Raw genomic sequence first — 115,343 nt, forward strand, 5'->3', positions numbered from 1 at the left:
GCTCGATATCCTGCTACTCGCTGTCCTGTTTCTCTTCCGATATTTCGATCGGGACTGGACTTGAATTCTTTGCGACTTACCGCCTTTGCGAGAAATCCTAACACCGCTCAACTTGGCGCAAGTTTTCAAACTTGTGCCTACAATAATGCAGTCCTCAGACTTGCCTGCCGCTAGGTAGGTTTATCTACCGCAAGGTAGGCTGCTTTCAATCCAAATAACCCTTCCATTGCGCTGGCAACAACATCCTTTTCCAAAACAAAAACCTGCTTCAGCGCTGGGAACCTTCATCCCATCTTTTAACCCAGCTTTAAAAAGCTGGGCTATTAAAGCACCAGCCTTCAGCACTAGCTTGGAACTAGATTCATCATTTAAATGAATCGCTTTGAACTCCGGTCTGCCGACTCTTTACCAAAACTCCCAACCTCACCAGGTCGGATGCCGCTTCATCCAACTGTCGACAGAGAATTTACCGGATCCATAAACCATAAATGTGATCAACAGAACCAGCACGATCAACGAAATCCCAAACTCAAGATTGTTGGATACCGCTAAAAACCCCTGTTGGATATTCACCAAAAATACCGCCCCTAGCAATATCGGAATCTGAAATGCGATCGCTATCCGCGTGACCAAGCCCATCGCGATCAAAATACCACCAACCAAATGAGAAAAGGCTACATAATGTGCCAAGCCCAAATTGATAAATTGCAAATCCGCAGTCTTCATGATTGACAGAAGCGCTTCGGTATTGGAAATAAACAAAATGCCCTTATACAGGATAAAGAGTCCAAGTATTATCCGGACAAAGTCCAACCACTGCGGATGATGGCTGTCTGCCCACCGTTCGATTTTTGTGAAAGTATTCATGGCTTTTTGGGTTTGTTACCCTATTAATTTACAAATAAAAAATTGTAAAAGTCCTGATTTTCAGCAGAATGAAAAAATAATCTGTGTATCCGCTCACTTACCTTTATCAAAAATAAATATGGGTTGAAGTTCTATTGAACAAGCCAATTGCACTTTCAACTTTACAACTTTCCCACCTTCCCACCTTCCCACCTTCCAACTACCCCTTCCAACTACTTCTTCAAAACCTCCCGGTAAACCTCCTCCAATTCAGACACCATCCTCCGCATAGAGAATTTCTCAATAACTCTTGCCCGGGCTGATTTAGCCATTTTCATCCTCGAATCGGCATCCCTTATCATCAGAATACAGTAATCGGCCAGTTTCTTCCACTCATCAACTTCTGTCAAATAACCTTGGACTCCATCCTGTATAACCTCCCCAATCCCCCCTGCACGCGTAGCCACGACGGGCACTTCGCAGGACATCGCCTCCAACATCGCAATCGGCAAACCCTCAAATTCAGAACTGCTCAGGTAGATGTCCATGATGGACAAGTAGGGGATGACCTGCTTCTGAACTCCTACCCAGTGAAAGTGTTCCTGCATCCCGGACCTTCGGATTTGGTCCAGAATTCTATCTCTCCATTCCCCATCCCCAACCAGCAGAAAATGGGTTTCAGGACATTCCTTCAATATCGCCAAGGCTACTTCCACCCACAGCCAAAGTCTTTTCTGTGACCGAAATACCGCCACTTTCCCGATTACAGGAGCCGTCTCCGGTATCCCTAGCTGAGTTTTTAATGAAAGATCACTCGAAGGAGTTAAGGCCCCAGACATACCCTCTTGGCTACCGCGATTTGCCTCGCCTGTGCCGAACCAAGTCGAAGCATGCTTCTCGCTTAGTGTTTCTGACGTCTCGCTTCTTGTTTCTAATCTTCCGCTCGCCATCCTCCTAAACACGTTCGTATTCACTCCATTTTGAATCACTTTGATCTTTAGCCTTCCGCCACGCTGATAAGGGTCTAAAAAGGAATTGAGCTGCATCGAAAGCGCAACTTCATTGGATACCGCAATGGCAATGTCCTGCTGCTTAAACGTGAAGCGGTTGCCAAAATAGGACACCTTGTTGTACCGGTCCCAGGTATTGTGCTCCGTGTAGACGATGGGGATTTCAATTTGCTTTCCCACAAATCTCGCCAATATCCCGGCCCAGGGTAGATGCGCATGGAGAATGTCAAACCCGTTTTTCTGGATGAAATCCCGAACCTTTTTCACCTGAAAAAACAAACCCAGATTGCTTGAAGGAATCAGGTGAACAATGATCCCCGATGCTTCGAGCTCGTCGACAATGTTGTTCTTTTGATAATAAAAATAGAGGCAGTGAAACTCAAACTTGCTCTGATCATGAACCAGGGCAGTTTCAGGAATCAGTTTTTCCGCGCCCCCCCGGCCCAGACTTTTGATCAGGTGGAGAACTTTGATGCGCTTGGGCTTATTTTCTGTCATAGCTTCGTGCTGCAAGTTGCTTCTGCAGTTTGACAATTGCAAAGATGAGAAACTCAAGTCTCGCAAGTCCTTAATTTAGTGTCATTTCGACTTTCAAAACGCCCCAATCCCGAATCCGGATTTTGGCAGCAAGGCCAATTTATACCTGCCGGCCATTCAGATTTTTTTTTGTTTGGTAAACATTAATTGTTTGTTTTGACAAAGGTTCTGAAAAAAAATGGCAAGCGAGTTTGAAGCTCATCCTCATCAACAATTGGTCTTTGATATTTCCCAAGGAAATGAAAAGGCCTTTGAAAAGCTTTATGCCCTGTTTTCTGAGAAAATCTATCACGTCTCCCGACGGATGAACCTCAGCCATGAAGATGCCGAGGGAATAGTCCAGGAGGTTTTTTTGAAAATATGGAGAAAACGAAGCAAGCTTGACCCTCAACTCTCCATCAATGCCTACATGATCGCTATTGTCAGATCATTGGTAATCAAAAAAGCCAAAAAAGAAGCCCGGTTTTTTGCTTTTCAGAACTACAGCATTCCGCTCTACGAGTTTGAACGTAACAGTGGCCCCGAACAGGATCTGATCTATTCTGAGTTTCACCACATTTCCGAGGAGATAATCAAGCAACTTCCCGCAGGGCAAAAACAGATTTTTATCCTTCGACACTTTGAAAACCTTTCGGTGGAGGAAATTGCCGAAAAACTTAACATCTCCAGAAGAACCGTAGAAAACCAGATATTCAGGTCAACAAAGGCCGTCAGAGAAAAACTGGTGAAATTGAAGATCATATCACTCAGCGTTCTTTCAATGGCACTTCAAACGCTATTAATTCAAGTATTTGACTGATTTATCGGTAGGATCTGAGGGGTTTTCAAAAAAAGAACAAATTTCTTTGACTTTCTCATGAGTATTTTTCCATGCTTGAGGCTATATGCATATGTAACTAGCGCTCGATGGACCATAAGAAACGAATAAATGATTTTTTTGAGGGTAAACTAAGTCAGGAACAGGCTCAGGAACTCCTCGATTGGCTTGATTCTTCCGAAGCCGAAGAATTTTTGTCCGCAGAGATTCTGCAGATTTGGTCCGAAAAAATCCGGGCCCACCAAGCCGAGACTTGGGACTCGCAGCCGCTTTGGGAAAAAATCAACCAGGCAAAAGACGGATATTCCCGACCTCATCTCCTCGTGGATTTAAAGCCTTCCAAAAAACTGTTCCCCCTTTGGCTCAAGGCAGCAGTGGTCTTCTTGGTCCTTGGCTTTTCGGCCCTATTTTTCTTTGAAGTCAACAAGTCAGTCGAAATTCCTTCGGGAATTTCAAGCAGCGAACCAAAAATGATCGTTCGTGAAAACCCCTCAGGGCAAAAAACTAAAATCAATCTTCCTGACGGTTCTACGGTGTTTCTCAACTCTGAAAGTAAAATCACCTACCCGGAAGACTTTTTGACAAGCCGACACATTGAACTTGAAGGCGAAGGCTTTTTCCAGGTTGCCAAGGATGAGGAAAACCCGTTCTCAGTCGAGGCTGAGGGAATCATCACCACAGCAATCGGTACTTCCTTTAATATTTCAACTTTTAATTCACAGGAAAAGGTGGCTGTCACTTTGGTGACTGGAAAAGTACGCCTCAATCAAAAAGGCAACAAAAACTCCCTCGACCTCAACCCGGGTGAAGAATCTCTGCTCTCACTGAAAGATGAAAGCTTTGGAAAATATCCGATAGAAGTTTCAAATAGAATCAGCTGGATAGATGGAGTTTTGCGGTTTTCCGAAACTCCTTTCAACGAAATGATCCAAATCCTTCAACGCTGGTATGGAGTGAAAATCCAGGTGATCGGCAATCCAAAAGTGATGAAGGGAACCGGAACATTTGATACCAATGAAAGCCTGCAAAATGTGCTCCATGTGCTCAGTGGCTCCATGGAATTTGAGTATCAGTTAAAAAACAAAGAAGTAGTCATCAATTTCAACTAAGCTGCCTATGTGAATTTAAAAGGACTTTAAAAAAGAACAGGAACGTACTGCGAATACGCTCCTGTGAAAATCAAAACACGGCACCCAAGGACTAAAGCTTAGCGGTCTGTCATCCAAGGGTATTTCAATGTTTCAACTTACAACCCTAAAATATGAAAAAAATAATACCATTAATAGTTATGTCTATTAAGTTAGTAGTCAGAGGTGTGTTGCTGCTTTGCCTGACATTGAGTCCCTTGTTGGCCAGCACCACTTCTGCACAGGTAAAAAGCATCGATCAGGTTCACCTCAAACTGGAAAAGAGCAACTACTCGCTCCTTCAGCTTTTTCGTGAAATTGAAGACAAAACCGACTTTAGGTTTTTTTACTCCGAAGCTGCTGTCAAAGGCCAATCGGGTCTGAGTATTGAAAAAACCTCCGGATCAGTGGAGCAGCATCTCTATCAGATTGCAACCCAGACCAACCTCCGGTTTAAGCAGGTAAACAACACCATCAGTGTCATCGTCAACGGTACAGGCACCAAGCTGGTAGAAACAGCCTCCAATAGAGCTATGATCTCCGGCGTAGTCAAAGACATGACAGGAGCAGCCCTGCCGGGAGTCACCATTCTTGTCGAAGGGACTACCACCGGCACGGTCACCGATATTGATGGCAACTTTTCCATTGAAGCATCGGAAGGACAAGTCCTTATTTTTTCATTCATAGGCTTAAAGCGCCAAAAAATCACAGTTGGGAATGCGACCACCTTGCAGGTAGTGATGGTGTCTGAGGACAATAACCTGGAAGAATTTGTAGTGGTAGGCTATGGTACACTGCAGAAAAAAGACATCACAGGCTCAGTGAGTGCCATATCAAGTGAGGAAATCAAAGACCAGCCGGTAGTAAGCATCGATCAGGCCATGGCAGGTCGAATGGCCGGCGTGGTGGTGACCCAAGCTACAGGCGCACCGGGTGGAGGAGCTTCGGTGAGAATCCGTGGCGCAGGCTCCCTCAGCGCGGGCAATGAGCCACTTTATGTCGTGGATGGATTCCCAGTCACCAATGATTTTGACCAAAGAAATAATCCATTAAATACGATCAACCCAAATGACATTGACAATATCCAGGTCTTGAAAGATGCCTCTGCTACCGCAATCTACGGTTCAAGAGGCTCTAACGGCGTCATTTTGATCACTACCAAATCAGGAAAATCCGGAATGTCCAAGATCGATTTCAGCATCAACACCGGAATTCAGCAGGTCGAGAAAACCTTGGATGTACTCAATGCAACGGAATTTGCGAGGTATATCAACGAATCCAGAAATAACGCTTGGGTAAACTCAGGCCCCGGTCGTGCCGCCACTGATCCTAATTCTGTTCGCCTTAACAATGTCATGTACCTATTGCCGGAAGTTTTCAGCAATCCTGAGTCCCTTGGCGAAGGAACCGATTGGCAGGACGAAATCTTCCGAACCGCTCAAATGAGCAACTACCAGTTGAATTTCTCCGGAGGAAATGATAAAACCAAGTACTTCGTATCCGGTGGCTACCTGAGTCAGGATGGAGTAATTATCAATTCTGATTTGAAGCGCTACTCCTTCAGAGTAAATGTGGAGTCCCAAATGAACAAGCGGGTGAAAATAGGAGCCAACTTTACACCTTCCTACACCTTCTCCAACCAATCACTTGCCGAAGGAAACTGGCAGGGGGGAGGAATCATCCAATCCGCAATTACTGCTGCCCCACACCTGAAACCTTACGATGAATTTGGAAATTACACCAAAATTACCGGACAGGGTATCGGACTTTCTGAAGTGGATAATCCGGTGAAAATCGCCAGGGAATATTTCCACCAACAGCAAAATCTCAGATTGCTCGGGACTTCATTCGCAGAGTTTTTATTGGTGGACAACCTGAAGTTCAAAGCCCTCGTGGGTGCGGATATCAGAAACTTCCGGGAAGACATTTTCAGTTCTTCCATCATCAACCCCAATAGTGTCAATCCAACCAAGCCGGCAATAGGAACCAATGGGACTTCCCAAATCAGAAACTGGCTTTCAGAATTTACCCTCGGCTACAACAAAAGAATCGGTAAACATAATTTTGATGCCGTTTTGGGTTACACCGTTCAGCAGGAATCATTGGATGTCAACCGGATGACGGGAACCAACTTTGCCAATGATAATATCAAAACCATCAATGCGGCAGGATTGATCTCCAACGCATTCTCCTCCAAAGAAGAATGGTCTTTGATCTCTTACCTAGCCCGTGTGAATTACAATTTCGATGACAGGTATTTGCTCACTGCAACATTCCGACGTGATGGTTCCTCCAGATTTGGACGGGACAACCGTTGGGGTTCTTTCCCTTCGGTTTCTTTGGGCTGGAGATTGTCTGAAGAAGCATTCCTGAGTGATGTCAATTGGTTGTCTGAGTTGAGAATCCGAACCAGCTACGGCTTGACAGGTAACAACTTCATCACGAATTATGGCTCAATCGGTCTGACCGGTATCGAAAATTATCCCTTCGGAATGAATGGAGGTACTGTTAACAACGGTATCCGCCTGACCAATATCCCAAACAGTAGATTGGGTTGGGAAAGAAACAGCCAAACGGATTTGGGTATCGAAATCGGCATTTTGCAAAACAGAATCTATGCTTCTGCAGATTACTACGTCAAACGCACCTCTGACCTTTTGCTCAATGTGCCGGTTCCTACCTTGACGGGCTACACCACTGCCCTGCAGAATATCGGTGAAATCGAAAATAAAGGCTTTGAATTCACAGTCACCAGCCGTAACACGGTAGGTCAATTCAAGTGGACTACGGATCTCAACTACTCCACCAATGCGATTCAGGTATTGGCTTTGGGGCCAGACGGATCTCCCATCATCTCCAGACAGGCAACTTCTGCCAGTGCACCCACACACATCACCAAAATCGGTTCCGCACCAGGAAGCTTCTTTGGCTACAATGTGATCGGAGTTTACCAAAATCAACAAGAAATCGACAACAGCCCGGTCATTCGGAATGGCAACGGAACAGTTCAGTCCAAACCAGGTCAGTTGAAATTTGAAGATGTCAACGGCGATGGCAAAATCGACGCCGATGACAGAACGGTTTTGGGAAGCCCTTTTCCTGATTTTACATGGGGTATGACCAATTCCTTTAGCTACAAAAACCTGGATTTCGCATTCACACTTCAGGGTGTTCATGGATTTGAAGTCCTCAATGCAGCCAGAAGGTACTACGCCAATTATGCCGGCTCCTACAATGTTTTGTCAAGCGCATCAAATGGATGGAAGTCTGAATCCGATAGAGGGGATGGCGTTTCACCGATGATTGACAGAAATTTCAACGGGTACGCAGGAAGTAATGTGGTCAATAATATGACCTCCCTGTTTGTTGAAGATGGATCATTCCTGAGAATCCGAAACATTACTTTGGGATACAATTTACCTCCATCTGTCTTGGAAAAAGTGAAACTGGCTAATGCCCGATTGAGCTTCACAGTCCAAAATGCTTACACCTTCACAAATTATGAAGGGTACAATCCTGAAGTAAGTGCCCAAGGTGGAAGTCCTTTGGTACCGGGCGTGGATGCCGGTGGCTATCCCTTGGCCCGCACGTTCATGTTGGGTTTAAATGTTGGCTTCTAATCTGAAATTCTTATGAAATGCCCATGAGAAAGAATCTCATACAAGGAGATAATTATCGAGGGCATTCCATGTGGCAAATAAAAATCAAAATATAAACACATGAAATGCCCATGAGAATAGTTTCTCACACAGAGGGATGATTATTAGGGGCATTCCATCTGACCACTGAAAAAAAAATATAAACAGATGAAATCGATAAAAATATTAATCGCTGCGGGATCTATTCTCTTGCTTTCCGCAGGCGCTTGCAGTGATGATTTTCTGGACTTGGCTCCCATCTCTCAGCAAAACAGTTCTAATTTCTACAAAACTGCCGAGGACATGAAAAATGCCCTCACGGCAGTATATGGCTCCTTGCAGTACGGAGGTCAATACTATTCCTCTATCCATGTGATGGGTGACCTGCGCTCTGACAATACAGAAATCACCAATCCCAATGCAGGTGCAGACCTTCAGGCTATAGATAATTTCACCAACACACCGGTGACCTCGACCAGCAGCATTACCTGGAATGCGCATTATCAGGGAATTCAGGCAGCCAATATCCTCATCGAAAAGATCGAACCAGTGAACATGGAACCCGCTCTCAAGGCTCGTTACCTGGGAGAGGCAAAATTCCTCAGAGCATTGATGTACTTCAACCTGGTAAGAATCTATGGGGACGTTCCCTTGGTGACCAAAGTCATCAACAACCCTCAGGAAGGCTATGACTACGGTAGAGAGACCACAGCGAAGGTGTACGAACAAATCATCGCAGACTTGATGGCAGCGGAAGGCTCCCTTCCTTATGCCTATCCCGCGGCTGAGGCGGGTCGTGCCACCAAGGGCGCTGCAATGTCCCTCTTGGGTAAGGTCTACCTCACCAGAAAAGAATGGTCTTTGGCTGCTCAAAAATTGAAGCAGGTGATAGATGATTCCGCGCAGACCAGGTACAGACTGATGCCTACGTATGCGGGGATTTTCGGAGCCTCTGCCGAAAATAACCTGGAATCCATTTTCGAAGTGCAGTTCAAAAGCGGTTCAAACGGGGAGGGTAGCCCTTTTACCAACCAATTTGCTCCGATTGGATCGGGTACCGCTGTAGTCGCTGTCGGTAATCCATTGGGACAAAATATCCCGACTGCAACGATGAATTCTGCCTACGAAGCGAATGATTTGCGAAAAGATGTCTCAATGAAAACAAGCTATGTGCTCGCGGGAAAAACTGTCCTTCACAACTATGTGGTGAAATACAGCGGAACTCCGGCTGCCAACCTTGACAGTGACAACAATTGGATCGTCCTGAGATATGCTGATGTGCTCCTGATGTATGCCGAAGCACTCAACGAACTTGGATTTGTAGCCAACGGACCTGCCTTTGATTTACTCAATCAAATCAGAACCCGGGCAGGTCTTCCGATCAAAACCTTTGCGAATGCAAACCCCGCACTCCAAATTACTTCCCAAGCCCAATTCCGTTTGGCCTTGGAGCAGGAGCGAAGAGTCGAACTGGCCTTCGAAGGGCATCGTTGGTTTGATCTGGTCAGAACGGATCGCGCCTTGGCGGTATTGGCCGATAAGGGTATGCAACCGCACCATGTGTTGTTGGCGATTCCTCAAAGTCAAGTGGACATCAATCCTTCCATGATTGTCCAAAATCCGGGATATTAAGTAATTGAGCAAGGGGCTAAAGCCACTTCACTTTTCCTGCATAGGAATGGTTTAAAGTTTTAGCCCCTTCTTTTTCTTCTGCCTTAGATGAAACCCGGATTATGCATTAGAATCCGGAATCAAAAGCGATTTTGCTCTAAATAGGGAAGACCCTAAAAAAATCAAATCATACTACAGTGAAACAAACTCTGATCACGCTTTTTCTGGGGTGTACCTTACCGCTTTGCCTATTCGCACAGCAGCCCTTAACTCTTAATCAAAAGGATTCGGGCTACCGGGGAATCTGGTACAGCAACCAGCCTTCCAACGATAAGTATGTCTACAAGTACAGCGGTGGGCTGGCTACCTATCCTGCCAATCACTATCCCTTTTCTATCTATGTAGGCGAAGTTGATAAGACATTTTTTTGCTATGGGGGAACAGACCCTTCGGGAAATACCCTGCTCCATATGATCTCTTATTTTGATCATAAAACGAAAACTTTGCCCAAACCCACCATCGTACTGGACAAACAAACTGACAACGCCCATGACAATCCGGTCATGAATATCGACGCTGAGGGCTACATCTGGATTTTTTCTACTGCTCATGGGACTGACAGTCCATCCTACATCCACAGAAGCAAAAAGCCCTACGACATTGCTGAATTCGAGCAAATCTTTGCTTCTAAAATAGTGGATGATGCCACCGTCCAAATGGATAATTTCTCTTACCTCCAAACCTGGTATCAGCCTGAAAATGGGTTTATCAACCTCTTCACTCATTATGAACGAAATGTAATTCCACACCAGCCCTCCAAGCCAAGAAGGACGATAGGATTCATGACAAGCCCTGATGGAATCAGGTACTCCGAATGGAAAGACCTCGCTAAAATAGCCGAAGGTCACTACCAGACTAGCGCTCAGCATCAAAACACCCTCGGTACCTCCTTCAACTTTCACCCTGTTAAAGAACTCGAAAACGGACTGAACTATCGTACCAATTTATATTACATCCAAACCGACGACTTTGGAAAAAACTGGAAGTCCGCTGATGGTAAATTACTGGACATTCCACTGACGGAAATCCAAAATCCGGCGCTGGTCAAGGATTATGCCTCGGAGGGTTTGCTGGTGTACATCAACGACCTGACATATGATGCAGATGGGAATCCCGTGATTTTATATGTCACTAGTAAAGGCTTCGAAGCCGGACCTGAAAAAGGGCCACGAACCTGGCATACCGCAAGATTTACCGGTTCAGGCTGGGACATCCTTCCGGTCACCCAATCCGACAATAATTACGATATGGGCTCCCTCTACATTGATGAAACTGGCACATGGCGAATTGTTGGTCCCACATCTACCGGTCCCCAACCTTACAATACCGGAGGCGAAATGGTGCTTTGGGAAAGTCACAACAATGGCCAAAGTTGGGAAGCCCGGGCCATGACGGCCAATAGCAAGCGCAATCATTCCTATGCCCGAAGACCTGTCCATGTTCACGATGATTTTTATGCCTTTTGGGCAGATGGGCACGGACGGAAAAAATCAAAATCCAGACTCTATTTCTCTGATAAAAATGGAAATGTCTACCAACTCCCCACCAAGATGTCAGCTGATTTTGCAAAGCCAAAGCAAATAGAACTCAGAAAGAAATAGCATGACTAGAACTTTGCTTGCCCTTCTTTTTTGCCTTGCTTTTCTTTCGTCCTGCACCAAAGAACAGCCGAAGCTTTCCCTGCAACAACTGGACATCGTCCGTCTGCAGCAGTCTTGGTTGAAAGTGGAGGTGCTGTCCGATTCCATGATCGTCCCATGGGATTTGGAGACAGACTCCCAAGGCTTCCTTTGGGTGGCCGAACAGGAAGGAAAAGTATCCAGGATTAACCTGTCAACTGCCGAGAAGAAAGTAATGCTGGTCATCTCAGATGTTTGGCAACAGCGGACCTCCGGTCTGTTGGGCATGGCTGTTCATCCGGATTTTGCCAATAATCCTTTCGTCTACCTGAATTATACCGTAAAAAAAGACAGCCTGATCAGCAGCCGACTCTTCAGGTATAAGCTGGATAAGGACAGCCTTACGGATCCAATACTACTGTTGGAAATCGAGGGCGGAACATCCCACAATGGGTCGAGACTCGCTTTTGGACCGGATGGAAAACTCTATTGGGCCACAGGAGACACCCATGATTTCACCTATGCCCAAAACTCGGAAAAGCTAAACGGTAAAATATTGAGGATGAACCCGGATGGAAGTATCCCTTCAGACAATCCCGACCCAGGAAGCCTGGTTTGGGCCAAGGGTTTTCGCAATATGCAGGGACTTACCTTTTCGGACAGCGGACTGCTGTACACCTCCGAACATGGAGATGCGATAGAAGATGAGGTAAACCTGATCATTGCCGGCGGGAATTATGGATGGCCTATCATCGAGGGAATGCATGACTTGGATCCGGAGAAGGTATTTGCTGGGGAAAATCAAACCATCGAACCCATCCGCTCCTGGACGCCCGTGATCGCTCCTGCGGGGATCGCTTTTTACGGAGAAAAAACAATTCCGGAATGGACCAATACCCTCCTCCTGACAACCCTGAAAGGAAAAAGCCTAAGGATACTTCAGCTCAGCCAAGACGGAAAAACAATCCTGGACGAAGAAATCCTCTTTGAAAATCATTATGGCCGACTTCGTGATGTGACGGTTGGCCCCAAAGGAGAAATCTACCTCAGCACCAGCAACAAGGATTGGAATCCCCAGCCTGGATTTCCACTCCCGGGAGACGATAAAATTTTGAAAATCAGTCTGACAGACCAAGTTGTTCCCAGCCCCTTGGAAGCAAGTAAACCAGCAGAACCACTTATCTTGAATGGAGAGCAATTGTATCTCAACTATTGCGCCTCCTGCCACAAGGCAAATGGGACAGGCCTTAGCGAGGTCTTTCCGACTTTGGCAGGTTCTACTCTAGTCAAAGGGAATGTCAAACCCCTGATCCAATTGGTATTAAAAGGGAAAAATCAAATGCCTGCATTTGGCTTTCTAAGCAATCGGGAAGCCGCGGAAATTCTAACTTATATAAGACAGAATTGGGGCAATAAAGCTTCGGAAATCACATCCCCGCAGGTAGAAGAAAACAGATGATATGAGCTTAATGGTAAAGCACTTAGCTATCACTGTCAATAAATGAAGTTCAGGTTGCGCGGCTCCCTCTTTCACAATGGGGGGTTAGGGGGATTTTAATAAATGGAATTTTGAAAATTTTACCTACCAAAAACATATCGTAAGTCTTTACAGATAAACATGCCGGAAAACAAAATCATCAAACTAGCAAAAGGCCTCGGTCCAGGAATCATTACCGCTGCCTTGGTTTTCGGTCCCAGCAAAATGACCATCACCTCCCGTTTGGGGGCTGAATATGGGTATTCCACACTGTGGGTAGTCGTTGTGGCGATCTTCTTTATGCTGATTTTTACGGATATGGGAGCCAGGATCGGTCTGAGCAGTTCGGTAAGCTTGCTCACACAGATCCGAAACAAATGGGGAAAGGCAGCAGGTGTAATCATCGGATTTGGAGTGTTTTTGGTTGCTACCTCATTTCAGGCTGGAAATTCCATCGGAGTTGGGATCGCTGTAGCAGAGGCAAGCGAAACCCCAACTTGGATTTGGATTTTGGTTTTTAATCTTGCGGGTGTGAGTCTGCTCTTCTTCGGCAGTTTTTATAAAACGCTGGAAAAGTTGATGATTGCCTTGGTCGGGCTGATGCTCATATCCTTTTTAACGACCTTATTTCTCAGCAAACCCTCCCTAAGTGGGATTGCTAATGGTTTTATTCCCTCCATCCCATTGGGTTCCGCAGGTTTACTGATTGCTTTTACGGCCTCCTGCTTTTCTATTGTAGGGGCATTTTACCAATCTTACTTGATTCAGGAAAGCAAAAAACCGGGCTTCGAAAAACAAGCAAAAAACCGGAGTGCGATTGGGATATTAATTTTGGGAATCATGAGTTTGGTTGTGATTATTTGTGCTGCATCCATCCTTAACCCGCAGGGAATCAAGGTAAACAGCGCTTCAGAAATGTCCAAGGCACTGGAGCCGCTGTTTGGTTCCTATGCCGCTCATTTGTTTTTGGCAGGCCTTTTTGGAGCCTCATTTTCCTCCTTGGTTGGGAATGCTACCGTTGGGGGAAGTTTGCTTGGTGATTCCCTGGGTTTCGGGAATCGCCTGAGTTCAAAGGCCGTCCGCGGTTTTATTGCGCTGGTCATGGCCTGTGGTGCCAGCATCTCTCTCATCTTCGGAAAACTTCCACTCGAACTCATCATTTTCGCTCAAAGCGTCACCATTTTTTTGGTGCCCTTTATCGGTTTTGCGATGTATGCCATCGCCAATGACCCCAAGATCATGGGCGAAAAAGTCAATTCTTCCTTTGCAAAAATCTCCGGAGCCATCGGTCTGATTCTACTCACCGGTTTGGCTGTCTGGAACTTCAACGAACTGTTTATCAAATAGACTTCATTCAGAACCTAAATACAATGAAAGACTTAATTCAATTAGAGAAAGAACTACTAGCTCCCTCCCCGGCGCTGATTGCCGACATGGCAAAGATTGAGGGGGATATGATCCTCTTGGGTATTGGCGGCAAAATGGGCCCGAGTATGGGTAAACTCGCCGTGGCCGCAGCCAAAGCAGCCGGAGTGGAGAAGCGAATTATAGGAGTTTCCAGGTTTTCAGATCCCAAAGCAAAAGCTGAATTGGAAGCTGCTGGCATTGAAACCATTTCCTGTGACTTATTGGACGATAAGCAGTTGCAGGAATTGCCCTTGGTAAAAAACGTGATCTATCTCGCAGGCAATAAATTCGGTACCACCGGCAATGAAAGTTTCACTTGGGCGATGAATGCTTACCTGCCGGGTCGGGTGGCAGAGAAATACAGGGATTCCAGGATTGTGGCTTTCTCCTCAGGAAATGTACTTCCTTTTGTACCCGTGACATCGGGAGGGCCATCTGAAGAAACCAGTCCCGAACCCATCGGTGAATATGCCCAGTCTTGCCTTGGCAGAGAGCGCGTTTTTGAGTATTTCTCAAAAAAGAACCATACACCAACGCTTATCTACAGACTGAATTATGCAGTGGATTTCCGATATGGAGTGATGATGGAGATCGCAAAGTCTGTCCTGAACGGAAAAGAAATAGACCTCAAAACCGAAAATGTAAACGTAATCTGGCAGGGGGATGCAAATGAAATTGCCATCCGTTCATTGCTGCATTGCGAAACTCCGGCGAAAATCCTCAATGTCACCGGTCCGGAGATCCTCTCTGTATATTGGATCGCCAATCAGTTTGGTAGAATTTTCAATAAAGAACCAAAATTCATCAATGCATCCACAGGCACAGCACTTTTAAACAATGCCTCCGAATGCCACCGGATTTTTGGCTACCCAAGGGTGACGGTGCGGGAGATTATTGACATCACCGCAACCTGGATTTCACAGGGTGGGGAGGAGTTTGGCAAAGCCACGCATTTTCAAGAGAGAGGAGGGAAATTCTGATGAACAAGTTAAGCCCAGAATTAAAGCAGCATTTGCATCAGGGGACAGTGATTCCTGCCCATCCTTTGGCACTAAAAGCCGATCGAACGATCGATGAAGCCAGACAAAGACAACTCAGCCGCTACTACATGGCTAGCGGGGCGGGCGGAATAGCCATAGGCGTTCATTCCACTCAGTTTGAAATCAGAGATCCTCAGGTTAACCTCTTTGAAACCGTCCTGAAATGGGCAGCAGAAGAAATTAAAGCCGCAAATTTAACCCGTCCTTTTTTGAAGGTTGCCGGAATCTGCGGGCCAACCAATCAGGCGATTGCCGAGTCCGAAATAGCTGTAAAGTATGGCTATGATATGGGGCTGCTAAGCATGGGTGGCTTGCAGGCTTGGACTGAAGCCGAGATTTTGAAGCGAGTAAGAGTAGTGGCGGAGATCATTCCGGTTTTTGGATTTTACCTGCAACCCTCAGTCGGAGGAAGGATTTTCAGCTATGATTTTTGGAAGGAATTTGCAGAAATAGATAACGTGGAGGCCATCAAATGTGCATCCTTCAATCGATATCAAACACTTGATGTGATGCGGGCGGTAAGCCTAAGCAGCCGCAGCAATGCGATTGCCATGTACACGGGTAATGATGACAATATCGTTGCGGATTTGCTTACGACCTATCGCTTTGAAGAAGAGGGTAAGACCTTCGAAAAAGAATTTGTCGGTGGATTGCTGGGACATTGGGCAGTATATACCCAAAAAGCTGTCGCGCTTTTAGAAGAGGTAAAAGCCTGTAAAAAGAATGGTTCGGCACAAGACTGGTCCAAACTTTTGGCAAAAGGAATAGCGGTGACTGATGTCAATGCGGCCATGTTTGACACGGCCCACCATTTCCATGGATGTATCCCGGGAATGCATGAAATGCTGCGAAGACAAGGACTCCTCGAAGGAATCTGGTGCCTCAATCCCAAGGAAGTTTTGTCCGAAGGACAGGCAGAAGAAATCAGCCGGGTGCATCATGACTACCCTCATCTGAATGACGATGAGTTTGTAAGGGAATTTTTGAAAAAGGATAATTTCTAAAATGAATTTTCAGGAGCATCAAAACAGAGTTTTTCCAAATGAATCTACCAATACCCAAAAAAGCTGTCTCAAAAGGACTGAAGGTGTCAGCCTGAGCACCTGACCAACGAGAGTTGGGCAGTACGAAGGCCATTTACAACGAATACAGCCGCATTTCGACTTCGATCAATGTGACAAGCAGCAGTTATGAGACAGCCTCAGGGGATTTTGACAATAAGTTTGGCTTCAACTCACCATTTGCTTAGACCTTTAACCATTCAATTATAGATGAACCATTTAAAACAATTAAGCTTAGCTTTTCTTTTTTTCGCCGTTTTGACGGAGTCATTTTCCCAGGTAGACACCACCCGTTTTACCAATCATGGTCCGCAGCTTTTTGCCTCCATGATTCAGGGTAGTGTATTTGCAAAAGACCAACATGGAAATGATCTGATCTATACCGTCGTCCGGGGCGAGCCGGCGCATTTGTTGGGATATGACCTCAAAACCAGGGAATTGATTTTGGATCAGGCCCTTCCTAAAGCTGATGGAGCCTGGGATTTGGCACAGTCTTCCGATGGGACACTGTATGCTCCGGGAGCAAACGGTAGCTTGTTTGCCCATATTCCCGGAACTCAGGAAGTCAAGGATTTGGGCGTAGTCCTGGAAGGAGAGACCTACCTTTGGAATCTCAGCTCTGGAGCGGATGGTGAAGTTTTCGGTGCTACTTATCCCGGTTGCCGGGTTTTTAGATACCATCCAAAAGAAGGTTTTTCTGATGTGGGAAAGGGGCCATTGGTGGAAAATGAAAACTATGTCCGAAGCCTGGCTTTCTATCCCAAGACAGGGATGCTTTATGCCGGTGTTGGTTCAAAAGCTCATCTGATCGAAATCAATCCGAAAACAGGAGAGAAAAAGGAATTGCTACCCGAGAAATTCAAAGACTTCGAGTTCGTCTATGGGCTCGAAATCGTCCCCGGATTGGATGGAAACGACAGACTTTTTGCACTCATTACTAATGGGAGCATTACCCTGGTCTATAACTTGAAGACTCGGGAATTTGAACAGGAAATACAGGGTATGGACATGCGGGCGATCGCAGGAGAAAATTCCGGAAGGGCCGTATACTACACCTCAAAGTCTGATTTGATGAGTTTTGATCCGGCCCAATCAGTGGAAACGGCGCAAAAACTGGCAGAGGGAGTCGGTACTGCGCTCGCTTTCAATATCGGAACGGATGGAAAGGTTTATTTCCTGACTTCAGGTGCAAATTTGATTTCATACGACCCGAAGGATAATTTACTGGAAAAAACCAAGCTTCAAATCCCCGGACAGCCCATCCCAATCCACTCCTTGCTGACCGCTCCTGACGGTAAAATCTGGTCGGGTGGCTACTTGGCCGGAGGAAATGCGACTTTCGATCCTAAGACCGGGACGCATACCTTTCTCCCTGGTTTGGATCAGACTGAGGCAATGTCTGTGCTGGGAGATCAAATCTTTTTTGGGGTTTACCCAAAGGGGAAATTCTATGTGTATGACAGCAAATCCAAGTGGATGCCCAAGGAAAATAACCCAAAATTTCTGGGGCAGAAAGAAGGTCAAAGCCGCTCATTTGCCCAGGTTAGCATTCCGGAACGTCAGTTACTTGTCTTTGGGATGATTCCTGAATATGGAAAACTTGGAGGAGCGATGGTTACCTATGATTTGGCAAAAGAGGAGTTGAAATTCTTTGACAGCCCGGTTGACAAGCAGTCGATCGCTACCTTGGCTTATACCGGAACGTATGTGCTTGGAGGCACTACCATCTCCGGAGGATTAGGGAAAAACCCCGAAACCAAGGAAGCGGTGTTGTTTGCTTGGGATCCGACCACAGGTCAAACCCTGTTTGATACGGTGCCTGTTCCAGGTGCCTCTGCCTTGACCGGACTGATCAAGGGGCCAGACGGGAATTTCTGGGGAATGGGAGATGGCACTTTATTCATTTTTGATCCAGTGGAGCGAAAAGTGATTTTCACCCAAAAGCTTTATGATTTCCCTCCATTTAAAAGTCATATCTGGAGAAGTGCCTTTCTGGTTCTTCATCCGGATGGAAATATCTATGGGACTGATTGGGAAAAACTGTTCAAACTGGATCCGCTGACCAAGGAAGTGACACAATTGACAAAAAACGCAGCCTTATTGGTCATGGGGAATGATGGCACACTGTATTTCAAAAGAGGTACTGAGCTATGGTCATACCGTCCCTGATCAAAGAGTTTACTTTTTTCATATTCCGACTGGAAAAGCGCATACTGCTGGTATGCGTTTTTTTTTTTCCTTAATAAAGATTATCCGCTTTTTCTCCCCTCCACCACAAACGATATCGCCTAGCACCGATCGCCGCCTCCCGGAAGCCAGGAAGTCGAGGTGAAGCAAATAAAAATTGGCTATTGCTGTCATTGCGGACATCCATATTCTTTAAAGAGAACTCCCTTCAATGTGCTGTGAGCTTGTACGTACTCGTCCCTCGTACCCCCCCCCTAGCTCCGAAATCTGACATCCAGCATCTATCATCAAACATCGGACATCGGTCACCTAACATCGGTCAACCTTCACCCATCTTCGGTCTCCGGTCTCCGGTCTTCCCGCTTGTCACCTCGTACCTCGTACTTCGTACCTCGTCCCTCGTCCCTCGTATCTCGTACTTCGTATCTCGTATCTCGCACCTCGTACCTCAAAACACCTCCAAATCCCCCAAACTCCATCCCCAAGGCAAGGCCATTGGAGAGCTATCATCCTGAACTTTTCGCAATGTGACCACAGGACCAATTTTCATAATTGGGATCAGGCCCATTTCAAGGATTTTTTGATTGGGGTAGTTTAGCCCTGAAAAAGATGAAAACCTTGAGCCCGAAGCTTCAATTCGCTCATTTAGCGTTTTTTGGAAGTCCTTTTCCAAAGTCTTGGTAAGCTTTTGGCTGACCAGCAAATCACAGATTCGAAATTCCCGACCCATTTTCCCCTCTTTGATTCGGTAGACCAAGAGGTAGTTTTCTCCGTCACTGAGGAATTGATAGGGGAAAAGTGGATTGTCTCGAAACCTCCAATTTAGGTACCCGGGAACAATTCGGGTTTGGGTTGCAACTCCTTCCCGGGATGAAGTTTCTATTCTTCGGATAAGCTTTGAAATTCTATTCCAATCTGATGAGGGTACCTCTTTTTGTTTTCCGGATTTACTGAAGTGGAAATTAAGTTTGAGCGGAAGTTTCCCCCATTTTTCCCAATCCATTTTAAGGTATCCCGGCGTGCTTTTAGCATTGGGCGTATTGAAGATCAAATCAAGGCCTTCTTTTTTGATGTCTTCGATCAGTGCCAACGTGAGATTTTTGAATATGCCTTTTCCCTGATGATCAGGGTGAGTGGCGGTATCGACCGCACGGCAGGCTTTGAGGATTTTCCCTTGATCCAAAAACTCCCACCTCAGGAATGCCCTGACTCCAATCAGTTGACCGGCTTCCTCGGCAACTAAGACTGGAGACTTCCCAAAAGGATTGTACAGGTGTTTCCACTTCCAAAGCGCTTCAGATTTTGGAATCATACTTTCCCCCAATGAAAGTTTCAGCAGTTCAATAATTTGGGGGATATCCGATTCCGTAGCTTTACGAATGTTCATAGGCTCAATTTAGGGGAAAATGTCATTGCAACCGAACAAGACCTTGCCGGGTTTTCTCCATTGTGGTATTTCCGGAGCCGATCCCTCGCAATAGTAGGATGGAGTAAAGCTTATTTAGTAATAGCTTAATTCAAAAAGTATATTTTGCACAGCATATACTAGTTCACCATAAATCTTTACTTGAATCCTTTCTGGCAACATATTGGCTTGAGGATAATCAATTTTACATATCTTTGATTTACTGAGTTCAAATCATTCTAAATGAAGCATCTCTTCTTTTTCGCCTGCATCACTCTTTTGGCATCTTCCTGTATCAGTAATAAGCGGATAACTTATTTACAAAACCTTTCTGACAGTACCGCAATCGGGCTAAATGAGTTTATTCCATTTGCTGAAGTCGACTATACTTACATCCTGCAACCCTTTGACATCGTACAAATTGACTTTGCCAGCGCAGATCCCGAATTGGTAGCCGGATTCACCTTTTTGAATTCCCCGCAAGGTGCGGGTGCCAGAATCGGCATAGGTGGAGGTGGTGGGGGAGGCAGTGACCCGCTCTACATGTCGGGTTACTCCTTGGACAAAGATGGGATGGTCGAAATACCCAAATTGGGCAAAATCAAAATCAGTGGACTTTCCGAAGAGCAGGCAAAAGTGGCCGTGCAGCAGGAAATCAACAAATTTTTCAAGGAGGAAGTATTTGTTAGACTAAGGATGGCCGGAATCCGATACACCACTTTGGGGGAATTTAACAGTGTGGGTGTTCAGATTATTTATAAAAACAGAGCAACTCTTTTTGATGCTTTGGCCACAGCAGGCGAAACCAGCCTCTTGGGAAAAAAGAACAAAATGTTTCTCATTCGACAATATGATGGTGGAACAAAAATCCATCAGATTAACCTCAATGACAGGGCTTTGCTCGGAAGCCCCTGGTTTTTTATCCAACCCAATGACATTTTGTATCTCGAACCGATGAAAATCCGTCAAATAGGTACTGCAGATAATTTGACAGCTTCTTTAGCTTTATTTGCCGGACTCTTTGCTTCAACTCTTTTAATATTTAATTTAGTTTCGAGAGGAATATAAGAAGATGGAGAAACTGGATCTGAGTCAACTCGACAACGAAGAAAAAGCACTGGAGATCAGGTATGTGATCGCCAAGTACATTCGTTATTGGCCTTGGTATGTGCTCTTTACGGTTATTTTTCTCACTGCAACCTTCCTCTTTCATCGTTACACCGTCGATGAGTTTGAAGTTACGGGTTCCATCGTCATCAAAAACAGCAACACCCCTGAATCCAGGATTTTGGATCGCTCAAATATTTTCAATGCAGGTATAAATCTTGAAAATGATATCCTCCGCCTTCGGTCAAAAAATATGGCCCGAATTGCCATGGATAAACTCCACTTTGATGTGGAATATTTTGCTAAAACCAATATCAAGGACATCGAACTCTATGATCGATCTCCGATACGAATCGAGGTAGATTGGAATCACCTGCAGGTAACTGATGCATCGGTTGAACTGGAAATCCTTTCCGAAACCAATTTCAAACTGCTTCCTGCAGAGTCAGGCTTGATGGACTTCAACTCCGCGCAGGCTGCCGGTGATGAATCAGTGTATAATAAGACATATACCTTCGGACAAACTATAGAAACCGCAAGGTCCAAATTTACGGTCTTTTTGGTCAATCCATCCCGAATAGGCGAATTGGTTATTTTTAGATTTGTCAATCCCGCTGTCTTGGAAGAACAACTTGCCAGATCTGTACAAGTAGTTCTGCAAAATGAATATTCTTCTGTATTGAGACTCAGTACTACCACCAAGGTCGTTGAAAAGGGTAGAGACTACATCAACGCCCTGATGCAATCCTACATTGAGTACGATCTCAATGAGAAAAATAAAATCCAGGAAAATACCATTGACTTTATTGAAAGCCAACTTGGGTACTTGGAGGATTCACTCAAGGCCAAAGAAAGGGAACTGCAACGGTTCAAAGTTGACAACAAACTCTTGGATGTTTCGGCTGAGTTTTCCAGCATTCTTTCTAAAATGAATGCCTTGGACGAACGCAATGCTGCCCTGGAATTCCAACTTCAATACTTCGAGGAAATCCGACAGTATATGGAGCGTAAAAGCAGGGACTTTTCTGATGTCGTTGCACCTTCTGTGATTGGTGTCCCTGATCCATTGCTGAATGGGCTGATCCAAACCTTGGTCACCTTGTCCCAAGAGCGCAGAAAACTTCTGGCCACGGTCAATGAAAATCACCCGGAGGTAATCAAAATCGATGTGCAAATGGAAAAGGTCCAGGATGCACTCTTTGAAAACGTGGTCAATCTGATTGAAAACACAAACAAACAAAAGAAAAGTATTCAGGCCGAAATCAGAGTATACGATGCTCAGTTTGCAACACTTCCTGAATCCGAATCCAAGTACACCAGTATTTTCAGGGAATTTAAACTTCGGGAGTCGCTCTACACATATTTGCTCGAGAAAAGGGCAGAGGCTGGTATAGCGCGCGCTGCTAACGTCTCCGACAATGCGATTCTGGATTTGGCAAAAAAAGGAACACTCGTATTTCCAAAGAAAACCCAAAACTATGGTTTGGCCTTGGCACTTGGGCTATTGTTGCCTTTCGGATTCATCGTGTTGCGGGATATGTTTGACGATAGCATCAAGGATCAGCGCGACTTGAAAAAGCATTTCATGATTCCTCAACTCGGTGTCGTGGGCTACAGCACTAAGGGAACCAACAAGGTGGTCTTGGAACATCCTAAATCTGCAGTTGCGGAATCCTTCAGGTCACTCCGCTCAGCGATTTCATATTTGGCTGCCGGTAAAAACACCAAAAAAATTCTTGTCACCTCCTCTGTTTCAGGTGAAGGGAAAACATTTACCTCCCTCAATTTGGCTTCAGCAATGGCTTTGGGTTCAAAGAAAACAGTGGTGGTAGGTGCTGACTTGAGAAGACCAAAATTGGCCAGTTATTTTGATCATTCAGAAAAGGTGGGATTGTCCACCTATTTAATCGGTAAGGTATCCGCAGAATCGATAATTTTCCCGACACAACAAGAAAACCTGTTCTTTGTTCCTTCCGGGGTAATTCCTCCCAATCCTGCCGAACTACTTCAGACACCCCGGTTAATTGAGTTCTTGAGCTATTTGGACGAACGCTTTGATATCATCGTTTTTGATACCCCTCCTATGGGATTGGTATCAGAGACCATCGATCTGATGCGCTTATTTGATATCAATCTTTATGTGGTTAGGCAAAATTATACCATCAAGGACCACTTGGTGATGATCAACGACCTGTTTAACAACAAGCAGGTCAAAAATGTCTATGGTGTCTTTAACGGAATACTCAATTCAGGCTATCACTACGAAGGCTACAATTACGGCTACGGCAATACCTACCTGTACTCCCAGAATAACAAGTACATGTATAATTACTACGGAGACGACCTGGAGACCAAGAAAAAGAAAATCAAAAAGGCCAGTACCTTTGATCCCGTCAAAGCGATAAAGAAGGTTTTTAGAATCAGATGATAAACTGAACAAAAAACGATTCGATTTCTTTTTATTCACTTTAATGAAATGCCCATGACCTCGTAGCTTCGGTACCACAGGGGAAGGATGATCCGGAGCGTTCTCCCGATCCGTCGCGGCGGAAGGGACAGCAGGAGCTACTTTTAAAAAACAAATTATAATCACATGAAAATAGCCGCTCTCATACCTGCACGTTATGCTTCCACCCGCCTGCCGGCCAAGTTGGTACAGGACCTTGGTGGGATTTCGGTGATTCAGCGTACTTACCTAAGTACACTTGCTGCAGGCGTTTTTGACGAGGTTTGGGTCGTCACTGATCATAAAGAAATTGAACGGCAGATTCTGGACCTTGGAGGAAATGTCTACTTCAGTAAGAAAAATCATGAAAGCGGTTCGGATCGGATTGCCGAAGCTCTGGAGAAAGTTGATGCCCACCTAATTGTCAATGTACAGGGGGACGAACCTTTCCAAGACCCTAAATCCCTGCAGGGTCTAGTTGCCGCTTTCGAAAGACCAAAAGTGAAAATGGCTTCCTTGATGTGCAGGATTTCGGAAGATGAGGCCTACAACCCAAATGCCGTCAAGGTTGTAGTGGATGAAAAAATGAATGCCATCTATTTTTCCCGCTCTCCAATCCCTTTTAATAGGGAAAGATCAGAGGATATTTTTTATTGGAAACATGTCGGAGTATATGCCTATACCCGTGAGCTATTGAAGGAATACACTTCTTGGCCTAAAGGCTACCTCGAACAAATCGAGATGCTCGAACAACTTCGATTGGTTGAAAAAGGAGTGAAAATCCGGATGGTCGAAACCACCCATCAGGCCATCGCAATCGACACCAAAGAAGACCTCGACCGGGCAAGGAATTTTTTGAAGAGTATTCTTTAAGTACAAGGTATCAAGTACCAAGTACCAAGTATTGTCATTAATAATTTCAAACCGGAATCAAAAAATAAGACTTTTATACCCATTCTCCCCCCTTAAGGGGGTCGTGGGGTACATCCGACAATCAGTCATCCAGCCTCCCAGCTTCCTTGCTTCCTTACTTCTCAACAATGACAACCTTTTAAACATCCCTCATCAGTCATCCAGCATTCAACAATTTTTTCATATTATTCTTTGAGTAGTTTCATTCGATATTAGAAAAACCATATCTTAATTATGTAATCTGTATATCCGCTTTCTTACCAGTAGCCATAGGAAATAAGGCTAGAAGTCCGATGAGACGAGCTGTGGACTGTGGACGGTCGTCTGTCGACGATTATCCGCTTTTTGCAATTTCAATTTTAGCAAACTGGTAGAATTGCGGATAATCATATTATGTAATTAACCAGCCCGTTTTCCATCACTCTTTTTTTTAGTTTTTAATGTACCTGAATTCATTGATTTTATTTCAGTTTAATAGGGTTTTAGCCTTTGCATCGGCTACAGATTCGAATGGAGATACTATCCAAATGGCCATTTTGCTTGGACTTATACCCGTAGTTCTGGCATTTTCTTTTATCATTTTTGTGATTTATCGCTCCCGAAGGGAATCGGATTTCCGAAAAAGAGAAACCGAGCTTAGGCTCTCCAAAGCGGAAGGGGAACTCAAAGCCCTCCGTGCACAAATCAATCCTCACTTCATCTTCAATTGCCTCAATTCTATCCATCATTTTATACAGTCCCATGAACCCAATCAGGCGGGTGATTACCTAATTAAGTTTTCCCAGTTGATCCGGTATGTGCTGGAAAGTTCCGCCAAACAGTGGGTTAGCCTTCAGGAAGAATTGGAGGCCAATCGAATCTACCTGGACCTCGAAAAACTTCGAACAGGCAATGCATTCACTTATGGATTCACTTTGTCGGAAGAGCTACAGGCAGAGGAGATTTCTATTCCGCCAATGATGATTCAGCCCTTTTTGGAAAATGCTGTTTGGCATGGGCTGAAGGAATCAGGTGTGATTGAAGTGTTGTTTTCTATGGAAAATGAAAATCATCTGCGAATCCGAATAAAAGACAATGGAAATGGTCATTCTGAAAAGTCCGATATCGACCTGTCCCGAATAGTCAAAAAGAGCTCCATGGGACTCAACCTGATGGAAGATCGATTTCGCACACTTAACGAACTTCGGGGTTCAAAAGCCGGATTCTATTTCAGTGAGCATACCTCGGAAGGAAAAGAAGTGATCGTAATTATACCTTTTGATAAAGATTGATAATGGCCTATAGAGTATTGATTGTAGAAGACGATGCCCATGCCCGGGAAAACCTGATCCGTCTGATTCAGGGTGTTTCGGATTTGGATCTTGTAGGTATGGCAACCATGATCGGGGAGGCAGATCAGCTGTGTAAAAGTTTAAAGCCGGATCTGGTCTTTTGCGACGTGATGCTTCCACCGGATACAAGTTTTGACTGGCTGATGAAGCTGGAAAAGATCCCTTTCGAACTCATCTTCATTACCTCATTTGAGGAGTTTGCGGTAAAGGCCTTTCGCTTGGCGGCGGTGGATTACCTGATCAAGCCCATCGCACAGGAGGAATTCAACTTGGCTTTGGAGCGTTTTCGCTCCCGCAGGGAAAAAAGCACCGATCAGATTCAGTCACTGCTCAAGAACCTGAGCCTGCCGCGTGAACATGCGAAAATAGCCCTTCCAACCTTGAATGGGTACCTTTTTGTACAGATCAAAGACATCCTGCGCTGCGAATCGGATAATACCTACACCACCTTTTTCACAGCCGACAAACGCAAAATCCTGGTTTCCCGCACACTCAAGGATGTGGAGCAAATGCTGGAAGAGTACCGATTCTTCCGTGTGCACAATTCTCACCTGATCAATCTGGACTATGTCGCCGAATACTTCAAAGGCGAAGGAGGGCAGGTGAAGCTGACCGACGGTGCGGTAATCGATGTTTCGAGAAGGAGGAAAGAGGAGTTTTTGAATTTGTTGAGGAAAGGGCAATGAGCAATGGACAATTATCAATGATCAATTATCAATGATCAATTACCAATGAGCAATGATCAATGGACAATGAGCAATTATCAATGAGCAATTATCAATGAGCAATGATCAATTATCAATGAGCAATGATCAATGGACAATGAGCAATGAGCAATTTCCAATGTTCAAAAGTTATGATATTTGAAAATTGACCATTGAGTTTGATCATTGAGTTTGAAAATTGGTCATTGAACATTCAGTCGGGTTTGAAAATTGTCCCGAAAGTTATCGGGATGAGTTTGAAAATTGATCATTGAATTTGGTCATTGAGTTTGATAATTGAATTTGAAAATTGATAATTCACACGGTATGGAAAAGAGATATGACCTAGAAGAGCGGTTGGTTCGATTTGCAGGAGAAAGTATCAAGTTCTGTAGTACTCTTGGGAGCAGCTTTGCTGAAAACCATCTGAAAGGACAATTGATTCGGTCAGCAACAGGGGCTTGTTTGAATTACGGAGAAGCACAAGGAGCGGAAAGCAAAAAGGATTTTATTCATAAAAATGGAATTGTGTTGAAAGAACTGAAAGAGTCACGATCTACTTTGAAGATTTTAATTTATTCTGACTTAGGCGATGCCCTGAGTAGATCTCAATTGCTTCAAGAAAGCGAGGAGCTGTGTGCAATTTTCGGTAGAATCATAACTAGTGCAAGAAAAAGCCTGGAGCAATGAGGTCAAAGATCAATTTCCAATTATCAATTGCCAATGATCAATGAGCAATTTCCAATGTTCAAAAGTTATGATACTTGAAAATTGACCATTGAGTTTGATCATTGATCATTGAATAGGTTACTTGAATATTGTCCCGATAGGTACGGGATGAATTTGATCATTGACCATTGAATGGGTTACTTGATAATTGTCCCGAAAGTTATCGGGATGAGTTTGAAAATTGATAATTGAATATTGATCCACCAGATCCGGTTCAAACGGAACCGAAATCAAAGTCTTTCCAACCAAAATCTGGTTTTTACTTAGAAAAATTAGCTGAGGTATTGATCTTCAGTAATGTTTTTGGCAAAGGCAGATGAACAGGGTGATCATCGGCTTGGCCTGACCGACGAACCAACCGGAGAAGACTTTTGATCAGGGGTGATTAAGCAAAAGATCCGGCGGTATTTTTTGCGTCATTATTCCCAAAAGATCAAAAGCCTGCCCAGAAGTATTTCCGGGACGGAAGAAAGAAGATTACAAAGGGTCAAACCGCGTCAAATGAATTCAACGTTTGAGATTAGCCTTTGGCAAATTCCCCCTTTTTAAGGGGGCTAGGGGGATTTCATTTCAATCGACATTTAAAAAATTATAAAAAAAAATCATATGCCAATAGAAGAAAAAGCAACCAAACCAATAGGTTACGAAAAAGCAGCTATCTACTTATCAAATCTTATTAAGTCTGAGTCCAGTTTTGGATTTATTAATTATTCGGGGGGAACTTTTAATCTTCGAAAATTCAAAGACTGGGATGGGCAAGGAATTGTGTTCTCGGGAATTATGTGTTGGTTCTGTAAGGATGATAGGTCAAACATCTTTATTGCCATAGAACCCCGGTTTAATTTTGAATACGATGAAAATTCACTCCACAAAGTGAAACCTGAAAGTGAATACCTTTTTATTCCACCTCAACTATTGGATAAGAGTATTTTAGCTGGCAGTAATCTTCAAGAAGGTGAGTTGGAGAGGAGATTGCGCGGTTTTAGGAAGCCGATGGTCAAACCCAATAAAAAGGCAAAAAACCGAGATGTTGTCTCATGGGTAAATAATTTTAGAAGTGACTCTAATTTCAAGGAATTAAGTAGTTACGGGTTTACCTATTTTATAAATAATGGAAAAACTAAAGATGGATCGGAAAGATCCTTTATTTCAGAATTTCTTATACAGAATCAAATCCAATTTGTAAGGTACTTTTTCGGATTAGACACTGATTTGAAAACCGATAAATTAAGGTTGATTCTGGTCCCGGTAGATTTCTCCGGAAAGAATATTGAACCCGCCGGAAATCGATTAGATAATGAAAGCCTCCTCCAGTACTCCTGGCCACCAAGTACTTAAATTGAATTATTTTGACACCAGTTCAACTCCAGACATTTTCTTCTCTAGCGATTTGGATACCCTTACTTTTCGCGCTGGTTAAGCTAAAAACAGGCGACATCAAATTTCGCCTGTTTTTTGTATTTCTGTTATTTGGAGCTTTGGTGGATGGGTTTGGGTTGATTATCTATTATTTTCTGCCACATGATTTATTCAATTATCACGGAATTTTTCAGCTCTTTTACCTCTGGTTTGAAGCCCTGTTCTTTGTCTGGATTTGCTTTTATTTTTTGGATTTCAGTAAAAAGAATCGATGGAGGAACACCCTTTTTTTGGTGTTTTCAGCGCTGTACTTTTCTCAATTTGTTTTGAAAATAATCTATTCCGATACCAACACCACCCTCATTGCCATTACCAATTCCTTTTTTCTGGTAACCACTTCATTTCTTTCAGCCTTTGCATTGCTTCGGATTGCTGAGAATAGGGAGGAAATCCTGCGATATGCCTGGTTTTGGATTCTATCTGGAATATTCTTCTACTCCCTGGGCAGTTTTTTTGTGGACATCTTGTCCTACACGGCCTTCGAAAAAAGCATCTGGTCCATCCGCATCTTCGCTAATATCATTCAGTATGGATTTTTTGTGATGGGGCTTTTAAAAATGGACAATGAGCAATGAGCAATTTCCAATGAGCAATGAGCAATTTTCAAGGGCTAGGTTACTTGATAATTGAACATTGAGTTTGATAATTGATAATTGACAAAGAAGAATTTTCGCCGAATTCTAGTTGAGATTGACCGAAATCACTTTTAGATTTAACAGTTACTACTTGTAAATCTTGCAGTTAAATTCCGAGTACTAAATTGAATTTGAAATTCTTAATTAATTACAAATATTCAAATTTTGGTCTCTCATAAAAATGAAAACAATCTACTTCTTGGCAATTTTTCTAGGAACTTCTCTTTCAGTTTTTGCCCAGTTCCCAACATTTTATCCTACTTATAAGAATGATTACACTCTTAAAAAGAATGAGGAGTTTGTGACTGAAAAACTAAAAGCCGCTGCCATCTCTTTGCTTGACTCAATTGGTAAGGATTCCCTCTCCTTTCATGTGCGATCTGCTCCGGATATGGTAGGCGTCTTGAAAAGAATGAATGATAGGTTAAAGTTAAAGGTTGATTCGCTGGAGTTAGAAGTGAAATCTGCTTACATAAATAAGATCCCAACTGTCGAAGAAGTTAAAGAAGTTGTAAATTGGAAGGAAGCTATTTTAAAAAACACTAACGAGATCGATAAAAATAATATCCTTATAGATTATTTTGGTTCGATTAATAGTTTTTTAGGCAAGCCCGTGATGGCTACGAGATTTTTTCCTGTAAAAAACAGAAACCAAGGTGATTTCTTTTACAATAATGTAACCTCATCGGGTGTTTCAACACTCAACAGTTTTGTCATTCAGGCTTCTGGGAATGGCGGGGTAGCAAACACAGAAATTGTAAGCGGCAGAATTTCAGCTCTTAGAGTTTCTTTTTCTTCTGTAATACAAGGTGGGGGAGATTCCTCCGATAGCTTAGAAGTAAATACTAAGCTTTTTAATGGTGGAGGCATTACAAATCTTCATCTTGAATATCCTTTTTTTTATTATAACAGACAAAATGTCCTATTTTACTCTGCCTTTAAACCAGGCTTTGTAGCAGATCTTCCTGTTTTCGGTTCACAACTTGAGAGAGACGCTTTCTCAGGATATGCTGATCTAGCTATGGAGTTTTTAACTGAAATTAGAACTGATGGAGGGGAATTCAGTTTATTTGCTAATTTTAAAGGAAGTTACATTACAGGCACTCCCACTTTTTATTCAACCTTAAAGGCTCCTGATACAGATTTAGAATCAAAAAAGGTTGATAAGCCATTCTGGATTTCCCAAGTTTATGTCGGGATTTCTGTTTCCAAGCAGTTTCGGGTTTCGGCTAATATACCCATCGCCACAACTCGCCAAATCGCGCTGCCTGATAAAATTCAAATAGGAATACAAATATTAACGAATTCAAATAAGTAACCGAATTTAAATAAAGTTGGGAAAAACAATTTGAATGACAATCCTGACGCATAGGTCACCGGATATCTAGCTTCGGACATCACTTCCAATTTCTCCCCCAAACCCACCGAATTCTAATTCCTTCTTCTTTAATACACTAAGTGCCTGCAAATTCAGCTTGCAGGCACTTTTTTGTATCGTGCTTATCAAATATTGTATTTCCAAATAAATTTCAAAGCTATGAAAAAAAGTATAATTAAGATTTTAATTTGGTTCTTGCCTCTTACTGCTTGGGCTCAAGATGCCGAAGAAACTGTAATCGTAGAACCAACATCAATTGGGCCTAATGGATTGGTATTATCACATTCTTTCTTAAGGGATTCTAAAATTCTGATTGCTGGAGAATTTACAACTTTTGATGGAATACCAGCAGGGAGGATAGCTCGGATTGATTCAGAAGGAGCCTTTGATCCGACTTTCAACTCAAAATCTGGAGCAAATGGATCTGTATTTTCTACAATTGTTCAGGATGATGGTAAAATTCTTATTTGCGGTGATTTCACCTCTTATAATGGAGTGGCGAAAAATAAAATTGCAAGATTAAATGATGACGGTAGTCTTGATGCTTCCTTCAATGAAGGTGAAGGGCCAGACAATTCTGTTTTGTCAATGGCAATATTACCAGATGAAAAAATTTTAATTGGGGGGAGTTTTGATTTTTTTAATGGAATTGAGAGAAAATACTTTGCAAGACTAAATTCTAATGGTAGCCTGGATAACACTTTTTATCCTGGTACGGGTGTAAATGATAAGGTCTACAACATTTCAGTACAACAGGATGGTAAGATATTGATAGGAGGAGACTTTACAAGTCATAATGGCGTATCAGTAAATAGAATAATTAGGCTTAATCAAGATGGGAGCTTAGATAATTCTTTTGATATAGGAACTGGTGCAGACAATTCGGTTAGGGCTATTGCTGTTCAAAGTGATGGTAAGATCCTGATTGCTGGTGACTTTTTGTCTTTTGATGGAAATAAGATCAATAGGATTGCCAGACTTGATAATGATGGCAGCATTGATACTTCCTTTAATTCAGGAGCTGGAGCAAACAACTCAATTTGGAATATTGTAATTGAGTCAGATGGTAAAATTTTGATTCATGGTTCATTTAGTACTTATAATGGATCGGATAAAAATAGCTTAGCAAAGCTAAATAATGATGGTAGCTTAGATACTTCATTTTAATTCAGTGACAAAAAAATATCAATATTATTTTTATTAATAATTTTAAAATAATAAATAAAATAATATAAATAATTGTTTTATGAAAAAGACATTACTCATTACTTTATTGATTTTATTTATCAATAATATACTCATTGCTCAAGAAGTAAGTGTTTTTGAGGTTTCCGGAAGTTATACTTGGGAAGTACCTGAAGGTGTGAATTCTATAAAAGTATATGCATGGGGTGGAGGAGGTGGCGGTGGAGCAGCTATTTATGAAAATACAAGAGGTGGAGGAGGAGCGGGTGGATCTATCACGGTTTCAACTGTTTCTGTACAGCCAGGCGAAGTTCTTCAAATAATAGTAGGCAATAGAGGGGTTGGAGGTTTTTCAGACGGAGGTAATGGAGGTAATACCACAATTAGTGGATCTTTTGGGACGATTTTAGCTTATGGAGGCGCAGGTGGAAAAAGAGGGTATAGGAATTCATGTCAAGTTGTTGTTGGCTCATATTGTTGTAGCAGTAGTAGTTGGGGAGGTTGTAGATCCTACTGCTCCATTTATAATACAGTTCCATGTGGAGGCGTTCAATATGGTTCCGCTGGAATTGCCACAGTAGGATTGACTTTTAATGGTGGTTCTGGAGGCAATGGTTCCGCTGGAATTAGTGGAGCCGGAGGAGGTAGTGCGGGCGATATGGGTTCTGGAGGGAATGCTAATTTTGGTACAGCTGGTATTGCAGGACTTGGAAATTACTCAGGGGCAAAAGGTGCTGATGGAAGATCAACTGCTGGATCAGGAATCCCCTCATCTGAAGTTGGGGGTGGAGGTTCCGGTGGTTTTGTTGGTCAACAAGGTTTTACTTCCTATGCAGGTGGTAGTGGGGGGCCTGGAAAATTGGTAATAGAGTTTATAAAAGATTGTACAGCTCCGGAATTTATTAAAGTACCTGATTCGACCAATGAGGAAACATTACCTGCTGCTCAATGTGAAAAGCAAATATTTTATGATATTCAAGTAGAAGAGGAAACAAATTTGTTTTTTGAATTTTCTGGTGCAACCGAATTAACAGGTAGTGGATCAGGAAGTGGAGAACTTTTTAAAGCGGGGATTACAAATGTTTTTATTAAGGCAATCAATTCTTGTGATGAGGAATCTACATTTAATTTTGAGATTAATCTTAAGGACAAAACTAGTCCGGTAATCACGACAAATCAGGATCAAAACCTGACAACCGAAGCAGGACTTTGCACTGCAAGCTTTGAAGCGACAGCAACGGCTAGCGACAATTGCTCAGTCGGAGCTCCGACAGGAGTACGAAGTGATGACAAGCCCTTGACCGACCCTTATCCGGTTGGCACAACGACGATCACTTGGACTGTGAGCGATGCCAATGGCAATCCAGCAGTACCGGTTGTTCAGACGATAAAAGTTACTGACAACCAAGCTCCGGTAATCATTACAAATCAGGATCAAAACCTGACAACCGAAGCAGGACTTTGCACTGCAAGCTTTGAAGCGACAGCAACGGCTACAGACAACTGCTCAGTTGGTGCTCCGACAGGAATTCGAAGCGACAACAAGCCGTTGGCCGATTCCTATCCGGTCGGCACAACGACGATCACTTGGACTGTGAACGATGCCAATGGCAATCCAGCAGTACCGGTTGTTCAGACCATTACTGTTACTGACAATCAGGCTCCGGTAATCACGACAAATCAGAATCAAAACCTGACAACCGAAGCAGGACTTTGCACTGCAAGCTTTGAAGCGACAGCTTCAGCTACAGACAACTGCTCAGTTGGTGCTCCGACAGGAATTCGTAGCGACAACAAGCCGTTGACCGATTCCTATCCGGTTGGAGTAACGACGATCACTTGGACTGTCTCTGATATCAATGGTAATCCAGCCACTCCGGTTGTTCAGACCATTACTGTTACTGACAGTCAGGCTCCTAGTTGGGAAACTGCATTGGGTGAGCTAGACAGAACAGTATTCTGCGGACAGGATCAACTGCTTTCAAGTGCCCAAAACCTGCAACCATTTGGTTTTGACAATTGCACTATAAAATCTATTCAAAAAACATCCGGAAATTTTGTATCCACCGGACTAAATGGGGCAGGAACATTCACCAATACTTGGATTGCTGAGGATTTAGCAGGAAATAAATCAACAGTTTTCAATCAAGTGATTACCATTCAGGGATTGGAAGTCGACGCTTCGGCCAGTGGTACCCCGGTTCCACTTAATTCAACAGCCACTCTAAGTGCTAAAGTAATTCCTGCTGTTGAAGGGATTTCAGTAAACTTCTATTTGGATGAAGAATTTAAAGGAAGCAAAGCAACAGATGAATTTGGAATTGCAACTTTAGATGTGACCGGACTCCCATTGAATGTGTATAAAGTAACAGCCGTAGTTGGAAGTGGTTGTGCAGAATCCATTGCATACCTGCCTGTCTATGATCCCAATGGAAACTTTGTAACCGGCGGTGGCTGGATTAATTCACCTGAAGGAGCACTTATTGGGACCACAACCGTCGGAAAAGCAAACTTTGGTTTTGTGTCCAAATACAAAAAAGGCTCCAACCAGGTAGATGGCAATACTGAATTCCAGTTCAACGCCGGAAACCTGAGCTTTAAATCAATCCTTCATGAGGCAGGTACTCTGGTCATTTCGGGTAAAAAAGCTACCTATAGAGGAGAAGGATCAATCAATGGTGTGTCCGGCTTCAAATTTACTTTGGTAGCCATTGACGGTCAGTGGAATGGTGGAACCAACCCCGATCAATTCCGAATAAAGATTTGGGGAAGTAATGGTGTCATCTATGACAATGGCTTGGGAGCGGATGAAAACTCTGAAGTTTCAACTGTCCTTGGTGGAGGTTCAATTGTGATTCATGAATCAAAAACCAAAGGCAATAAGCGTGTGTCAGCCGAACTGATTACCGTTCCTTGGAATACGCCTTTTGAAACCATCAGGAAAAAAGTGGATCAGATGAGCTCGACCTGGTTTGAAAGCAGAAAGCTTCTAATGACTTTGGATGCGGGAACCTACGATCCATTGACTCCAGGTTTGTATGAACTGAAAGCGAATTTGATCGACAATGAGTTCTTCGAATTGGATGAACCGATTGCTATTCAAGTTTTGGTTCAAGACAAACCAAAAGCCCTCGACATTAAGCTGAGCAATCAGAAGGTTGTGAAAAATGCTGGATCTGGAACTGTCATAGGAAGCCTCAATACCATCGATCCTGTGGACGATATCCACACCTACAGCATGGATCCAAATCCGGATTTGGAGATTCGAGGAAATCAACTGATCTGGAAGGGAACCAATACTCCAGCCGCACAAATGACCATTACTGTCTTCAGTACGGATCGGGCAGGTCAGACCATCAGCAAGGACATCGTACTAACCCGTGAAGTAGGACCGAATCAATTCATCTTGTATCCCAACCCTGCTCAAAACGAAACCAATATAATGGTCGATTTGGACGAGGGTGCCGAAGTTGAAATCCAAGTATTTGATGCCGTAGGCCGAATGGTAATCGAGGACACCATTTATCGGGAATCGACCTTCATTCAAACCTTAGACTTGAATGGTATGGCTCCGGGCATGTATATGGTGCAGGTCAAAATCGGATATATCATCATGACCGAACGACTGATTAAAAGGTAAGATTTTATGAAAACAATGCTTTGGATAGGAATAGCCTCCAGAATTTTTCTGGCGGCTATTTTTTTGACTTTTAAAATTTCATTCTAAAATTCAATTTGTAGATTGTTTGAACTTACATCAAAAGCATTCAAATGAAATCGAGCCTGCTTGAGGCAGACAGGCCTGCCTGAGGCAGACAGGCATGACTAAAAAGTCACACACTGGAATGATTATCAAACTTGCGAGATTCCCTGTCCGAATACAGGCGGGCATCTGACCAATAAAATCAAATTATAAACAGATGAAATCAAGCATGACGAGTACGTCTCACACTGGGATGATTATAATCCATGCGAGATTCCATCTGACAGATAAAAAACAATTATAAACAGATGAAAAAACGTGTCACCGGTATCGGCGGAATATTCTTCAAAGTCAAAGATCCCAATGCCACAAAGTCCTGGTATCAAAAACACTTGGGTTTGAATACCGACAACTATGGGACAGCTTTTGAATGGAGAAGCAGTGAAAATCCCGAACAAAAGGGCTTTTCCCAATGGTCTCCGATGAAGGAGGATACCACCTATTTCAAACCATCTGAAATCGAGCATGACGAGAACGTCACACACTGGCATGATTATCCACCATGCGAGATTCCATGTGACCGAAAAAAACAAATTATAAACACATGAAAAGGACTTTATGATCAACTACCGGGTGGAAAATCTGGTGGAATTGCTGGCAGAACTGAAATCGGAAGGTGTTACAATCTTAGACGAAATTGAAATACCCATGTCGAAAGAGCGACACACAGGAGCATGATTATCTGGGGGTATTCCATGTGGCCATTAAAAAACAAATTATAAACACATGAAACGGTCGAATACGGAAAGTTTGTTCACATTCTGGATCCGGATGGTCACAGCATCGAACTTTGGGAGCCGAATGATAATGTCTATGATAAGCTGACGGAAGGAAGAACGATTAGTTAAATAAGTACAAAGTACCATGTACGAAGTACCAAGTATCCTTTACAATAAACGATTAACCAATGAATCCTGAACTAATGAACATTGAACCCATCACGATTCACCGATTCAACAACGGTTGGTGAGCTCGTCGAACCATTCGTCAATTCAACCCTAAACCCTGAACAAATCAACCCTTAACTCCCTAACACCATGGAAATCAAACATGAATTTGACGGTCGAAAAGGTTCATTTTTTGTAGAGGAAGGAGCCAAGCGTATTGCCGAAATGGTCTATGTAATGGCTGGCACAAAGAAAATGATCATCGAACACACCGAAGTGGATGAAAGCCTGAAGGGGCAGGGGGTCGGTGTCAAATTATTGGAAGCACTGGTCGAATTTGTCCGAAAGGAAGAGATCAAAGTAATTCCCCTTTGCCCTTTTGCAAAAGCCACGTTCAGGAAGCGGAAAGACTTGCAGGACGTACTGAATTAATCAAAAAACAAATAGGCTAGAATAATGGCTGTCAATCCTACGAGTCCAAGGATAATTAGGCTTTGATTTTTAAGCCGTGATTTCCGCATATTCCGGTGTAAAATAGCCTCGGAGAGAGCCTTGGGATCCGCATTTTTTCCGTCTCTGGAAATTCCTTCTGCCTCGGATTTTTGACGGATTTTCCCCAACTTATGGTTGTCCTTAAATGACTGGCTGCTATCCCTGCTAAATCCAATTCCTCCGGTCATAATCTTGGTTTCTATTTCTCAAAATAATGATTTCGTTCCAGGTAGAAAAGAATTTAAGTCTTGAAGAATACATTTTCATTCTCAATGACTCTGGTTTGGGGAAACGACGCCCCATGCATGATTCCGATCATTTGCGCCGAATGATAGAAGGTTCAAACCTCCTCGTCACTGCGCGAGAAAAAAATCAATTGGTCGGTGTCCTTCGAGGCCTTTCTGACTTTTGCTATCGTTGCTTTATTGCAGATTTGGCTGTTGCCAAAGCGTATCAGGGAAAAGGTATCGGTAGGGAAATCCTTCAATTCACCCGGAGCTTAGCCCCCGATGCCCGATTGATACTGTTTGCGGCTGAGGATGCAGAACCCTTTTATCAAAAACTGGGCTTCAAACTCCATGAGCACTGCTATCAATTGAAGCCTGAAGATTTACTTGGGTGATGCATCCAATCTTAAAGCATAATAAAACACCTTACCACAGCCTCATTTTCCACGACAGCACTCTTCTTTTGGATAATCCTTTATCATGAATCCCGAGCGAGGTTAATTTGAGCACATTCCATTTTTCAATGACCTATCTTCTTGCCATCTAATAAACTTAGGTTGATTTTTGGGCCTTCGATAATTTCAATATTTAGAATATCGTGAATTGGTAAATGAATTCACAAAATTCAATATCACAGATCATGTATGCGTACTTATTACTTTGAAATTAAAAATTGTTAATTCCATTTGTAAATATATTCAAGGATTGGAATGGGCTTTGCATTAATATGCTGAGTTTTTCTTTATTTTGCGGCCACCTTTGTCGCCCAATTCGACACTTGAAAATTAAATTATTAAAAACTTAATTTATTAAAATGATGAAACAGTCAATGTTCGCCTTTTCACTCCGAAAAACTCTAGTCCTGGCTCTATTCGCCTTGTTGGCCATGGGTGCTTGTAAGAGTAAAAAGAAAGCCGTCCAAACCGCACCAGCTCCAGCACCTGTTGAGCAAGTCCAAACTCCACCTCCAGCTCCTGCTGCCACCAGATCAGCGGAAGAAATTGCAGCCGAAAAACTTGAAAATTATTTCAATTCGGTAGCCAGAGCTAGCAGCGTGAATTCAGCAAACCAATCCATTCAGGAAACGTTAGCAATGTTCTCTAATCAGGAGACTCCGGTATTGATCGTTATTCATGAAGAAAATGGAATCAAGGATTACGATGAGCCTACGACCATCAAGAAGTATCTAGAATACCTGAAAGACACCAAGAAAAACCTCAATTACATCTCTGATATCAGAATGGATGCAAATGGTAAAGTGTCTGAATTGGAATTGAGAAGAAAATAACCATCACCTAGCAAATCTAAATTGACATGAATAATAAATTATTACTCTTCTTGGGATTATTCCTCTCCGCCTCATTGGTGGCGACAGCACAGGACAATATCAGCCCGGCTCGTAAGCAGGCGATTGATTCACTCGCTTTGGAAAAAGTGAAGGATCTTTCTAAATACATTTCCATTATCGGAAGCAAGGAGACACAATTCTCCGAAGCAAACCGCGTTATGGATAGAGCTGAGGAGCTTTTTGCTCCAGGTGCAGAAATGGGGGTTTCTTCTATCAATACGCAGGAAATCGCTTACTACAAAGTGAGAAGATACTTCGAAAGACTGATGGCACTCAATTATGACCGCGTGAATATCACCTGGTATGATATTCAGTACATTTCTGACCTCGAAAGACAGCCTGATGGACGTTATGTTGGTGTGATCACCATCTATCAGCGTTTTGAAGGGACGTCTATTGAAACCGGCATGAACTATAAAGACACAACCAAAAAAGACATCACGATCTACGTTGAGAAAAAGCAAACCCAAATTGCAGGTCGTACGATTGAATTTTGGGATGTCATGCTCGGAGACGTAAGAGTGACCGAAACCTCCGCATGAGAAAAACCTTTCTGATTTTTGCGTTTTTTATCGCAATCATCGCTAATGTTCCGGGGCAAGGCTTAGGCAGCCCCGGAACTATTAAGGATGATGGCAGATTTGCCGCTTCAACCAAGCAACTCAATCAATTTTTTAGACGATTCAACGGGGAGGAGTCCATAGACGGTACAGTTCGATTCTACCCGGGAGATCCGCTTTATAGAAATATTCCGCTGAGAAAAGGGTTTTTAAACATCCTTTTCGACAATCAAACTTCCTCGGTTTCCCCCGATCTTAAAAATCAGTTTATTCAGAACGCACTCTCTGAAGTCTATCCAAATTACTTGGTGTTCCACAGGGAGGGTTGGTATGCAGAAGTAGAAACTGATTTTATTTTCAAGGGAAAAAAGGAAAAGGCGACCCTGTTTATGAAAATTCAACCCGAAGGACTGGGCTATGAGTGGGTAATAGACCAAGTAAAGTTTGAGCCCTTCAAGAATTTATTCAACAAACCTGTCGGCGATAAAAAAGATTTTCTTCACCCTCTCAGTCACGAATTAGGGTTTATGAACCTCAGAAGGGCATTTCAGGACTCCAATTCACCAGAATCTTTTACCCCTACCTCTTACAAGCCGGATTATCTGGCAATCTTCTTGTATGAAATGAAGCAAAACAACCTTCGTTTCGTTACCGTCACAGGTTTGAAGTTTCACTTCTTTCAAATTCAAGGCTGGTATTTCGAAGTCAATCAATTCAATAGACCTGGATTTAATACAGGCTGGTTGATTTCTAATTTGGTCAGACTTGGTCCGGGCGATAAGGAGACTATTCTCAAATACATCTATGATCAGGAGTAAATACTTTCTCTTTACAAGCTTACTCTTCTTACTTTCCCTGTCAATAAGTGCCCAAACAATAAAGGGATACAGCAAAGAGCAGGTAAAAGAATTATCGACTAAAGTAGAAGATCAAGTCAGGTTTCTTGAATACCTATTGAACACAGTAGGGAGTGCACAGACTTCGCCTCGGGACAAGGACGTGATCATACGTGAGAGCTACCTCAAAATTTTCAGAGACGAAAAAGTCCAGGTGGAAGACGATTTGCTCCTGGATCGAAAGGTCGTTACCAATAAAGATGTCACGGCCTATCTCAAAGACATTGAGTTCTTTTACAAGAACATCGAGTTTAAATTTAAAATCCGGGAAGTAAAGCCTGCCCAAAAAGAAAATGGAGACATCTACTTTTTGGCGTCCTTAGACAGGACCATCTCTGCCACAGCCCTTTCCGGGGAAAAAGTAACCAATACCAAACCACGTTTTGTGGAAGTAAACCTTAACGAAAAATCCCAAGAGCTTAAAATCGTGAGTGTTTACACCACTAAAGTTAGCCGGGATGAGGAGCTGACTGCTTGGTGGGGAGCCTTGGATGCGCCATGGAAATCATTTTTCCGAACCAAATTCAGCCTTACCGAACGTGATACCGCAAATCTGGAATGGTTTTACCGGTTTGTCAGTATAGATTCTCTGGATATTTCAGGGAATAACAGAATCGTGACCCTGAGTCCGCTGTCCGAACTGCGGGACTTAAAAGTCATCAATTTATCAAACTCCAGAATTACTGACCTTGGTCCGATCTCCAATGTGACCTTTCTGGAAAGTCTCAATATTTCAAATACCGCTACCAAGGATATTCAGTTTATCAAATACTCTGATCGACTCAAACACCTGGATATCTCAAATACTCAAATTGAAGATATCTCACAGCTGCTGAACCTGAAAAGCTTGGTTTCGCTGAAAGTCCAAAAAACACCTATTCTCAGTTTTGCCGTTCTCAATGAATTTAAAAACCTGACTCAACTCAATCTTGCTGAATCCGGCTTCAACAACGCTGAAAATATCAAGGAGCTGAAAAACCTGGAAAGCCTCACCTTAGGAGGGAACTATATGATCAATTTCTCTGCATTGTCAGGACTTACATCATTGAAATTCCTCGATTTATCTCAAACTAACATTCAGGATGTTACTCCTCTGGCAGGTCTTGAGAATTTGGAATCATTGGATATTACGGGAAGTGGGGTAGCAGATATTTCTCCGCTTGAATCTCATCCTAATCTTAAAAAAATCGCTGCAGACGAGACCAAGCTTACTCCTTTGGCTGCTGATGCCTTTGTTCGTAAAAATCCCCGGATACTTTTGATTCACCATGTCAAAGATCTGGAAAGTTGGTGGTCAAGTCTCTCGGAGGAATGGAGAACGGCACTCAAGCAAAACAATCCCCTGATCACGACTGACTCACCGGGAATTGAAACCCTTACCCAAGCCGTCACGGTGACAGAACTAGACCTTGATAGCGCACAAATCGATAACCTGATTCCGATAACGAGATTTGTCAATTTGGCCAGACTCAATATTTCCAACAACCCGATTTCTGACTTGTTACCCCTAAGTGAGGTAAGGACATTGGTGAAATTGGAAGGAAAAAATACTTCAGTTGAAGATTTGTCTGTACTTCGTGAAAATGATCTTTTGGAATTCATCGATCTTGAGTTTAGTCCTGTTCAAAGCATCTTATCTGTCACGTCTTTGCCGAGATTGACTTTTTTGAATGTGAATGGTGCTGCCTTTGATCAAAGTGAGATCCCTAACCTATTGATCCAAAGACCAGATATCAATGTCGTCTACAGGACAGCCGAGCTCAATTCATGGTGGAGTAGTCTTGATGCGCAATGGGAGACAGTTTTTAGGAAACAGTTTTCGCTTCCCGAAACCCCAAGCACTGAACAGCTTCACTTGCTTTCGGCCAGTTCCGAACTTAGCCTTCGAAGTGTGGGGATTCCAGACTTAACTCCACTCGCTGTTTTTGTGAATCTAAGGAGCCTGGAAGTCTTTGACACTCCCATATCTTCTGTTGCTCCTTTGAGTGCGATGAATCTTCTTACCAAACTTAAACTGTCACAGGTAGCCGTTACTGATTTTCTGCCATTGTCAGGACTTTCTTTACTTCAGGAATTGGATCTGTCCAATACAGGAATCGAAGGTTTGGTGCCGATAAGCAATCTGATCGAGTTGAAAAAACTTAATATTTCAGGTACAAATTTAAAGACGCTTAAGGGACTTGAGTCGCTAAGAGACCTTGAAGAATTGGATGTAGCGAGTACAAATCTCAGGAGCTTAAAGCCGATTTTTGGACTTCCAAACCTTAAAAAATTGTCTTGCTTTAATACCAATCTCAATAGCCGGGCAGTCGCCTCCTTTAAGGCAAGTCATCCTGACTGTGAGGTAAGATTTTATTAATGATCTTTCAACCCGGACTATGCATTAGGTTTCGTTTTGAGGACAGTAAGTGCAATAAAATCAGACTCTTTGGAGACTGAGTCCGCCGCGGCGGATATGGTGATCCCGATAGCTCGGGAGAAAACAGAAACGTAGTGACTGATTTTGAAGTAATTACTGGGCTCAATAACTTGTGCGCCGTGGCGTAGAATTGCTAATGCATATTTCGGGTTGAATCTGCTGCTATCATAAAAAAAGTGTTATCCGGAAATTTCGGATAACACTTTTGAAAACTCCCGAAATTACTTCCGGAAACAATTACTCAGCTTCGTTAAAAAAAAATCCTTCAAAGCCTCTGAAACAAGCTCTTCAAAATTGTCGAGAGCTAAAATAAAAGGGAGGTAAAAGTGCTGAAAAAAGTCCCTTTAAAATTTTCTAGTAAAAATCCTGAGAAAAGTTGCTTAATCACCCTGATCAAATGTACAGCCTTGACCTTTCTTAAAAATACCCAGTACTGGGTATTTTTTGTTTTTATAGGCGTAAAGTTTTCCACAAAATTGTGCTTTGCCAATATTGATTTTAACCTAATCAATAATTTAAAAATAGTTGAAAGACATTAATTTTTAATTATTCTCAGAGCATTCTTTGGATCTCAAGTCATTAAGATGAACCAAGTATTTTGTGGGATGCGCCATGCTTAGCCTAAAATCAGAGACACTTCAATTAAAAAAAGAGGATCAATTTCCCGGGAAACATTCATTAGGCACTTCTTTTTTTTCCCAACCAATACAGTCCCGATCCAATTGCAATAAATAAGGCTGTCATCCAGATGGAGCGCTCACTGACCTGAAGCATCAGCCATAAGCAAGCAAGAATTCCCAAAACAGGGATAATATACCCTCCCTTAAGAATAAATCTTCCTTCCCCTTCAAATCTGGATCTCAACCTGGGAATAGCGGCGCAGCTCATAATATACAGGAATAGCCGGGATAAAACGGTCATTGCCGCTAATACGGTAAATGAACCGAAGGCAGAAAGCAAAAAGGCTGACACGCCAAAGAATATCACGGAATTGGCGGGTGTCAGGAATTTGGAATGGACTTCACCAAACCATTTTGGAAGGGATTTGTCCAGGGAAAGTGCGTAAGTCAATCGAGTGGAGGAGAACATTGATCCTAGCAAATTTGCAATCACCGATGCGGCTACGCCGATCATCAAAATCACTGCACCGGTATTTCCAAAAAGTGCTGCCGATGCATCAAGCAATGGCGTTTTGGAATCTGCCAAATTTGGAACGGCAGCCTGAGTTACCAGTTGAATTACCATGTACAAGATGGCCACAACCCCAAGTCCAAGCAACAAGCCCAAAGGCATGTCCCGCTCAGGACGCTTTGCTTCGCCAGCGGGCACCACAGCACCCTCAAACCCCACAAAAGCATAGATCAATAACAAAGCTGCACTTCCCAAATCTGAAAATGGCGGAACAGGGGTGTCAAAGCGCGGAATCACCTCAGCACCCAAAAGGATAAATCCTCCCAAAGGCAGCAGAATCAAAACCGCGAATTTGACAATGGTAAATACAGTCATCGAACGGATCGACTCGACTGATCCAAGCACATTCACCAAACTCAATGCAAGGCAAATGATCGCCAGAGAAATCAACCGACCCAAACTTTCGGCGGCTGCCGGAATGAAATAGGCAATGCTGTCAGTGAGTAAAACTGTATTGGCTGAAAAGGAAATCAGTCGGGCTAAATAGTATAACCACCCCCCCTGAAAACCTATAAACGAGCCAAAGGCCAAGGTTCCGTATTTGATGGGACCTCCAGTTCCTCGGAAGTAACTCCCCAATTCCGCAAAACAGAGAATCACTGGAAGAATCAACAAGGCGCAAAAACCATAGACTAAAATGCTGTATTCTCCGGCCAATGCTGCTGCTCCGCTGGGAAGCCCAAAGATCCCGGCTCCAATCAATCCATTCACGACCAACATCCAGATTCCCCACAGTCCCAGATTTCTGGGTAATTTTTCCTGGATATTTTCTGTAGTAGAACTCGTGATCATGAAGGGTTTCGAAGAAATTCAGTTGGATTGATTTAGAAAAATATAAAAATTAGTCCAAGGCCAATCAATTAATCTGATCAGGGGCACTACATTTTTCAAAAAGCCCAGGCTTCATGCCCAAGTTATACTGAGACCAAGTCTTTTGCGGCGCCCTCCTTTACCAATAGGTAGTTGTAAATGTAAGTCACTAATAGCACCATCAAGCCTGCGATCACTGCCAAAAGTACATTGAAATAGGCAGGTGCAGACAAGGTAAGCCGAAGGAAAATTGTGGCTAAAGCAAAGGATGAATACCTGAACAGATTCAAATATTTGGTTGTGTAGCGTAGTGAAAAAAGCAAGATAAATACATCCGTAAATATCAACAGGTTGTAAAATAGCTTGACACTGGAGATGAACGTCTGATTTTCATAGGCTCTGAACAGGTCATAAAACCCGATCAGGACAAAGAAAAAAACCAGATATATTGACAGTAGCTTTTTGATTTTGATAAAGCCAGACTGCTCTTCATAATTTCTGGTAATCCTAAAATGCTTTTGGGCCCGATAAAAAAGCCCTGTGATCAGGAAAACCAAAATCGCTCCAAAGGCGTCCGAAATAATCGGGGTCAACTCAATCAGGAAGTCCATACTCCAGTTGACATCTCCTAAATAGTGTCCGAATTCCTTGAATGCATCACGTAATAAAATCAATGAAATAATTTCAAACTGCTTGCCGACAGAATCTGCCACGGAATCAGGGAAAAGAAAAATCAGACTCATCGCCTCAAAAATCAGCAAAACATTAAATGCCAATTCAATGGAAAAGAAAATGTTGATTTTCATTCCCTGAGGAAGGAAGTTGAAATGTGACATAAGGGCTATCAAAAGCCCGGTCAAAAATGCGATTACGACAATATTGGAGATCAGCTTGTTGACTTTAGGACTTTCCCAAAGCAGGTGAAACTTGTCATAGGAATTTATCTGAAACTGGAGAATCTTTTTCATGGGCGATATGCTTTTCTTCGAATCACTTTGGTCTCAACCAAGCGTTCAAAGCATTTGTTAGAGAAGAGATTTCAAAAATGACACAGATTTGAAGTCTAAGTCAGCTGTGCACAATTAAAAAAGTCTCTCACAGATGACACAGATCATCACAGATTTTTTAAAGAATATAGCTGTACTCATCCGTGCTATCTGTGAGCAAAAAAAGTCTCTCACAGATGATACAGATTTTTCAGTTCCAATTTATCTGTGTTCATCCGTGCTATCTGTGAGCAAAAAAAGTCTCTCACAGATGACACAGATCATCACAGATTTTTTAAAGAATATAGCTGTGCCCATCCGTGCTATCTGTGAGCAATTAAAAAAGTCTCTTGCAGATGACAAAGAACATCACAGATTTTTTAAAGAATATAGCTGTACTCATCCGTGCTATCTGTGAGCCAAAAAAATCTCTCACAGATGACACAGATTATCACAGATATTTAGATAGGATATAGCTGTGCGTATCCGTGCTATCTGTGAGCAAAAAAAAGTCTCTCACAGATGACACAGATCATCACAGATATTAAAAGTAAAATATTCTGATCCAACAAGGTTTGGGGAACCTTAATCAATTTACAATTCTGATTATAGTCTCTTTTTCAACAAGTTTTATCGAATTGAAATTAATTAGAAGTCCGACCTTTCGCTCCGAAAGTCTCAAGTAGGTAAGGAGTTGTTTTTTGTGAACATCATGAAGCAAATCGACTGATTTAATTTCTACAATAACTGATTCTTCTACTAAGAGATCTATTCTGAACCCTAATTCAAGTTTGATCTCCTTGTAAATGACCGGTAGTGGAACTTGGGTCCTGACTTTTAACCCAGCTTTAATTAATTCATAAGCCATTGAGGATTCATAAACACTTTCAAGCAATCCCGGACCTAATTCATTATGAACCGAAAAGGCTGCCCCCCTTATTTTAAAAGTAATATCATTTAAGTCCATAAAAAGCAGAATAAAAGTTGAAGTAATTGAAAATTGATACTCGGATAAAGTAAAGATTATCAATGTAAAAAGTCAATAGAAAAATAAATATCAAATCATCTGTGCACATCCGTGCTATCTGTGAGCCAAAAAAATCTCTCACAGATGACACAGATTATCACAGATATTTAGATAGGATATAGCTGTGCGTATCCGTGCAATCTGTGAGCCAAAAAAATCTCTCACAGATGATACAGATTTTTCAGTTCCAATTTATCTGTGTTCATCCGTGCTATCTGTGAGCAAAAAAAAGTCTCTCACAGATGACACAGCTTATCACAGATTTTTGAATAGAATTTATCTGTGCGCATCCGTGCTATCTGTGGGCAATTAAAAAAGTCTCTCACAGATGACACAAATCATCACAGATTTATGGATAGAATTTATCTGTGCCCATCCATGCTATCTGTGAGCCAATAAAAAGTCTCTCACAGATGATACAGCTTATCACAGATTTTTGAATAGAATTTATCTGTGCTCATCCGTGCTATCTGTGAGCAAAAAAAAGTCTCTCATAGGTGACACAGCGTATCACAGATTTCTGGATAGAATTTATCTGTGTTCATCCGTGCGATCTGTGAGCAAAAAAAAGTCTCTCACAGATGACACAGATCATCACAGATTTTTGAATAGAATTTATCTGTGCGCATCCGTGCTATCTGTGAGCCAATAAAAAGTCTCTCACAGATGACACAGCTTATCACAGATATTTAGATAGGATACAGCTGTGCCCATCCGTGCTATCCGTGAGCTATTTTATCTTACTACGTATCCATTTTTCGAGCTCCACGGCATGAAATACAATCAGCGCCATTCCTCCGGCAAACGCCAACTCTTTTAGATTTAAAGCTTCCGTATGGAAGATATCATTCATAAAAGGAACGTAAATGACTCCCAACTGAAGGAGCATTGTTCCCCCCACAGCTAGTAAAAGCGGTAGATTACTCAATAGTCCCTGCCTGAAAAGAAAGGTGCGGTCACTTCTAATGGCCATCACGTGTCCGAGTTGGGAAAAAGCCAGTACAGAGAATACCATTGTCTGCCAATGCCAGCCATTTTGAATCGCCCAATACTGCGTGAAAAGCGTAACCCCAGCCATCAGCATCCCTACCCAGACGATGTGATAACCCACGCCTTCGGCGAAGAGACTTTGCTTTGGAGGACGGGGAGGACGTTTCATCTGGTCTTTTTCGGATTTTTCACCTGCCAAAGCCAATGCAGGAAGCCCGTCAGTAACCAAATTGATCCAAAGGATGTGAATCGGTAAAAGTGGATTAGGGAAGCCCAGAAAAGGAGCTAAACCAATCACCCATATTTCCGCACTGTTGCAGGTTAATATGTATTTGATGAATTTCCGGATGTTCTCAAAAATACGCCTTCCTTCTTTCACTGCTCCGACAATCGTAGCAAAGTTGTCATCCAGCAAAATCATGTGGGCAGCTTCCTTGCTTACATCAGTTCCTGCGATTCCCATAGCCACACCTATATTTGCTGCTTTCAAGGAAGGCGCATCATTCACCCCATCTCCCGTCATTGCAACATAATGGCCTTTCAGCTGCAAGGCTTGTACAATTCGAAGTTTTTGTTCGGGAGCAACACGTGCATACACACTGATCTGTTCGACTTTTTTGGCAAAGTCCTCGTCGCTGAGTTTTGTCAATTCTGCGCCTGTGAGCACGAGGTCTCCAGTTTTCCAAATGCCGACTTTGGCAGCGATGGCTTTAGCTGTAGCAGGATGGTCACCGGTGATCATCACGGGTTTGATTCCCGCAGATTTACATTCCTTGATGGAGACTTTCACTTCTTCCCTAGGCGGGTCGATCATGCCAACTTTCCCGAAGAAATCGAGTTCGTTTTCCAATTTTGACCATTCGGACTCCGGTTGAAGGTTTGGAACCAGTTTTCCTGCGAAAGCTAAAACACGTTCCCCCTTCTCAGCCCATACTTCTGAAGAAAGGGTAAGTTCCTTTGCCAAAGCTCCATCTTTTAAAATCCCGGAAATAGACTCAGATGCACCTTTACAAAGTATCAACACTTGATCTCCAAATTGATGGAGGGTACTCATTCGCTTTCGGGTAGAGTCAAAAGGAAGCTCTCCGATTCTGGGAAACTCCTGTTCGAGTAAAAGGTATTGTTTCTTGGAAATCTCTTTGAGCAAGCGCTCCACGAGAGCCAATTCTGTAGCTTCACCTTCCGGTTTTCCCTTCTTATCCAGGTGTACATCGTGGCTTAGGCCCATCGCCAACTGAAGATTGGAGAATTTGGGAGAAAAGCTCTTCCGATGGTCCGCTTCCAGACTGATCACAGACATTTTATTTTGTGTAAGCGTACCGGTTTTGTCCGTGCAGATGTAGGAGACGGAACCCAAACTTTCCACGGCGGGAAGCTTGCGTATCAAAGCTTTCTTTTTGGCGAGCCGACCTGCCCCGAGGGAAAGTGCTATGGTAATTAAGGCCGGTAAAGCCTCAGGAATCGCCGCCACCGCCAGGCTTACGGATAGCAGTAATACCTGAAAAATATCCTCTCCCCGAGCCACTCCTGAAGCAAAAAGCAATGCACAGATCCCGAGTATCAAATAGGAAATCACTTTCCCAAAACGTTGCATGCGTTGCTGAAGCGGAGTTATTGGGGCATTCTCCTGCAGCAAGCCGGCAATTTTTCCGATCTCAGTACTCATTCCAGTGCCAACCACCAGGCCCGAGGCGCGACCATTGGTGATCAATGTCCCTTTGAAAACCATGTTCAGCTGATCACCCGGCGCCAGTCCTTCTTTTTGTAGAGGATCAGCTATTTTATCGATAGCTACTGATTCTCCTGTAAGCGAGGATTCATCTACTTTAAGTGAAAAAGTTTCGATCAATCGAATATCTGCCGGTGTCATATTGCCGGCCTCCAAAACCACAACATCCCCAGGCACCAGTTCTTGGGATGGGACTACGATTGTCTGTGCATCCCGAATCACTTTTGTCTGGGTTTCGGTCAGCTTCTTCAGCGATTCCATTGTCTTTTCTGCACGATACTCTTGGGTAAATCCGAGTAATGCATTCAGTAGGATAATCAGCAGGATGATAATCGTGTCGGTCAGATCACCTACAATGCCCGAAATAACTGCCGCTGCAGCCAAAATCAAAATCATGAAGTCTTTGAATTGAGCTAAAAAAAGTACCCAAGCAGGTTTTTTCTTTTTCTCCAAAAGGATATTCGGGCCAATTTCCTGAATTCTTTTTGCCGCTTCGGAACGGGTTAGGCCTTCCTTTTGGGATTTTAGCTGAGAGAAAAATTCGTCAATAGAATTTTGGTAAAAATTCATGAAGCAGGAATCTTTTGACTCCAAAATACAAAGGAATTACGCATTTACCGCTTGTGATTTTTTTATAAACTTATATGTAGGTCCGCTTTCTTACCAGTAGCAAAATAAAATAAGGTTTGAAGTTCAAAAAAAGGAGCTACGCCACGGCGCACAGGTGTGGACATTTGACAGTCGTCTGTGGACGTATTGTCCGCCATTTTCCTAGCTTATTTTTTCTACTGGCAGAATTGCGGACAATCATATTTTTCAATCTTTCAATTTTTCAATTTTTCAATTTTCCAATCACCTCAATTTGGCGACATAAAAATTCGTTGTTGGTAATGAAAATTCAATAAGCTGAGTACATCTCCAAAAGCTTCTGCAGCTTTCACTTGCTCGTCCGGTACTTTTTTGCCTAAAAGCCGACAAAGCAAAAGTCCATAGATGCCGTTGAGGCAGATCTGAATTTCGTTGCCCGGATTTTCATTGGCTGAGTTGATTATCGCTTCCAGAATAAAGGGCTTCGCCTTGGAGTAGGTTTCGAAATAGGTTTTGTCCGTTTTCAGAAGTTTCCAATGGATTTGGGCAAGGTTTTCCACCAAATCTTTCAGCTCATTCAAATGTCCTTTTTCTAAAGATTTCTCCGCCTGCATCTTGTTCAGAATCCCTTCAAACCAAGTTGAAATTTCATATTTCTCTTCTTCCGACACCGGATAATGGGAAATCACATATTGTCGGATTTCATCCATATTTCCCTGATAGGAGCGAATCAAATCTTCCATTTGATACATGTAGATCAGGTATTCTCCGATGTTTTGGGATTTTTTCTTTTCGGCTATGGATTTCATGGAATTGGTTTTTGCAAAGCAAAGGTAAGAATTGAAAAAAGATAGCTAAGCAGATAATTTTAAGATATGGCTACGCCGAGATATTTTGGGCACCATACCTTGATATCTCACGAATTATTTCGCTACTAGCCTATCTCGCGAAGCATATCTTTTAAAGTATATCTCGCGAAGCATATCTCTTTCCACCATCTTTCCCAACAAATTATTTTAACAAAGTGTATTTGATGCAAACACTGAAACGGATAGACTAATCATCCCCCTTTTTCACTACTTTTGCGACACGAATAGCTATGAAAAACATAAGAAATTTCTGTATCATCGCCCATATCGATCATGGGAAGAGTACATTGGCGGATAGGTTATTGCAGACAACAAACACGGTTTCAGACCGGGATATGCAAAACCAGTTGTTGGATAACATGGATTTGGAACGAGAGCGTGGTATCACGATTAAGTCTCACGCGATCCAAATGAAATACACCTACGAAGGCGAGGAATACATCCTCAACCTGATCGATACGCCCGGACACGTTGATTTTTCCTATGAAGTTTCCCGGTCAATTGCAGCTTGTGAAGGCGCACTTTTGATTGTGGATGCTTCGCAAGGGGTGGAAGCCCAGACGATTTCAAATCTTTATTTGGCACTGAACCATGATTTGGAAATCATCCCTGTTTTGAATAAGATAGATTTACCCGGTGCAGATCCCGAAACTGTCGCTGATGAGGTGATTGATCTGATCGGTTGTAAAAGAGAAGATATTATTTTGGCCTCCGGCAAAGCAGGTTTGGGTATTGAGGACATTCTCAAAGCTGTGGTCACCAGAATACCGGCTCCAAAAGGTGATCCGGACGCACCACTTCAGGCGATGATTTTTGATTCAGTGTACAATCCCTTCCGCGGTGTTGAGGTGATTTTTAGGATATTCAATGGCACCTTTAGCAAAGGAGATAAAATCAAATTTGTCAATACAGGCAAGGAATACGAGGCAGATGAAATCGGGATTTTGGGATTGAACCAAATTCCACAGCAAACCATGAGTGCCGGTAACGTAGGCTACCTGATCTCAGGAGTAAAGGTGGCTAAGGAAATCAAAGTGGGTGATACGATCACCCATGTCAAACGTCCATGCGAGGCTGCAATTCAAGGATTTGAAAACGTAAAACCGATGGTGTTTGCCGGGATTTACCCGGTGGAGACCACCGACTATGAGGAGCTTCGCTACTCGATGGAGAAACTCCAATTGAATGATGCATCGTTGGTTTGGGAACCTGAAACTTCCATGGCTTTGGGCTTTGGATTTCGCTGCGGATTCTTGGGAATGCTCCATATGGAGATCATTCAGGAGCGTTTGGAGCGTGAATTCGATATGACGGTGATCACCACTGTTCCCTCGGTGCAGTTCAAAGCCCTCATGACCAACGATACCTATCAGCTCATCAATGCACCCTCTGATATGCCGGATCCTACGCGGATGAAACATATCGAAGAGCCCTATGTAAAAGCTTCCATCATTACCGCATCAGAATATGTCGGAGCAGTGATTACACTTTGTATGGATAAGCGTGGGTTGATCAAGAATCAGGTTTATCTGACAGCTGAGCGAGTAGAACTTTCTTTTGATATGCCTTTGGCTGAGATTGTTTTTGATTTCTTTGACAAGCTGAAAACCATCTCAAGAGGCTACGCTTCTTTGGATTATGAGTTGATTGGATACCGGATTTCCAACATGGTGCGATTGGATGTGATGCTTAACGCGGAGCCGGTTGACGCCTTGTCCGCAGTAGTTCACCGGGATAAAGCATACGATTGGGGCAGAAGACTTTGTGAGAAACTGAAGGATTTGGTTCCAAGACAAATGTTTGAAATCGCCATCCAGGCGGCTATTGGTCAGAAGATCATTGCCAGAGAAACCGTAAAGGCCATGCGTAAAAACGTATTGGCAAAATGCTACGGGGGTGATATTTCGCGTAAGCGTAAACTCCTCGAAAAGCAGAAAAAAGGAAAGAAGCGAATGAGACAAGTCGGCAATGTCGAGATCCCTCAGGAGGCCTTTATGGCAGTGTTGAAATTAGATTAAGGAATTTACAATACGAGGTCGATTCTTCATTATTCGATGCTCGATATTAATTTGATTTAAGTTCATTATCTTATCATTCGATACTAACTGAAATTTTGATTTACGATACAGCTACTTCATCATTCGACATTCATCATTCGATGTTCGATATTTAATTTACTTATACTTTACTAATTCAGTAAAGGCTTGTTCTTAAAAATTAGGCAATCATCTTCGATATTAATTTTGATTTCGAAATTTAGTATTCATTATTTCCATGTCTTAAATCATTAGAAGATGGATCGAAAATATGACCTTGAAGAAAGATTGATTGATTTTGCTTCGGAAATCATAATTTTCACTGACACAATGGTGAACTCCAAGGCAGGAAATCACATGGCAGGTCAGCTTTTGCGGAGTGGAACTAGTCCCGCTTTAAATTATGGCGAAGCCCAATCTGGTGAATCCAGAAGAGACTTTATACATAAATTGAAAGTGATTTTGAAAGAGCTAAGAGAAAGTAGAGTCGCTTTGAAAATTATAGAAAAAGCTAAACTTCATCCAGATTTAGCATTCCTAGAAAGACTTAAAAATGAGAACAATCAGCTTATTTCGATCTTCGTGAAAAGCGTTGGGACAGCAGAAAAAAATAATCAAGATCAAATTTAAAAATAATGAACATCGAATTCTGAATGTTGAATGTCGAAGTTTAGAAAAACAAGAGATCATGCCTACAATCATCGACGGAAAACAAACCGCCCAAGAAATCAAGTCAGAAATCGCTGTCCGTGTAGCTGAAATCAAAGCTAAAGGCGGAAAAACCCCGCATTTGGCAGCAGTGTTGGTGGGAAGTGATGGGGCAAGCCAAACCTATGTAGGTGCAAAAGTAAAAGCCTGTGAAGAAGTGGGCTTCAAATCCACGCTAGTCCGTCTGGAATCTGATGTAACTGAGGAAGATCTCCTCAACATGGTGGAGGACATCAACAATAACCCGGATATCGACGGATTGATTGTTCAGCTGCCGCTTCCTAAGCATATTTCCGTTGACAAAGTCACCAATAAAATCAGGCCCGAAAAAGATGTCGATGGATTCACCCCGGCAAACGTTGGTCGGATGACTTTGAATTGGCCTGCCTATGTAGCAGCAACTCCCTACGGAATTGTGGAATTATTGAAAAGATATGAGATCGAAACTGCCGGCAAACACTGCGTAGTCATTGGTCGAAGCCATATTGTGGGCAGCCCTATGAGTATCTTGATGGCTAGAAATGGCTATCCCGGAAATGCAACGGTGACCCTGACTCACAGCAAAACTCAAAATCTTCCTGAAATCTGCCGATCTGCCGATATTTTAATTGTAGCGATTGGAAAGCCTGAATTTGTAACTGCGGACATGGTGAAGCCAGGTGCTGTGGTGATTGATGTGGGAATTCACCGCATCGAAGACGCTTCCAAGAAGTCAGGGTTCCGATTGATCGGAGATGTTAAATTTGATGAAGTAGCAGAAAAAGCAGCAGCAATCACACCTGTTCCCGGTGGAGTAGGACCTATGACCATCGCCGCGCTGCTTTACAACACGCTTCAATCAGCTGAAAAGAAGGTTTTTGGATAAATTGGAAAAAAAGTAAAGAAATCCCTGATTCCGGTTTGTTTCAATTGGCTTGGATTTCTACTTTTGCAGACCCTAACCGCGCACGTGGTGAAATTGGTAGACACGCCACTTTGAGGGGGTGGTGCCCTTACGGGTGTGGAAGTTCGAATCTTCTCGTGCGCACAAAGCCTAATCGTTCTTCGGTTAGGCTTTTTTTTTACTAACGGACTTTTTGAAGTTTGATTTTTAGTTACTTTTCGCCAAAATTCTTCCTGATGCGAACTATCCTTAAATTCACGCTACCTGTTTTTTTCCTTTTCCTTGCTGTGCAGTCTCAAGCCCAGACTCCCCAATTCCCCATTGTCAAAGGATTTGGAGGGATTTATGAAATTGCTGACGCAAAAGAACGGCCTGATCCAACTTTGGAATATAAAATTATTGTAGACCTTACTTCAGCCGCTGAAGACAACAAGGAGATCTCCCGCTGGGTGGACAATGTCGCACGAATGATGAATCTTCACGGACTTGCGGGAGTGCCAAAGGACAAAATGAAAGTGAAAGTCATCATTCATGGCGGCGCTATTTTCACTTTGCTCAATGATGAGAATTATCAAAAAAAGTTTGAAGTAGCCAACCCCAATCTTAAAGTTTATGAGGCTTTGAAAGAAGCTGGAGCGGATGTTTATGTATGTGGACAATCCCTGGTCGCTCGGAATCTTAAAACTGCAGATCTTTGGCCGGGAGTTACGATTGCACATTCTGCCTTGACTACCATCACTACCTACGTTCCCCAAGGGTATGTTTTATTGAAGTTCTGACAAGCTTGGAATAATTATTGAATAATTGAGGGCTCCTACCTAAATGTATGAAGCCCTTTAAATCAATTATTTCTACTGGAAAGAAAGTAGCCGCCGGATTTTTTTTGGCTACGTTTATTCTCGTTAGTGTTGCGGGCCTGACTTATTATACCTTAAATCAATTAGAGGATTCCGTCAGACAGTTGGCACAGCCCAACAAAAAGTTGGAACTCCTGAATAACCTTCAATCTGAGATTTTTAGAATTACCCGTGTTGGAGGAGATAACCTAAGGACCGATGCCCGTGTCAATGACTCCACAATCGCTCAGCTTCAGATTAAGCTTGATCAGCTTGACACCTTGGCTGTCGATACCTTGGAAAAGCAAAGTGTTCAAATCATCAGAGATAATCTCGCTGTTCTGATCAATGGCTTTGTAGACTTGTATGAAGTCAAAAGAAATCTTGCCACCCGGAATTTTTCTCAGGAAGCACTCAACAAGGTGGAAATTGGAATCCGCCGCCGTGCTCAAAATCTGGAGTATAGGCCCTTGAGGGAATTAAACCCTAAAAAATTTATATACAACGAACTTCAGGAACAAACTAACAGCCGTCAGGAGCTGAGGACAGGGATTATTTCCAGAGACGAGGATCGTTTGATCACATATTTGAAAAAACTGCGGGATGAGAATGCACAAAACTCCTTGCCATCCTCGCAAACTCAAAATTTGGACAGTGTCCTGTATTCCTTGCGGGGAGTGATCAACAAGATTTACAAAGAGGAGACTTTCCAGCGACAAAAATTGGCCACTTTGGAAGCCTCACTTTCCCAAAAACAAAATGAAATTGGAACCACGATCCAAACGTTGATTGCAGATCTTCAATCCAAAGCGATTTTGGCGTCGAATGAGCAAAGTGAACAGGCCTCGGGGCTCGTCTTCGATGTTACTTTTTTCTTGATTATCGTGGTAATTATTGCGGTTTTGGGAACCGCTTTTCTTGTGCTCTCCATTCTGAAGGAAATCAACATCAACAAAACTTACCAGGAAGATTTAGAGGTATCACGGAAAAAGTCGGATCAACTGGCGAAATCCAAGCAGGAGTTTTTGGCTAACATGAGCCATGAAATCCGTAATCCATTGCACGTAATTCAGGGTTACAGAGCGATTTTGGAAAAGTCATCCCTGGAATCAAATCAGCAGACACATTTGAAAATGATCGGTTTTGCCTCCGATACCCTGATGGAGATAGTCGATGACATTCTTGATTTTTCAAAGTTGGAAGCAGGAAAGCTAAAGTTGGAAAAACACCCATTTGACCCATTGGAGCTTTTTGGGGCAATTCAGAGTTTCTTTGAGTTGACAGCAAAAGACAAAAAGTTGGAATTTTTATGGCATTTGGAACTGCCTGATGCGCAATGGTTGGTTGGTGATGCCTTAAGAATCAAACAGGTCATGAATAATCTCCTCAGCAATGCATTCAAATTTACTCAGGAAGGAAAAGTAGAAGTTGGTGTGAAATGGGCGGAAAATCAACTGGAGATCAGCATTCAGGATTCAGGTATCGGGATGAATCCGGAGGAGCTTGTCAAAGTTTTCCAGGAATTTGATCAGGCGGATGCCTCGATTTCCAGAAAATTTGGAGGAACTGGCTTGGGCTTGGCGATCGTTCAGCGCTTGGTTACCCTGATGGAAGGGGAACTCAATGCTGAAAGTGTCCCGGGTATCGGGACCACGATGAGGATCGTAATTCCTATGGAATTGACATCTGTCCAGATTGTCCCAGAAATCCCCGCAGAAGGTAAATTCATTGACTTATCAGGATTGAATATTATGGTAATCGATGATGATCGGGTTGGTCTGAAGTATTTGGAGACAGTGTTGCGCTATTTCGGAGCCAATGTGATTTCTTTTCCGGGAGGTCGCTTTTTTAGGGATGATTTTGAGCCAATAGCTTTGGATTTGGCTATGATCGATATACAAATGCCTGAATTTTCAGGGTTTGATGTGGCAAAATCAATCCGGAATTTCCCCAAATTCAAAAAATTACCGCTGTTGGCTATGACTGCAAATGTCTTTGTGGAGGAGAAAGAGAGACTAGTTGCAGAAGGCTTTGATGAATTGATTTTGAAGCCTTTTCAGGAGAAAAAGCTTATTTCGGTTCTCGGTAATTTTTTCCCGGAACGTTTGAAGGTTGCCGTTCAGGAGTTAGACCAAGTGGAAATTACTGCTGAAGTTGTTAACCTTTCCGATTTGGATAAATTTTGCATGGGAGATCAAGAATTACTGGCCGATATTATCCGTGATCTTATCCGTGAGACCGAGACAGATTTACAAAAAATCACACGGGCAAGACTGAATGATCGCTGGTCTGAAATCCTCGAAATCTGCCATCAATTAGGGAGTAGACTGGGCCAAATCAAAAGCCAAGCCGGACCTATTGCGCGCAAAATTGAAAACAACCTAAAACTTAACAACCAGCAGGGCATTCAGGAGATGCTCAATCAGCTGGACGCGGAGACACGGAGAACTCTGCTAGTGCTGAAGGACAAAATTTCAGAAATGGTCTGAGATCACTCCAGGCCGTATTTTTCGATTTTGCTGTATAAGGTTTTCCGATCCATGTTCAAGATTCGTGCGGTTTTGGACTTGTTAAACCGTGTGTCTTGAAGCACTTTTTGAATCAGTTCCTTCTCTTGCTCTTTCCATTGAGACTTATAGTCCGTAGCTGAGGATGGTGGATTTATAGAAGAACCCCCAGTGTTGGATGACAAGGTTACGCTGGATTGTGTGGATCGTTCCGGCAAGAATGCGGAATCATAGAGCTCCAGAGGTAAAGCCTCTTTTTCTATTTTTTCACCGGTGGAGAGCAGTACCGCCCGCTTGATGATGTTTCGAAGTTCGCGGAGATTTCCGGGCCAGTCATAGTTGTAAAAAATATCCCAAACAGCCGGACTCAGACTCTTTATCGATTTTTGGAGTCGCTCATTACTTTCTTCAAGAAAATCACCTACAAAATATTCTAAATCCGCTTTTCTGTTTCGCAGTGCAATGGCATGAAGTGTGAATTCATTCAGCCTATGATACAAATCTTCCCTGAAAATGCCCTCACCGGATTGGGAGATTAGATTCTCATTCGTGGCAGCAATGATTCGCACATCGATTTCTATTTCTTTGTTTCCACCGATTTTTCGGATTTTCCGCTCCTGAATAGCTCTTAGCAACTGAATCTGAACTTCATAGCTGAGATTCCCGATTTCGTCCAGAAAAATGGTACCTCCGTTTGCGGATTCAAAATGTCCGGTTTTGTTGTCCAGTGCACCGGTGAAGGCTCCTTTTACATGGCCGAATAATTCACTTCCGGCGAGTTCTTTAGGTAAAGCCCCACAGTCAATGGCTACAAAAGGCCCTTCTTTTCGGTTCGAAAATTCATGGATCCGTTTTGAGATCAACTCCTTACCCGTACCCGTTTCGCCTAAAACTAACACACTCAAATCCGTCGGTGCTACAAGTTGGATGTGTTTTTCCAGTTTTTGAGCTTCTTGTGATTCGCCAAGTACATAGGGATTGTGAGATTTTGGTTTGGAGATTTTATTCGGTTTTTCAGGTACGGTTTCGCTTTTTAATTCGGTTTTTTGAGCCAGAGACTCCTTGACGGTGGCTAGCAATTCATCCGGGTTGATGGGTTTGGTGATGTATTCAAATGCCCCGAGTTTCATGGCCTTGATGGCAATACGAATATCAGAATAATGGGTAATGAGAATAACCTGCAATTGTGGGAAGTTCGCCTTTGCCCATTGAAGAAGTTCCATGCCGGTACCGTCCGGTAATCTGAAATCAGCGATGATCAGATCGTATTTTGCAGAATTAAGGATGTTCTGCGCCTCTTTTACTTTTACTGTGGTGGTGACCTCAAAATTATTTTTTTCCAAAAAAGTCTTTACAATTCTGGAATACGTCAGGTCGTCTTCAACTAATAGTATATGAGCCATCTTTAGTATTTTTTTAGCTTATCAAACAAAAAAAGCACCAGACTGGAGTCCGGTGCTTTTTAAATTAGGGGAATTAGCAACTTACTCTTTTATCTCGTTGCCCTCAGCATCATAGGTTTTCCAAAGTAAGTCTTCAGTTCCATTATCAAAAGCGACTTTGAAATGGACTACTCCGTCGACTTTTTTTACCTGCCATGCTTCAGCTAGTGTCAATTCTTTCAATGTATCATCACCTGCAATCGTAAGTTTTACGGGAGTTGGAAGTTCATCAGGTTTGATTTGAGTTTTTTCTTCCTGCAGCGTGATTTCCATTGGGTTTGAAATCACCTTGGCAATAGTTGGTGTTACAAAAGCAGCACCTGCTACCATCATGGCTGACATTAAAATGATCTTTTTCATGGTGTTATTTAATTAGGTTTAGTTTAAAATCAGAATTTGGATTCTGATTCCGGAAACGTGTTTTCCGATTCTGATGATCTTAATGCTAAGGCTGTGCCAAGGCTTTTTTGGGGCAAGGAAAGCCCTTTTGTGGAAATTTGACTAAGGAATTTTGGGTAGTCAATCCCCTAGCTGGGGAGAATGGATGACATTTGTTCATGCAACTGCCACTTAATTATCAATTAATAGCCTGCCATATATTATTCTTCACAACAGAACTTTTATTCAGGAATAAATCTTTTGAAAACACCTACCTTTGACACACCAAAAGAACATTCGCCTTTCTCCATGAGTGACGCCATCAAACATGAATGCGGAATTGCCATGATTCGGCTCCGTAAGCATCCTCAATATTACATCGACAAATACGGCACGAATGCTTTTGCAGCCAAGCGCATGTATGTGCTGATGCAAAAGCAGATCAACCGGGGTCAAGATGGTGCGGGGGTAGCCAACGTCAAAATAGACACCAAGCCGGGAACCCGATACATCAGTAGGTATCGATCTGTAGAAGCCTCAGCCGTTAATTTCATCTTCGATAAGATTAACGCCAAGTATAAAAAGGCCAAAAAGATCGGTGGTAAAAAGGTTCTTGAAGATGCCGATTGGCTAAAAACAAACATTGCATTTACCGGAGAAGTTTGGCTTGGTCACCTTCGCTACGGAACACACGGGGAAAACAGCATCGAAACTTGTCACCCCTTTTTAAAACAAAATAACTGGAGAAGCCGAAACCTCGTCATGGCAGGCAACTTCAACATGACAAACAACGAGGAACTTTTTAGCAAACTCGTCCAACTGGGACAGCACCCGAAAGAAAAAACCGATACTGTCACCGTGATGGAAAAAGTCGGTCACTTTTTGGACGAAGAAAATCAGCGAATTTTTGATAAGTACAAACACCAATTCAGCAACGAACAGATCACTCAACTGATTGAAGATGAATTGGATGTGATCCGTATCCTGAAAAGATCCTGCAGGGATTTTGACGGTGGATACGCAATGGCGGGAATGATCGGAAACGGTTCATCTTTTGTCGTTAGGGATCCCTCAGGTATTCGCCCTGCCTTTTATTATGCAGATGAGGAGATAGTGGTGGTCGCTTCGGAAAAGCCGGCGATAAAGTCCGCATTTAATATTGACTTTAAAGAAATTAAGGAAATAAAGCCTGGTCACGCCATCGTAATCAACAAAGACGGTTCGTACACCGAATCGCAGATTATGCCAGCGAGAGAGAAAAAATCCTGCTCATTTGAGCGTATTTACTTTTCAAGAGGGACGGACCCGGATATTTACCAAGAACGTAAAAATCTTGGGAAGGCCCTGATTCCCCAAATTCTTAAAGCGATCGATTTCGATCTGAAAAACACCGTTTTCTCTTATATTCCAAACACGGCTGAGACGGCCTTTTTGGGAATGATTGAAGGATTGGAAGACTATCTTAGTGCAAAACGAAGAGAGGTGTTTCTGGAAGGAAAGCCCCACGTCGGAGATTTGGACGACCTGCTCAATTTCCGCCCGAGGGTAGAAAAATTGGTCAGCAAGGATGTAAAGCTGAGGACCTTCATCACTAATGATACCGATCGTGATGCCATGGTGGCCAATATTTATGACACCACCTATGAGGTGATCAAGCCGGGAGTGGATACACTTGTGGTGATAGATGACAGCATCGTAAGGGGTACTACGCTGGAGAAAAGCATCTTGACGACTTTGGATAAGTTAAACCCAAAACGAATTATCATTGTGTCCTCAGCACCGCAAATCCGCTTCCCGGATTGTTACGGAATAGATATGTCACGAATGAAGGACTTTATTGCTTTCCGTGCTGCCATTGGATTGCTTCGGGATCGGAAAATTGAACACGTGCTTGATCGGGTCTATGAATCATGTGTGCAAAACCCGATGTCATCCGAAAACTTCGTGAAGGAGGTTTATGATGCATTTACGGATGAAGAGATATCTGATAAAATCGCCGAAATTGTAACTACTCCTGAGATCAATGCTGTGGTTAAAGTGATATTTCAAACTGTCGACAACTTGCATAAATGTATACCCAAACACCTGGGGGACTGGTATTTTACCGGAGATTACCCAACTACAGGGGGGACACAAGTTGTAAATCGCGCTTTCGCAAACTACATGGAGGGAAAGACTGTCAGAGCTTACTAAAGTCCGAGTCTTGATTGGATCAGTTCGCATACCGGAACGATTCAAAAAAGAAAATAAGGAAAGGCGCAGAGAGCAATCTTTGCGCCTTTTTACATTTATGGAAGTATGCTTTGAAGTCAAAAGGTTTAATTTGGAGCAGAAATGAATTCAAAGAAAAATGGAAATAAATGTCGCTTTATTAAAGCAAATCTGTGAGATCCCAGGAGCACCCGGATTTGAAAAAAGAGTAAGAGATCTGGTGATTGAATTGGTCACTCCACTGGCAGACGAAGTGAGTATTGATAACCTTGGGAGTGTGATAGCCATTAAACGGGGAATACGGAATCCTGAAGGAAAGCGCGTCATGGTTGCGGCTCACTTGGATGAAATCGGGTTTATAATTACCCACATTGATGAGCAGGGATTTTTAAGATTCCACACATTGGGAGGATTTGACCCCAAAACATTAACTGCCCAGCGGGTGATTGTGCATGGAAAAAAGGACCTGGTCGGCGTGATGGGAAGTAAACCTATCCATGTGATGTCAGTGGAGGAAAGAGCTAAACTCCCCAAGACCACAGATTTTTTCATCGATATGGGTATGTCTAAAGAAGAGGTGGAAAAGTATATTTCCATCGGCGATCCGGTCACCCGTGATCGGGAACTGATTGAAATGGGAGACTGTGTCAACTGTAAATCAATCGATAACCGTGTGGCTGTTTTCATTTTGATAGAGACATTGAAACTATTGGATAAGCCTGCCTATGATGTCTATGCCACTTTCACGGTGCAGGAAGAAGTGGGAATTCGCGGCGCAAATGTGGCAGCTCATAGCATCAACCCTGACTTTGGAATAGCCTTGGATACCACGATTGCATTCGATGTGCCCGGAGCTGCAGCACATGAAAAGATCACCGAGCTAGGCAAAGGGACTGCGATTAAAATCATGGATGCCATGACCATATGCGATTACCGAATGGTGGAATTCATGAAGCAAACGGCTGCAAAAGAAGCCATCTCATGGCAACCTGAAATTCTGACTGCCGGAGGGACAGATACTGCCGGCGTCCAGCGAATGGGGAAGCAAGGCGCGATCGCTGGAGCCATTTCCATCCCAACCCGGCACTTGCATCAGGTGATCGAAATGGCGCACAAAAAGGATATTGCAGATTCCATTGCTTTGCTCAAGGCTTGTCTGGAGCAGATGGATGGGTATGACTGGACGCATTAAGTAATCCAAACTTCGAAATTCATCATTCAGCTTTCGGTGTTCGATATTTTAAGTTTTGAATATCGAATATCGAATGATGAACATCGAATAATGAAGGTAAGAGACCAAAGCCCTAGGCTATAGCCTCACAGACCACTATTTTCCAAACTAAACTCCAAAATTCCATGAAATCCATCCTTCCTTTCTTCGCCATCCTTCTTTTCATTTCCTGCCAAAAAGCCGAAAAGGAGGCGATCATTCTTGGACAAGCAGATTCAGAATGGCAAGTTCTTTTTAATGGCAACGATCTTTCCGGTTGGATTCCCAAAATCCACCATCACGAGTCAGGGGAGAATTACGCCAATACATTTAAAGTTATAGATGGTGCGATCGAGGTCAATTACGACGACTATGGAGCCTTTGAGGATCGATACGGACACCTGTTTTATGAGAAGCCATTTTCATCTTTTCACCTGAGTTGGGAATATCGATTCACCGACCAATGGTTGAATGATGCCGCTAGCTACACCTATCGCAATTCCGGGGTTATGTTTCATTCCCAATCCCCAGCCTCGATTTTGAAGGAACAAGATTGGCCGATTTCTGTCGAATATCAGATGCTGGCTGAAGAGAAAGAGGGAGTCGCCCGACCAACCGGAAATATGTGCAGTCCGGGTACTGATGTGGTATATGAGGGAAAAATCGATGAGCGGCACTGCATCAATTCCACCTCGCCAACTTTCAAATGGGATGAATGGGTGAAAGCCGAACTGATCGTATATGGTGACTCCATTGTTCATCATTTAGTCAATGGGGATACGGTATTAACCTACCGCTCTCCGCAAATCGGTGGAGGAGTGGCTAACCGATTTGATCCTGCGATAAAGGTGGATGGCACCCCGCTGAAGTCTGGCTATATCGGTTTGCAAAGCGAAGGACAGGGTGTGATTTTTAAGGAGATTAAGATTCGGGAGTTTTAAGAAACCTTTGAGGTTTTTAATAACCTCGAAGGTTTGAATAATTCAAAAGAGCAAGGAGAAATTTAAATTTCTCGTCTGCCTCTGTCCATCTTGGTATTGTAGTTCCAGATTTTAAAGAAATTCTCATAAGATAAAAGGGTATTTCAGACCTCGAAGTGTGGCGCTCTTCCACTATTGGGAATCGCTAAATGAAGTCTATTAGCCATTGAGAGGCGATTTTTTCCTTGGCATACATGTGGGATACTGTGAATCAAATAAATTTTTCACTTAACTAAAATAACCATGTCACATCATTCCCAAATAAGTTGCGGTACCGCAACTTCATGTAAAATCAAAACTGCCCGTGATGAATCGGTAGGATCCATCAAGGAGTTTATGATCAATATTCAATCCGGCAAAGTGGATTATATCGTTCTGAAGGTTGACGAAGGATTTTTGAACTTAGGTTCAAAGCTACTGGCTTTGCCTTTTGAAGCTTTCGAATTCAACACTGCGCAGGAGGATATCATCATCGTCAAAGAATCAAAGGAAACATTGGAAAATGCGCCCGGATTCGATAATGATAATTGGCCAAGTGGCCCGCAGTTGGAGTTCCTTCACAGTATGCGTACCTATTACAGCCAAGAAGATCGAAGTCTTCATGGTCGATATGATCATGAGAACGAATCCTTTTTTGCGCAAGATGATCGATTTGACTTGGAATCAAAAAGCATCAAAAACCGTCAATTTGGAGATGGATTCTTAGAAACGGATCATCGGGGCGATAGACAATCTGACGTTCGCAGAGGTGGTCAGCCGCTTTTGTAGAATTAATAACCATTGTCAATGAAAAAAGGCTAATCCGAAGTGGGTTAGCCTTTTTTCATTCCAATATTTGTGTACCCGTAAATTTGTACGTAGCAGGTGGAGGTCAGATTTGCTAAGCCATGGACCATAGACTATAGTCCATGGTCGAGGATCCGCAACTTACTGTGCCAATTTTCATATTGACGATACTCATTTAACAAATAACTCAATAACCACTATCCCAACTTCGCCAAACTCTCCTCCAAAGCCTTGATCTTCGCCTCGGCATCTGCCTGCTTTTTTCGCTCCATTTCCAAAACCTGAGCCGGGGCTCCGGCCACAAAGCGCTCGTTGCTTAGTTTTTTCATTACCGAAGCAAGGAAGCCTTGTGTGTATTCAATCTCCTTTTTCAGATTAATCTTTTCTTCTTCTACATTAATGGAATCACCCATAGGAATAAAGCATTCGTCAGCTTTCACCACGAAGCTCATCGCATTGTCGACCTTTTCGGCAAAGCTCAAAGAAGACAAGTTCGCCAGCTTGGTCAATACCGATTCGAAGCCGGCATAGACTTCCGGGTTTTTGGTATTGATACTTAAGTCCAGCGCTTCCTTGGGTGACATTCCCTTTGAGGCTCTCAGATTTCGCACTTGCGATACGACTTCAAAAACTTGAGCCGCTTCTTCGATAATCTTCTGATCAAAGGCTCTTGCCTCAGGCCAAGAAGCCAAAATCAAAGATTCAGCAACCGATCTCTCCTTAATCTGATGCCAAAGCTCTTCCGTGATGAACGGCATGAACGGATGGAGAATCTTCAGGATTTTTTCGAAAATTTCAATCGTCTTATCATAAGTAACCTGGTCGATCGGGTGCTGATATGCCGGCTTGATCATCTCCAGATACCAGGAGCAGAAGTCATCCCACACCAATTTGTAAGTCGTCATCAAGGCATCAGAAATCCTGAATTTCTCGAAATGTTCGTTGATCTCGGTCAAGCCTTGGTTGAACCGGTTTTCAAACCATTCGATACTGGATGCATTAGCAGATCCATCCAGATTGGGATCGATTTCCCAGCCTTTTACCAGACGGAAAGCATTCCAGATCTTGTTGGCAAAGTTCCTTCCCTGCTCGACCAGTTTGTCGTCGTATGGCAAATCATTTCCGGCAGGGGAGGAGAAGAGCATCCCTGTTCTCACGCCATCGGCTCCATTTTGAGCGATAAGGTCAAGTGGGTCCGGTGAATTACCGAGAGATTTGGACATCTTTCGGCCCAATTTGTCCCGTACGATACCGGTGAGGTAGACGTTTTTGAAGGGTTTTTCACCCATATATTCATAGCCGGCAATGATCATTCTCGCCACCCAAAAGAAAAGAATCTCCGGTGCTGTCACCAAATCATTGGTCGGGTAATAGTATTTCAGTTCCTCGTTTGGCTTTCCAGTCGTGAAGACATCTGTGTCGAAAACCGAAATCGGCCACAACCAAGAACTAAACCAGGTGTCCAAGACGTCTTCATCCTGTTTTAGGTCAGACAAAGAGTAACTCGTGCCGAATTGAACATTCGCTTGATCCAAAGCTTCTTGAGCAGTTTTCGCGACCACGTACTCTCCATTAGGAAGGTAATAGGCCGGAATCCGGTGTCCCCACCAAAGCTGACGCGAGATACACCAGTCGCGGACATTCTCCATCCAGCTGCGGTACATGTTTTTAAACTTTGGTGGATAGAGTTGGATTACATCATCCATCACGGAGTTCAATGCAGGCTTGGTGATGTCCTCCATCTTGAGGAACCACTGTAGCGAAAGTTTCGGTTCGATCACGGCATCTGTTCGCTCGGAATGACCAACGTTGGATTTGTAGTCTTCGATTTTCTCGAGTTGATCGGCTTCTTTCAGACGCTTCTCTATCATCTTCCGGGCAACAAATCGATCTTCGCCGACAAGGATCTGTGCTTTTTCGTTTAGCGTTCCATTATCATTGAGGATATCTATGACTTCCAGTTTATGCTTTACGCCAAGTTCATAGTCATTGATATCATGGGCAGGAGTCACTTTCAGGCAGCCTGTACCAAACTCCATATCCACGTATTCATCTTCGATGATCGGAATGGCACGGTTGATCAATGGGATGATCGCTTTCTTTCCTTTGAGATGAGTGAATCGGGGATCCTTAGGATTGATGCAGATCGCCACATCGGCCATGATGGTTTCAGGTCGGGTGGTGGCAATAGTCAGGAATTGATCTTCGGTACCCTCAATTTTATACTTGATGTAATAAAGTTTTGAAGGGATTTCCTTCATGATCACTTCATCGTCCGAAAGCGCGGTTTGGCCTTTTGGATCCCAGTTAACCATGCGGATGCCACGGTAGATTTTGCCTTTTTTATGCAAATCCACAAAAACCGAAAGCACAGCATCGCTCAGTCCAGGATCCATGGTGAAAGCCGTCCGATCCCAATCACAAGAGGCTCCCAATTTTTTCAGTTGCTCCAGGATGATTCCGCCATATTTTTCTTTCCATTCCCAGGCATATTTCAGGAATTCCTCACGGGAAATAGACTTTTTGTCGATCCCCATTTCCTTAAGCATGTTGACGACTTTTGTCTCCGTGGCGATAGAAGCGTGGTCAGTTCCCGGAACCCAAAGCGCATTTTTACCTTGCATTCTGGCTCGTCGGATGAGAACGTCCTGTATCGTATTATTCAGCATATGGCCCATGTGGAGCACGCCGGTGACGTTTGGCGGAGGAATGACGATGGTGTACGGTTCCTTGCTGTGATCAACTTTGGAGGAGAAAAGCTTGTGCTCCATCCAGTAAGCGTACCATTTGGCTTCGGCGGCTGCCGGTTCATATTTGCTGGCAATAGACATACTCAGGGGGTTTTTCGAAGGTGCAAAAATAGGGGAAAAAGGCCAAAAGGCCTTTATGGAATCGAAATGGCAGGAGAGAAAAAGGAATATTAAACCATTAAGATCATTTCCTAAAGGTTCCAAAGATTGCTTATCTGAATATTGTCCCGCTGATGTAGCATTTGACCTGCGTAGATCAACTGAGATTCGGCGTGTGGAGCGACTTTTCGGAAATTTTTCAGGCCTTTGAGAAAATTCGGATGAAATGTTTCGGAGGCTTTGATTTCAATAGCCATCAGTTTCCCTTCTTTTTCCTGAAGGAGGTCAACTTCGTTTTGATGGCTGTCTCTCCAGAAATAAACAGAAGGAGTGTTACCTTGGTTTAACTCATTTTTGATGGATTCCAGAATAATAAGATTTTCAAAAACAGCACCTCTTGCAAAGTGTAAATTTAGGTCTGTCGCTTTTTTTATACCCAAGAGATTGCAAAGAACCCCTGTGTCGTAGAAGTAAACCTTTGGAGTTTTAAGGATTCGTTTATTAAAATTTTGATAAAATGCGGGAAGTCTGAAAGCAACAAAGGAGGCTTCCAGCACACCTAGCCAAGAATTGATGGTTTTGTTATCCAAACCCAATTCGTTTGAAAAACCACTTTGGTTAAACAGTTGACCTGCCCTACCGGCGAGTAGCTGAATGAATTTTTGAAAGGCAGCTAAGTCTTTGATGTTCAAAATCTGTCGAACATCGCGCTCCAGATAAGTTTGAATGTAGTTAGGGTAAAAGTCAGTCGGGTCTATGTCGAATTGATACTTTCGTGGATACCCACCTCCGACAGCTAAGTTTTCCCAACTTCCAATATTCTGGTCAGCTTTCAATTCTTCTAAGGAGAAAGGTAATAAATTGAGCATTGCGACTCTTCCTGCGAGTGATTGCGTGATTTGAGAAGACAGGTGGAAATTTTGTGAACCCGTAAGAATGTATTCTCCTGGTCTATTTCTCTCGTCCGATATCACTTGGAGGTAGGGAAAAAGTTCTGGAACCCATTGAATTTCGTCCAGAATTACTCCCTTTTGGTAGTTTTTTAAAAATGCTAGCGGATCGGATTTAGCAAATTCCCTGTTTTCGGGAAGTTCTAAATTGACATATTCGTATTCTGGTTTTAATTTTTTTGCAAATGTGGTTTTACCAGACTGCCTAGGCCCGGTGATTGCCAGAAAAGGAAACTTTGTCAAAAGATTTAATGCTTTATCTTTTAAAAGTCTATTTACGAAATTCATTTTGTGCAATTTAGGAATTCAATTCCTAAATTGCACAAAAAAGACATAAACTCCAAATAAACAAATGATTATCAAAAAAAAGACCGACATCGCTGCCGGTCTTTAGAATTAAAATAAGTCAGGATTAATTCCCCTTGTATAGATCCCAGCTTAATTCAGCCTGTGGATGAGGGAATTGTTTGAAGATTGCCCCGCCATCAAAGTTGGTTGGAATCTCATTTTGCCTTCCATACCTTCTTGTATCAATCCATCGATGTCCCCAAGGCTCTGCCCACAGGGAATATCTTCTTTGGTATAGGATCTCGGTAATCAAGGCTGCCTGAGTAGTTGCCCCAGTGTAGGGGCCTATTTTAGCAGCATTTCGGATGATATTGATGGCTTCGACTGCCTGAGTTGTCTGATTCAGGTTGGCATGGGCTTCAGCTTTTAGCAAAATCAATTCCTCATTTCTGATAAATGGAATTGAAGTGGTATTAGTAGCCCATCTGGCATCCTGATGTGTACCTACCAAAGCTCCTGCATCCGTAGTTACAGTTACGGGGGTAGTTCTTCTGAGGAATTTGGATTTTACCCGCAAATCACCCGCCGTGGTATCTCTCAGTACCGAAGGATGTACCACGATGATGGTGTTTACTGCCGCATTTGGCAAATAAAACAAAGGGTTGAAAATATCAGGTGAAGCTCCGTAAGGGTGTGAAGGCCCTCTGTTCAGGTCTCCGTTCAAGTCCATAAAGGAGGCGCTCAAAGCCGTTAAAACCCCTTGCCAATCTTTGCGATAAGCATTGAGTCGGGCCGTGATGGCACGGTTTACCTGTCTTAATCCCGTATAGGTGTTAAATCCGTTAAATCCTCTTGTCAAAGCAAAAGGAAAGTTGCCGGTGCCTGCAGCTACCAAGTCTGCATCCCCTTCATCCAATATGCCTTTGATTGCGTCCAAAGCCTGTTCGTAGGGAACGAAAGGTCCCGGATTAAGCGGATTTGCCACGTCAATTCGGATTCCGTTTTCATAGACGAAATTTGCCGGAATCATAAACTGATAGCCCTTGATCGTTTTTGCAAAACCGCGAACAGCGCTTTTTGAAGTTTCAGGGATTAAGTTGGTATTGCCGGCAGAAGTGATCAATACATCTGCCTGCTTGATGGCCTGATAAGGCGAGGCCCATGAACCTCCACCCGTGGTGCCAAACCCGAAATAGGCTCGATCCGGTACACGTCCATTTTGTCCTAACCAATCGGTTTGGAATCGTGGGTCGGAGGCATTGAGGTACCAGATCTCTCGCCCGAAGGTATTCCATGCCTGTGAAATATTGGTCACATAGCCTCTGTGCCTGGATTCAAGTCCAGTGATCAAAAACTGGATTTGCTGAGGAGTAGCATTGTTTGATACAGAGGCTTCAGATGGGTTGTTTGGATCTTGTACCTCGTCAAGTTGCAGCGGATTACAGCTGGTTAAAACTGCGGCGGTAATCAAGGCTGAAGCGAAATAGTTTCTTAGATTTTTCATGATTAAGCCGGTTTAGAAGTCAACAGTTAAGTGGAAAAACATCCTTCTTGGTGTTGGATATGGAGCAATATCCACGTTGTTGGCAATGGCTTGCGCCCCAAAAGTGGATGTTTCAGGGTCATAACCCTCATATTTGGTGAAAAGGAAAGCATTGTTTACTGAAGTTCCCACACGAATATTTGAAACTGAGGAGCCAAACCATTCTGAAATTGTGGTTTTGGGAAGGGTATAGTAAAGTCCGATTTCCCTGATTTTCACAAAACTTGCATCTTGTACCCATCGTCCTGCATTATTGAAAGGTGCAGGTGGTCTCTGACGCCCGTTGGGTATTCCATCTCCGTTGTCATCATCAAACCAACCCTTAGTAGTTCCCCCTCCATCATTAAGGAATGATGTCAGGTTGATGTTGTCCCCGCCTTTTTTCCAATCAACCAAGAAGGAAAGTTCAAGGCCTTTCATCATTCGGATGCTATTGAAAAATGACATATTGAATTTTGGCTGTGCGTTACCCCAAAAGGTAAATCCTCCGGGATTACCGGCAACCGCTGGTGCTCCAACGATCGTGGTTGGAGAATAGCCTTCAGCATAAAGGAAGGTTCCCAATCCTGTTCCAAAAGCACCCGCTATGTAAGTTGGGATTCCTAGTCTGGTCATCAACAGTTCATTTTTCCAAAACATCACCCGGCTAAACCAGCGGAAATTGGCGGTTTCGATCGGTGTTCCCGAGAGTGACAATTCAATTCCTCTGTTTTCCAATTCAGCCTCATTACTTGGAGTGGTATTCACACCGGTGGAGGGAGCGAGGTTAAGGTTTTGAATGTTGTTTTGAGTTGATTTGATGTAGTAGGTAGCCTCTAATGAAAGTCTATTGTTGAAGAAACCAGCATCTACCCCAAATTCGAGTTCTTTAGCTGTCTCGGGTAAGATCAGGGTGTTTCCGATTTGAGTACTCACTACAGAACCCAACAGGCCGCCAATATTCGTCCCTCCGAGAGGAGTAAATGTGGCACCAAAATTTACCGGACCGGCAGTCTCTCCATATGCAATTCTTGGCTTCAATTGATTCATAAACCCGACATTCCAAAAGTCAAAGTTTGCGATGTTGAAGGCAACTGAGGCCCGTGGAAACGCATAGTATTGTTGTGGATCTCCATTCAAAGTTGACTTATCCCATCGAATACCCAAAGTACCGATGATTTTATCCTCCCAGTTTGCTTCCTGCTGTAGGAATATGCCTGCATCTTGAATTCTGCTATTGAATTCCTGATTGATTTCCTGAATTGCTGCCTGTTGCAAGTTCCGCTGACCCGGTACCAAGCCTCTGCCTCTGTTGAAGAGTGCGTTATCAGCAAAATCCAATCTCACCAAACCAGCGGATGAATTCATGTTTACGCTTCCAAGATTCCAGTTGTAAACCAATGCAGCCTGAAAATTGGTATTGAAGCTTTCCTGTTTTCCTTTCAAAACATCACCGGGATTTGCCTGTGCTCTTTGAAACTGGAGAAATTCAGGTAAATAGACCATGGAGGTGTTTTGCAAGTAATCCAAACCTCCCGAGAATTGAGCTTTTAGGAAGCTATTCTCAGTCTTCAGTAGATCGATGTCCAATGTGAACGCTTGGATGAACCGGTTGACCAAGGTGTTGTTGACGCCATTGTCTGTTACTGCCACGGGATTCTCTGAGAAATAAGGATTGACTGGGTAAGTTCCATCATCCTTTTTTCTCAAATCATAGTAATTGGGAACGTAGGCAATTGAATACCCTATAGAAGCACCTGAATTATTCTGATTTCCGGTGAAGCCTCTGTCAGTATTTGATCGAATGTAGTTTGAAGATACGCCGATCTTAATTCTGTCAGTGATCTTATGATCGATGTTTGCACGGATAGAGTAGCGGTTGAAGCCGGTATTTTTCACCGTACCCTCTTCGTCCGTGATGTTTCCTGAGACGAAGAATTTGGTCTTTTCAGTTCCTCCACTCACGTTGATTCGCGTGTTTAGCAAAGTCGCCTGATTGTTGTAAAAGTAATCTTCATAATCAATGAAGGTCCCACTGGATTGAGCCGCTCTGAATCTTTCCAGTTCAATTGGTCTTCTGGATTCGGGGAAGAAGAAGTTGATTTTTGCCTCACTCCAATTATCCACTCCGAGTAGTCTGAGTGGCTGGGCAAAGCCCACATCCTGTGAAAGTGAAACAGTAGTTTTTCCTTCCTGGCCTCTCTTTGTGGTGATGATGATAACCCCGGCATTCGCACGGGTTCCATAGATTGCAGCAGCAGATGGGCCTTTTAGGATTTCAATAGTCTCGATGTCAGCAGGGTTGATGTCTGCCAGACGGTTAGAGCCGTCATCCTGATTGCTAGCACCTGCACCGGAAACGGTTGCCCGGCCGGTACGCTGAGAAGCATTGCTGATATAGACTCCATCTACGATGATCAAGGGCTGTGAAGCTCCCGATAAGCTGGAAATTCCCCGCAGTTGAATGGAAATACCACCCCCGGGTGCACCGCCGTTGGAGCGAATAGTTGCTCCCGGTACCTTTCCGTACAGGGCACCGTCGGTAGTTTGAATAGTAGTGGTTCCCGTCAAGTCCCTTGCAGAAACGGATGTAACGGCATTGGCGAGGTTACTTCTTTTGACCGAAGTCGCGAGACCTGTCACCACTACTTCCTCCAGGTTGGTAGCGTCCTGCCTTAGTCTGATATTAAGAATACTTACTCCGGGAGCTACGTCCACGCTTTGAGTAAGGAAACCAATGGAAGAGAAAATCAAGGTAGCCGGATCGTTAGTCGGCAAGTTGATCGAAAATCTACCATCGAGGTCAGTGATCGTACCTGTGGTAGTCCCTTTTAGCAAAATGCTGGAGCCAATCAAGGCTTCTCCAGTCCGTTCGTCAACCACTGTTCCGGAGACTGTATATTGGGCAAAAGCCCAACCTACAGACCCCCAAAGGAAAGCCAGGGTGAGGATTGTTTTGTAAAGTTTGAACATAGGATAAAGAATATTTGGTTTAGGACTAATTTCTTAAAAAAAATCCAATGAACTATCCTTCATGGTAAAAAGAAGATTAAAAAATTATAAATGGAGTTTAAGACTGATTAATTGTTTTTTAACCATTTCAAAAAGGATTATTTGAACATGGAGAAAAATAGGAGAATTAGCTGAAGGCTTTTTGATTTGAAAAACTATTCCCGGTAGGAATCAAAAAATCTAAATTCATAGTTTTAAGGGATAAAAAAAGACCGACATCGCTGCCGGTCTTTAGATCCGAGTGTCCAGTAATTATTTCTTAATAATCGGCAGTACAATCTTACTCAAGCTCTTTCCTCCATGATGAATCGAGTTGGTAGCAATTTTACCTTCCGTTTCATCGTAGTTGTTTCCGCCGGTATTCATATTTCGGTCAAAGCGGGGGAAGTTGGAGCTGCTAACTTCGATCCGGATGCTGTGGCCCTTTTCGAAGTAATTGGACGTACTCATCGGAGTCATTTTGACCTCATATACTTTTCCGTTTTCCATCCAGACTTCTTTATCATATCCTTCCCGATAGCGCACGCGCTGAATCGTTTCGTCAAGATTGTATGCTTTTCCATCAGGATATACATCGATCAACTTGATCGTCACATCGGTATCCTTCACGTCCGAAGACAGGTAGAGATAGCTTTCGATAAAGCCTGAAACTTCTACACCCTCTGTCAGTGGTTCGGAAGTATAGACCAGAATATCTTCACGCAATTCCATTTCACTTTGGTCAAAAGAACCTCCGATCACGGCGTTTCCTGTGCAGCAAACATTGCCTCCATAGGAATTTACAGGATTCATCGGGTCATATTTAAAGGTGTCTTGAATTGCTTTTCTTGGGGCTTTAGCCGTTAATTTTCCATTTCCGTTTCTGGTATTTGCTTTGCCCTCGGAGTCCAAAAAGAACGGAGTCATCACCGCTTCAGCCGGAGGCCAGACATCGGAACTTTGCCATTTGTTGCTTCCCATGGTGTAGTAAGTCACTTTTGGCATTTTGGCAATGGTCCCACTTTCGTCTTTTCCTTTCAGCCAGAGGTCAAACCAAGCTGTGATAATTTCATCATAATTCAATCTTGCATCGCCTACACTTCGCTCACCTATAATAGTATTCTCCGTAGCTCGGGTATAGGAACAATGAAGAACCGGTGCGATAATCAAATACTGATTGTCCCGAGACATCTGACTGATGGCATTTTTCCGCGCATGGTTGAACAAGGCGATGTTTGGCCCTGCAGATACGTCAAACCAGGAGACAAACCAGAAGCTTGGCTTGTCAAAGGGCATTTTGTCGTGATACAATCCTCCATTGAACCATTTGGGATCGTTGGGCTTCCGGGTGATCATTTCTTCGTAGATCCCCATCGGGCCATTTTGATTTCTAATAATGTCCTGAATCGGCAGGTGGCTCAAGGCAGCCTTAGAGTCGATTCGAGGATATTCAGGAGACATATCATAGAAGCGCTGCAATCTCAACAAATCTTTCTTCTCAATCCCCTTGGCTAATCGAGGAGCCATTGGATCGTGCTGCACGCTGTACAACCAATTTGTGAAAAGCATCTGTCCGGCACCACCGCGATACCAGTTGCCCTGCTCCCAGAAGTCGCCGACTTTGCCCACGCCAGCTCCGTAAGCCTGAGGAACCAATGCTCCCAAAGCCGGATGATCCAGGGAAGCGACCGCCATTTGCCACTCGGCAGTAGAGGAGCAGCCCAAAAGGCCTATTTTTCCATTACTCCAGTATTGCTTGGCCATCCAGTCAAAGGCGTCGTTGCCATCGGTCAGGGGGACCCCCAAGATATCCCAGTCTCCTTCGGAAAAATAACGACCACGTTCGTTTTGGACGACATAGGCGTAGCCTTTTTTGACCCATTCCAGAGCAGATTGCATGGTGCGGGTATTCATTTCACCGTCTCCCCAAGTGTTGAAGTTGTAGGGCGTGCGGGAAAAGACAATGGGGTACTTGCCATCGCCTTTCGGGCGATAGATGTCTGTGGCCAATCGGATGCCATCGCGCATGGGCATCATGACTTTTTGGTCGACAATGGCAACTTCTTCAAGCTGAACCAGAATTGGTTTTTCCTGCGAGAATGCTTTTGGAGAGGTCGCTAAAAGAAATACCGCGAGTAAGATTTTAAAATATGTCTTCATTTGGGTTGGATTTAGAATTTCAAGATAAGAAGTCTGACTTAGTTTGGTGCTTGTTTTTTTACGAAAGGTTTTGGCCTGCCGCAACTAGCTTCTTTTTTTAAACGCAGAGCGCAGACACCGCGAAGTGCCACAAAGGATAATGACGGGAATTCATTCCTCCTCACCGGATTTAACTGAGTCGCTGTCGCTCCGGCAGAGGGCGCAAAGATTCCGGCTTTAAGCGTTAATCTGACCACTTACCGCTTACTCATCACGACTTACAGCCCTCTGTTTCTCACGCACTGGTCATCGGACATCGGACACCGGTCATCTGTTCCACCTGCAATTCGGAAAATGAGATTTTAAAAACCATTTGGCAATTCGATTTTTCATTTCCCCCAATCGGGTTAAATTTGCACCCTTACTAATTTTTGAACATGAGCGACAGCCCCATTCCCATCCTGAGTACTTGGGTGGAAGTACCTAAAAATTCCGATTTCTCGATTTATAATCTACCCTTTGGTGTTTTCAAGAACAAAAAACTCAGTCCCAGAATTGGGATCGCCATTGGAGATAAGATTGTCGACCTGAGTGTGTTGGATCAGGAAGGTTTTTTTGCAAATATGTTTTTGCCGGAAGGTATTTTCATCAAAGATTCGCTCAATGAGCTGATTGCATTGGGCAAAGTTCAGACAAAAAAAATCCGTGAACGGGTGCAAAGTTTGCTTCTGGCTGACAATGGTGAGCTCCGTGATCACTCAGCACGTGGAAAAGTAATGGTCACCAGAAAAGAGGCAGAAATGCTCCTTCCGGTGAAAATCGGTGATTACACGGATTTTTACAGCAGTATCGAACATGCCACCAATGTGGGTAAAATGTTCCGTGATCCTGAAAATGCACTTTTGCCAAATTGGAAACACATCCCTGTAGGTTACCATGGAAGGGCTTCCTCCATTGTAGTTTCAGGTACTCCTATTCATCGTCCAAAAGGTCAATTCAAAGACCCGGATATGGATGTTCCGGCATTTGGTCCAAGCAGAAGATTGGATTTTGAACTCGAATTGGCATTTATTACAGGTAAGCAGACAAAGCTTGGAGATTCAATAGCTACGGAAGAAGCTGAGGAATATATTTTTGGTTTTGTGCTCTTCAATGACTGGTCGGCCCGGGACATTCAGGCTTGGGAATATGTGCCTTTGGGCCCATTTCTGGGGAAAAGCTTTGGTTCTTCTATCTCTGCATGGGTAGTGACCATAGAGGCGCTGGAGCCATTTAAGTTAGCCGGTCCGGTTCAAGAACCAGAAGTGCTGCCATACCTGAAAAGTGAAAAAAACCACAGCTTCGATATCAATCTTGAGGTCCTGATTCAGCCAGAAGGGAAAAAGCCTTCCAAAATTTGCACTTCAAATTTCAGACACATGTATTGGAATGTGGCGCAGCAACTTGCACATCACACCTCCAATGGATGCAATATCAACGTGGGGGACATGATGGCCTCGGGTACAATTTCAGGCCCTACCACCGATTCCTTCGGTTCCATGCTTGAGCTAAGCTGGAAAGGAACCCAACCTGTAAAACTTGAAGACGGTGAGGAGCGAAGGTTTATCGAAGATGGTGATACGGTGATTATGAAAGGCTTTGCAGAAAAAGAGGGAATCCGTGTAGGATTTGGTGAAGTGACCGGGCAGATTTTGCCGGTGAAGTAAGTTTCTCTTTGAAAAATTATAAAAATCCACTGATAAATAATGTCAGTGGATTTTTCTTTGATTTTAGTAGCTTTTTATCTTTTTTAATCCTTACTTTTAGGCAACATGCTGACAGGCAATTATTTGCGAATTAGTTTCGTGCTAATGTTCTTAGGTTCCCGAAAAGTTTAGCTTTTAAATTCTTACCGGGATTGAAGTTTCAAGTCTAAGCTCCGTTTTTTTGGTGGAGCGTATTTTATGTTTCTCACTTTTCTTAATCCAAAATGTTATGGCTAAAATCAGAAGCCTTTCCATTACAACGCCCCTTTTATTCGCGGCACCTTTCAAAAGCGAATGGGCACAGACTCCAATAGACATCAATGCCCCGCTGAGCGCAGGTGGCTGGGAAGATGCAGGAAGTCTGAAGTTTTCCAGAGGATTCGTCCTTGCAAAAAATGATGCGAAATTCTTATATCTCGCATTGGATGTCGTTGATGACTTAGGGAATGACACCGGAACCAACGACTATTTCTGGCTCAGTTTTGACAAAAACCGGGATCGGGCCATTACCGCAAACCAGGATGTGAACTATGGGCTCTATCCCGGTCAACCCAATAAGCTTGGGAGGCAATATTACCTGGGTCCGGGTACTTGGACGGCCTTATTGCCTGATCCTTCGCTTAGTGAAGTGAGGCAGGAGTTTGGTTCAAGTGAGAATTCCTCTGCTTCCCACAGGATCTGGAAATTCAAAATTGACCTTCAGGAAATCAACGTTGCACTTTCATGGCCACTAAGTACCCCCTTTACGTATTTCGGATTTCGGGTGAGGTCATCCAATCCTGCGTTTACCACTGATTTTCCGGGAGACTTTTACAAGGATTTTACCAAATTGAGGCAATTGGTATTTTCAAGAAAACCGGTTATTTCCCCTTCACTGTTAGGGCCTTTGATCGGCAGTGTGGGGCTGATCCCGACTACAAAAATCGACGCCACAGGCAGGGCGACTACTGATCCCGGATATTTTATCGCTGTTCAAAATGCAGCCTTTGGAGGCACTTTAAACTTGATAGGAAACCGGATGAAAACCCAGCAACTTTGGAATGACGGGATCAAAAAGTATAAAGTGGAGATTACCCCTCCCGGAGGAAGTGCTCAAAAGTTGATTTCCAATTGGTCAAACTACCGGTGGACGGGAAGCACCTATGCCTTGGAATCCTTTGCGGCTTCCTCACTTGGGTTTTATGAGTTGGCAAATCCAAGTATCGACTATTCAATCGATGATTTGCTGATCCAGTTTCCAACTTCGGCGCTATTGCCCGGATTGTATCAGATCAAGGTGATATTCTACAAAAGGGTAGGACCATTGGATGTGGCTGTGGATAATCAGTCCATCGGCTTATTTATAGACAATCACGTGCCTGCGGTCAATATAGACAGCATTAAGCATGGTGCCAACGAGGTGTCTGCATGTGCGATTGAGACAATAGGAGCAGCACCTGACGGACTGAAATTCAAAATCACTGCGAATGATCCGGAAGGAAATCTTCTGGCAGCAAACTTCTATGCTACCTATGGTGCAGGTCTGGCAGTGGGGATTTACAGTGAAAATTACACTCCTGCCCTTGGGCATTGGATGGGCTTCAGTGGAAAAACAATTCCTGCATCAGGCAATTGGAGGCCTCCGCAGTCCTGTGCATACAGTTTTATTATCGTTGCCTCTGCCCGAACGACCAATGGCTACGGATACATTGGTCAAAACTCAACCCACCGAAACCTCACTTTATTATTGAGTTGATCTGGTTCTTTTGGAAAATACCACCTGGGTGATGCCTGGGTGGTATTTTTTGTTTTGGAAGGGGATTAAAAAATCAAGATTTCTTATAGTTGACCCTCAGAAAAGGGGATAGTTTGCACCAAAATTTAGGCTTTGAGCCTTGCTTTTAGAAAAGTCAATAACCTAAGTTTAATTCTGGAATATCCTTAACTTTTCATTTTATGAAAAATCAAACTACCCCTTCCAAAATTAAAGTTTCCTTCTCCTGGTCCGGAGGAAAAGACAGTGCATTTGCTCTTTGGAAGCTTCAAAATGACAGCATGTTCGAAGTCAGAAGACTGCATACTACATTTGGGGAAGAGACAAGGCGGGTTGGTTTGCATGGGATCCACGAGGATCTAATTGTGGCGCAAGCCGATTCATTAGGCTTGCCGCTGGATAAGATTTTCTACCCGGCAAGTGGTGATAATCAGGCCTACGAAAAAGCCATGAACAAATACCTTGATGTTCTGGAAAGCGAAGGAATCCGGCATATCGCTTTCGGAGATATTTTTTTGGAGGATCTTCGAAAGTATCGTGAGGAAAAATTAGCCGAGCGGGGTTTCCATGCCATTTTTCCTCTTTGGAAAATTGACACCAGGGTTTTGGCAAATGACTTTATCACGGCAGGATTCAAAACGTTGATCTGTGCTGCCGATGCGGGTTTGATTTCGAAAGATCAGGTGGGGATAGATTATTCGGAAGCGTTTTTGGAATCCTTGCCGGAAGGAGCTGATCCCTGCGGAGAAAACGGGGAGTTTCACAGTTTTTGCTATTCCGGGCCGATCTTTGAAAAAGCTTTGGAACTCGAGGTGGAGGAAATCTTAAGCAAATCCTACGACATCCCCTTGGCTACCGGTGCTGTGGATAAAAAGCATTATTGGTTTGCCGCTATCCATTCACTTGGCAGCAAATCACATTGATTATCAGGATCCCACTTTTTTCTTCCATTCCTCAAAAAGTGCCTTCAATTCTTTTGCTTTCTCAGGAAATCGGAGGCTGACATTTTGGATTTCGGAAGGATCTTTTTCAAGGTCATAAAGTTCCCAATCTGCATCTTTTCCATGTGCGACGAGCTTCCAGTTTCCTTTTCGTACAGCCCTTCCTACCGCCCATTCCCAGAAGATTGGCTTTTCACGAATCGATTTATCACCCCGGATGGCGGGTAGAAGACTTTCACCTTCTGCCGGCAGAACGGCTTTTCCATTCAGTTCAAGTGGATAATTCGCTCCTGCGAGCTCGGCAAGTGTCGGAAGAATGTCGATCAAATGAGCAGGATAATGATTGAGAGGATTTTGAGTTCTCAAACCCTTGGGCCAGGAGATGATCAAGGGGGTTTTGATCCCCCCTTCAAAGGAGTAATTCTTATAGAAACGAAGCGGCGTGTTCCCTACATTAGCCCAATCCTGACCGAGCGATGTCCATTGCCCGACAGTCCCGATTTTTCCGTCTCCGGGGATGTTGACCATTTCCGCGGAGGCCCCGTTGTCAGAAAGAAAAATGAATACGGTATTTTCCAACTTTCCCAATGCACGTAACTTTTGGATGATGTCCCCGATTTTTTGATCCATTCGGTCGATCATGGCTGCATACACCTCCATTTTTTGCTCCTCCACTTTCCGGAGCGAATCGGAAAGGGAAAGCCAGGGTACATGGGTAGCTTCGCTGAGGACGTAATTTTCATCGATGATTCCCAGCATTTTTTGCTTTTCAAATCGCCGTTGTCGGATCACTTCGTAGCCTTCAGCGTATTTGCCCCTGTACTTTTCAATGTCTTCCGGCCAAGCCATCAAAGGGTCATGGGGAGCGGTGTAGGCGAGGTATAGGAAAAAGGGCTTGTCTTCTTCCCTGTATTCTTCCAGCCACTGCAGGGCATGTTTGGTGAAGTAATCCGTGGTATAGAAATCCGAAGGAGGGGAGTAGGGTTGAAAGAGTTTTCGATCCTCGTAAAAGGGCCGGTCGTTTCTTTTTTGAGCAGGCTGAGCTTCGTTTTCGCGTCTGGGTCCGGGGTTAAAATGATTGGATGCTCCCTCCATCAATCCATAATACCGGTCGAAACCCCGGTCCATAGGGTGGTCGAAACCATGGTGCTTTCCAGCCCAAAGTGTCCGGTAGCCGGCAGATTGCAGTAGCTCCCCAACGGTAATTCCGTTTTTCAGCGGCTGAAGATAAGTGGCTTCATAGCCCACTTGCTGGGCGTACAATCCTGTGAGTAATGTCGCTCTCGAGGGATTGCATTTGGCCGTGTTGTACATCTGTGTGAAGCGAATCCCGTTTTGGGCCAACCAGTCCAGATTGGGAGTTTCTACTTCACTTCCATAGGCCCCGATATCGGACCAGCCCAAATCATCCGCCAAAATCAAGACGATATTGGGCTGATCCTGCATTTTTGTTTCCAGTGGAGCGATGAAAAGCCACAACAGACCAAAAAATATGGAAAAAGGCATAGGCTATTGGAGTTTGATGGATTGAAATCAAGTTTAAGAAAAAGAGCGGATTTATTGGTGGTAAAACGAAAGTAAATGAACCTAAAAAAAGCAATTGATAAAACTCAAATAATTTTATGCAACAGTGTTCCTTATTGATTTTTTTTGGTTTAATCTTGCGGCTTATTACGCAACTGTGTTGCGTTTACTAAAATTGGTTCGGTCCACAAATCACTACCTCGAGAAGACACAAATTTCATTTTCAATTACTCCAGAGATCAATTTTCCGAATAAGATCATCCTGCTTATACCCCCCATCCCATCAAGTCCTATGAACAGAATAATACCTAAGATTAAATTTTATCAAAAACCTTATTTCTTCATCTTCCTTTTGATTTTATCATTTCCTCTGATTGTAACTGGTCAAAACCAATTATCAGGTTCATTAATTGACACCAAGGGTTACCCTGTCATCAACATGAACGTCCGACTGACATCCGATCAGGAAAGCAAAATTATCTTGACGGATTTAGATGGGAGATTTGAATTTGTAAATCTCTCCGGGAGAAAATATAGGTTGCAGGTAACCTCGATGAGTTACGAATCTTATGAACAAGAGGTAGACTTGAACACTATTGTTCAGCCACTGACTATTCAACTTATCCCATCGGGTCTTAACCTTCAGGAAGTGGAGGTATTAGGCAGATCGAGGCAGGATTATACTAGCGAATACAGTTTTTCTGCCACCAAAATTGCGGTAGCAAACAAAGAGCTTCCTCAGGGAATCGGGACGGTGACTAAAGAGTTGATCAGAGACAGACAAGCTTTTCAGTTGGCTGATGCGGTAAAAAATGTCAGTGGGGTGATTCCTTCGAGTTTTTATAATCAATATTCAATCCGGGGAATCAGCCAAAATGAGGAGGGGCAAATCATTAACGGACTTAGGACACGACAGTACTATTTCCTCCAGCCCTTGACGACCAATATTGAACGGGTGGAAATACTTAAAGGTCCTGCATCTGTTACTTTTGCCAGTACTGATCCCGGAGGAAGTATCAATATGGTAACCAAAAAACCCTTGTCTGAAGACCGTAAGGAAATCAGTCTGAGTGCGGGCAGTTTCCGGACGATGCGGGGAACCTTGGACTTTACAGGACCCCTCAATTCTTCCAAGACGCTCCTATACCGTCTGAATGCTGCATATCAGGAGGCGGGTTCTTTCCGTGATTATGTAAGAAATAATTCAGTTTTGATTTCGCCCTCTCTTAGTTACCTGCCATCTGATAAAACATCATTTAATACCGAAGTGATTTTCAACTCAATGAATGGAAATCTGGACCGAGGTCAACCGATTTTTGGGGCAATTGCCGGACAAACCAATCTCAACAGTACTCCTTTGAGTTTAAATCTTGGGGCTGCAAATGATTTTTTCAAATCAGATGAATTGATTTGGACTGCCAATTTCTCTCAAAAGTTCTCCCAGAACATAAGTTTCAATGCCGTATACATGAAGCAAACCTGGAAGGAAGACCTTCAGGAACATCGGACGACCAATGCATTTGCGAGAGATATTTCAGGTCAGCAGGCTAATAATTTGGTCATGATGCAGTTTGTTCAGCGGCAGCAAATCTGGAATATCGATAACCTGAATGCCTATTTTAATTTCAATTTTGACTTGGGTCAAACGTCTCATAAAATGCTTGTGGGCTACGACTTGCATTCTTGGAATAAGCTCAAGGGTGGAGGACAAAATGCGGCAAGGGGATTCTTGCTCAACGATGGAAGTGTGTCAAACTCATTCAGCCCTGCCAATGCCGATCGTTTTCAAACTGTTACCATTGATGGAAAAGTATTTCCGAGACCCAATGTAAATTATTTTAACCTAAACAGCCCATCCACCACCCTTCCGATTGTGCAGGGATATCAGCTCAATGCGCGGGTTGCTATTCCATCGGCCTTGACGACTTCCGATGCAATTTACCTGCAGGAACAACTAAAATGGGGTAAATTCTCCGCCTTGTTGAGCTTAAGGAATGAATGGTATGAGGATATTACGAATTACGACACCCCCAATGAACGGTCATTTACAAATGTGGTACTCTTGCCCAGAATTGGTCTGACCTATGAAATAAGCAAGTCCATCAATGTGTATGCAACCTATCTGGAAGGGATGCAGCCTCAATCCAATACAGTGACATTGATGCCAAATACCGGGGCGTTCTTCTGGGCTTCAGAGTCTGCAGCCCGTTTTAAACCACTTATCAGTGATTTGAAAGAGTTAGGGATGAAATCGGAATTGTTTGATAAAAAAATCACGCTGAACGCAGCTGTCTATCAGATCAATCAGCAGAATATTCTGATGAACGCCAATTTACCAGACTTCCCGGATTCATTGGTGCAGCGGGGTGCCGATCGAAGTAGCGGGTTTGAATTGGACGCTACAGGCTATTTGCATCCCAACTGGCAGATTACGGCATCTTACAGTTTTATAGATGCGAAGATTGTCGATGATACGAAAGAGGAGTTGATAGGTCAGCGTAAGGAAAACACCCCGAGAAACAGTGGAAACCTCTGGACCCGATATAATTTTGGAGGGACTTCCAAGCTAAGGGACCTTGGTGTCGGCCTTGGTGTTCAGGCGCAAAGCAGAAGAATTCCATGGTTTTCAAGAGCTTTTGAAGTTCCGGGCTTTGTCCTGTTTGATGCGGCAGTTTACTACGCTCCTCAAAAAAGCAATGTACAAATAGCGCTCAACGCGAATAATCTGATGAATAAAACATACTGGGTTGGGGCGCAAAATTACACCCGCTTATTTCCCGGGGCTCCGAGGAATATTATGTTGACAGCAACCTATAAATTTTAAACAGTCTGAACTCAATGAATAGGTTGAAAAAAATAAATCTATTAGCTAAGCAGGCTTGGGTAAATACGATCCACAGGCGCGGGACCAAAGGACTCATTCTACTAGTCAACCTCCTTTTGTTTTTTTCTCTGACAGTAGGGTATTTGAATCTTTCCCAACATCAGAACCTTGTACATGGGTTTGGGGGAGAGGTTAGGGATAAGTGGGAAAACAGTCCCGATAAGCATCCACATCGGATGGCACACTATGGCTATTTGGTGTTTCGGGAGAAGTTTCCATTGGCTTTTTTCGATTTTGGGATGGACAGTTACCTGGGGAATGTAATTTTTCTCGAGGCACATAAGCAGAATACAGTAAATTTCTCCGAAGCCAATCTTTCCAACGGGCTTTTGCGCTTCGGAGAGATTTCTGCCGGGATGATCCTTCAAGTTCTTATACCGCTGCTGGTTTTTTTCTGGGGCTTCGATCTGATTTCACGGGACAGAGAACAGGGAACGCTCAAAATCCTTTTTGCGCAAGGGGTTCAGGGACCTGAATTAATTTGGGGGAGAGCCTTGGGGCTCTATTTGCTCAATCTATCTACAGTTGTCCTCCCCTTTATTTTAGGGTTTATTCTTCTGTTTTTACATGGAGAGCAGGACTTGCTTGGACAATCTGTCGCACATTATTTAATTATGGTCTTAGGGTACCTCGTATATTTTCTGGTTCTCTGCCTGGTCGCGGTATGGGTTTCAGGGGTCAGCAAATCATCCAAAGCTGCCCTCACCACCTTGATTGGGTGCTGGCTGCTGTTCACGCTGTTGATTCCAAAAGTTTCTCAGGTAATTGGACAGACTTGGTATCCCACACCATCCAAAATAGAGTTTGACTCATCTGTGGAACAGGAACTAATTCTACATGGAGATAGCCATAATCCAAATGACCCGCACTATGCCGCACTGAAGGATTCATTACTTCGTGTTCATGGAGTGGATTCTGTACAGCAGTTACCCTTCAATTACAGCGGGTTTGTAATGCGGGAGGGAGAACGCCTCAGTACGGAGACTTATCTCTCCCATCAACGCGCACTGGTAGAGCTCTTCAAACAGCAGCAGAAAATAATCAGAAACGCCGCCTGGATTGATCCTTTTCTTGCAATAAAAAATTTATCCATGGGCATGTCAGGAACTGATTATGATATGTATCTGCATTTTCAGGATCAGGCGGAAGCTTACCGGTATCTTTTGGCCCAAACGATGAATGAATTACAAATAGACCTGATCGGTAACCGGATTAAAAATTCTTCCGATCCCTCGGCTCAGTTAAGTAAAGAATATTGGGAGAAGTTTCCGGATTTTCATCAGGCGTTTCTTCCTACAGCAGCGGTAATTAAAAATCAGTTTTACTCAATTCTTATCCTAGCACTATGGTTAACCTTGTTTTCCTGCCTTGTATGGGCTTTTTCCAATCGTATAAAAGCTTTTTGAAAATGAAATTGAGCCTTGCCTGTCTGAGGTAGGCAGGTGTGACCGCCAAGAAAAAAATACTAACCAATGATATACTTAATTGTAAAGAACTTTTTCAGATCCAAGGCCCACGGAATCGGATTGGTCCTTCTGCTGATTGCAGGATTGATCAGTCTGGAAATCGGGTCCCGTTTTTTGAAAAAGACGGAGCAAGTCTCTGTAAAAACCGCCCAATACCAACAGGAAAGTATCCTTAGAAATGTCTCTTATTTTGATAAAGAGATGGGGACACTGATGTATTACCTCAAGTTCGGACTGGAAAACAAAGTACCAAACCTCGCCGCCTTATCCATAGGGCAGCGGGACATATTTCCGACAGTCCAAAGTGTTACCGTCAGAAATCTGGAGGAACAGCGATTTTCGACAGATTTGACAAATCCGCTTTACCAACTCCTTGGTAATATGGACTTTAGTTTTGTGCTCATCTATTTTTTTCCATTGGTTATTATTTCCTTTGGATTCAATTTGATTTCCGAGGAGAAAGAAGGAGGTACCTGGAGTTTAGTACGAAGTCAGGCAGGTTCGCCGATGTCTTTTCTGAGATACAAAATGGGAATTCGGGTGATCAGCGTGCTTGCAGTGTTGCTTGTTTTGCTCTTGGTGGCTAAGTTCTACCTGAACATACCGATGAACCAACATTTTTTGGCTTTTATTCTGGTTTCGGTTTGCTATGTGCTGTTTTGGTTTGCCCTGACCTGGTTGGTTGTCAGTTTTCAAAAAAATTCAAGCACCAATGCCCAAACCCTGCTTATTTGTTGGGTTTTTCTGAATCTCATCCTACCTGCTGGAATCAATGTATTTCAGCGCTGGTTATTTCCGATTCCTGAGGCCATGACTACGGTGATCCAAAATCGGGAGGGATACCATGCCCAATGGGATAAACCAAAAGAACCTACTTTGGAGAAGTTTTATGCGCGGTACCCGCAGTATGCTTCATTTGTTCATCCAAAGGAACTTGACTTTAGCTGGCTTTGGTATTTTGCGATGCAGCAGCTTGGTGATGAGGAAGCCGCCTCTGAGGTGACAGAACTGAAAAGCAAACTTCGCCAAAGACTGGATTTGTCAAAGAAGGTAAGTTGGTTGATTCCGACGGTTCATACCCAATTGACGCTCAATTCCGTGGGCCTGTCAGATCAGGGTAATTATTTGAATTATCTCACGGCACTTGAGGAATTCCACGAGGAGTTGAAGCATTATTTTTTCCCCAAAATATTCCAAGATTCGCCCGTAAGGGAAGAAGAGTGGAGCAAATTTACCTTAAGAGTATTTCAGGATGAATATGCTGTCAGCTGGCTTAAGACGCTAGCTCCTTTTGTGATTTTTATGCTGGCATTTCTGCTTTGGGCTACTACAAACTTTAAAACAGCAAGATTAAATTAACTCAATCCAAATTCATTATGATAGAAGCAAAACAACTTTCAAAAAGCTACGGTGGCCAAATTGCACTCCAGGCTTTGGACATGAATATCAAGGAGGGTGAAATCTTTGCCTTATTGGGTCAAAATGGTGCGGGAAAAACGACTACGATCAACTGTTTTTTGGGATTTGTGGAGCCAACTTCCGGTGAGGCCCTGATTCATGGGGTTTCGGTAAGCAACAATCCTCTGGAATCCAAACAGTACTTAGCCTATATACCGGAGACGGTGATGCTCTATCCAAACCTCAGTGGGATTGAAAATCTCGCCTTCTTTTCATCTTTGGCGGGTCAGAATTATTCGGAGGAGAAGTTGAAGGGATTTTTGAGTAAGTCCGGTTTACAGGAGAGCGCACAAAAACAAAGAGTGGGAGGATATTCCAAAGGCATGAGGCAAAAAGTTGGAATAGCCATCGCTTTGGCCAAGAAAGCCAAAGCGCTGTTTCTGGACGAGCCTACCAGTGGATTGGACCCGAAGGCCTCCAATGAATTTTCTGAAATTCTGAAAGAACTCTCAGGAGAAGGAACAGCGATCTTGATGGCAACCCATGATATCTTTCGGGCCAAAGAGGTAGCACACCGAATTGGCATCATGAAAGAAGGACAGCTGGTAAGTGAATTGAATGCTGTAGACATTTCTGCAAATGAGCTCGAAATGCTTTATTTGAAAACGATATAAAATCGGGTCCAGTGACATCCCAAGCCAAATGATTTTCTGAATTCTACTTTAGGGGAGTAGGATGTGGCTTCCTATAAAAAAATTGTAAGGACATGAATAAAATTGCTTTCGCAATAGCCGTCTTATTATTTCTAAATCGTGGGGTATTTGGTCAATCTTCCAATTCTTATGGATTGGAAATTCTTACAAGTTTGGAAGAATACAGACAAACTGTGGCCCTAGACAGTAATAAAAGATTTGTGAGAATAGTTGATTATCTACCTAATGTGATAATGGATATCAAATATGCCGGGAAGGAAAATGTATTCTATACGCAGTTGTACCCTCGCGAAATCGCAATTTGTAGATTGCCTGTGGCAAAAGCATTAGCTGAGGTGCAAAAAGAACTAAACGAGCAAAATCTGGGGCTAAAAATTTATGATGGCTACCGACCATACTCAATCACCGTGAAAATGTTTGAAATTCTCCCTGATACCGTTTACATGGGGTTGCCATGGCAGGGCAGTAAGCACAACAGAGGAATAGCACTGGACTTGACTTTGGTTGATTTGGAAACTGGTCAGGAACTCAAAATGCCTACACCATTCGATGCTTTAGTTTACGCCTCCCACCCGGAGTTTATGAAACTTCCAGAAGTGGCTATTCGAAATAGGGAATTGCTGAAGGGAACTATGAAAAAACATGGATTCACCGTAGATCCTGTCGAGTGGTGGCACTATAATTATATCGACAATCGGGTCTATGAATTGTTGGATATTTCTATAGATGAGTTGGAGAAATCAATCCTCAAAAATTAAGATTTTTGGCCTATTTTCTGGAATTTTGCTGCATGGACCAAAGAAAAAAGCCAACCCGAAGGCTGGCTTTTGAAAGGAAGAATTGAAGTCGGCTTATTTAAAGCCAATTTCTTTCAGTCCTGCGTGACTGATTTTGATGGCTTCCAATGGATCCAGTCCAAAGGTATTGTCCTGTTCCACTAAGTAATATTCCATTCCTGATTTAGATTTTTCGGCCAAAATCCGCTTGAAGTCAATGTTTCCTGTCCCTACCGGAGCAAATTGACTGGAATCATTCATGTCTTTCACATGCCATGCCTTGAAGCGTCCGGGATATTTTTCGAAGTAGGTCAATGGATCAACTCCTGCTTTGGTAACCCAGAATAAATCCATTTGGTAGTTAACATGCGCAGGATCTGTATTTTCAAGAATATAATCCGTCAAAATTGTCCCATCCTTCATTGCAATAAATTCAAAGTCATGGTTGTGGTACAATAATTTCAATCCGGCTGCTGAGCATTTTTCACCGATTGTCTTTAGGATAGAAACCAGTTCAGCCGGAGTGCCTTTCATACCCATTCCGTCAGGGCCAAAAGTAAACATGCCCATAGGTGGAACTGGGATCACAAAGTACTGGAAACCCGCAGCTTTTGATGCAGCAATCTGCTCATCGGCATTGTCCAAAGTCACTCCACCCATGTGCGTACTTTTTGGTTCCAGTCCCAGGGAGTCCAAAAAGCTTTTGAATGCTAACGGCTCCATGCCATAGAATTTTCCATCTGCGTAGCCAGCAGCTTCTACATAGGCATAGCCTGCATCGGCTACTGCTTTTAATGTTCCTTTTGGATCTTTGCCCATGGCATCGCGAACGGTGTAGAGCGCTAAGCCTCCAAATTTGGCAGGTGACTCTTCGATGACTTCGGTGGATTCCTCCACTTTTGGACTACATGCGGAGAACCCGAGTATGATTGCCAAGAGGAAGGAAAGTGAAAGGTTGAAATGTTTTCTCATAATTGGGGTAAGGTTTGAATAAAGCGAAGATACCCAAAACTGTATTAAATGAGCCATGCTATTCTTTCTCTTCCCTAAATGAGGTGAGGAAAGGTTTGTTTACTTCTTTCGAATCAATTCAAACAGCAGCTCGGGTTCATCGGTAGTGATGAAATCGGCCTTCTGATCGAGCAGCCACTGCATGTCTTCGGGATTGTTTACGGTCCAGGCATTGACAGTCAGTCCCAGATCCTGCGCTTCTTTGATCCATTCCGGCTTTGCTCTGAGCACCCGGATGTTGTAGTCAAAACCAAAAAAACCAGCTTCCTTGAGTTGGGCGGGGGATTTGTCCCCATTGAGGTAAGCGACATTGGCTTTGGGATCGGTTGCTATGGCTTTCTTTCCTCCTTCGTAGCTGAAAGTGATGTAATCCACCCACTTTTGGGCATTGAGTTCCTGTACGGTTTTGACGGATAGTTCCCCAACTTTCTCACTTCGCTCCACGCTGATTGCTGATGGTTTAAACTCCAGGATCAGCTTGGTTCCGGTTTGTTTCATCCCTTCAGCGAGGTATTCCTTCAGTGTAGGGATTTTTTCTCCGTTTGGAAGATTTTGTGTCAATAGCTGCGCATAGGTGGAAGTTTCGATGGGCATCCCTTTAAAATCCGCATCATGATTGACCACCAGCACTTCATCCGCAGTCATCCACACGTCAAACTCCGAACCTTCACAGCCCAATCGAATGGCTTCATTTAGAGAAGCAAGGGAATTTTGGGGATGATTTTGGGCTTTCCAAGCACCCCGGTGGGCGATGACTTTGTTTTGGTGAAACATATCTTTGGTGGAAACACAACTGCTGATCAGACAAATAAATAAGAATGCGGAAAGACCTCGAAACATAGAAAGATGGATTAAACCCCGAATTTGAAAGTCTAAGGTATCAAATTCGGGCCAGTTGGGTAAATCAATATTGGGATTTTGAAATAGAAAATAAATAGTTTAGGTAGTTGCTTTTCCTAATGATCAAGTCAAACAATCGAGCCTGCCTGAGGCAGACAGGCGTGATGAGAACGTCACACCAGAATGATTGTATGCCAAGCGAGTTTCCACCGGTCTTCCAGTTGGTATGGCCTTTGAAAAACAAATTATAATCAATTAAAAAAATAGATCGATCCTGCCTAAAAGAAGCTTTTTTATGATTCTAAGCAAAAGTCAATGAAACATTTTGAATCGGGATCGTTTGTAATAGCGTACTAAACTTAAATTTTTATGCCAGATTTTGTAAAAATCCTCGATATCCAACGCTTGACTTATGACGTCAAGCAATTTAGTGTAGAAAAACCCAAAGGATATAAATTTGTGCCAGGACAGGCAACCGAAGTGGCAATAAGAAAGAAAGATTGGGAAGAAGAAAAGCGCCCATTTACCTTCACTTCTTTGCCGGAAGATTCTCAACTGGAATTTGTTATCAAATCGTATCATGACCACAATGGCGTAACCAAAGCCATTGATGATTTGAAAATTGGTGAGGAGTTGATACTGGAGGAGTCATGGGGAGCCATTGAATATAAGGGGAAAGGAACCTTCATAGCCGGAGGAGCCGGAGTTACGCCATTTATCGCAATCCTCAAGGACCTTCAGAAAAAGGGAGAGCTTAAAGGAAACCAACTGATTTTTGCAAACAAAACCACCAAGGATGTCATTCTGGAGGAGTGGTTCCGAGCAATTTTAGGCGATGATTTCATCTCTATTTTGGATCAAGAAGAAAAATCAGGACATCAAAATGGCCGGGTGGATAAAGCTTTTTTGGAGCAGCATATTTCTGATTTTTCGCAGGAGTTCTATATCTGCGGTCCCGACCCGATGATCAAGGCGGTGAGTAAAAGCCTGGAAGAACTTGGCGCAAATCCAGAGGCTATCGTATTTGAGAAATAGCAGAATCCCGAATCTGAAGAGTAGAATTAAGGTAAAAAGCCGTCTCCAATTAAATTTGGAAACGGCTTTTTGGCTTATTGGAAATTAAAAATCACCGGAAAAAGAAACACTACAATCGCCGTCCAGATCAAATAAATTGGAAGATATTTGACCAGAGTTATTCCTACTTGATCAGGTTGCGCATTTTTTCGGACAGTTTGAATCAATTTATTGGCAACCAAAAGAAGATGGATCAGCATCAGTAAATTGACTCCCATAACGGCCATCCGATTGGGGGTAATTCCCCATTCCGAAATCCGAAATGCAATCGCCGAAAGTGCCACTCCATTGACCACGATCGTGATCAGAGAAAGTAAAACCAAAATCCAGATGCCGGGCCCTGACTTCTCTTCCTTGGAAGACTCTGCCACAGAGAAAAAGATCAAAGCCATCACCCCAATCAATAGCATGTTGAAGACCATAAGAAACTCCCGGTCGTTGTATGGATCCTTGCCTGCATAGACGATCGCTCCCAGATAGATCACCAGCATGATCAGGACCAGTGGGCTAAAGATTTTTGCGATGATGGGAGGGACTTTGTTGACCAGTTGGGGATTGGTCTGGGTCAGATGCGTGGCTACCAATGGGGCAGCAGCCAAGCCAAAAACCACGATGTATTCGAAGTAGAACTTCTCGATCTGAAGCCCGATCAAGCTAAATAAACCAATCGTGATTCCAGACATCAAGCCTCCGGCTAGAAGGAGAAGCGCTCCCATGATCACCGCGTCTCCGTTGAAATTGAGGTAGGCCAGCCGCCGGGAAAGGTCCCTGATTTTGGCTCCTGAAAAAACAAAGCCGAGCAAGCCCCAAAGTAACAGCGGCAGGTGAATGCAAGCCAGGATGAAGGTGTCACTTTCCTGATTTTCCGGAAGTAAGTTGATGTACAGAGCTGAAACCAAAATTACTCCTAAAGGGATAGCGAGGGAATTTAACGATAGTCTATGTTTCCATGCAAAATAGGCGGTGACAAATGGAAAGGCGATAAATCCCAAATTCCGGGGATAAAAGAACTCCTCGTCTATTGAAAAGATTGCCGGAAATTTGGCTAAAATTCCTGCCAGGAGCGCGGCAATCACCACGAACTTCCATTCGGCTTGACTTCCCCAACTGATTCGGTCGGAATCGTAGTTGAGGCGTTGGTGCCAGAATTCGGCGAGTCTATTTCCCCTGAGTTCTGGATAGATTTGGCCAAAAGAGTCTTTAAAGCCTGATTTATTTTTTCTGTAGAGACTTTCCAGATAGGCTGGATCATCAATATGGGATAGGATTTCTTCGTTCATGCTGTTGTCTTTTAAAGCTGTTGAGGGTAAGTTTTTTTAAAATGATATTCTAATTAGCCGGTTTGATTTTTTTCTTTTCTTCAAATTTTTCCAGACATCTGTTCAGCGAATTTCCCTGCGAATGGACGCATTCGCAAAATTGAAATCCGGCTGATTCGTTAGCCGTATTTTCAAACTGGGACCTGCAATCTCCCAAAGAATTTCGGGGCATCACCTGATGACCATAATTCGCAAACCCAATCACAAATCCCATAACCAAAATCACTCCTGTAAAAAATAGAAAAGGAAATTTACGCTCGTATTTATTGGGTTTGCCCAAGCTTACTTCCCGTGCACACCGGTTAAATGGAAGGATGTATTTCAGTTTGTCATAGTGCCAAGCTAGAATATACAGGTTTGCCATGACCATCAAAGGGGAGGAGACTATGGAACCTTCGAACCGAACTGCCAGGGACAGGATACAGATATTGACTATGATGGGCAAATAAATCAGGGCTCCAATAAGTACGGTGCCGGGGATGAGTAAAAACACGCCGGCCATCACTTGGGCATAACCTATGAAGGTGTAGTAATATCCTGTATGGTGCAAAGCTTCCAAATAGGCTCCCATGGGATGAAGCGCTGATAAGCCACTGGCAAAGCGTTCACCGAATATTTTCACCATTCCGGCGACAATGAAGGCGTAGGCCAATAAGATTCTGCATAGGATGACGAATAGCAAATGCCATCTATTTTGCTTTATTCGGAGGTAATATTCCTCCAAAACTGAGAAAAAACTGTTTGCTTCCATTCGTTTTGGATTCTTGGTTTTACAGTGGAAAGAGTTCTTATTTTTCAGTGTAAGTGAATCAATCCCAATGTCCGGTAAAGTTGAAAGCGATGACTGCACTGATCCATAATGCCACGAAATACAGCAGGGTACTGAAAATGATTGCGATCAGTTTTTGATTTCCCTTGGGAAACCAAAGAAATCCCATCAAATAGAAGAAAACACCTCCTGCAGCTCCACCCAAAGGTATTAGGATCAACGGAACTAGCATCCACGATTCGAGCATGTCCTCTTTAGTCAGAATTATGAAAAGCAATAATGAGAAAGGCGCTATTGCACCAAGTAGGGCAGGAAGCCCCAATTTTTTGATGTGAAAGCCCTGAAAGAAGTTAGTTGAATTGCCCATATTGGTTGAATTTAAATATTTGAAAGTACTTTGATTTTCAAAGTGAATGATTAAATTTTTTTAGGTTTTATTTTCGTTGATCAAATTTTCGAGGAATTCGAGATGCGACTGGAAAGCTTTTTTTCCATCCGCTGTGGCAGTATAATTCGTCAGGGGTTTTCGTCCGGCAAAGGTTTTTTCAACGGAGATGTATTCAGCATTTTCCAGATTTCGCAGATGAGAAGCCAGATTGCCGTCTGTGACTTCCAGTATTTCCTTAAAGGAATTGAAGTCATACTGCTCATTGACCATCAGGATGGACATAATTCGCAGTCGGATCACATTTTCGAAAGCCTTGTCGTAATTCCCCTTCACGTTATCGGTCGTATCGGTAATACATCATCGAGCCATAGACCACGTGCAGCACACCAAATCCCAAAGCCCAGCAGACGAGTCCAAATTCCGGAAAGAAGGCGGCCAGAATTCCCAGAAACAATTGCCCAATTCCGAGATTTTTGATCTCCCCCAAGGTGAAATGCGAGGCATTGATCAAGCCAAGTCCATAGAAAATCAGGGTTGTTGCTGCAATCAATTGGTAGGCATTTTCATGGATCAAAGCGAAAGAAAACAGACCTCCAGCCAATACAGGAATGAATAAGGCCAAGAGGAACCGTTTACTTGCCGGAGACCAAAACTGATGAGCCTTGCGCTGACTCTTTTGCTGACTGAGCAGGTATGCCGAACCTATAGCTAAAATCAAAACGACCAAAGCTACTGCCATCAAATTAACTTGAAGGTTTTCTCCATTCATGGGGATAAATTCCAGACCGTAAGTGGTGTCCGGAAAATAGATCCAATAGTAGGCAATGCCCGCTCCTACAAATGCATAAATCCCCGCCAGCACTCCTGCTAATCCACTGAGTGAAAGGAAGCGCGTGCTCCGCTCCATCATGGACTTGATCTCAGCTAATTCTTGTTCCGGTTTCCTCATATTTAAAAGTACTTTGTGATGCAAAGTAAGTGAAGAATTTAGATTTTTAACAAGTGGTGTGGGATTTTTTTTATTTGATTATCTGCATAGATGTCAGTGGATCAAAATGGCCTCGACTTTCTCCACTCCCCAATTTAAATCACTATAGGTCAACGTGCGACGGTTGGTGAGAGAAGTCGAAACTAGTTGAAGTGAATAGTAATAAAATTTGGTTGTTGGTAAGAAAGCGGATATACAGATTTTTTTGTATCCGGCCATTTTACCGGATCATATGAAGTAATCTAGGTCAAATGCCGTATGGCCTTTTTTTTCGGGCTTTATTTTCTTTGAACAGAAAAAAACAAATTATAATCGTATGAAAGATTTACTGTTTAAATGGATTTGGCTCGCCGCAGTTGTGGGTGTGTTGGTGTCTTGCGCTGATAGTAGCGATATGGATCCCGATGATCAGCAGGAAAAGACATCCGATAATCTGGACTTCGCTTTTACCCTAACTGGAGAAGAGAGTAGCTATTCGATGGAAATCGATGGAGTAGAGGTGAAGAATACTGCCGAGATTCTTAATACACTAAATGTGAACAAGTCGATTTCTGTTAATTTTTGGGGTCCGAGTAATGATTTCAACTTTGCAGGAATCAACTGGATTCCTCTCGGTATAGGAACCTACAAATCGGGTCATGATTTGGGTCCGGGAAATGGCACCTTTGGCAATAACCTCTTCATGATGGCTTTTGTCAAGAAGAACAATATAAAACATTTCGCATACTCTGCCCATGAGTATGGATTTCTGGAATCAGAAAAAATTCCAGGATCGTCGTGCACAGTGAAAATCATTAAATTTGAAGGAAAGCAAACTTCCTACAGTTTTATGAACGGGACTTTCAATCAGTTTATCGGAACAGTGGAAGGACAGTTTGCAGGGACTTTCAAAACCAAAGAAGGACAGGAAATCAAAGTCACCAAAGGTCAGTTTCGAATAATTCGGAAACTTCCTCCGGGAGCAGTGATCGTGGGCTGATTTTCGAAGGCTTCTCTTTTGAGGAAGCCTTCACTTTTTGCCAATTTCGCCCAAATGGGTGAATTTGAAGCCTTTTTCATATTTCAGTCCATATCCCATTATCCTGTCAAAAGAGGAATGGGAGAAGAGTATAATGCCGGCGATTTCCAAAATTTGATTGTTCATAAACAATCCCAATCCGAAGATAAATAGTGCGATTCCCTTGTGATGAAAAAGATTATAAGTCCAAGTGCCGATTTTTTCATCAAGTAAATACCCGATCATTCCGAGATCAGGAAGTAAAAACAGGCCTGCAAACCACCACCAACTGATTTCTGTAAGAAAAAAAGCCCAAAGGCTTAGTGCAAACATGGCTAATTCCTCCAATTTCAAAAGTTTGTTCATACCCAGCTGATTTAAATTTTGAAAGTAGGGAAAAGCTCAAAAACGAAAAAGCGCAATCCACATTGAACTGCGCTTTCGCTGTAGAAAGTTTGTTTTTTTATTTAGAAAAGCATCGGAGCAAACATGGAAAGGTAAATCCTCCAGTTTCTCCAAATATGTCCTCCTTCGCTTTCCACGTAGGTATAAGGCATCTTCATCGCATCGAGTTTAGCGATGTATTCCTTGTTGGCGTTGTATAGGAAATCCGTTTTACCAATCGCTATCCAGTAGAGCTTGTAGCTATTGTCCATTTGGGCTTTCAAGGTCTGATCAAAATTACTATACACCCTGCCTGTGGCATCTTCCCGTGGCATGATTGCCGCCGAGAATAGTCCCATATAATCGAAGGTATTTGGATAGTATCTGGAAATATGGAGTGTATGGTAACCTCCCATGGATAGCCCTGCTATTGCCCGGTTAGCCTTATCAGTTTTTACCCGATAGCTGCTTTCTACAAACTTGATAATATCTTCAAAAGCACCTTCATACGTTCCATCCATCGTGTTTGGAATCATAAATTGAGGCTTGTAAAAGTTTTTGCTGCCTTCTCCCGGAGCTCCGTCTTGGATGACATTTCCGTTTGGCATGACCACGATCATCGGTTTGGCTTTGCCCTCAGCGATCAGATTATCCATGATCTGAGCAGTACGTCCTAGGGCAATCCATGCCTCTTCGTCACCACCAGCTCCGTGAAGGAGATAAAGCACGGGGTATTTATCAGTGGAGGTCTCATATCCTGGTGGAGTATAGATGGTGATTCTACGGTCCATTTTCAAACCCGGAGAGTCATACCAGCGACGGGCAACTGTGCCGTGCGGAATGTCATTGGTCTTGTAAAGATCCGCATGTCCACCTCCGACGATGAAGATATTGGTGGCTGAGGCGACATCACGGATAAGAAACGGATTGCTTGGATCTGTAGTGTTAAAGCCATCTACAGAAAAGGAATAATTGTAAAGTTCTGGACTTAAAACAGGTGTCTTAAATTCCCAAACGCCATTTTCTCCTTTTTTCAATTCAGCTTTTCCGGGGCCATCCATTTGACCCATCGGTGTTTCCATTTTTACCGAGGGAAGGAAATCGCCAGTTACCTGAACTGCCGTGGCATTGGGAGCATGCAGTCGGAAGGTGACTGAATTGTCCTCATGTATTTCCGGGGAAACGATGTTTTGTGGACGAAAAAGAGCTTCCTGAGCATGGGAATTGAATCCAATTGTTGCCAGGAAAAACAGGGCAGTAAGCAGGTGTTTTTGCATAATTATTTTTCTATTGTCTCAAAGTGTGAAAATAGAAAAAAGGAAGTTGAGAACAAAGGGTGTGTCCTTAATTTTTAATCTTGAAGCGTAGGAAGGATCCCATAGGGGTATTGCTTTGATTAGGAAAATCAAATCCTAAATGCCTTCAATTTTCTAATGGCTAAAAAGGGATATCTGATTTCTTCCAGGTAGTCACATTTAACGAGACTTGAAATTCGAATTTGACTACCCCGCCACGCCTCAGCGCCTGTGAAGTAGACAACTGTTGTCTGTCAATTGTAGCCTGTTGAAGAATTTCCCCTTATCCTTCAGTCTGAAGCGATTCCACCGGATTGGTCCAAGCCGCCTTGATCGTATGGTAACCAACGGAGAGAAAAGTCAGCCCGAGCATTGCGATTGCTGTCAGCAAATACAAAGTCCAGCGAACCTCCGTATGGAAGGTGAAGTCAGCGAGAAACTGATCGATAAAATACCAGGCCAATGGAAATCCTATCCCCAAGCTGACCAATACCAACAGGGCAAAATCGCTGCAAAGCAAAAGGGAAAGACTGCCAGCAGACGCCCCGAGTACTTTTCGGATTCCGATTTCCTTGGTTCTCCGTTCGGCTGTAAACGATGCCAATCCAAACAATCCCAAACCGGATATCAGAATTGCCACCACTGTAAAAGCCAGTGCCAGTTTGCCGATCACTTGTTCACTTCGGTATTCCCGGTCAAACACTTCCTCAAGAAAAGTGAATTCGAAAGGGTAGTCGGGATTATGTTTTTTGAAAACGGATTGGATCTGATCTACGGTGGCCGCTATGGGAGTCAGACCGGAGACTTTGATAAAGTAGTGGTAGCCGATATTTTCAGAATACATGAAAATCATCGGCTCGATGTCCCGTCTGAGGTTATCATTGTGAAAATCCTCTGTAATTCCGATGATTTGTCCTTTTCCGTTCCACATTTCCAGTTCTGTTCCCACCGCCTGTTCGGGATCCAAGCCCATCACTTCAGCGGCCTTTTTGTTGATGAGGTAGTTTGATGCGTCTTGAATGCCGGCGAAGTTTCTTCCGGCACGCAATGGAATATTCAAAGTGGGAAGAAAGCCCTCATCGCAGCGGTAGATCTTAAAGTTCAGGGTAGATTGATCGGATTTTCCCGGCCAGACGGGATCAGGACTGGTGATCGGAACGGAGAAAATGCTATTGCCCCCAAAGGCAATATTGGAAACTCCTGAAAGCTGGAGCAGGTCGTTTTTGATGCCCACATAGTTTTTGACGATTCCTTCATTTTGGTCAATGACCAGGATATTTTCTTTGTCAAAGCCCAGATTTCGCTCGCTAATGAATGTAATCTGCTGGTACACTGCAATGCTTCCTACCACCAAAATAGCCGAAGTGGCAAATTGTGCCACGACCAAAACTTTCCTGACACTACTTCCACTGAGCATTGAGCGACTGTCACCTTTCAGTACTTTGATCGGATTGAACCCGGAAAGCACCAAGGCAGGATAGCTTCCGGAAAGTATCCCGGTGAGCAGGGTAATGGATAGTATCCCAAGCAAAAAAACAGGATTTGTTAATTCAAGGCTGACGGACTTTTCCGTGACTTGATTGAAAAAAGGCAAGAGTAGCTGAACCAGCAAAACTGCAAAAATCAGGGCAAGCCAGGAAAGCAAGACTGATTCCATGATAAATTGGAGGATCAGCTCGGAGCGCCCTGCTCCGAAAGATTTGCGAACGCCGACCTCACGCCCTCTGGTCCCGGATCGGGCAGTCGCCAGATTGATGAAGTTGATGCAGGCCATCACCAGAATCAGGAATGCTACCGCCCCGAACAGGTAAACTTGCTGGATTCTTCCTCCCACATTCACTCCATTTTCAAATTCACCGTGAAGTCGCAGCTTTTGATAGGGAAACAGAAAAGGGATACTGGTGCATTCCGCACAGTTGGCTTGTATTAGATCGGAAATTTTTGAGTTGGGGTTTGAGCTGTTTTCCCGGAGCAAGACCGCTGTGCGGGATCCGCCTGACTGCCAGTTTTGCATCCAGGGATTTTCCTTCAAGTACAGTTCGAAAGGAATGACAAAATCAAATTGAAGCCTGGAATTGACTGGGATGTCTCTGAAAACTCCCGACACAGTCAGGTCTTGGTTTTGGTTCAGGATGACGCTCTTTCCAATCGGGTTTTCCTGCGGAAAAAGCTTTTCAGCAAGACTTTCCGAAATGACGATAGTATTCAATTCTCCCGGATGATTTCCCGGTGTTCCTTTCAGAAAAGGAAAAGTGAAAACCCCAAAAAAGGCAGAGTCAGCATAGATCCCGGTTTCGTTAAACCCAACTGTTCCATTCTTTACCAGGAGGTCTGTTTCAAAACTGTATCGTGCGGCAGCTTCGATTTCCGGGATCTCGGCCAACAATTCGTCCTTAAGTACTGCAGGAGGTACAGCGTGGGTGCTGATGCTTGCGTCGGGAAGTTCCGAATGGATCATGACGCTATAGATGCGGTCGCCGTTGGTCAGAAAGCGATCATACGAAACTTCATCCAAGATCCATAGCAGGATAAAAATGCTCACAGCAATACCTGAGGTAAGTCCAATAATATTGATTAGCGTGTAGCCCTTGTGACGAATCAGGTTACGAAATGAAGTCTTGAGGTAATTTTTCCACATATGTTGCTAAAGTTTCTGGGAAGGTCTGCTCCACCCGGATTTTCGCTTCCCTTCCAAATTCAAAGCCTATGCCTATTTGAACTGTTCAAATCGGCTTCAAATAGCCTATTTTAGACTTTTACCGAGTTTTCATCGGACAATTTTGTTCGATTTTGGGAAAAATCGCATCAAAAACTTTTTAGGAGGTAACTGGTGGGTTTGCTTGCCATACAAATCAAAGAGTGCCAATCATAATCAATATGAAGGTTGAAATACCAAAAGTCAATTAAATTAAAATCTAATTAGATCCCATAGATCAATCAAAATTCTTAATCAAATGGCAACAGTGCTGAAGGCACGATCTGTTTTTGTCGCGAAAGGCACAATGAAGCACGAAGTTTTTTAATCAAATGAATCAAAGTCCACATAACACTGCAAGAGCTTTTTGGATTGTCCTTTGCAAGGTGCTGATCCTCATTAATCCATATTCTTCTTATCCACTACCCAACCTTCTGATTGAGCAAGACCAGGTTTCTTTCCGGAAAATAGTTTTCCCGCTTCTTTGTCTCCCTTGAGTTGCCATTTGTACCATGCTGTAGCCACTTTGGCAAATTCACCGCCATAAGGTTTACTATAGGTTCCGCCATGACCCACATCCAAATTGCCCACGAAAATCGGCACATGATTAATCCGCTCAAAATCATCCATTCCATTGCCATAGGCGATATCCGATTCTCCTCCTAAAAGATAGAGAGTAGGAACTTTGATGTTGTTTAGCTGTGCTTTGGTCACCTGCGGCATACCGGGCATTCCTCCTCCTGGATTGCCCAAAACCCCGCTGTTGAACACGCCCACAGTGGTAATTCGCGGATCACCAGCAACCTCCAAGGTCTGTAATCCCCCACAGGACATCCCGCTCACAGCAATATTTTTTACATCGAGCTTTTGATAATAGGGGCTTTTTGGATCTGTATTCTGAGCGATGGCCCAGTCAATAGCATCCAATAATTTATGTGATTTAGAGCGGACCTCAGTTTGCGTGGGCATCGTGCCAATGGCAATGACCAAGAATCCATGTGAAGCCACTTCATTCAGAAAGTTGACATGTTCCCAAGGGGAATCAAAGCAAGCCCCATTGCCCCAGGCGATAATTGGGAGTTTTTCAGTGGAACCAAATTTCGATAAATCCTGAGGTTTGAAGATCGTGTGCCTGGGAAGAGATGCCTCATTCATCATGATGGCAGGGTATTTACCTGTTCCTCCGTTTTCGATGATTTCAGATATTTTTTCAGGCTGAAATACCAGATTTTTGGAGAAGAAAGGCAATGCTTTGGTCTGAATTCGCTCAGCGATACGATTGAGGTGATCGCCTTCATAGCTTTCATAGTAATGGGGGACTTGATAGGAATCCAATAACTCATGAAGTTTTTTTGTGCCTTCGCTGATTCCCCGATCTTGTATTCCTGCATCTATGCCGATAGCTTTAAGTTTTTTTAGATTGGGAATATATTGATCGACAATAGACAGGGTCCGGTTGGCAATGATTTTATTGATCACTTCCTGACGGGGTTCTCCATCTTTTGCAGGGAGATCAAGGTAGAAAGGAGGGTTTTTTGGATTGGGAGCAAAAGCCGCAGAAGTAGCCAGCGTGGCAATTTCAAAAAATGAGGCGCCATCAATCTGATCCGCAGTGAAGCCTTCCAATTTGGTGATCAATTCCGTATTTGTCGTGGCCCCACCATCCATACAGCAGGGACTCAAGGCATAGATGGAGGAGAAAACATCAGGATACTTCATGCCCAACCGCATGGTTCCATATCCGCCCATGGAATGTCCTGCCAAACCACGACTTTCTTGCTTGGCCAAAGTCCGGTAGTTGGCGTCAATGTGGCTCACGAGCTCTTTTGCGACGAACGTTTCCCAGTCGCCGACAGTTGCCGAACTTGCATACATGCTTCCCTTGAAGCGGTTGTAGGCATTGGGCATGACAACGATCATCTCCTTGGAAAGTCCCTCAGCGATGGATTGTTCGATCACATCCTGCAGGTTAATCCAATGTTTTTCCCAGCCAAACCACTGGGAATCCGTATCGGTAAATCCATGTAGCATATAGAGTACCGGGTAGCGCTTTTCTGGATTGGCCACGTAGGAGGGAGGAAGGTAAACGGTCACGTCCCGATCGGCTGGATCACCGACTAGATTGCCTTCAAGGGCGGTGCTGTGCAGTTTGATACGTTCTTTGGTGCCCTTTTGGGAGAATGCTGTGAAAGTCCCCAAGCAAAGTAGGAGAGTAAACAAAAAAAGCTTTTTCATAGGTTAATGGGTTTAGGTTGGGGCTAAAAGTATGCCTTCTGCTGAACTCGTGCAATATTTGTGATTGGTAATTATTATCAGGCATAATTCTCTCAATTTTCTTAGTGTTTGAAATAGATAAATTGGAAAATGGATGAATGTTTTTAAAGGAGACTTTACCTTGTGGTACAAAAGTTAGGACCATGACAAAAAAGAAGCCCAAACCCCAAAAAACCACTTTTAATCCTATCACTTATTTGAAAACTGGAAATGCTCGGAAACTGCCGGTTTTCGAGTGCCTTCTTCCAAAAGATTGGGAAGAAATCAAGAAGTTCCCGGTGATCTTCTCCAGGAAGCATGTGAATGGAAATGTAACATTCATTTCCGTTTTGGTAGATTTATTATGTACGGGGGTCAAGGATGTCCTGTTTTTTGTCAACGAACCCGAATCCCTCTATCGGGAAATTTTGGATACTTATAGGGAAGAGTTAATGTTGGATTTTGAACCTGTATCCTACGAGTTAATTCATAATGTAATTTTTGAATCCGTCGCTTTTGCTGATGAATATGGGATTGCTCCACATGAAGATTTTAGGTATGCAGAGATGATATTGAATGAGGATTCGGACGATTTTCCGAGGATCGAAGTGCCTCTTGGCGAAGGTGGAAAAGCGCAGCTTTACCTGAATTTTGATGATGAACGAGCCCCTTATTTTGAGCGGCAAATATTGAAATATGGGGAAGCCGGTTCGTATGAAATTATCCGAAATGATTTTGATCCTTTCTTGGATGAGGATGATTTCGATGAGGAAGATATGGAGGATAAATATTCAGAACCATGTTTCACTTGGGATGAATGGGATTGGAAGGAATTTTATGAGGAGGGAAATTTTGTAAAATTAACCAACGAAATTGTGATTTACACGCTTACCAGGTTACCCGAATACTCTTATGATGAAATGATCGAGGAGCCAATGTTTGCTCCATTTTTGGAGATTTTTCACACTGACGAGCCTACCTCCAAGTATTCCTTCACGAAGGAAGAGCAAAAATACATGGCTGAGGTCTATGAAAGACTCGAATTTTCTGATTTGGAATTTGATGAGGCTGATCCGGAGCTACTGAAAATGATTGAAACCGGGATCAAGAAGTATCCCAAAAACAGAATCTTGCATCAGTACAAATGGGAGTATTTTCAACGAAGCGGAGATTTGCCTCAATCTTTGGAAGTCGCTTTGGAGATGAAAGCGAAATTCCCCGACTACTTGTTTGGCTTATCCTGTCATGCGCAAACCTTGATTGAAATGGGTGAGGTCGATTCCATTCCAGAGGCGATGAACGATTTCACGAAAATCCAGGATTTTTTACCTGAGAGAGAGAAATTTCATATCACAGAGTTACAGTCCTTCTATTCGCCTTGGATTTACTATTATGCCAAAACAGGGCAACTGAGGGCTGCTTCTTTTCTATTTGACCTACTCGAAGATCATTTTGTACTCATTTCTTTTCCTTTGCATCCACTTGTCGAAACTGCACTCGCTGAGGCTGCACTTAAAGTCGTCGAACCTTTTTACAAGAAGGTCAAGGCAGGTGAAGTCTCAATTGAGGAGTTTTTAGATCTGATGATGGGGGAAGACTAAATCTATGTGAAGCAAGGAGATTCCGGCAGTTTCGGTGCCTAAAAATTGAGAATCTATGGTTTTACCTACGATTCCAAAGCCCCATTTTCCAAGGAAGAGCATCCTTCAGCTCCCTAAAACAAAGAAAACTTCAACTTATCCGTCAACAGTTCCAAAGCCATAATCGACTTGACAGAATTTCCTTTTTCATTGAGTTCAGGACTCCAGACAGCAATACTGAATTTGTGGGGCATGACCGCAGCCACTCCGCCACCGACACCACTTTTGCCGGGAAGGCCCACCCGATAGGCGAATTCTCCCGCTTCATCATAAAATCCACAGGTCAGCATGATGGCATTGATTCGCCTTGCATAGCTTTCTGTAACTATTTCCCGCTTGGCATAAATGGAATAGCCATCATTTGCCAAAAAAGAACCTTGCCAAGTCCACACAAGTCATTTCCATGGCACAATGGGCGACATAGGTTTTTACTACTTCTTCCACGTTGTTGTCAAAATTTTCAAAAGCTTTTAAAAAGTATCCTAAAGCAATATTTCGCTCTGAGTGTTTGAGTTCAGAATTCATCACTTCCTGATTGATTTTGATACACGCTGTTCCTACTAGTTCATTGATGAACTTGCTGACTTCTGCGATAGGATCATCAAACTTGGAGGTCAGCGCATCGGTAATCACAAGAGCTCCAGCATTGATAAATGGATTTCTTGGGATGCCTTTCTCAAATTCCAGTTGCGCGATTGAATTAAATGGATCCCCACTAGGCTCCACATTCACCCGTGACCAGAGTTTGCTTTCAAAAATGCGAGCCACCATGGCGAGCGTGTAAACCTTGGAAATACTCTGGATGGAAAACGCTTCTTGATAATCGCCCGCGCCGAAGATATTTGCTTCCAAATCCACCAAGGCTATTCCAAATTTATCCCCATCCACGCTAGCCAGTTCAGGGATATAGTCAGCCACTTTTCCCCGTGGATTTGCCGACTTTATTTCATGGTAAACTTCGTCTATTAACTCCTGATAGTCCATGAGGTCAAAGTGATGAATTCGCTTCTAAAATCAAATTCTAAGTTGAACATGTTCGAAATATTCTGTGAACAATTATTTTTTTGAAAACTCGAGAAAAGCCAGAAGAGGTGATTGACTTTTGAAGTGTAAACAATAATTTGCATCAATCGTATGAATATTGGTGTAAATTAACTTACTATGTCTACAATTAGAAAAACATTGACTTTCACAGATCAACAGGATTTATGGATCAAAGCTCAAATTGAAGGTGGGGATTTTACCAATGAGTCTGAATACATTCGACATCTTATTCGCCAAGACCAAGATCGAAAAAGTAAATTTCAAGATTTGAAAATTGCAATTCAGGAGGGAATAGACTCTGGTGTATCCACCAAATCTTTTTCAGATATTCTGAGAAACGTAGAAGTACAGTTGAAAGCTGATGGCAAGCTTTAGGTTATCGTTAAAGGCTGAGGAAGATCTCACTGAAATTTATACTTATGGGATCTTACAATTTGGATATCCTCAAGCGGAAAAATATACCACAGGGTTAGAAGAAACTTTATTGAATTTGGCTCAATTTCCTTATTTGGGAAAAGAATCCAATTTTTTGTATCGAGGTTTAAGGGAATTTATCTATAAGTCCCATCTGATATTTTACCTTATTGAAGAGGAAGGGATTTTGATAGTTAGGATTTTGCATCAGAGCAGAGATTACAAAAATTTTGTCTAATTGACTTTTGTTTAACTAGAACGGAACTAGGTCCAACTTCTAACCTTCCAATTTTTCAATTTTCAAATCTTGCAATTTAACTCCTCATTTGCCATTCCACCCCATCCAAGCTACCTTTACATCCTCATCCAAACTTTTAACTCGTGGCAAACAAAACCGTCAAAGTAGGAATGGTCCAACTCAGTTGCTCTGGGAATGTGGCCGAAAATATGGAAAAAACTTTCGCAGGCATTCGCACTGCTGCCCAAAAGGGTGCTCAAGTCATTGTCTTGCAGGAGCTTTTTAGATCGCTCTACTTCTGCGATGTAGAGGATTATGACAATTTTCTCCTTGCCGAAGCCATTCCCGGTCCTTCTACAGATGCCATGGGAGCCTTGGCCAAAGAACTTGGGGTGGTGATCGTTGCTTCGCTTTTTGAAAAAAGAGCGGAAGGGCTTTACCATAACACCACGGCTGTTTTGGATTCTGACGGAACCTATCTCGGTAAATACCGAAAAATGCATATTCCTGACGATCCGGGCTATTTTGAGAAGTTTTACTTCACACCGGGAGACTTGGGCTACAAGGTTTTTCCAACCAAATTCGGCAAAATCGGCGTCCTCATCTGCTGGGATCAATGGTATCCGGAAGCAGCCCGAATTACGGCATTGAAAGGCGCCGACTTTTTGGTGTATCCTACCGCAATCGGTTGGGCGCTTCATCAGGATGAGCAGACCAACGATGATCAATACAATGCTTGGCAGACGATTCAGCGTTCACACTCCGTGGCTAATGGTATTCCTGTAGTTTCAGTAAATCGAACCGGAATAGAAGGGCCGATGCAGTTTTGGGGAGGGTCTTTTGTGTCCAATGCTTTTGGAAGAGTAACCTACAAAGCCCCTCACTTGGAAGAAGAGATTCATGTGGAGGAGTTGGACTTGACCGGGTCGGATCGCTACCGCACGCATTGGCCATTCCTGAGAGACCGTCGCATTGACTCCTATGCACCGATTACCAAGCGCTACCTCGACGAAGAATAGGCATGAGAGACGTTTTTGAACTTGCCAGATCCGGAGCAGCGACTCCGGCAGAATTGGGCTACTATTTCCCTGCGGAATTTGCACCCCAGGAATCCATGTGGCTGAGTTGGCCACACAAGGAAGAATCCTGGCCTGGAAAAATCGACACGATCTACGCGCCTTATTCTCAATTTGTCAAGGAAGTAGCCGCAGGTCAGAAGGTTAATATCAATGTGGCCGATGCCGAAATGAAAGCTTTCGCCCTGAAGCACCTGAAGGAAGCTGGAGTGAAACTCAGTAATGTGACTTTTCACTTGTTTCCAACAAATGATGCATGGTGCCGGGATCATGGTCCTGCATTTTTAATAAACCCAGATTCGGAGTATAAAAAAGCAATTGTCAAATGGGAGTACAATGCCTGGGGTGAGAAATACCCGCCGCATGACCTGGATAACATGATTCCACTGCACATAGCGACGCATTTGGGCATTCCCAGCTTTCGACCAGGGATCGTCATGGAAGGTGGTTCGGTGGAATTCAACGGAAAAGGAACCCTGCTTACTTCCAAGGCTTGTCTGCTAAATGAGAACCGAAACCCAACCCTGAACCAATCTCAGATCGAAAAATACCTTCGAGATTACTATGGAGTAAACCATATTCTCTGGGTAGGGGATGGGATCGTTGGAGACGATACCGATGGACATATCGATGACATCACCCGATTTGTAAATGCAGACACGGTGGTCACGGTGATTGAGAAAAACAAGTCAGACGAAAACCATGAAATTCTGGAGGAGAATCTTAAACTTTTGAAAAAGATGCGGCTGGAAGACGGAAAGCAACTCAATATTGTGGAGCTCCCGATGCCGGGTATGGTAATTTGGGAGGAACAGCGACTTCCGGCTTCCTATGCTAATTTCTACATCGGAAATGAGGTCGTGGTAGTTCCGACCTTCCGGGATAAAAATGACCAAAAGGCTTTGGATATTCTGAGCGATTGCTTCAAAGATCGAAAAGTTGTTGGCATTGACAGCACGGATATTATCTGGGGATTGGGATCATTTCATTGCCTGAGTCAGCAGGAACCGTTTGTGGAGTAGGCAGTTTACAGTGTTCAGTCACAGTAGGCAGAAAGTTAAGTCAGAAGTATAAATCAGAAATCTGAAAGGCAGTCTTAATTGGCTGTCTTTTTTTTGGCTCACAGATGACGCAGATAAGCACAGATAAGAAAAAAAATCTGCGTAGCTCAGCGAATTTTTCAGCGCAAATCCGCGGGATATTTTCAGTATTCAGTCTCAGTTGGTAGAAAGTCAAGTCAGAAATCTGAAGAAATGAAAGGCAGTCCTTAGTTAGGCTGTCTTTTTTTGGCTCACAGATGACACAGATAAGCACAGATGAGAAGAAAAAAATCAGCGGAATTCCGCGCAGATCAGCGGGATATTTCCAGTGTTCAGTCACAGTTGGCAGAAAGTTAAGTCAGAAGTATAAAATCAGAAATCTGGAAGGCAGTCTTAATTGGCTGTCTTTTTTTGGCTCACAGATGACGCAGATAAGCACAGATGAGAAGAAAAAAATCAGCGGAATTCAGCGGCTTTTTCAGCGCAAATCAGCGGAAAAATATTAATGAGAATTCAGTAATGAGCCTGGATGGAATTTTAAGTCAGAAAGATAAATTCAGAAATCTGAAAAAATGAAAGGCAGTCCTGGTGATTGCCTTCTTTTCTTAAAAAAGCTTACAGATGGCTCAGATTGTCACAGATGCAATTAATCTGTGGTTTTCGGGGCCAACTGTGAATAAACCTAAGTCTCGTCTTAACCCTAAAGACTGGACACTCTTCCATAGAAAAACTACCTAATACTTGATACTCGGTATGAAATATTCCTTAATTTCAAAGCAAATACCCTCAAGTTATGGAAGAACCAATTTTGGAGAAAAAAAAGGATAAGGATAAAACTGAACGCGAAAGGCAGACTTTTTACCGCGTCACTTTCAAAAATAACTGTAATCTCCTTCAAATCGCAGACAATAAGGCGAATATTATCATCAGCATTAATGCCTTGGTGATTTCATCTACAATTGCGATCCTGGGCTATGGTTCCATGTCTCAATTGATCGAAATCAATTCACCATTAACCATCATACCCATTTTACTATTCTTAGGTGTGATCCTCACTTCCACCATGCTTGCCGTTCAGGCTGCCAAACCATCAATTATCGGGAAAGCAAAAAATCAAGAGGCAAAACCTAAATCTAGCCTCATGTTTTTTGGAGAAAGCGCCAAATACACCATGGAAGATTACTTGGAAGAAACCCGAAAAATGCTCTTGGAAAAAGACTCCATTCAGGATCATATGTCAGTTTCACTTTATTACCAAGGCAAAGTGCTTGATCGTAAATACAAATTAATCCGAAAGGCTTATGAAGTATTTGTGCTTGGATTGGCTGTTGGGATTGTCATTTTTATCGCTGTCTTGATGTTTTGAGTTGCGCATTTACAACTCAACCGCAAAAAAATATCACTTTTCGATTTAAACGGTATGTGAATTAAAGTTGAATAGCTGCATATTTACCTATTACCTATTTAATCTAATTCTTCAGCATGTTAGTTCTTTTTTTTGTCCTTTGGACCACTTTTCAATCACCACAGGCTTTTCCTGATAGTATACAACATCTGGTTTCCAAAACCGAAAACGATTCGCTCAAGGCCGTTCTTTTTTATGACCTTGGCAAGCATTATTATGGCATTGATCAGGATACAGCCATTTTTTTTGCCAAAAGCGCTATCCGGCTTGCCGAAAAGCTCGGCTTGGAGAAGATTAAAGGAAACGCACTCAACATCATGGGTGTAGCCCAACTGATCAGGTCAGATTACGAAGATGCCTTGAAAACGCACCTTCAGGCACTCAAAATCCGCGAAGCCTTGAAAGATTCTACAGGAATGCTGGAGTCTAATCTAAACATCGGAAATGTCTATTACCGAAATGGGGAAATGGCTAAAGCCGCCGAAATGTACCAAAAAGCCTTAGTATACGGTTTGGCGATCAAGAACCTTCGGGGCCAGTCTTTGATTTATAACAATCTCGGGAATTATCATAAAGACCGGTGGACACAAAATCAAGATCAAAAAGACCTTGATCTTGCGCTGAATTACCTCCAAAAGTCCCTTCAAATCAAAGAAGAACTGAAGGATAGTCATGGCTTAGTGAATACACTTACTCAGTTGGCAGAGCTGAATATGAGTGACCGGGGAAAAGCGAGTGGGTATCTTTTAAGAGCCTTGGATATTGCGGAAGCCAATCAGGATGTTGAAAATAAAATCAACGTGCTGAATGAGCTTTCCAACTATTTTTTGCAAGGGAAAGATTACGCCAAAGTGAAAGAATATGCGCTCAAATCCTATCAATTAGCCAAAGATGCCAATTCGCATTTTTACATTTCCACCACTGCAGAATATTTGGTAGCGGCTGCTTTGGGACAAAATGACTATAAAGCAGCTTACGAATATTTGGTTGTGAAGAAAGCTTCAGATGAAGCCCTTTTTAATGATAATCGCCAAAAAGTGCGAGAGGAGCTCCTGATTCAATATGAAACAGAAAGGAAAGAACTTGAAAATCAGCAGCTGATTCAGGATCAGGAATACCTTGACCTTTCCCTTCGAAGAAGAAATGAATTATTGATAGGTTCGGGATTACTTCTAATTGCTTTTGGGACTTTGTTTTGGTTCCAGAAAAAAAACCATCTAAAACTTAAAAACGCGCACGTACAACTTGAAAATGCCCATGTCCTGGCAAAGGAACAAAACAGACGAATTCAATCTCAGGCTGACCACTGGAATGAAACCAATCAAGCTTTAACCAAAGCCAACCAATTTCGGGATAAAATATTTTCGGTCATTTCCCATGATCTCCGTGCTCCTTTTTCCTCATTGCATAGCATTATTCAGCTTTGGGACAAAAAGTTGCTTTCTCAAGACGAATTGCAAGAAGTCATGCCCTTGATAGCAAGGGATACGCATTCACTTTCTCAAATGCTCAACAACTTACTAATCTGGTCCCGGGAGCAAATGGGAGTGGAGGAAGTCCAGCTCAGCACATTTAAGCTTGGAGAATTGGTGAATGAAAATGTGGAGCTCTTGATTTCTCAAATAAATCTCAAGAACCTTGATTTCACACATGAAAACCAAACTGAACTTGAAGTCCATTCAGACAGGGAAAGGCTAAGTTTCATTGTGAGAAATATTCTGATGAATGCCATTAAATTTTCTCCCGAGAGGGGGAAAATCAGGGTGGATTACCCGAATGGGAGTGAAATTAGAATCACTGATTCCGGACAAGGAATAGAACCTGAAATTCTATCCAAGCTATTTTCGGACCGTGTAAATTCCCAAAAAGGAACAGCAGGAGAATCAGGTACAGGAATAGGCCTGATGCTGAGTAAGGAGTTTGCTGACAGCCTTGGTGCTGAAATCTTGGTCGAAAGTGAAGTTGGGGTAGGGACCAGTTTTAGAGTTGTATTGAAGCAAAAGACCTAGGCCAGTAGCTTAGAAAAAATAAGAGGATGTAAGGGGGCAACCCTTACATCCTCCTTTTAGTACCAATGTCAAACTGTGATGCGAAGGTTTTCAAGCTTTTTTAAGATCCTTTTTTTAAAGAAACTTTTGCGCTCCCTGGCCTTACCTCATAAATCACATAGCTTCCTTTTTCATCTGTTTGTACTTCAAGGTTAACGTTACCTTGGCTTTGTGCCAGTTGTACCGATGTCCAACCAGCCGGAACATAGGTTTTCAGGGTCAATGGGACAGAATAGGTCTCAGGATCCAAACTTGAAGATAGCTCAACGGTGATTGCATTTTTGCTTACTTCTGTACTTACCTGTGTAGCCTTTCGCTCTCGGAGGTATTTGGTCACTTCGCGGAAAGTAGCAATCCACAAATTTGGCTCATTTGCCTTCATATAGGAAAAATACTCCACCAATTCAGATCTGGTTTTTGGTTCCCAGCCCAGATTTTCGATTCCGTGAAAAACGAGGACCAGCCAGTTGTTGTCATGAGACATGGTGGTGTCTACCCAAGCTTTCATCTGAGTGATATCGATGCGAGTCACCGGCCCACGTTGCCATTGTACATATTCTTTGGTGGATTCTCCCGGCGTCATTTTGCTGCCACGGTTGATTTCTTCCAGCCAATCTTCGGGCATTCTATTGCGAAGCGAAGGATAGACTTTATGCGCAAATTCCATTACCCGTTCGTTTTCTGTTCCATAAGGTCCCTCTGCACTGAAGGTGGATTCAGGGCCAATGAATTTGAGCAAGTCAGCTTTGCTTTGCTCCAGCTCATACAGCATGTTGACCTCATCAAGAGCTGCCAATCGGGGATGAGTGACGGTGTGGGAAGCAATCTCATGACCTTGGGCCGAGTAGGATCTGTACTGCTCCCAAGTAGTGGTATCTTCGGCATTGTTGTGAAAAACGACATCATTGGTGTTTTTCATTGTGCCTCTACGGATTTTGGTGTAGCCTTCATCGATCAATGCATGTGCCTCGGCTACTTTTCCCTGCTCAAAAAGCGAACCTGCGCGTGCATGATAGTCTTCAGCCTCGCTGCTACCGGTGAAGGCAATCAAAGAGGCCCGCTCGAAAAAGTTGGTGGAATCAGTTTTGATCCTGGCGGTCTCGGAGATGATTTCCTTTGGGTCTCGTCCGATGAATTTTCCTTTGCCCGAACCTTCCACTTTTCCCGTGATGATGTAAAAAGTAGCAGGTAGCGCAAGGCTATCCATGATGGGTTTGGCAATGGTGAATTGGTTGACAATGCCATCATCGTAGGTGACGGAGATGGCTCCTTTTTTATTTCCTTGGAATTTGGTGATTTCTGTTTGACCGACGATCGGATCAGTTTTAGTGCAGGCTAAGCCGATAAGGCCCAGTAAGGGTAAGTAAAGGATAGATTTCATTTTGGGTGGATTTTTCAGAATTAAATATCCTTAATTCTTTCAAAATCAAGGAAACCGCTCATCTAATACTCCCCTAAAAGTCAATTAAGTTTTATTCAAAAAATCATTTAAAAAGGAAGTGTTTTTTGAAAAATAATAATTTCTGATTTTTTAAAATCAATATTTTTCATCAACTCTGATGAAAATATTAAATTATTGAAAATCAATAATTTATAGCATTTTTTTTAAGATATTTTTAACTTAGATAGGCATTTGTGTTCGGTGCAAAAACAGGCTTATAATTACTTACAATCCAACCTAATCCACATCACTAATGAAATCGAGCCTGCCTGAGGCAGACAGGCATGACCTAAAAGTCACACATTGGGATGACCATTGATAATCAAATTAAAAACACATGAAACCCAAAACGAGTAACTCGAGAAGAAACTTTCTGGGGGCTTTGGCTTTAAGCACAGCAGCAGGAAGTTTGACAGGATTTACCCATCCCGCATCGGTAAATCTGATGGATTCAAACAAGGAATCCTTGCATGAGGCAGACAAATGGTTTGAGGGCATCAAAGGCTCTCATCGGGTGGTTTATGATGGCTCGACACCACATGATGGATTTCCAATCATCTGGAATTGGGCGTTTTATATGACCAATAATGAAACGGGCATCCCTGATTCAGATATGACCGCCATGACGGTGTTACGTCATTCGGCCATTCCTTTTGCTATGGAGGATAGACTTTGGGAAAAGTACAAGTTTGGGGAGATATTTTCCCTGACTGACAAAAGTACCAACGCTCCTGCAATAAGAAATCTCTATTATGAGCCAAAAGATGGGGATTTCCCAATGCCAATTATCCAGGGAATTAAACAACTCCAGGATAGAGGTGCCATGTTTTGTGTTTGCAATTTGGCATTGAAAGTTTATAGCGGTGTCGTGGCTAAAAACATTGGACTCAACCCTGAGGAGGTAAATAAGGATTGGTTGAGCGGAGTACTGCCCGGGATTCAGGTAGTTCCATCAGGTGTTTGGGCTTTGAGCAGGGCACAGAAAGCAGGATGCGGATATATTTTCGCCGGAGGCTAATTGTATATTGAAAAGAGCCATGAGAAAATATCTGATTATCCTGTTAAGCCTCGTACTTTCTATTCAGGTGTATTCCCAAGAAAAGCCTGTGCAAATAGTCTTTGATGTGACGAGTGCAGATCCTTTGGTGCATGAAGCGACCATGAGGCATGTGTCTGAAATGTCGAAGAATTACCAAGATTCAAAGTTTCAGGTGGTCCTATATGGAGGATCTGTGAATATGGTAGTTAGTGAGAAATCTTCTGTTTTAAAGGAAATAAAATCGTTGGCTTCCAATAAAAATGTTGGATTTGCTATTTGTGAACAAACGATGAAAAGAAGGAATATCACTGCCGATCAACTAATTCCAGGTGTAATTATCGTCCCAGATGGAATCCTGGAAATCATCCTAAAACAACAGCAAGGATGGGGCTATATCAAGGAAAGTAATTAAAAAAAATTAATCTGAAAATGAAGAAAGCCACTGAAAAGCGGCTTTCTTTTTAAGTTTTAGTAGGTGTATTTTACATAAACCCGCTTAGTCAGCGTCTGATTGTCAGTTTCAACCAGCATATCGGCTGATTCAGCCATCGCTACTTTTGCATTCATGCTGTACATCGGCTGAGGCCTGTAATTAGGTTCCATCGTCACGCTAAACACCCTCAGTCCTCTGATAGACAGTGTGGTTCCGATCAGCATGGCCCGCGCTTCAGCATCTTTCAATGCATCTGTCAAAAGTGCATTTTCAAGCGACTTTCGAGTAGTCTCAGCAATTCCAAAATTAAGATTGTAACTCATGTCTCCGGAGTTTTGGATTGCACTGACGATTTTTTGCAAATCCTCATTGGTTACCGATGTGACAATTCTTAGGCTTTGTCGGGCCACGTAACCGTCGTCTCTGCTAGTACCACCTTGATAGACGCGATTCACATCGACGGAGTAATTATCAGCCACCAGTTTATAATCTCTGATTTTTGCCTTTTTCAATGCATCCGACAGAGCTTGGGTTTTCTTGTTCAAAGCATTTACTGCATCAGGGACTTTAAAAGCTTTTTCTTCCAGATTAATAGAAAAAACAGCCTCGTCAGGGGCGATTTTGCGCTCAGCATATCCTTCCACTTCGATCAGTGGGACTTGTTGGATTTGCTGCGCAAAAAGGGGTGAGGCTATCGCAAAGGCCAAGAATAAAATCAGGATTCGTTTCATAGTTTTATGAGTTTTCAGTGCTGTATAGACAAAAGACGAACCAGAAATGAAAGAGCTACAGTCGAAAGGTTTACTTATGTTCAAATTTGCAATATTTAAGAAGTACGATTTACGAGGTACGAGGCAAAAAGAAAGTTTTGATGGTTCAAGGGGTTCAATCGTTTTAATAATACCTGGTATTGAATGATGTACATTGCGTAACTCCAACTCACTTCTTACCATTTACCACTTACTTTTTACTGCATAACTGCCAACTGTGACTGTGCCTACTGACCACTCAGACTGATCACTGCGACTGTCAACTCCCTACTTCCTCCACTCAATCACTTCCATTGTATTGATCTCCGGGCCACCGCCTCGATTGGCCGAACCTGCATGGACGTAGATTTTTCCAC

Annotated in this window: 88 protein-coding genes, 1 tRNA gene and 1 pseudogene (1 of these 90 running past the window's edge); 58 read left to right on the forward strand and 32 right to left on the reverse strand. The window is 43.2% G+C overall.

Annotated elements, in window-relative coordinates; genetic code table 11:
- Window positions 1-423 precede the first annotated feature (423 nt).
- Together Q8M62_RS07855 and Q8M62_RS07860 are read right to left on the reverse strand one after the other, a co-directional pair.
- Entirely contained in the window at window positions 424-867 is a 444-nt protein-coding gene (locus Q8M62_RS07855; protein WP_304899655.1) for a DoxX family protein, read from the reverse strand.
- 212 nt (window positions 868-1,079) lie between these two features.
- Window positions 1,080-2,354, reverse strand: coding sequence for a glycosyltransferase (locus tag Q8M62_RS07860; protein ID WP_304899656.1), 1,275 nt, complete (start codon window positions 2,352-2,354; stop codon window positions 1,080-1,082).
- A gap of 217 nt (window positions 2,355-2,571) precedes the next feature.
- Here Q8M62_RS07860 and Q8M62_RS07865 point away from each other — a divergent pair, with 217 nt between their 5' ends.
- The 10 genes from Q8M62_RS07865 to Q8M62_RS07910 all read left to right on the forward strand — a co-directional run bounded on the left by Q8M62_RS07865 (window position 2,572) and on the right by Q8M62_RS07910 (window position 18,419).
- Window positions 2,572-3,192, forward strand: coding sequence for an RNA polymerase sigma factor (locus Q8M62_RS07865; protein WP_304899657.1), 621 nt, complete (start codon window positions 2,572-2,574; stop codon window positions 3,190-3,192).
- A gap of 107 nt (window positions 3,193-3,299) precedes the next feature.
- Entirely contained in the window at window positions 3,300-4,319 is a 1,020-nt protein-coding gene (locus Q8M62_RS07870) for a FecR family protein (RefSeq protein ID WP_304899658.1), read from the forward strand.
- 152 nt (window positions 4,320-4,471) lie between these two features.
- Complete coding sequence (locus tag Q8M62_RS07875; protein ID WP_305668070.1) at window positions 4,472-7,957, forward strand: TonB-dependent receptor; 3,486 nt, start codon at window positions 4,472-4,474, stop codon at window positions 7,955-7,957.
- Window positions 7,958-8,143: 186 nt separating this feature from the next.
- On the forward strand, window positions 8,144-9,607 hold the full coding sequence (locus tag Q8M62_RS07880; protein WP_305668071.1) for a RagB/SusD family nutrient uptake outer membrane protein: 1,464 nt from the start codon (window positions 8,144-8,146) through the stop codon (window positions 9,605-9,607).
- Between the two features lie 176 nt (window positions 9,608-9,783).
- Window positions 9,784-11,247: a BNR-4 repeat-containing protein gene (locus tag Q8M62_RS07885; RefSeq protein WP_305668072.1), complete on the forward strand. Its 1,464-nt coding sequence runs from the start codon at window positions 9,784-9,786 to the stop codon at window positions 11,245-11,247.
- A 1-nt stretch (window position 11,248) separates the two neighbouring features.
- Complete coding sequence (locus Q8M62_RS07890) at window positions 11,249-12,724, forward strand: PQQ-dependent sugar dehydrogenase (protein WP_304900718.1); 1,476 nt, start codon at window positions 11,249-11,251, stop codon at window positions 12,722-12,724.
- Window positions 12,725-12,883: 159 nt separating this feature from the next.
- Complete coding sequence (locus Q8M62_RS07895; protein ID WP_304900717.1) at window positions 12,884-14,089, forward strand: Nramp family divalent metal transporter; 1,206 nt, start codon at window positions 12,884-12,886, stop codon at window positions 14,087-14,089.
- Between the two features lie 23 nt (window positions 14,090-14,112).
- Window positions 14,113-15,129 (forward strand): NAD(P)-dependent oxidoreductase, encoded by a 1,017-nt coding sequence (locus tag Q8M62_RS07900; protein WP_304900716.1) that lies wholly within the window; start codon window positions 14,113-14,115, stop codon window positions 15,127-15,129.
- The gene (locus Q8M62_RS07905) at window positions 15,129-16,193 is read left to right on the forward strand and encodes a dihydrodipicolinate synthase family protein (RefSeq protein WP_304900715.1); all 1,065 of its coding nucleotides are present in this window, start codon (window positions 15,129-15,131) and stop codon (window positions 16,191-16,193) included. Before Q8M62_RS07900 ends, Q8M62_RS07905 begins: the two co-directional genes overlap by 1 nt.
- A gap of 267 nt (window positions 16,194-16,460) precedes the next feature.
- Window positions 16,461-18,419, forward strand: coding sequence for a hypothetical protein (locus Q8M62_RS07910; protein WP_304900714.1), 1,959 nt, complete (start codon window positions 16,461-16,463; stop codon window positions 18,417-18,419).
- 466 nt (window positions 18,420-18,885) lie between these two features.
- Here the strand turns inward: Q8M62_RS07910 and Q8M62_RS07915 are convergent, their stop codons facing one another.
- Window positions 18,886-19,824, reverse strand: coding sequence for a GNAT family N-acetyltransferase (locus tag Q8M62_RS07915; RefSeq protein ID WP_304900713.1), 939 nt, complete (start codon window positions 19,822-19,824; stop codon window positions 18,886-18,888).
- Between the two features lie 261 nt (window positions 19,825-20,085).
- Here Q8M62_RS07915 and Q8M62_RS07920 point away from each other — a divergent pair, with 261 nt between their 5' ends.
- From Q8M62_RS07920 to Q8M62_RS07980, 13 genes are all read left to right on the forward strand, one after another.
- Complete coding sequence (locus tag Q8M62_RS07920; RefSeq protein ID WP_304900712.1) at window positions 20,086-20,910, forward strand: polysaccharide biosynthesis/export family protein; 825 nt, start codon at window positions 20,086-20,088, stop codon at window positions 20,908-20,910.
- 4 nt (window positions 20,911-20,914) lie between these two features.
- Window positions 20,915-23,377 carry a polysaccharide biosynthesis tyrosine autokinase gene (locus Q8M62_RS07925; protein ID WP_304900711.1) on the forward strand — a complete coding sequence of 821 codons (2,463 nt, stop codon included), beginning with the start codon at window positions 20,915-20,917 and terminating at the stop codon, window positions 23,375-23,377.
- A gap of 165 nt (window positions 23,378-23,542) precedes the next feature.
- Window positions 23,543-24,268 carry a 3-deoxy-manno-octulosonate cytidylyltransferase gene (gene kdsB, locus Q8M62_RS07930; protein ID WP_304900710.1) on the forward strand — a complete coding sequence of 242 codons (726 nt, stop codon included), beginning with the start codon at window positions 23,543-23,545 and terminating at the stop codon, window positions 24,266-24,268.
- Window positions 24,269-24,747: 479 nt separating this feature from the next.
- Window positions 24,748-25,578: a sensor histidine kinase gene (locus Q8M62_RS07935; protein WP_304900709.1), complete on the forward strand. Its 831-nt coding sequence runs from the start codon at window positions 24,748-24,750 to the stop codon at window positions 25,576-25,578.
- Window positions 25,579-25,580: 2 nt separating this feature from the next.
- The gene (locus Q8M62_RS07940) at window positions 25,581-26,324 is read left to right on the forward strand and encodes a LytTR family DNA-binding domain-containing protein (protein WP_304900708.1); all 744 of its coding nucleotides are present in this window, start codon (window positions 25,581-25,583) and stop codon (window positions 26,322-26,324) included.
- Window positions 26,325-26,669: 345 nt separating this feature from the next.
- On the forward strand, window positions 26,670-27,032 hold the full coding sequence (locus tag Q8M62_RS07945; protein WP_304900707.1) for a four helix bundle protein: 363 nt from the start codon (window positions 26,670-26,672) through the stop codon (window positions 27,030-27,032).
- A 645-nt stretch (window positions 27,033-27,677) separates the two neighbouring features.
- Complete coding sequence (locus tag Q8M62_RS07950; protein WP_304900706.1) at window positions 27,678-28,409, forward strand: hypothetical protein; 732 nt, start codon at window positions 27,678-27,680, stop codon at window positions 28,407-28,409.
- Between the two features lie 11 nt (window positions 28,410-28,420).
- Window positions 28,421-29,065 (forward strand): hypothetical protein, encoded by a 645-nt coding sequence (locus Q8M62_RS07955; protein ID WP_304900705.1) that lies wholly within the window; start codon window positions 28,421-28,423, stop codon window positions 29,063-29,065.
- 241 nt (window positions 29,066-29,306) lie between these two features.
- The gene (locus Q8M62_RS07960) at window positions 29,307-30,443 is read left to right on the forward strand and encodes a hypothetical protein (RefSeq protein ID WP_304900704.1); all 1,137 of its coding nucleotides are present in this window, start codon (window positions 29,307-29,309) and stop codon (window positions 30,441-30,443) included.
- 219 nt (window positions 30,444-30,662) lie between these two features.
- The gene (locus Q8M62_RS07965; RefSeq protein ID WP_304900703.1) at window positions 30,663-31,670 is read left to right on the forward strand and encodes a delta-60 repeat domain-containing protein; all 1,008 of its coding nucleotides are present in this window, start codon (window positions 30,663-30,665) and stop codon (window positions 31,668-31,670) included.
- A 79-nt stretch (window positions 31,671-31,749) separates the two neighbouring features.
- Window positions 31,750-35,328, forward strand: coding sequence for a T9SS type A sorting domain-containing protein (locus Q8M62_RS07970; RefSeq protein ID WP_305668073.1), 3,579 nt, complete (start codon window positions 31,750-31,752; stop codon window positions 35,326-35,328).
- Between the two features lie 371 nt (window positions 35,329-35,699).
- Window positions 35,700-35,999 carry a VOC family protein gene (locus Q8M62_RS21555; RefSeq protein WP_371134629.1) on the forward strand — a complete coding sequence of 100 codons (300 nt, stop codon included), beginning with the start codon at window positions 35,700-35,702 and terminating at the stop codon, window positions 35,997-35,999.
- Between the two features lie 489 nt (window positions 36,000-36,488).
- Window positions 36,489-36,770 carry a GNAT family N-acetyltransferase gene (locus Q8M62_RS07980; RefSeq protein WP_304900701.1) on the forward strand — a complete coding sequence of 94 codons (282 nt, stop codon included), beginning with the start codon at window positions 36,489-36,491 and terminating at the stop codon, window positions 36,768-36,770.
- Here the strand turns inward: Q8M62_RS07980 and Q8M62_RS07985 are convergent.
- Entirely contained in the window at window positions 36,767-37,018 is a 252-nt protein-coding gene (locus Q8M62_RS07985) for a hypothetical protein (protein WP_304900700.1), read from the reverse strand. The genes Q8M62_RS07980 and Q8M62_RS07985 overlap by 4 nt on opposite strands.
- A gap of 26 nt (window positions 37,019-37,044) precedes the next feature.
- Between Q8M62_RS07985 and Q8M62_RS07990 the strand changes: the two genes are divergently transcribed.
- From Q8M62_RS07990 to Q8M62_RS08010, 5 genes are all read left to right on the forward strand, one after another.
- A complete protein-coding gene (locus Q8M62_RS07990; protein WP_304900699.1) occupies window positions 37,045-37,452 on the forward strand; it encodes a GNAT family N-acetyltransferase in 408 nt (135 codons plus the stop codon).
- Between the two features lie 422 nt (window positions 37,453-37,874).
- Window positions 37,875-38,345 carry a nucleoid-structuring protein H-NS gene (locus Q8M62_RS07995; RefSeq protein ID WP_304900698.1) on the forward strand — a complete coding sequence of 157 codons (471 nt, stop codon included), beginning with the start codon at window positions 37,875-37,877 and terminating at the stop codon, window positions 38,343-38,345.
- Between the two features lie 26 nt (window positions 38,346-38,371).
- The gene (locus tag Q8M62_RS08000; RefSeq protein WP_304900697.1) at window positions 38,372-38,947 is read left to right on the forward strand and encodes a hypothetical protein; all 576 of its coding nucleotides are present in this window, start codon (window positions 38,372-38,374) and stop codon (window positions 38,945-38,947) included.
- Window positions 38,944-39,783: a hypothetical protein gene (locus Q8M62_RS08005; protein ID WP_092731708.1), complete on the forward strand. Its 840-nt coding sequence runs from the start codon at window positions 38,944-38,946 to the stop codon at window positions 39,781-39,783. Before Q8M62_RS08000 ends, Q8M62_RS08005 begins: the two co-directional genes overlap by 4 nt.
- A complete protein-coding gene (locus Q8M62_RS08010; RefSeq protein WP_304900696.1) occupies window positions 39,770-42,220 on the forward strand; it encodes a leucine-rich repeat domain-containing protein in 2,451 nt (816 codons plus the stop codon). Before Q8M62_RS08005 ends, Q8M62_RS08010 begins: the two co-directional genes overlap by 14 nt.
- Before the next feature lie 738 nt (window positions 42,221-42,958).
- Here the strand turns inward: Q8M62_RS08010 and Q8M62_RS08015 are convergent.
- Entirely contained in the window at window positions 42,959-44,263 is a 1,305-nt protein-coding gene (locus tag Q8M62_RS08015) for an APC family permease (RefSeq protein ID WP_304900695.1), read from the reverse strand.
- Between the two features lie 122 nt (window positions 44,264-44,385).
- Entirely contained in the window at window positions 44,386-45,249 is an 864-nt protein-coding gene (locus Q8M62_RS08020; protein WP_304900694.1) for a hypothetical protein, read from the reverse strand.
- Window positions 45,250-45,382: 133 nt separating this feature from the next.
- Between Q8M62_RS08020 and Q8M62_RS08025 the strand changes: the two genes are divergently transcribed.
- Entirely contained in the window at window positions 45,383-45,685 is a 303-nt protein-coding gene (locus tag Q8M62_RS08025; protein ID WP_305668074.1) for a hypothetical protein, read from the forward strand.
- A gap of 171 nt (window positions 45,686-45,856) precedes the next feature.
- Here the strand turns inward: Q8M62_RS08025 and Q8M62_RS08030 are convergent, their stop codons facing one another.
- From Q8M62_RS08030 to Q8M62_RS08040, 3 genes are all read right to left on the reverse strand, one after another.
- Window positions 45,857-46,234, reverse strand: a complete 378-nt coding sequence (locus Q8M62_RS08030) for a GxxExxY protein (protein WP_305668075.1) — start codon at window positions 46,232-46,234, stop codon at window positions 45,857-45,859.
- 790 nt (window positions 46,235-47,024) lie between these two features.
- Window positions 47,025-49,583 carry a cation-translocating P-type ATPase gene (locus tag Q8M62_RS08035; protein ID WP_304900693.1) on the reverse strand — a complete coding sequence of 853 codons (2,559 nt, stop codon included), beginning with the start codon at window positions 49,581-49,583 and terminating at the stop codon, window positions 47,025-47,027.
- A gap of 287 nt (window positions 49,584-49,870) precedes the next feature.
- Window positions 49,871-50,410 (reverse strand): DUF4924 family protein, encoded by a 540-nt coding sequence (locus tag Q8M62_RS08040; RefSeq protein ID WP_304900692.1) that lies wholly within the window; start codon window positions 50,408-50,410, stop codon window positions 49,871-49,873.
- A 290-nt stretch (window positions 50,411-50,700) separates the two neighbouring features.
- Between Q8M62_RS08040 and lepA the strand changes: the two genes are divergently transcribed.
- The 6 genes from lepA to Q8M62_RS08070 all read left to right on the forward strand — a co-directional run bounded on the left by lepA (window position 50,701) and on the right by Q8M62_RS08070 (window position 57,422).
- Window positions 50,701-52,488, forward strand: coding sequence for a translation elongation factor 4 (gene lepA / locus Q8M62_RS08045; RefSeq protein ID WP_304900691.1), 1,788 nt, complete (start codon window positions 50,701-50,703; stop codon window positions 52,486-52,488).
- 276 nt (window positions 52,489-52,764) lie between these two features.
- Window positions 52,765-53,136: a four helix bundle protein gene (locus Q8M62_RS08050; protein WP_304900690.1), complete on the forward strand. Its 372-nt coding sequence runs from the start codon at window positions 52,765-52,767 to the stop codon at window positions 53,134-53,136.
- A 58-nt stretch (window positions 53,137-53,194) separates the two neighbouring features.
- A complete protein-coding gene (gene folD, locus Q8M62_RS08055; RefSeq protein ID WP_304900689.1) occupies window positions 53,195-54,079 on the forward strand; it encodes a bifunctional methylenetetrahydrofolate dehydrogenase/methenyltetrahydrofolate cyclohydrolase FolD in 885 nt (294 codons plus the stop codon).
- Window positions 54,080-54,157: 78 nt separating this feature from the next.
- Window positions 54,158-54,241: transfer RNA gene (locus Q8M62_RS08060), tRNA-Leu, on the forward strand.
- A 92-nt stretch (window positions 54,242-54,333) separates the two neighbouring features.
- Complete coding sequence (locus Q8M62_RS08065) at window positions 54,334-54,876, forward strand: DsrE family protein (RefSeq protein ID WP_304900688.1); 543 nt, start codon at window positions 54,334-54,336, stop codon at window positions 54,874-54,876.
- Window positions 54,877-54,923: 47 nt separating this feature from the next.
- Entirely contained in the window at window positions 54,924-57,422 is a 2,499-nt protein-coding gene (locus tag Q8M62_RS08070; protein ID WP_304900687.1) for an ATP-binding protein, read from the forward strand.
- 2 nt (window positions 57,423-57,424) lie between these two features.
- On the opposite strand, the gene Q8M62_RS08075 is transcribed toward Q8M62_RS08070, so the two are convergent.
- Both Q8M62_RS08075 and Q8M62_RS08080 read right to left on the reverse strand, forming a co-directional pair.
- Complete coding sequence (locus tag Q8M62_RS08075; RefSeq protein ID WP_304900686.1) at window positions 57,425-58,843, reverse strand: sigma-54 dependent transcriptional regulator; 1,419 nt, start codon at window positions 58,841-58,843, stop codon at window positions 57,425-57,427.
- A gap of 81 nt (window positions 58,844-58,924) precedes the next feature.
- Window positions 58,925-59,242: a hypothetical protein gene (locus Q8M62_RS08080; RefSeq protein WP_304900685.1), complete on the reverse strand. Its 318-nt coding sequence runs from the start codon at window positions 59,240-59,242 to the stop codon at window positions 58,925-58,927.
- 327 nt (window positions 59,243-59,569) lie between these two features.
- Here Q8M62_RS08080 and Q8M62_RS08085 point away from each other — a divergent pair, with 327 nt between their 5' ends.
- The 4 genes from Q8M62_RS08085 (at window position 59,570) to Q8M62_RS08100 (ending at window position 64,429) form a co-directional block, all read left to right on the forward strand.
- Entirely contained in the window at window positions 59,570-61,453 is a 1,884-nt protein-coding gene (locus Q8M62_RS08085) for an amidophosphoribosyltransferase (RefSeq protein ID WP_304900723.1), read from the forward strand.
- 157 nt (window positions 61,454-61,610) lie between these two features.
- Window positions 61,611-62,663: a M42 family metallopeptidase gene (locus tag Q8M62_RS08090; RefSeq protein ID WP_304900684.1), complete on the forward strand. Its 1,053-nt coding sequence runs from the start codon at window positions 61,611-61,613 to the stop codon at window positions 62,661-62,663.
- 164 nt (window positions 62,664-62,827) lie between these two features.
- The gene (locus tag Q8M62_RS08095; protein ID WP_304900683.1) at window positions 62,828-63,622 is read left to right on the forward strand and encodes a DUF1080 domain-containing protein; all 795 of its coding nucleotides are present in this window, start codon (window positions 62,828-62,830) and stop codon (window positions 63,620-63,622) included.
- A 282-nt stretch (window positions 63,623-63,904) separates the two neighbouring features.
- Window positions 63,905-64,429 carry a PRC-barrel domain-containing protein gene (locus tag Q8M62_RS08100; protein WP_304900682.1) on the forward strand — a complete coding sequence of 175 codons (525 nt, stop codon included), beginning with the start codon at window positions 63,905-63,907 and terminating at the stop codon, window positions 64,427-64,429.
- A 215-nt stretch (window positions 64,430-64,644) separates the two neighbouring features.
- On the opposite strand, the gene Q8M62_RS08105 is transcribed toward Q8M62_RS08100, so the two are convergent.
- From Q8M62_RS08105 to Q8M62_RS08125, 5 genes are all read right to left on the reverse strand, one after another.
- Window positions 64,645-67,278 (reverse strand): valine--tRNA ligase, encoded by a 2,634-nt coding sequence (locus Q8M62_RS08105; protein WP_304900681.1) that lies wholly within the window; start codon window positions 67,276-67,278, stop codon window positions 64,645-64,647.
- Between the two features lie 110 nt (window positions 67,279-67,388).
- Window positions 67,389-68,534 carry an ATP-binding protein gene (locus tag Q8M62_RS08110; RefSeq protein ID WP_304900680.1) on the reverse strand — a complete coding sequence of 382 codons (1,146 nt, stop codon included), beginning with the start codon at window positions 68,532-68,534 and terminating at the stop codon, window positions 67,389-67,391.
- 124 nt (window positions 68,535-68,658) lie between these two features.
- The gene (locus Q8M62_RS08115; protein WP_304900679.1) at window positions 68,659-70,038 is read right to left on the reverse strand and encodes a RagB/SusD family nutrient uptake outer membrane protein; all 1,380 of its coding nucleotides are present in this window, start codon (window positions 70,036-70,038) and stop codon (window positions 68,659-68,661) included.
- Between the two features lie 12 nt (window positions 70,039-70,050).
- Complete coding sequence (locus Q8M62_RS08120) at window positions 70,051-73,029, reverse strand: SusC/RagA family TonB-linked outer membrane protein (RefSeq protein ID WP_304900678.1); 2,979 nt, start codon at window positions 73,027-73,029, stop codon at window positions 70,051-70,053.
- A gap of 291 nt (window positions 73,030-73,320) precedes the next feature.
- Window positions 73,321-75,207: a CocE/NonD family hydrolase gene (locus tag Q8M62_RS08125; RefSeq protein WP_304900677.1), complete on the reverse strand. Its 1,887-nt coding sequence runs from the start codon at window positions 75,205-75,207 to the stop codon at window positions 73,321-73,323.
- A 416-nt stretch (window positions 75,208-75,623) separates the two neighbouring features.
- Between Q8M62_RS08125 and fahA the strand changes: the two genes are divergently transcribed.
- From fahA to Q8M62_RS08140, 3 genes are all read left to right on the forward strand, one after another.
- Complete coding sequence (gene fahA / locus Q8M62_RS08130; protein ID WP_304900676.1) at window positions 75,624-76,892, forward strand: fumarylacetoacetase; 1,269 nt, start codon at window positions 75,624-75,626, stop codon at window positions 76,890-76,892.
- A 268-nt stretch (window positions 76,893-77,160) separates the two neighbouring features.
- Window positions 77,161-78,666: a hypothetical protein gene (locus Q8M62_RS08135; RefSeq protein ID WP_304900675.1), complete on the forward strand. Its 1,506-nt coding sequence runs from the start codon at window positions 77,161-77,163 to the stop codon at window positions 78,664-78,666.
- Window positions 78,667-78,866: 200 nt separating this feature from the next.
- Window positions 78,867-79,607 carry an ATP-binding protein gene (locus Q8M62_RS08140; RefSeq protein WP_304900674.1) on the forward strand — a complete coding sequence of 247 codons (741 nt, stop codon included), beginning with the start codon at window positions 78,867-78,869 and terminating at the stop codon, window positions 79,605-79,607.
- Window positions 79,608-79,610: 3 nt separating this feature from the next.
- On the opposite strand, the gene Q8M62_RS08145 is transcribed toward Q8M62_RS08140, so the two are convergent.
- On the reverse strand, window positions 79,611-81,131 hold the full coding sequence (locus tag Q8M62_RS08145; RefSeq protein WP_304900673.1) for an arylsulfatase: 1,521 nt from the start codon (window positions 81,129-81,131) through the stop codon (window positions 79,611-79,613).
- Between the two features lie 310 nt (window positions 81,132-81,441).
- Between Q8M62_RS08145 and Q8M62_RS08150 the strand changes: the two genes are divergently transcribed.
- The 5 genes from Q8M62_RS08150 to Q8M62_RS08170 all read left to right on the forward strand — a co-directional run bounded on the left by Q8M62_RS08150 (window position 81,442) and on the right by Q8M62_RS08170 (window position 88,368).
- Window positions 81,442-83,973 carry a TonB-dependent receptor gene (locus Q8M62_RS08150; RefSeq protein WP_304900672.1) on the forward strand — a complete coding sequence of 844 codons (2,532 nt, stop codon included), beginning with the start codon at window positions 81,442-81,444 and terminating at the stop codon, window positions 83,971-83,973.
- A 14-nt stretch (window positions 83,974-83,987) separates the two neighbouring features.
- Window positions 83,988-85,439 carry a DUF3526 domain-containing protein gene (locus tag Q8M62_RS08155; RefSeq protein ID WP_304900671.1) on the forward strand — a complete coding sequence of 484 codons (1,452 nt, stop codon included), beginning with the start codon at window positions 83,988-83,990 and terminating at the stop codon, window positions 85,437-85,439.
- A gap of 66 nt (window positions 85,440-85,505) precedes the next feature.
- The gene (locus tag Q8M62_RS08160) at window positions 85,506-86,858 is read left to right on the forward strand and encodes a DUF3526 domain-containing protein (RefSeq protein ID WP_304900670.1); all 1,353 of its coding nucleotides are present in this window, start codon (window positions 85,506-85,508) and stop codon (window positions 86,856-86,858) included.
- A 17-nt stretch (window positions 86,859-86,875) separates the two neighbouring features.
- Window positions 86,876-87,571: an ABC transporter ATP-binding protein gene (locus tag Q8M62_RS08165; RefSeq protein ID WP_304900669.1), complete on the forward strand. Its 696-nt coding sequence runs from the start codon at window positions 86,876-86,878 to the stop codon at window positions 87,569-87,571.
- Window positions 87,572-87,663: 92 nt separating this feature from the next.
- Window positions 87,664-88,368: a M15 family metallopeptidase gene (locus tag Q8M62_RS08170; RefSeq protein WP_304900668.1), complete on the forward strand. Its 705-nt coding sequence runs from the start codon at window positions 87,664-87,666 to the stop codon at window positions 88,366-88,368.
- 93 nt (window positions 88,369-88,461) lie between these two features.
- On the opposite strand, the gene Q8M62_RS08175 is transcribed toward Q8M62_RS08170, so the two are convergent.
- Both Q8M62_RS08175 and Q8M62_RS08180 read right to left on the reverse strand, forming a co-directional pair.
- Entirely contained in the window at window positions 88,462-89,358 is an 897-nt protein-coding gene (locus tag Q8M62_RS08175) for a sugar phosphate isomerase/epimerase (RefSeq protein WP_304900667.1), read from the reverse strand.
- A gap of 99 nt (window positions 89,359-89,457) precedes the next feature.
- Entirely contained in the window at window positions 89,458-90,237 is a 780-nt protein-coding gene (locus Q8M62_RS08180; protein ID WP_304900666.1) for a glycerophosphodiester phosphodiesterase family protein, read from the reverse strand.
- 369 nt (window positions 90,238-90,606) lie between these two features.
- On the opposite strand from Q8M62_RS08180, the gene Q8M62_RS08185 reads away from it, so the two are divergent.
- A complete protein-coding gene (locus Q8M62_RS08185) occupies window positions 90,607-91,272 on the forward strand; it encodes an FAD-binding oxidoreductase (protein ID WP_304900665.1) in 666 nt (221 codons plus the stop codon).
- A gap of 74 nt (window positions 91,273-91,346) precedes the next feature.
- On the opposite strand, the gene Q8M62_RS08190 is transcribed toward Q8M62_RS08185, so the two are convergent.
- From Q8M62_RS08190 to Q8M62_RS08210, 5 genes are read right to left on the reverse strand one after another with little or no spacing between them, the layout of a single operon-like run.
- Window positions 91,347-92,591, reverse strand: coding sequence for a hypothetical protein (locus Q8M62_RS08190; protein WP_304900664.1), 1,245 nt, complete (start codon window positions 92,589-92,591; stop codon window positions 91,347-91,349).
- Window positions 92,592-92,640: 49 nt separating this feature from the next.
- Window positions 92,641-93,381, reverse strand: a complete 741-nt coding sequence (locus tag Q8M62_RS08195) for a DoxX family protein (RefSeq protein ID WP_304900663.1) — start codon at window positions 93,379-93,381, stop codon at window positions 92,641-92,643.
- A 58-nt stretch (window positions 93,382-93,439) separates the two neighbouring features.
- On the reverse strand, window positions 93,440-93,766 hold the full coding sequence (locus tag Q8M62_RS08200; RefSeq protein WP_304900662.1) for a hypothetical protein: 327 nt from the start codon (window positions 93,764-93,766) through the stop codon (window positions 93,440-93,442).
- 60 nt (window positions 93,767-93,826) lie between these two features.
- On the reverse strand, window positions 93,827-94,120 hold the full coding sequence (locus tag Q8M62_RS08205) for a transcriptional regulator (protein WP_304900661.1): 294 nt from the start codon (window positions 94,118-94,120) through the stop codon (window positions 93,827-93,829).
- Window position 94,121: 1 nt separating this feature from the next.
- The gene (locus tag Q8M62_RS08210; protein WP_304900660.1) at window positions 94,122-94,736 is read right to left on the reverse strand and encodes a hypothetical protein; all 615 of its coding nucleotides are present in this window, start codon (window positions 94,734-94,736) and stop codon (window positions 94,122-94,124) included.
- Window positions 94,737-95,091: 355 nt separating this feature from the next.
- Here Q8M62_RS08210 and Q8M62_RS08215 point away from each other — a divergent pair, with 355 nt between their 5' ends.
- Window positions 95,092-95,754, forward strand: coding sequence for a hypothetical protein (locus Q8M62_RS08215; protein WP_304900659.1), 663 nt, complete (start codon window positions 95,092-95,094; stop codon window positions 95,752-95,754).
- Between the two features lie 30 nt (window positions 95,755-95,784).
- Here Q8M62_RS08215 and Q8M62_RS08220 read toward each other — a convergent pair whose 3' ends face one another.
- The 4 genes from Q8M62_RS08220 to Q8M62_RS08235 all read right to left on the reverse strand — a co-directional run bounded on the left by Q8M62_RS08220 (window position 95,785) and on the right by Q8M62_RS08235 (window position 102,381).
- Window positions 95,785-96,138, reverse strand: a complete 354-nt coding sequence (locus Q8M62_RS08220) for a DUF4260 domain-containing protein (protein ID WP_304900658.1) — start codon at window positions 96,136-96,138, stop codon at window positions 95,785-95,787.
- A 101-nt stretch (window positions 96,139-96,239) separates the two neighbouring features.
- Window positions 96,240-97,433, reverse strand: a complete 1,194-nt coding sequence (locus tag Q8M62_RS08225; protein ID WP_304900657.1) for an esterase — start codon at window positions 97,431-97,433, stop codon at window positions 96,240-96,242.
- 301 nt (window positions 97,434-97,734) lie between these two features.
- The gene (locus Q8M62_RS08230; protein ID WP_304900656.1) at window positions 97,735-100,089 is read right to left on the reverse strand and encodes an ABC transporter permease; all 2,355 of its coding nucleotides are present in this window, start codon (window positions 100,087-100,089) and stop codon (window positions 97,735-97,737) included.
- 456 nt (window positions 100,090-100,545) lie between these two features.
- Window positions 100,546-102,381 (reverse strand): alpha/beta hydrolase-fold protein, encoded by a 1,836-nt coding sequence (locus tag Q8M62_RS08235; RefSeq protein ID WP_304900655.1) that lies wholly within the window; start codon window positions 102,379-102,381, stop codon window positions 100,546-100,548.
- Between the two features lie 182 nt (window positions 102,382-102,563).
- Here Q8M62_RS08235 and Q8M62_RS08240 point away from each other — a divergent pair, with 182 nt between their 5' ends.
- Window positions 102,564-104,000, forward strand: coding sequence for a M48 family metallopeptidase (locus tag Q8M62_RS08240; protein ID WP_304900654.1), 1,437 nt, complete (start codon window positions 102,564-102,566; stop codon window positions 103,998-104,000).
- 113 nt (window positions 104,001-104,113) lie between these two features.
- On the opposite strand, the pseudogene Q8M62_RS08245 reads toward Q8M62_RS08240, so the two are convergent.
- A pseudogene (locus Q8M62_RS08245) lies at window positions 104,114-105,023 on the reverse strand (glutaminase).
- A 177-nt stretch (window positions 105,024-105,200) separates the two neighbouring features.
- On the opposite strand from Q8M62_RS08245, the gene Q8M62_RS08250 reads away from it, so the two are divergent.
- From Q8M62_RS08250 to Q8M62_RS08270, 6 genes are all read left to right on the forward strand, one after another.
- Window positions 105,201-105,458 (forward strand): type II toxin-antitoxin system ParD family antitoxin, encoded by a 258-nt coding sequence (locus Q8M62_RS08250; protein WP_304900653.1) that lies wholly within the window; start codon window positions 105,201-105,203, stop codon window positions 105,456-105,458.
- Entirely contained in the window at window positions 105,445-105,735 is a 291-nt protein-coding gene (locus Q8M62_RS21560) for a type II toxin-antitoxin system RelE/ParE family toxin (protein ID WP_370690550.1), read from the forward strand. The genes Q8M62_RS08250 and Q8M62_RS21560 overlap by 14 nt, the downstream gene beginning before the upstream one ends.
- A gap of 170 nt (window positions 105,736-105,905) precedes the next feature.
- Complete coding sequence (locus Q8M62_RS08255; protein WP_304900722.1) at window positions 105,906-106,754, forward strand: carbon-nitrogen hydrolase; 849 nt, start codon at window positions 105,906-105,908, stop codon at window positions 106,752-106,754.
- A gap of 2 nt (window positions 106,755-106,756) precedes the next feature.
- A complete protein-coding gene (locus Q8M62_RS08260) occupies window positions 106,757-107,833 on the forward strand; it encodes an agmatine/peptidylarginine deiminase (RefSeq protein ID WP_304900652.1) in 1,077 nt (358 codons plus the stop codon).
- A gap of 811 nt (window positions 107,834-108,644) precedes the next feature.
- Window positions 108,645-109,217 (forward strand): Pycsar system effector family protein, encoded by a 573-nt coding sequence (locus Q8M62_RS08265; protein WP_304900651.1) that lies wholly within the window; start codon window positions 108,645-108,647, stop codon window positions 109,215-109,217.
- 116 nt (window positions 109,218-109,333) lie between these two features.
- On the forward strand, window positions 109,334-111,265 hold the full coding sequence (locus Q8M62_RS08270) for a tetratricopeptide repeat-containing sensor histidine kinase (RefSeq protein ID WP_304900650.1): 1,932 nt from the start codon (window positions 109,334-109,336) through the stop codon (window positions 111,263-111,265).
- Window positions 111,266-111,365: 100 nt separating this feature from the next.
- Here the strand turns inward: Q8M62_RS08270 and Q8M62_RS08275 are convergent, their stop codons facing one another.
- Window positions 111,366-112,685: a polysaccharide deacetylase family protein gene (locus Q8M62_RS08275; RefSeq protein ID WP_304900649.1), complete on the reverse strand. Its 1,320-nt coding sequence runs from the start codon at window positions 112,683-112,685 to the stop codon at window positions 111,366-111,368.
- Between the two features lie 397 nt (window positions 112,686-113,082).
- On the opposite strand from Q8M62_RS08275, the gene Q8M62_RS08280 reads away from it, so the two are divergent.
- Window positions 113,083-113,763 carry a twin-arginine translocation signal domain-containing protein gene (locus Q8M62_RS08280; protein WP_304900648.1) on the forward strand — a complete coding sequence of 227 codons (681 nt, stop codon included), beginning with the start codon at window positions 113,083-113,085 and terminating at the stop codon, window positions 113,761-113,763.
- A gap of 19 nt (window positions 113,764-113,782) precedes the next feature.
- Entirely contained in the window at window positions 113,783-114,196 is a 414-nt protein-coding gene (locus Q8M62_RS08285; RefSeq protein ID WP_304900647.1) for a DsrE family protein, read from the forward strand.
- 56 nt (window positions 114,197-114,252) lie between these two features.
- Here the strand turns inward: Q8M62_RS08285 and Q8M62_RS08290 are convergent, their stop codons facing one another.
- Both Q8M62_RS08290 and Q8M62_RS08295 read right to left on the reverse strand, forming a co-directional pair.
- On the reverse strand, window positions 114,253-114,948 hold the full coding sequence (locus tag Q8M62_RS08290; RefSeq protein ID WP_304900646.1) for an SIMPL domain-containing protein: 696 nt from the start codon (window positions 114,946-114,948) through the stop codon (window positions 114,253-114,255).
- Window positions 114,949-115,254: 306 nt separating this feature from the next.
- On the reverse strand, window positions 115,255-115,343 hold the 3' portion of the coding sequence (locus Q8M62_RS08295) for a kelch repeat-containing protein (RefSeq protein WP_304900645.1). 880 nt of this gene lie beyond the right edge of the window; the window shows 89 of its 969 coding nt (coding positions 881-969); its start codon lies off the right edge, out of view; the stop codon is at window positions 115,255-115,257.

The organism is Algoriphagus sp. (assembly GCF_030694375.1).
GTDB lineage: Bacteria > Bacteroidota > Bacteroidia > Cytophagales > Cyclobacteriaceae > Algoriphagus.

Excerpts from the sequence above, each read along its gene's own strand:
- Q8M62_RS08115 (WP_304900679.1), bottom strand. The coding sequence starts at position 70,038 with ATGAAAAATCTAAGAAACTATTTCGCTTCAGCCTTGATTACCGCCGCA.
- Q8M62_RS07855 (WP_304899655.1), bottom strand. The coding sequence starts at position 867 with ATGAATACTTTCACAAAAATCGAACGGTGGGCAGACAGCCATCATCCG.
- Q8M62_RS07860 (WP_304899656.1), bottom strand. The coding sequence starts at position 2,354 with ATGACAGAAAATAAGCCCAAGCGCATCAAAGTTCTCCACCTGATCAAA.
- Q8M62_RS08160 (WP_304900670.1), top strand. The coding sequence starts at position 85,506 with ATGATATACTTAATTGTAAAGAACTTTTTCAGATCCAAGGCCCACGGA.
- lepA (WP_304900691.1), top strand. The coding sequence starts at position 50,701 with ATGAAAAACATAAGAAATTTCTGTATCATCGCCCATATCGATCATGGG.
- Q8M62_RS07925 (WP_304900711.1), top strand. The coding sequence starts at position 20,915 with ATGGAGAAACTGGATCTGAGTCAACTCGACAACGAAGAAAAAGCACTG.
- Q8M62_RS08200 (WP_304900662.1), bottom strand. The coding sequence starts at position 93,766 with ATGGGCAATTCAACTAACTTCTTTCAGGGCTTTCACATCAAAAAATTG.
- Q8M62_RS07960 (WP_304900704.1), top strand. The coding sequence starts at position 29,307 with ATGAAAACAATCTACTTCTTGGCAATTTTTCTAGGAACTTCTCTTTCA.
- Q8M62_RS08150 (WP_304900672.1), top strand. The coding sequence starts at position 81,442 with ATGAACAGAATAATACCTAAGATTAAATTTTATCAAAAACCTTATTTC.
- Q8M62_RS08025 (WP_305668074.1), top strand. The coding sequence starts at position 45,383 with ATGACACAGATCATCACAGATTTTTTAAAGAATATAGCTGTACTCATC.
- Q8M62_RS08030 (WP_305668075.1), bottom strand. The coding sequence starts at position 46,234 with ATGGACTTAAATGATATTACTTTTAAAATAAGGGGGGCAGCCTTTTCG.
- Q8M62_RS07995 (WP_304900698.1), top strand. The coding sequence starts at position 37,875 with ATGAAACAGTCAATGTTCGCCTTTTCACTCCGAAAAACTCTAGTCCTG.
- Q8M62_RS08040 (WP_304900692.1), bottom strand. The coding sequence starts at position 50,410 with ATGAAATCCATAGCCGAAAAGAAAAAATCCCAAAACATCGGAGAATAC.
- Q8M62_RS08035 (WP_304900693.1), bottom strand. The coding sequence starts at position 49,583 with ATGAATTTTTACCAAAATTCTATTGACGAATTTTTCTCTCAGCTAAAA.
- Q8M62_RS08105 (WP_304900681.1), bottom strand. The coding sequence starts at position 67,278 with ATGTCTATTGCCAGCAAATATGAACCGGCAGCCGCCGAAGCCAAATGG.
- Q8M62_RS07895 (WP_304900717.1), top strand. The coding sequence starts at position 12,884 with ATGCCGGAAAACAAAATCATCAAACTAGCAAAAGGCCTCGGTCCAGGA.
- Q8M62_RS07920 (WP_304900712.1), top strand. The coding sequence starts at position 20,086 with ATGAAGCATCTCTTCTTTTTCGCCTGCATCACTCTTTTGGCATCTTCC.
- Q8M62_RS08230 (WP_304900656.1), bottom strand. The coding sequence starts at position 100,089 with ATGTGGAAAAATTACCTCAAGACTTCATTTCGTAACCTGATTCGTCAC.
- Q8M62_RS07865 (WP_304899657.1), top strand. The coding sequence starts at position 2,572 with ATGGCAAGCGAGTTTGAAGCTCATCCTCATCAACAATTGGTCTTTGAT.
- Q8M62_RS08255 (WP_304900722.1), top strand. The coding sequence starts at position 105,906 with ATGGTCCAACTCAGTTGCTCTGGGAATGTGGCCGAAAATATGGAAAAA.
- Q8M62_RS08050 (WP_304900690.1), top strand. The coding sequence starts at position 52,765 with ATGGATCGAAAATATGACCTTGAAGAAAGATTGATTGATTTTGCTTCG.
- Q8M62_RS08165 (WP_304900669.1), top strand. The coding sequence starts at position 86,876 with ATGATAGAAGCAAAACAACTTTCAAAAAGCTACGGTGGCCAAATTGCA.
- Q8M62_RS08235 (WP_304900655.1), bottom strand. The coding sequence starts at position 102,381 with ATGAAAAAGCTTTTTTTGTTTACTCTCCTACTTTGCTTGGGGACTTTC.
- Q8M62_RS07965 (WP_304900703.1), top strand. The coding sequence starts at position 30,663 with ATGAAAAAAAGTATAATTAAGATTTTAATTTGGTTCTTGCCTCTTACT.
- Q8M62_RS07990 (WP_304900699.1), top strand. The coding sequence starts at position 37,045 with ATGATTTCGTTCCAGGTAGAAAAGAATTTAAGTCTTGAAGAATACATT.
- Q8M62_RS07870 (WP_304899658.1), top strand. The coding sequence starts at position 3,300 with ATGGACCATAAGAAACGAATAAATGATTTTTTTGAGGGTAAACTAAGT.
- Q8M62_RS07910 (WP_304900714.1), top strand. The coding sequence starts at position 16,461 with ATGAACCATTTAAAACAATTAAGCTTAGCTTTTCTTTTTTTCGCCGTT.
- kdsB (WP_304900710.1), top strand. The coding sequence starts at position 23,543 with ATGAAAATAGCCGCTCTCATACCTGCACGTTATGCTTCCACCCGCCTG.
- Q8M62_RS08125 (WP_304900677.1), bottom strand. The coding sequence starts at position 75,207 with ATGAAGACATATTTTAAAATCTTACTCGCGGTATTTCTTTTAGCGACC.
- Q8M62_RS08210 (WP_304900660.1), bottom strand. The coding sequence starts at position 94,736 with ATGAGGAAACCGGAACAAGAATTAGCTGAGATCAAGTCCATGATGGAG.
- Q8M62_RS08175 (WP_304900667.1), bottom strand. The coding sequence starts at position 89,358 with ATGAGAAAACATTTCAACCTTTCACTTTCCTTCCTCTTGGCAATCATA.
- Q8M62_RS08140 (WP_304900674.1), top strand. The coding sequence starts at position 78,867 with ATGAAAAATCAAACTACCCCTTCCAAAATTAAAGTTTCCTTCTCCTGG.
- Q8M62_RS07905 (WP_304900715.1), top strand. The coding sequence starts at position 15,129 with ATGAACAAGTTAAGCCCAGAATTAAAGCAGCATTTGCATCAGGGGACA.
- Q8M62_RS21555 (WP_371134629.1), top strand. The coding sequence starts at position 35,700 with ATGAAAAAACGTGTCACCGGTATCGGCGGAATATTCTTCAAAGTCAAA.
- Q8M62_RS07890 (WP_304900718.1), top strand. The coding sequence starts at position 11,249 with ATGACTAGAACTTTGCTTGCCCTTCTTTTTTGCCTTGCTTTTCTTTCG.
- Q8M62_RS08195 (WP_304900663.1), bottom strand. The coding sequence starts at position 93,381 with ATGGAAGCAAACAGTTTTTTCTCAGTTTTGGAGGAATATTACCTCCGA.
- Q8M62_RS07935 (WP_304900709.1), top strand. The coding sequence starts at position 24,748 with ATGTACCTGAATTCATTGATTTTATTTCAGTTTAATAGGGTTTTAGCC.
- Q8M62_RS08260 (WP_304900652.1), top strand. The coding sequence starts at position 106,757 with ATGAGAGACGTTTTTGAACTTGCCAGATCCGGAGCAGCGACTCCGGCA.
- Q8M62_RS07900 (WP_304900716.1), top strand. The coding sequence starts at position 14,113 with ATGAAAGACTTAATTCAATTAGAGAAAGAACTACTAGCTCCCTCCCCG.
- Q8M62_RS08145 (WP_304900673.1), bottom strand. The coding sequence starts at position 81,131 with ATGCCTTTTTCCATATTTTTTGGTCTGTTGTGGCTTTTCATCGCTCCA.
- Q8M62_RS07915 (WP_304900713.1), bottom strand. The coding sequence starts at position 19,824 with ATGAACATTCGTAAAGCTACGGAATCGGATATCCCCCAAATTATTGAA.
- Q8M62_RS08275 (WP_304900649.1), bottom strand. The coding sequence starts at position 112,685 with ATGAAATCTATCCTTTACTTACCCTTACTGGGCCTTATCGGCTTAGCC.
- Q8M62_RS08135 (WP_304900675.1), top strand. The coding sequence starts at position 77,161 with ATGGCTAAAATCAGAAGCCTTTCCATTACAACGCCCCTTTTATTCGCG.
- Q8M62_RS07970 (WP_305668073.1), top strand. The coding sequence starts at position 31,750 with ATGAAAAAGACATTACTCATTACTTTATTGATTTTATTTATCAATAAT.
- Q8M62_RS08020 (WP_304900694.1), bottom strand. The coding sequence starts at position 45,249 with ATGAAAAAGATTCTCCAGTTTCAGATAAATTCCTATGACAAGTTTCAC.
- Q8M62_RS08085 (WP_304900723.1), top strand. The coding sequence starts at position 59,570 with ATGAGTGACGCCATCAAACATGAATGCGGAATTGCCATGATTCGGCTC.
- folD (WP_304900689.1), top strand. The coding sequence starts at position 53,195 with ATGCCTACAATCATCGACGGAAAACAAACCGCCCAAGAAATCAAGTCA.
- Q8M62_RS08190 (WP_304900664.1), bottom strand. The coding sequence starts at position 92,591 with ATGAACGAAGAAATCCTATCCCATATTGATGATCCAGCCTATCTGGAA.
- Q8M62_RS07880 (WP_305668071.1), top strand. The coding sequence starts at position 8,144 with ATGAAATCGATAAAAATATTAATCGCTGCGGGATCTATTCTCTTGCTT.
- fahA (WP_304900676.1), top strand. The coding sequence starts at position 75,624 with ATGAGCGACAGCCCCATTCCCATCCTGAGTACTTGGGTGGAAGTACCT.
- Q8M62_RS08015 (WP_304900695.1), bottom strand. The coding sequence starts at position 44,263 with ATGATCACGAGTTCTACTACAGAAAATATCCAGGAAAAATTACCCAGA.
- Q8M62_RS07940 (WP_304900708.1), top strand. The coding sequence starts at position 25,581 with ATGGCCTATAGAGTATTGATTGTAGAAGACGATGCCCATGCCCGGGAA.
- Q8M62_RS08185 (WP_304900665.1), top strand. The coding sequence starts at position 90,607 with ATGCCAGATTTTGTAAAAATCCTCGATATCCAACGCTTGACTTATGAC.
- Q8M62_RS08290 (WP_304900646.1), bottom strand. The coding sequence starts at position 114,948 with ATGAAACGAATCCTGATTTTATTCTTGGCCTTTGCGATAGCCTCACCC.
- Q8M62_RS08220 (WP_304900658.1), bottom strand. The coding sequence starts at position 96,138 with ATGAACAAACTTTTGAAATTGGAGGAATTAGCCATGTTTGCACTAAGC.
- Q8M62_RS07875 (WP_305668070.1), top strand. The coding sequence starts at position 4,472 with ATGAAAAAAATAATACCATTAATAGTTATGTCTATTAAGTTAGTAGTC.
- Q8M62_RS08010 (WP_304900696.1), top strand. The coding sequence starts at position 39,770 with ATGATCAGGAGTAAATACTTTCTCTTTACAAGCTTACTCTTCTTACTT.
- Q8M62_RS08075 (WP_304900686.1), bottom strand. The coding sequence starts at position 58,843 with ATGGCTCATATACTATTAGTTGAAGACGACCTGACGTATTCCAGAATT.
- Q8M62_RS08250 (WP_304900653.1), top strand. The coding sequence starts at position 105,201 with ATGTCTACAATTAGAAAAACATTGACTTTCACAGATCAACAGGATTTA.
- Q8M62_RS07950 (WP_304900706.1), top strand. The coding sequence starts at position 27,678 with ATGCCAATAGAAGAAAAAGCAACCAAACCAATAGGTTACGAAAAAGCA.
- Q8M62_RS08090 (WP_304900684.1), top strand. The coding sequence starts at position 61,611 with ATGGAAATAAATGTCGCTTTATTAAAGCAAATCTGTGAGATCCCAGGA.
- Q8M62_RS07945 (WP_304900707.1), top strand. The coding sequence starts at position 26,670 with ATGGAAAAGAGATATGACCTAGAAGAGCGGTTGGTTCGATTTGCAGGA.
- Q8M62_RS08285 (WP_304900647.1), top strand. The coding sequence starts at position 113,783 with ATGAGAAAATATCTGATTATCCTGTTAAGCCTCGTACTTTCTATTCAG.
- Q8M62_RS08180 (WP_304900666.1), bottom strand. The coding sequence starts at position 90,237 with ATGTTTCGAGGTCTTTCCGCATTCTTATTTATTTGTCTGATCAGCAGT.
- Q8M62_RS08065 (WP_304900688.1), top strand. The coding sequence starts at position 54,334 with ATGCGAACTATCCTTAAATTCACGCTACCTGTTTTTTTCCTTTTCCTT.
- Q8M62_RS08170 (WP_304900668.1), top strand. The coding sequence starts at position 87,664 with ATGAATAAAATTGCTTTCGCAATAGCCGTCTTATTATTTCTAAATCGT.
- Q8M62_RS08225 (WP_304900657.1), bottom strand. The coding sequence starts at position 97,433 with ATGCAAAAACACCTGCTTACTGCCCTGTTTTTCCTGGCAACAATTGGA.
- Q8M62_RS08110 (WP_304900680.1), bottom strand. The coding sequence starts at position 68,534 with ATGAATTTCGTAAATAGACTTTTAAAAGATAAAGCATTAAATCTTTTG.
- Q8M62_RS08005 (WP_092731708.1), top strand. The coding sequence starts at position 38,944 with ATGAGAAAAACCTTTCTGATTTTTGCGTTTTTTATCGCAATCATCGCT.
- Q8M62_RS08240 (WP_304900654.1), top strand. The coding sequence starts at position 102,564 with ATGACAAAAAAGAAGCCCAAACCCCAAAAAACCACTTTTAATCCTATC.
- Q8M62_RS08270 (WP_304900650.1), top strand. The coding sequence starts at position 109,334 with ATGTTAGTTCTTTTTTTTGTCCTTTGGACCACTTTTCAATCACCACAG.
- Q8M62_RS08155 (WP_304900671.1), top strand. The coding sequence starts at position 83,988 with ATGAATAGGTTGAAAAAAATAAATCTATTAGCTAAGCAGGCTTGGGTA.
- Q8M62_RS07980 (WP_304900701.1), top strand. The coding sequence starts at position 36,489 with ATGGAAATCAAACATGAATTTGACGGTCGAAAAGGTTCATTTTTTGTA.
- Q8M62_RS08000 (WP_304900697.1), top strand. The coding sequence starts at position 38,372 with ATGAATAATAAATTATTACTCTTCTTGGGATTATTCCTCTCCGCCTCA.
- Q8M62_RS08080 (WP_304900685.1), bottom strand. The coding sequence starts at position 59,242 with ATGAAAAAGATCATTTTAATGTCAGCCATGATGGTAGCAGGTGCTGCT.
- Q8M62_RS08215 (WP_304900659.1), top strand. The coding sequence starts at position 95,092 with ATGAAAGATTTACTGTTTAAATGGATTTGGCTCGCCGCAGTTGTGGGT.
- Q8M62_RS07985 (WP_304900700.1), bottom strand. The coding sequence starts at position 37,018 with ATGACCGGAGGAATTGGATTTAGCAGGGATAGCAGCCAGTCATTTAAG.
- Q8M62_RS08070 (WP_304900687.1), top strand. The coding sequence starts at position 54,924 with ATGAAGCCCTTTAAATCAATTATTTCTACTGGAAAGAAAGTAGCCGCC.
- Q8M62_RS08100 (WP_304900682.1), top strand. The coding sequence starts at position 63,905 with ATGTCACATCATTCCCAAATAAGTTGCGGTACCGCAACTTCATGTAAA.
- Q8M62_RS08120 (WP_304900678.1), bottom strand. The coding sequence starts at position 73,029 with ATGTTCAAACTTTACAAAACAATCCTCACCCTGGCTTTCCTTTGGGGG.
- Q8M62_RS08095 (WP_304900683.1), top strand. The coding sequence starts at position 62,828 with ATGAAATCCATCCTTCCTTTCTTCGCCATCCTTCTTTTCATTTCCTGC.
- Q8M62_RS08265 (WP_304900651.1), top strand. The coding sequence starts at position 108,645 with ATGGAAGAACCAATTTTGGAGAAAAAAAAGGATAAGGATAAAACTGAA.
- Q8M62_RS08280 (WP_304900648.1), top strand. The coding sequence starts at position 113,083 with ATGAAACCCAAAACGAGTAACTCGAGAAGAAACTTTCTGGGGGCTTTG.
- Q8M62_RS21560 (WP_370690550.1), top strand. The coding sequence starts at position 105,445 with ATGGCAAGCTTTAGGTTATCGTTAAAGGCTGAGGAAGATCTCACTGAA.